This is a genomic window from Arthrobacter sp. ASL1 (assembly GCF_056680475.1).
Genome location: NZ_CM155284.1, coordinates 1,473,337 through 1,584,744 on the forward strand (window position 1 = coordinate 1,473,337; position 111,408 = coordinate 1,584,744).

The window sequence follows — 111,408 nt, forward strand, 5'->3', positions numbered from 1 at the left end:
CCGACCACGACGCCGGAACGGACGATCCTTGACCTCCTCCGGGGAGGCCATGACCAAAGCCATGTGGCCGCGGCCGTCCGCGACGGAATACGTGCCGGGATCCTCGACATGGGGAAGCTGGCCAAGTACCTTGACCGTGTCGCGTGCCGACTCGACGCTAGCGATGGGGACGCCCTCATGCTCCGGCTGCTTGACCTGGTGGATCTCAGCCCCGCCGCGATCCTGAAGCAGACCTCCAGCTCTTACCTGGGGGCGGAGATCGCCGCCCAGGCCCGCCGCTCCTTCGAGGACGACCTTCGGGCCCAGCTGGCCACGATTGCAGACGTAGGCGCAGGCGATCCGGCCCTAGACCATCGCGTACTCGGGGATGCCGGAAAACTCGACGAGAGCGCGATGGCGACCATCAGGGAAACCCTTATCAACCGGGAAGCGCTCTCCGCCCTGGGTGACCAGCTTGCGGATCGGTACATCTCGGGCTCCGAACCCATTCCTTTGAGATACCTTGCCGACGATCTTCAAAGGGGGCGAACCGGAACCACGTAGAGGCCGGCTCGTGAGCATCAAGGAACACTACGCAACATCCCAGGCGTTCTGGCGCGCTCTCGGAGACCGGGCGAAAGCGAGAGCCAAGGAGGAATCCACGACGAGCGGTGACGTCCTGCGCCAATTCATCCACGGACGGTTTCTCGCGCGAATCTTCTCGACGGACGACGACGCGTGGGTGCTAAAGGGCGGCAACGCCGTCCTTGCGCGCGTCGCCGACGCCAGGGCCACCCTTGACGTGGACCTGCTCACCAGGCTGGGGAATCTCGACGATGCCTACGAGCTCCTCGTGCGCGATGCAGCCAAGGACCTGGGGGACCACTTTCGCTTCATACCCGTTTCGCGGACTCTCGCGGGCAAGGCCCAGGCCCAGGAAGGCGTCGGCGGGGAGACGGTCAGGTTCGACGCCTACTGCGGAGCCAAGCGCATCGGATCGGTGAAGGTCGACCTCGTGGCAGGCTCGCTCATGACCACGGATCCGGAGTCGGAAGAAAACCCCGTCCTTCAGATCCCGGGCTTGGCCCCTACCACCCTTCGGCTATACCCGGTCGTCGACCATGTTGCGGACAAGGTGTGCGCTACGCAGGCGCCATATGGTGATGGCACGAGGCGCTCGTCCCGTGTTCGCGACCTAGTTGACCTGGTGGTGTTTGCCCTTACCCAGCAGATCGACGGGTCAGGTCTGGTCGGTGCACTGCATTCGGAATGGGCCTTCCGCAACCTTTCCGGGCAACCCGACTTCGATCCGCCAGCGGCGTGGTCGAGCCAATACGGCGCGATTGCACGATCTGTATCGGCTTGCGGCGATGTCACGAACTTCGATACTGCTGTCGAGCTCACCAGACGGCTCCTGCTGCCCGCCTGCGATCAATCTGCTGCTGGGTTGACGTGGGACCCAGCGACTTCCATCTGGGCGAATGCCCTAAGTGTTTGATGTGGAGGGCGGCCCCCGCCAGTGTGCCATTGGCGCATGTGGAGGCTCCACGGCTCACAGGAAAAGGCCCGTCACCTCGCAGTGACGGGCCTTCCTGCTTGCCGGGGCCGGGACTATTCGAAGTCGCTGACCGACGGATCGGCGCCGATCCGTCCCGCGTCGCCACGATCCAGACCGTTGATGGCCTCGATGTCCGCGTCGCCCAGGGTGACGCCAAGGGATTCCCAGTTCTCCACGATCCGCGACGGGGTCTCGGACTTGGGGATCACCACGTTGCCCAGGGCCAGGTGCCAGGCGATGACGACCTGGGCGACGGTGGCACCGTGCTTGGCTGCGATATCGGCCAGGACCGGGTTGGACAGCAGGTCCGAGCCCTGACCCAGCGGTGACCAGGACTGGTGCACGATGCCACGGGATGCCTCGTATGCACGCAGGTCGCCCTGGGGGAAGTACGGGTGGGTTTCGACCTGGTGGATGGCCGGCGCGACACCGGTGGCCTCCTCGATCTCACGCAGCGCCTCGATGGTGAAGTTGCAGACGCCGATGGAACGGATGCGGCCCGACTTCTGCAACTCGACCAGTGCCTTCCACGTCTCGACATGCTTGCCCTGCTTCGGCTGCAGCCAGTGGATGAGGAAGAGATCCAGGGTCTGAAGGCCCAGTCGCTCCATGGAAGCATCGAAGGCGTCCAGGGTCTGCTGGTAGCCCTGGTCGGAGTTCCAGACCTTGGTGGTGATGAACAGGTCCGCCGGGTCCAGCCCGGAAGAGGCGATGGCGCGGCCGACACCGGCCTCGTTGCCGTAGATCCGTGCGGTGTCGATGTGGCGGTAGCCGGCCTCGAACGCCAGCCTGACGACCTTTTCCGCGACGTCGTCTTTCACCTTCCACACCCCGTAGCCGAGCTGCGGGATGGTGTTGCCGTCGTTGAACGTGGTCAGTGGTGATTCATACGTGGTCATCGCTCCATCCTGCCACCGGAAGTGGCCACATCATGGCGAGATCGGACGCGCTCCGCGCTGGGCGAACGACGGCGTTCAGCCGATACGGGCGAGGGCTTCCTCCGCGGCCCGGACACCGTCGACGACCAGGTCTGCACGGAAGGCTACATTTTCCAGACCGGCCGAGTTGTAGCCCCACCGTTCCCCGTCCAGCCGGGCCATGGCGGCGGCTTGTGCCGCGGCGGCCAGGTCGTTGGCGGCCTTGGACAGTGCACGATGGACGTCGGCATGACTACCGGGGATGTCCGTGCCGGAGCTCGGCCGCTGTCCCTGGGCGGCGGCGCAGACGGCGCGGACCCGAGGCAGGAGTTCCGCGAGGTGGTCGGCGATCATCACCAGCGCATTGTAGAGCTCATCGGATTCGATGCCCTCCAGGATCTGGTGGAATCGGTCCAGTCCCCGGGTGAAGCGGTCATGGGCGCGGCGCCAGACACCGTCGCCGAGATCCTTGTCGTCGCGTCGGGCACCGCGGACTTGGGCGAGCCATCCCATGCTCAGAGGTACTGTCCCGGTCCGCCGTCGGCGTCGGCACTTGCCTGGGCGCCGCTCTCGGTCCCTCCCGGGACCACGCGTTCGGGTTCACCGTGTTCGTTGATGACGATCCCAGGGGCGATTTGGGTCCCGGGTGGCAGCTCGCGCAGCTGGATGCGCTGGGCGAGCTGCTGGCCGGCCATCTGTTGTGCGGCCAACGCGGTTTGGATCCCGTGGAAGACGCCCTCAAGCCAGCCGACCAGCTGCGCCTGGGCGATCCGCAGTTCCGCTTCCGACGGCGTACTGCCCTCGGTGAAGGGCAGCCGGATCCTCCGCAGCTCGCTGGCCAGTTCCGCGGAGAGCCCATCCTCGAGTTCGGCCACGGAGCGTTCGTGGATGTCGGCGAGGGTGGTCCGGGCTTCGGCGTCCAGCGGCGCGGCCTTGACCTCCTCGAGCAGTTGCTTGATCATCGAGCCGATGCGCATGACCTTGGCCGGTTCGTCGACGAGCCCCTGGATCCTGAAGGATTCCGCCGTCGCTGCGCTCGGGTGGCCCTCCACGGTCGGGACCGGCGGACGCGTCTGCTCGTGTTCGCTCATGGTCCCATCTTGCCATGATGCGACGAGGGCGGGACCGGCAGCCCGGCCCCGCCCTCGTCGTCGTGCATTAGCAGCAGCGCCCTTGGGGGTTGCGCTCCTCCCAGTCGTACTTGTCCCGCCAGAACTGGCGTTCGGACATCGGCTCGCAGCCGGGGTGCGTGGCGGCATGGTGGTCGACGTACCGCCGGTAGGCGTCGGCGCCCATCATGCCCTCGAGGTACCAGCGCACCTTGCCCAGGCTTCGTCGCACGGCGGGGAGCAACACGGCGGCCATGTCAGTGCCCGCCGCCGTGGGTTGCCCGTTCCCCGACCGGGACGTCCTTCCAGCGCGCCTCGAGCTCCTTCTCTGCCGGGCTCGAGATGATGCCCGACGGCGCATACATCCTCGACTCAACCCGGGGGTCCTCGGTGTCCACGGCGGAGCCCGGTGCCCGGTAGGCACGGATGGTGGCCAGCACCGCCGTCACGATGACGATGATGGACAGGACCACGAAGATGATCGACAGGGTGCCCTGGACGCCGGTGTTGCGGACCACGGCTTCCATGGCCTCGACGTTCTTGGCCGAGCCGAAGCTCTCCTTGCCCTGGGCCAGGGCTTCCTTGAAGGAATTATGCTGCGCCCAGTAGCCGACCTTGGCCACCGGGGAGAAGATCTTTTCCCACGAGGCCCAGATCGTGATGACCGCGGTGAACGCCAACGGGACGGCGACAATCCACAGGTAGCGGAAATTGCCGCGCTTGGCGACGATGGCCAAAACAACCGCCAGCGCTATGGCCGCCAGCAGCTGGTTGGCGATGCCGAAGAGCGGGAAGAACGTGTTGATCCCGCCCAGCGGGTCGGTCACCCCGAGGATGAGGATGTACCCCCAGCCGGCGACCATGATCGCGGTGCACAGCCAGGCGCCGGGGCGCCACGAGGTGTCCTTGAACTTAGGGATGAAGTTGCCGATGGTGTCCTGCAGCATGAAGCGGGCGACGCGGGTTCCGGCGTCGACGGCGGTGAGGATGAACAGCGCCTCGAACATGATGGCGAAGTGGTACCAGAAGCCCATCATGGCGGTGCCGCCGAACCACTGGTGCATGATGTGGGCGATGCCGACGGCCAGGGTGGGGGCTCCACCGGTCCGCGAGACGATGCTTTCCTCGCCGACGTTGGCCGCCAGGTCGGTGAGCATGTTGGGCGTGAGGTGCACGCCGGTCAGGCCCAGGCTGTTCACGAAGGCGACGGCTGACTCGACGGTGCCGCCGGTGGATGCTGCCGAGGAATTCATCGCGAAGTAGACACCGCGGTCGATCGAGATGGCCGCGACCAGCGCCATGATGGCCACGAAGGACTCCATGAGCATGCCGCCGTAGCCCAGGAACCGGGTCTGCTTCTCCTTTTCGACCATTTTCGGGGTCGTGCCCGAGGCGATCAGGGCGTGGAAGCCCGAGAGCGCACCACAGGCGATCGTGACGAAGAGGAACGGGAAGAGGGAACCGGACACCACCGGGCCGTCTGCGCGCCCGGCGTACTCGGAAAACGCGGGCACGGAGATGGTGGGACGGACGATGATGATGGCCACGGCCAGCAGGCCGATGACGCCGATCTTCATGAACGTCGACAGGTAGTCGCGCGGAGCCAGCAACAGCCAGACCGGCAGGATCGCCGCGATGAAACCGTAGACGATGATCGACCAGGCGATCACCGGGCGGTCCAGGTGGAACAGTGCCGAGCCGAGATCGGACTCGGCGACCCAGCGGCCGGAGATGATGGCGAACATCAGCAGGACGAAGCCGATGATCGAGATCTCCAGGACCTTGCCCGGGCGGATGAAGCGCAGGTAGCAGCCCATGAACAGGGCGATCGGGATGGTCAGCGCCACGGAGTAGACACCCCAGGCGGATTCGCCGAGGGCGTTGACCACGACGAGGGCCAGGATGGCCACGATGATGATCATGATCGCCAGGGTGGCGATGAGGGCTGCCGTGCCGCCGACCAGACCGAGCTCCTCACGGGCCATCTGGCCCAGCGAGCGTCCGCCGCGGCGCATGGAGAAGAACAGGACGAGGTAGTCCTGCACGGCACCGGCGAAGACGACGCCGACGATGATCCAGATGGTCCCGGGCAGGTAGCCCATCTGGGCGGCCAGGACCGGACCCACGAGAGGTCCTGCGCCGGCGATGGCGGCGAAGTGGTGGCCGAAGAGGACGCGGCGGTCCGTCGGCATGAAGTCGCGGCCGTTGGAGTTGTACTCGGCCGGGGTGGCCCGGGAGTCATCGGGGCGGGCAATCTTGCGCTCGATGTACTTCGCGTAGAAGCGGTAGAACACCAGGTAGGTGCAGACCGCTGCGAAGACGAACCAGATGGCATTGATGGTCTCGCCCCGGGAGATGGCCAGGACGGACCAGGCGACGGCGCCGAGGAGCGAGATCGCGGACCAGAGGACGATCTTGGCGGGCGTCCATTTGCGCTCCTCCGCCTCGGCGACGTCGGGGGCCACCGCGCTGGGCGGTAGTTCCAGGGGTGGGGTGGACGGTTGTTCACTCATGTGTGGATGCCTTTACTCTCAAAGTTGCGTTGCGGCACGCCGCCCCAACAGACCTGACGTGATCTGTGGCACGCGGGCAGCCGCGCCTACAGGTTATCCCCTTCGCCCGGCATCCGTGCCCAAGGACATCCCCCCGGCCTCCGCGCAGGAATGGTTGGACCTGGAGCCACGCGAAAACGTCGATGACTCATCACTCAGATGCGCGCGACGGCGCCGGGCACTTTCGAGCGCCCATGGCAATCGAGCGGAGTAGACCGCCTAACCTACGTGGGCCCCCCCGGGGTTTTCGGCACGGGGTCATCAGCTTCCAGACGTGGCGAGCTGACGTTCTATCGACCCCGCGGGTTTGACGAAAACTCCCCTTTCAGAACCGTTCGACTTCGGGAGAAATGCGGACACCGGCGCCTCTTTCCGGACATCCACCAGCGGATGGGCCAGGCGCGCAACGGTGAGGCCAGCAAGGGAATTCCAGGCCGTTCCCCTGCGGCTTCACGCGAATCCCCCTGGTTGAGGAGGGCCGGCCTTCACGGTTGCCCCTCTTCAAGGCGAAGCGCATACCTGAGAACGCTGGCGAAAGGCTCCTGGCATCGTGCGGTCAATGATGAACCCAGCAATTCCCATCATGGCACCTGCGATGGCGATCGGGACTGACATGATCACTATCAGTCCAGCTCCAGCTTCGTCCTTCCGTCTGCCGGCGCCTTGGCGTGCTGGCGCGGACCCCACATTCTGGAGATCTCCGCGACCTCATACAACGTCATGGACTTCCAGCTGGAGGTCCTGGCGCCTGCCACGTCGTGCAATTGCCCGGTTCCGGTGGGCTGGCAAATCTCCCGAAAATCCCCCTACGGCCACCTCTAGTAACAATTTGGTGCTCTCCGTACGCGGCTGCTGGTGCAAGTACGCTCCGATCGGCAGCCCACACGGCTCAGGTGGTGAGCAGGATCTTTCCGCGGTGTTCGCCCGAATCGAAGTACTCGTGGGCCTGCGCCGCCTGCTCCAGCGGGAACGTCCTCTCCACCACGGGACGTACGGCACCGGATTCGACCAGGGGCCAGACCCCGGACCGGACGCCGTCGACCACCCGGGCCTTGGCCTCGGTGCTGCGGGCGCGCAGCGTGGTGCCGATGACGCGCAGCCGCCGGGTCATCAGCTTCGCCAGGTTCAACTCCGCCTTGGCGCCGCCTTGGAGGGCGATGACGACGAGCCGGCCGTCCTTGGCCAGCACGTCCACGTTCTGCCCGAGGTATTTCGCGCCCATGATGTCCAGCACGACGTCGGCGCCGTGGCCGCCGGTGATCTGCCGCATCCGCTCGACGAAATCCTCCTCACGGTAGTTGATGCCCTCCAGGGCGCCGAACCCGCGGCAGTACTCGATCTTCTCGCTGCTCCCGGCGGTGACGGCCACCCGTACGCCGCGCGCTGTGGCCAGCTGGGTGGCCATGGTCCCGATGCCGCCGGCCCCGCCGTGGACCAGGAGCCACTCCCCCGCGGCCAGGTCGGCTTCCATGAACAGGTTGGACCAGACGGTGCAGGCCACCTCGGGCAGGCCGGCGGCCTCCACCAGGTCGACGCCGGCGGGGATGGGCAACAGCTGTGGCGCGGGTACGGCCACGTACTCGGCGTAGCCGCCTCCGGCAAGCAGCGCACAGACTTCAGTGCCGACGTCGTAGCCGGTGACTCCCGGACCGGTGGCCGCGATGGTTCCCGAGACCTCAAGGCCGGGGATGTCGGAGGCACCGGGGGGCGGTGGGTAGTTCCCGGCGCGCTGGCCGATGTCGGCGCGGTTGATGCCGGCGGCGGCGACGCGGACCAGCACCTCGCCGTCGGCCGGCGTGGGGACCGGGCGCTCGACGATGTTGATGACCTCGGGGCCTCCGGCACCGTAATATTCCACGGCGCGCATCGTCTCGGGCACGGCGGTCGGGGTGGATTGGCTCATGGGAGGGTCCCTTCGCGATGGTGGTCGGTGTCCTCCGCCGAGCCTACCCGGCGGTTTTCCGGCTCCGACGCCCCTCGCGTATAGTTCAGGTGTCTGGAAGGTTGTCCGAGCGGCCTATGGAGCTGGTCTTGAAAACCAGTGTGCGGCGACCCCGTACCAAGGGTTCAAATCCCTTACCTTCCGCGTAGTCACCGGGAAGCCGGCCCCCAGTGGGCCGGCTTCCCGCCTGCGTTAATCGCCGTCGTCGTGCCCTCCTGCGCCGAAGAGCCCGGGGCAAAGTTGGCGCAAGAGCGGCCCACGCAGCCCCGTGGTGTCCGTTTCCCAAAACGCTTCCGGGTAAACCAGTACCCCGCTGACCGCCCGGGGACCGACACCCGTGTCATGGACCATGAACGCCGCATCGGGGATCCGCACCGAGGGCTTGCCGAATCCGGCCGGTCCGGCCTCGACGAACCCCAGCCGCGGGTAGAACGAGGGGGCGCCCTCGAGGAAAACCAGCGGCCAGCCCGCCTCCCGGGCGTCGGCGAGCGCGGCACACGCCAGGGCCTGGCCCACACCGCGCCCCTGCCAGTCCGGGTCCACGGCCAGCGGCGAGAGGACCAGGACGTGATGCAGCTCGTCCAGCCCGTCCACGTAGGCACGCGTCATGCCGACGTGGCCGACCACCGCCCCGTCGGATGCGGCGATCAGCTCAAATCCCCGGCCGTCCGACCACCACCGGCGCAGCGTGGCCACCAGCGCGACGACCCGACGGCCTTCGGCTGCGTCGACCGCACCAAAAGCGGCACCGACAACGGCATCGATCCCGGGCCAATCCGCGGCGTCCGGCGGGCAGATCCGCCAACCGGGAGGTGGCGCCAATTCACCGCTTTCAGGTGGTCCTGCAGGTGCTGGGGTCATGGGCAGATCGTAGCTGCGGCAGCCACTTCCGTCACCTGGGGTCTATCCAACGTTCACCCCTTGCTGTTTCACTGGTGTCCATCACTCCATCGTTCATCACTGAACCCGCACCAGAGAAGGGCACCTTCGTGAGTACTTCACGCACCCGGGCCGGACTATGTCTGGCCGCCTGCACCACCCTGATCGCCGCCACGGCGGCGGCCGGCCCCGCGCTGGCAGCCCCCGACGCCGGAGGTGCCGGCGTCGTCATCAACGAGGCCTACCTGTCCGGCGGCAGCGCGAACGCGATCTATCAGGACAAATTCGTCGAGCTGTACAACGGCTCGGACACCCCGGTATCCCTGGATGGCTGGTCGCTGCAATACCGCTCCTCCACCGGCACCGGGGCGACGAACACCTCGGTAGCCCTGTCCGGCACCGTTCCCGCCCACGGCCATTTCCTGGTCGGCGGCGGGAGCAACGGCGCCACCGGTGCCGAACTCCCGACACCGGACCTCCAGTCGTCATTCAACCCGAGCGGCACGAAGGGCACGATCGTGCTCTCGAACCAGGCCGGGGCGTTGACCCTGCCGACCGGTTCGGTGACCGGGGACGCCCAGGTCGCGGACCTGCTCGGTTACGGCACCTCCAACACCTTCGAGACCGCGGCAGCCACCGCGCCGGAGGGCAACTCCGACCCGAAGTCGCTCGAACGCGCCAACCACGCCGACACGGACAACAACGCGGCCGACTTCTCCCTGAACGCCGCCCCGTCCCCGACCGCCTCCGGCGAAACGGGGCCCGGCCCGGATCCGGACCCCGTCGACCCGGTGGGTGCCACCATCGCGGAGATCCAGGGCACCGGCGACGCCACGCCCCTGGGTGGCCAGCTGGTCACCACCCGCGGCGTGGTTACGGCCGCCTACCCCACCGGCGGATACGACGGCTACTACATCCAGACGCCGGGAACCGGTGGCGATGCCGGATCGGCGGCCTCCGACGGCCTGTTCGTGTACTCGGCGGCCACCGTGGACGACGTCCGGGTCGGCGACCACGTGGAGGTCACCGGGACGGCCGGCGAGTTCTACGGTCTGACCCAGGTCAGCGTCCCGGCAGGGGGCGCCACGGTGCTCGCCGAAGCAGCCGAGGCCGTCAAGCCCCTGACCGTCGCCTGGCCGTCGTCCGACGGCGAGCGCGAGGCCTACGAGGGCATGCTCTGGGACCCGCAGGGCCAGTGGACGCTCGCGGACAACTACGCGCTCAACGGCTACGGCGAGCTGGGCTTGGCCTCCGGGACCTCGCAGCTGGTCCCCGGTGCCACCACCTTGCCGCAGCCCACCGACGTGGCCCCGGCCGGGTCCGCCCGGGCCGCCGCCGTCGAAACCGAGAACCTGGCACGCTCCATCACGTTGGATGACGGATCCACCGCCAACTACCTCGGCGCCGACACCAACAAGGATGTCCCGCTGCCCTACCTCTCCCGCGGCGCCCAGGTCCGGGTCGGGGCCCCGGTGGACTTCATCGGCAACGTCATCCTCGACTACCGGCACGACGCCTGGCGCTTCCAGCCGCTGACCCGGCTGACCGGAGACAACACCGCCGACCAGCCGGCGGCCTTCGGCAAGACCCGCACCGCCGCCCCCGAGCAGGTCGGCGGCGACGTCAGGATCGCCACCTTCAACGTGTTGAACTACTTCACCACCACCGGCGACCAGCTCACCGGCTGCAGCTTCTACACCGACCGTGACGGCAACCCCGTGACGGTCCGCAGCGGCTGCGACGCCCGCGGGGCGGCGAACGCCGAGAACCTTCAACGCCAGCAGGCGAAAATCGTCGCGGCCATCAACGGACTCGACGCCGACGTCGTGTCCCTGGAGGAGATCGAGAACTCCGCGGCCTTCGGCCAGGACCGGGACGCCGCCCTGGCCCAGCTGGTCGACGCCCTGAACAGCACGTCCCCGAAACCCGGAAACGGCAACGGGCAGGGCACGGGACCCCAGACGTGGGAGTACATCCCCACCCCCGCCGCCGTCCCCGCCGACGAGGACGTCATCCGCACCGCCTTCATCTACCGCAAGGCAGCAGTGAAGCCGGCCGGCCCCTCGGTCATCCTCGACGACGAGGCGTTCTCCAACGCCCGTCCGCCGCTGGCCCAGGCCTTCACCCGGGCGCGCGGGCCGAAACACGATTCCTTCGTGGCGATCGTGAACCACTTCAAGTCCAAGGGCTCCGACCCCTCCGACGGTTCCGGCGACGCCGACACCGGCGACGGACAAGGTGCCTGGAACGCTGCCCGCGTGCAGCAGGCCAGTGCCCTGGTCGAGTTCGCCGAGCAGATGAAGCGCACGGCGAAGACCTCGAAGGTCCTCCTTACGGGCGATTTCAACTCCTACACGCAGGAGGACCCGATGCAGGTGCTCTACGAGGCCGGCTACACCGACCTCGGGTCGAAGACCGGCAAGCAGTCCTACCTCTTCGCGGGACGGACCGGGTCCCTGGACCACGTGCTGGCCTCCGATGCCGCGGCAGCCGACGTGACGGGCCAGGACATCTGGGACATCAACGCCGACGAGCCGATCGCCCTGGAGTACAGCCGGTACAACTACAACGTGACCGCCTTCTACTCCCCCGATCCCTACCGGGCCTCGGACCATGACCCGCTGGTGGTCGGTCTGGAGCTGGACGGGCCGAAGGGCCACGACCGGAAGTAACGGGCACGGGACGGCCTACTCCCGAGCGGCCATCCTGACCAGCTCCGTCGCCACGGCGTCCGCATCCCCCAGGGTGCGGGCGCCGTCCTGGTACCCGGCACCTGCCTCCGCGGCAATCGCCGTGCCCCATTGCACGCTGGAGAGCTGCAGCCCCAGCACGAAGATCCCCCGGTGGGCGATGCCGGCACCGTCCACGAGCCGGTAGGGCTGGCCCACGACGTCGAATCCGGAGCCGTAGACTTCCTCGCCCTCGGAGGTGGGCATCAGCTTCGGGCGTGCCAATCCGTCGGCCTGCAGTTGTCCAAGCAGCGGGGAGGCGGACTGGGCGACCCGGTTCGCCGGCATCATGGCCTCGAACATGTAGCGGGCGGTGACCGGCTCGTCCTGCACCCACGGCGAAGAGGCGGCAAAGTGGCCGGCCTCCTCATCGAGGGAGAACACCGGATCCGGGCCGATGAACTGCACGACGCCGGCGCGCGCCAGCGCCGCGAGCTCCTCGATGCGCTGCAGGGGCGGGCCACTGGCCAGCCCCTCCACCAGCGGTTCGAACCAGCGGCCGAGCTCCTCCAACCGGCTGGCATCATCAAGCAGGCCCTCGGCGACGAACCGCTTGACGATACCCCGCCCGGCATTCAGCGCGCCGATCGCCATCTTCAGCGGGTCGTCCTCGCCGCGGGCCGACGAGGCGGCATCCCGCTCCAGGTAGTGAAGCACCGCGGACTGGTAGGCCCCGTGCCCCACGAAACCGCGGTCGGCGAACGGGTGGCCCAGCGCGGGGACGTCCAGCCAGTCGGCCCCGGGCGCGGCACGTTCAACGAGTTCACGGGCCACCGTGCGCCAGACCTCCTGCCCATGGACGTGGGGTGCGTCCAGCACGTCGTCCAGTTCGGCCAGGAAGGCCGCCGGATCCTCGAAGAGTCCGGGGCTGACCCGGACCAGCGTCGCGTAGTAGGTCCGCAGTACATCGCGGTGCAGCAGGGGCCAGATATGCGCGTTGAACCCGACCTTGCCCGCCGGCTCGCCCGGCGCCCCGGCCGCTGCCAGTTCATGGACGGCATCGAACCCCAGATGGCGCAGGGACACCGAGCGCGGCAGGTAGGTGTCAATGCACGGCTTCGCCCGGTAGGGCGCACCCCGGCGCGAGGCGGCATGCAGGCGTGGTTCCGCCCCGCTCGCCCGGTATTCCAGGGCGCGTCCCGGACCGGAGCCGGTGGCCGTGAATTCCCCTCCCCGGCCGACGGTCAGGGCGGTCAGCGCGTCGAAGAAGTTCAGCCCGAGCCCACGCACCAGGACCGGTTCGGCGGCCGGGTAGGCACCCCAGTCCACGTCGGCGGGCACGTTGGGTCCCTGGTAGTGCAGCCCGACGGCGGTGGCCCGCTGCCCGGCGACCCGTTGTTGCGGGTTCGGGTGCGCCGGGACATGGCCGACGGCCAGCACCACCGCCTCGGCCACCAGCTCGCGTGCCCCGCCGTCGTTCCCGGAACCACCCAGGGTGACCCGGTATCCGTTGGCCTCGCGGCGGATCGCGATCGCCTCACCGCGCACGACGGTGAAGGAGGCGACGGCCGGGTGCGCGCGGAGCCGGGCGGCGACCGTCGAGAAGACGTGGCGCAGGTACGTCCCGTAGAGGGCGCGGCCCGGGAAGCCGTCGGTGGCCAATGCCGCCAGTTCGGCCCGTTCGGTGTCGTAGAGGGCGGCGCCGTCCCCGCCGCTGGCCCGGAATTCCTCGAAGGTCAGGCCCGGGCCGCCACCGGTGCCGCGCGGTGGGGCCACGGTGGGGAAGAGCGCCGGGGTGTTCATCAGGTAGTAGCGCGGCTGCCCGGGGGCCCAGACGTGCCCGGGACCGGGTTCGCAGGGGTCCACGACCGTGATGTCCAGCGACCAGTTCCGTTCGCCGCCGCGCTGACCGGCGGCCGCGGTGGCCTCGTCGAGGCGGGCCAGCAGGCGTTCGACGGTCGAGGTGCCCCGGGGGCCGGCACCGACGATGACCACGTTGAACCTGCTTGCTGCCACGTGGTGCTCCTTCGTCGTCGACGGGCCGGGTCCCCGGCATCTGCCCGCCGGATCGCCGGTGGCAGGGGTTCCCAGCGTACCGCCCGGCCGCGGGCCGGATCATAGACTGGGGCGCATGGACAGCACCGTGGACACCACCGCACCGAACCAGGGCACCGACGCCGAACCGCAGGATCCCTGGGGGTGGCTGGAGGATATCCACTCCGCCCGGGCCCTGGACTGGGTCACCGCACGCAACGCCGCCACCGAGGACATGCTGCACGACGACGCCTACCGTGCCCTCGAGGCCTCGGTGCTCTCCGTGCTGGACGCGGACGACCGCATCCCAATGGCCACCAAGCACGGCGGCTTCTACTACAACTTCTGGCGCGACGCCGCGCATCCGAAGGGCCTCTGGCGCCGCACCGGCTGGGAGTCCTACCGCAGCGCGGAGCCCGACTGGCAGATCCTGCTCGACGTCGACGCGCTCGCCGCCGCCGAGGGAACCGACTGGGTCTTCGCCGGGACCCGGATGCTGCACCCGGCCGGCGACGGCGAATACGTCCGCGCGCTGGTCCGCCTCTCCCCCGATGGCGGGGACGCGGTCGAGGTCCGCGAGTTCGACCTGGCCGCGGCGGCCTTCGCGCCCGGCGGCTTCACCCTGCCGGCCGGAAAGACGCAGGTAGCGTGGGACGGCCCGGATGCCTGGTACGTGGCCACCGAATTCGGCCCGGGATCGCTGACCCGCTCCGGGTACGCCCGCACCGTGCGCCGCCTCGAACGCGGCATGGACCCCTCCGATGCGCCGGAGGCCTACTCGGTCGACCCCTCACATGTGATGGCCTCCGTCTCCGTGGACCAGACCCCGGGCTTCGGGCACGTCATCGCCACCGACGTCATCGACTTCTTCACCACGCGCACCTCGCTTCTGCGCGACGGGGCGTGGATGCCGGTGGAGGTCCCGACCCATGTGAGGGTCGGCGTCCACCGCGGCTGGCTGCTCTTCAGCCCCCAGCAGGACTGCGACATCGCCGGGACGCAGCTGCCGGCCGGCTCGCTCGCCGTCGCCGACCTCGACGCCTTCCTGGCTGGCGAGCACACGGTGACCACGGTGTTCACCCCGGATGCGGCCACCTCGCTGCAGTCCACCTCGTTCACCGCCGACTACCTGCTGCTCACCGTGCTGCACCACGTCTCCTCGCAGGTCCTCGTCGCGGATCCCGCCGCCGGATGGAGCCTGCGGTCCCTCGACGTCGGCGCCGGGGAACACCTGGACCTCTCGATCGGTGCAGTGGACGACGAGGATCCCGAGACGGGGAACGACTACTGGCTGGTCTCCTCGGGGTTCCTAACCCCGGCGACGCTTTCCCGGGGGACGGTCGGCGCCGGGGTACCGCAGCCGGTGAAATCCTCGCCAGCCCGCTTCGATGCCACGGGTCTGGACGTGCAGCAGCATTTCGCGACCAGTGACGACGGCACCCGGGTGCCCTATTTCCAGGTCGGCCCCGCCGATCTGGTCCACGACGGGGCAAACCCCGTACTCATGAATGGCTACGGTGGATTCGAAACCAGCCTGACGCCGTCGTACTCCGGGGTGGTGGGCCGGGCGTGGCTGCGCCGGGAGGGCAACACCGGCCGAGGCGGGGTCTACGTGCTGGCCAACATCCGCGGGGGCGGCGAGTACGGTCCGGGCTGGCATCGGGCCGCACTGCGCGAAAACCGGCACCGCGCCTACGAGGACTTCGCGGCGATCGCGCGGGACCTGGGGGCCCGCGGTGTCACCACCGCGCCACACCTGGCGGCCACCGGCCGCAGCAACGGCGGACTGCTGGTCGGGAACATGCTCACCCGCTACCCGGAACTGTTCGGGGCCATTTCGTGCGGCGTTCCGCTGCTGGACATGCGCCGCTACACGCGGCTGTCGGCGGGGCATTCGTGGATCGCCGAATACGGGGACCCCGACGTCCCCGCGGACTGGGAGTTCATCCGCGGGTTCTCCCCGTACCACCTGCTCGATGACGCGCTGGCCTCTGGCACCCGCTTCCCCTCGGCCCTGATCTGGAGCGCGACGAGCGATGACCGGGTCGGGCCGGTGCAGGCCCGGAAGATGGCGGCGAAGATGCTCGACGCCGGGGTTCCGGGGATCTGGTACCGCGAGTCGCTGGAGGGCGGGCATGCCGGGGCATCGGACAACCGGCAGAGCGCGCAGATGCTGGCGACCAGCTACGAGTTCCTGTGGCGGACGGTGGCCTGAGCGCTGCTTTTGAATTTCGGGGCCGGTTGTCGGTACTCTTGGGGGGTTGCCTTTGCAGCGCTGGAGACGTGCCAGAGCGGCCGAATGGACTTCACTGCTAATGAAGGGTCGGGGTTAAACTCGACCGGGGGTTCAAATCCCCCCGTCTCCGCTGAAAAACCCCTACTCAGGTAGGGGTTTTTTTGTGCCACGCCCTGGGAACCGGAGCGGGCGCCCTGCCGGCTGTTCAGGCCGGCGCCGACCGCCCATACTGGGTTCAGACACGGTCGGGCGAAGGGACGCTGCCATGGGAAACGGATTGCCGGCGGTCGCGGCCGTGGTCATGGACGTGAGCCTGCCGGCCGGGACCGCCGGCCCGGATCCGCTCGAATTCGACGTTCGCTGCTTCATCATCCCCCATGACGATGGAGTCGTCCTCGTCGATACCGGAATGCCCGGAAATGCGGGGCGGATCGGCCAGGCATTGGCGACGGTCGGAGCCGGTTGGCACGATGTCAGCGACGTCATCCTCACGCATTCCCATCCCGACCATGTGGGGAGCCTGGCGGATGTCGTGGCGAAGGCGGGTTCGCCGCAGGTCTGGGCCGGGGTCCAGGAACGCGACAGGATCCCCGTGGCGGGGGTCGTCCGATCGCTCTCCGAAGGCACCGAGGTCCGTGGGCTCCGCGCATTGGAGACGCCCGGCCACAGCCCCGGCCACAGGTGCCTGCTCGCCGCAGGTCTGTCGATGCTGTTCCTCGGCGACCTTGCAGGCAGCGACGGTTCCTCGATCCGCAGGGCCCCGGCCGGATTCACCGAGGACCAGGTCCAGGCCGACAGATCACTGGTCCGGGTGTCGTATCTGGAGGTGGACCGCATCCTCTTCTCCCACGGCGGTGAAATTCCGCGGCCTTTCGAGGCGCTCCGGTCCCTCCTGCCGGGACCAGCGTCCGACTGACCACGTGGCCGGGTCGGATCTACTTCTTGCCGAACGCGGTGAGAAGCTGTTCGACCATCTCCACGGGCAGGCCGGTGTGCTGGTGCACGATCGCCGCGGCGCGGCCCAGGTCACCGGCCCGCATGAAGCCCAGAAAGCGGCCCTTGTCCTCGCCCGGCAGGTCGCTGGCGCTGAACTTCACGTGTCCTTCGGGGCCGTCCCCCTCGAAGCTGAAGTCCGCGATGTTGTCGCCCATGGAGGCCGGGTTCCCGTCCACCGGTGCGGTGTCGAGCAGCTGCCGTATGGAGTCGCGGTCCAGTCCGGAGTACTTGGCCAGCAGGTCCGCCGCCCCGCCGAGGTCGTGGTCGCGCAGCAGGGACTGGAACTGGTCGAACTCCGCCGGCGGCAGTTCGTCGGTACCGAATTCGCGCACCACCCCGTCCTGTTCGGCGGAGATCCTGAACGTCGAGGTCTTGCGGCTGGCTCCGCTACCGAACTTTTCGGCCCAGTCATCGGGGATCGTGAAGTCCTCGGCCGCTGACGGTGCGTTGGCCGGCGTTTCGTCGACGGCATCGGCGTCAGCGGGTGCGTCGGCGGCCGCGGCTGATGCTGCCGTGGACTGCGGATCCTGGTGATCGGCAGTGGTGGGCCCGGCGGAATCCGTGGCCGCGGTGGGTCCGGCCGCTGGCGCAGGGCCGGCGTCGGAGAGGGTGCCCCGCTCCTGGTGGACCTGCGGGTGGGCCTCGAGGCTGCGCACGGCGATGATGCTGGCCTTGACGCCGGCACCGGTGGCGGCGCGGTATTCCTGGACCGCCCCCATGAAGTTGCCCTGGGCCAGATTCCGGTAGACGGCCCGGTGCGCCTCGGCCCCCAGCTGTCCCGCGGCCTGTTGCGCGGAGGCGGGCCCGACCGCCGATTTGACCTCGGCGGAGGTCTTTCGGCGCAGCCGGCTCAGCAGCCACCACCCGAGGGCGATCAGCACCAGGGGGACCAGGACCCACAACAACGTCTCCATGGTCCAAGTCTAGGGCCGCGGGACCACCCGGTCAGGCGGAGACGGCCAGGACGAAGGGCAGCACTGCAGGTGCCCCGGCCCCGCGCAGCAAGCGGGTGGCCTCGGTGATGGTCCACCGGCTGTCCACGTAGTCGTCGATGAGCAGCACCGGCCCACTCAAGGCCCCCAGTTGGCCGGCCAGTTCGCCACCGACGCCGAGCTGGCCCCAGACCGCGGCCAGCCGGAACGCGCTGTTCCCGCCCGATCCCCCGCGGGGGCCCCCGTGCGGGTATTCGAGGGTGCCCAGGTAGGGCAGCTGGCCGATCCGGGCGATGCCGGTGGCAAACGATTCGACCAGTTGCGGGCGGGTGCGCGAGGGCATGGCAACCACCGCGGCCGGCCGTTCGGCCCAATCCCACTCCGAGAGCACCTGGACGCAGGCGCGCAGCATGGCATCCTCGATGGGCGCGTCGACAACCTGTTCGGCGGACGTCGCCAGCAGGGTGCGCAGCCGGGCTCCCCACCCCAGGTCGGTCAGCCGGGCCAGGGCCCGGCCGGGGCGGGCCTGGCTCTCGGGTTTGATCTTCCCCTTGAGGTCCACGCCCAGCCGGTCCATGCCGCCGGGCCACATCGCCCGGGGATCAAGCTGCACGCCGACGCGCCCCAGTGCCGTCTGGGACCGGTCGCGCGCGTCGTCGCCGATGGTGTCCTGGTACCAGGGGCCGGCGCAGTTGTCGCAGCGGCCGCAAGGGGCGGCCTCCGGGTCATCGAGTACCCGGGAGAGGAATTCCATCCGGCAGCCGGTGGTGCGTTCGTACTCGAGCATGGAGTTCTGCTCGTCGACGCGGGCTGCGGCCACCCGGGAGTAGCGTCCGGCGTCGTAGGCCCACGGTTCGCGCGTGCGCACCCACCCGCCACCGACGCGTTCGACGGCCCCGTCGACCGCCAACACCTTCAGCAGCAGCTCCAGGGGCGAGCGGCGCAGATTGACCCGGGCCTCGAGCGCGGGGACCGAGACGGCGGTGCCGGCGGCCTCAAGCTCGGCCAGCACCGCGTGGGCGCGTTCCTCATCCGGCATGGACGCGGTGGCGAAGTACCGCCAGATCTCGCGGTCCTCGGGGCCGGGAAGCAGCAGCACGTCGGCGTTGTCGGTTCCACGCCCGGCACGGCCGACCTGCTGGTAGTAGGCCACCGGGGAGCTCGGGGCACCGACGTGGACGACGAACCCGAGGTCGGGCTTGTCGAAGCCCATGCCCAGGGCACTGGTGGCAATCAGCGCCTTGACCTGGTTTTCCTTCAGCGCCTGCTCGGAGACGGCGCGCTCCTCGGGGTCGGTGCGCCCGGTGTAGGAGCGAACGTCATGCCCGGCTTCGCGCAGCAGCCGGGCGATGTCCTCGGCGGCGGAGACGGTCAGCGTGTAGATGATCCCGCTGCCGGGCAGGTCCCCCAGGTGGGTGAGCAGCCAGGCCAGCTGCATCCGCGGGCTGGGCAGCCGCAACACACCCAGGCGCAACGATTTGCGGGCCAGCGGGCCGCGCAGCGTGAAGACCTCGGCCCCGCCGACCGCCAGCTGTTCCTGCACGTCGTGGACCACCCGCTCGTTGGCGGTGGCCGTGGTGGCCAGCACCGGGACATTGGACGGCAGCGCGCCGATCAAGTCGCGGATCCGGCGGTAGTCGGGGCGGAAGTCATGGCCCCAATCGGAGATGCAGTGGGCCTCGTCGATGACCAGCAGGCCCATCCGCGCGACCAGGTCCGGCAACTGCTGCTCGCGGAAGGCCGGGTTGTTCAGCCGTTCCGGCGAGACGAGCAGCACGTCCACCTCGTCGGCGTCGAGCTTGGCGGTGATCTCCCGCCACTGGACGGCGTTGGCGGAGTTGATCGCCTCGGCCCGCACCCCGGCCCGTGCCGCGGCGGCGACCTGGTCGCGCATGAGCGCCAGCAGCGGGGAGACGATCAGCGTCGGGCCGGCGCCGCGGGCACGCAACAGCAGGGAGGCCACGAAGTACACGGCGGATTTGCCCCAACCGGTGCGCTGGACCACCAGGGCGCGCCGGCCGCCGTCGACCAGCGCCTCGATCGCCTCGAACTGCCCCGCGTGGAACCGGGCGTCCCCGTGCCCCACGAGCCGGCGCAGCACCTCGGTGGCGTCGTCGTGCAATTGCCTGTTCCGCGTTTCAACCATGACCCCAGTATTCCAGCGTGCACCCACGGGTGGGCACCGGGGCCGGGGCTTGTGGATCATCGTCTGGATCCGCGGCCACCGGCTATGCTCGAACGCGTGAACGACGAAATTGATCTTTCCCAGTCCTTCAAGGCCTACGACGTGCGCGGCATCGTCGGCGAAACCATCAACGAGGAGATCGTCGAGGCCGTCGGCGCAGCCTTCGTGGACGTGCTGGGCCTGGCCGGGAAGCGCGTGCTGGTCGGCGGGGACATGCGCCCCTCCTCCCCCGCCTTCTCCGCGGCCTTCGCCCGCGGCGCCTCCTACCGCGGCGCCGACGTCTCCCTGCTCGGGCTGATCTCCACCGACGAGCTCTACTTCGCCTGCGGGCAGCACCAGGCGGCCGGCGTGGTGTTCACCGCCAGCCACAACCCCGCGGCCTACAACGGGATGAAGATGGCCCAGGCCGGAGCCGTCCCGGTCTCCTCCGACACCGGGCTCTACGAGATCCGCGACCTCGCCCAGACCTACCTCGCCGAGGGGCTGCCGGTCTCCGGCGATACCCCCGAGGGGGCCATCGACACCCTCGACGTGCTGGCCGACTATGCCGCCTACCTGCGCTCGCTGGTGGACCTCTCTAGCATCCGCCCGCTGAAGGTCGTCGTCGATGCCGCCAACGGCATGTCGGGCCTGACCACCCCCGCGGTCCTCGGCGATGCCCTGCTTCCGGGGCTGCCGTTGGAGATCGTGCCGCTGTACTTCGAGCTGGACGGCACCTTCCCCAACCACCCGGCCAACCCGCTGGAGCCGGAGAACCTCAGGGACCTGCAGGCCGCCGTCGTCGAACACGGGGCCGACATCGGCCTGGCCTTCGACGGGGATGCCGACCGCTGCTTCGTCATCGACGAGACCGGGGCACCGGTCTCCCCCTCGGCGATCACCGCCCTGGTCGCCCGCCGCGAGATCGCCCGCGCCCAGGCCGCCGGGGAGGACACCCCGGTCATCATCCACAACCTCATCACCTCCCGCGCCGTCCCCGAGCTGGTGGAGCACGACGGCGGCCGGCCGGTGGTCACGCGGGTGGGGCACTCGTTCATCAAGGCCGTCATGGCCGCCGAGGGTGCCGTCTTCGGCGGCGAGCACAGCGCCCACTACTACTTCCGGGACTTCTTCAACGCCGATACCGGTATGCTGGCCGCCATGCACGTGCTGGCCGCCCTGGGCTCCCAGGAGCGGCCGCTGGGCGAGCTGGCCGAGGAGTACGAGCCCTACTTCTCCTCCGGGGAGATCAACTCCGAGGTTTCCGACAAGGATGCCGCCGTCGCCCGCGTGCTGCGCGAATTTTCGACGCAGGACACCGTGGTCGGTACGCTGGATGGGACCACCGTGACCGCGACGGACGGGTCGTTCTGGTTCAACCTGCGTCCGTCCAACACCGAACCCTTCCTGCGCTACAACGGGGAAGCCGTCGACACCACGACCATGGAACGCGTCCGCGACGCCGTCCTCACCATCGTCAGGAGCACAGCATGAGCGAGAACACCACGGAGAACCGGCTGGCCGAACTCGGCGACGCCGCCCACCAGGACCTGAACAAGGTCCTCGGCACCGCCCTGGGTGTCGCCCGCGAGCAGCTGGAGACCAACGGCGTCTTCCTGCCGTTTGCCATCGGGCTGGAGCCCGACGCCGAGGAGGAGGGCGAACTGCGCCTGCTCGCCGTCCAGCCGCCCGAGGAGGAGCAGGACCCGGAAGCCGACATCGACGCCGAGGCGATGATGGAGGACCTGGTGACGCTGCTGACCGGGCAGCGCGACCAGTTCACCGCCGTCGCGCTGGTCTCCGACGTCACCTTGATGCAGGAGGACCGCGACGCCGTACACGCCATGGCCGAGCACAGCCTCGGCGGCGCCGTCGCCGTGATCCAGCCCTACACGCCGCCGGCCGAAGAGGGGGGCGAGTGGACGTTCGACGAGCCCACGCCGGAACCGGGCGAATTGCAGATCTGGGCCTGATGCCCACCCGCCGTCCCCGATGAGGATCAACGCCTTCTCGGACGTCTGCCTGCGCATCCTCATGATCCTGGCGGCCCGGCCCGGGCACCAGCTGACCACCCGGGAGATCGCGGTGTCGATCGACATCCCCTACAACCAGGTCAGCAAGGCGGTGCTGCGGCTCGGCCAGCTCGGACACGTCGATGTCCAACGTGGCCGGGCCGGCGGGGTACGGATCAGCACGACGGGGCTGGACGCGCGCCCGGGGTCCATCCTGCGCTCGCTGGATGAACAGCCCGACGTCGTCGACTGCACGCGGGCCGACGGATCGGCTTGTCCGCTCATCGCCGGCTGCCGGCTGCGCAGCGCCTTCGCCCGCGCCCGCGACGCCTTCTACGATGAGCTCGACCACACCACCGTGCGAGAGCTCTCGGCCTCCCCGGCGTTGACGCGGCTGCCCCTGCCGACTTTTCCGTAACCGATTTGCACCCGACTTCTACAGGGTGTAGAAATGTCTCATAATACTTGCCGTTCCGACGCAAGTAATCGACTTCAGGAGATCTAATGCTCTCAGAAACGTCACGCCCCGTCATCGAAGCCACCCTGCCCGTCATCGGGGAACGGATCGGCGAGATCACCAAGAAGTTCTACTCCGGCATGTTCGCCGCCCGTCCCGAACTCCTGGACGGGATGTTCAGCCGCGCCAACCAGCAGAACGGGGCCCAGCAAAAGGCCCTGGCCGGCAGCATCGCCGCCTTCGCCACCCACCTGGTCCAGCACCCCGAGACGCTGCCCGAGTCGATCCTGGCCCGCATCGCCCACAGGCACACCTCCCTGGGCATCCAGCCCGAGCAGTACCAGATCGTCTTCGAGCACCTCTTCGCGGCCATCGCCGAGGACCTGGGCGATGCCGCCACCGACGAGGTCGTCGCCGCCTGGACCGAGGTCTACTGGCTGATGGCCGACGCCCTGGTCAAGATCGAGACGGGACTCTACGCGGAGCAGGCCAACGACCGCGTCTATGCCCCCTGGCGCCTGGCCAGCCGCGAATCCGTGGGCACCGACTGCGTCACCTTCCGCTTCGTCCCGGGCGACGCCACCGCAGTCTCCGTGGCCAAGGCCGGCCAGTTCGTGAGCATCCGCCTGCCGCTGGCCGACGGGCTGCGCCAGGTCCGCCAGTATTCGCTCTCCGATGCCGTCTCCTCCACCACCGAACGCGTGCTGACCACCAAGCTCGACACCGGCGGGGAGGTCTCGCCGTTCATGCACGCCAACCTGCAGGTCGGCGACGTCGTGGAGTTGTCGAACCCCTACGGCGACATCACCCTGGACATGGAGGGCGCGCCGATCATCATCGCCACTGCGGGCATCGGCTGCACGCCCAGCGCCTCGGCCCTGCAGGCATTGGCCGAGCTCGAATCCGAGCGCCAGGTCCTGGTCCTGCACGCCGAACAACGGGAGGACAACTGGGCGCTGAAGGACCAGATGCGCTCCGCCGTGGACGCACTGCCCAACGCCGAGCTGAAGCTGTGGCTCGAGGACGCCAGCACCAAGTCGGAGGACACCCTGGCCGCCGAGGGCTTCATGGACCTCACCGGCGTCGAACTGCCCGCCGACGCCCGGATGTACCTGTGCGGTCCGCTGCCGTTCATGCGCGCCGTCCGCAGCCAGGCGATCGCCGCCGGCATCCCCGCAATGAACATCCACTACGAGGTCTTCGGACCCGACCTCTGGCTCGCCGCCTGAGCCCACAAACTGCGGAGTACGACGGCGGGGCCTCCTGGGGAGGGGCCGCGCCGGGGGGAACTCCGCAGCGACATGGCCCGCGACCTGGATTAGCCAGGTCGCGGGCCGTTCCGCTACGCTCGCAGGGTCCACACGGGTGCCCCAGGAGGGGCTGAGATCGAGCTGACCGCTCGGGACCGTCGAACCTGTCCGGGTCATGCCGGCGTAGGAAGTTGAGGGCTCGAATGAGCTATTCCCTGGAAACACCCACCACCTGTCCGTCCGACCCCGCGGGGACCAGCACACCAGGGGGCGGGGACGAAACACCCACGACTTGGGAGCAGCATCCGCAGCACCGGCTGCACTGGATCGAGGATCCCGACCACGGACTGCGCGTCCCGGTCACCGCGATCTCGCTGGCCGACTCCCCCGACGGCACCACCAACGACCCGCACCTGGCCTACCGGACCGCCGGGCCCGGATCAGAGCCGACCGCCGGACTGCCGCGGCCCCGCACCGCCTGGATCGCCGCCCGGTCCGACACCTTGGAGTATGACGGCCGGCGACGGAACCTGCACGACGACGGCCGTTCGGCGGTGCGCCGGGGCGCGGCCTCGGCCGAATGGAGTGGTGCCACGCCGGTCCCCCGCCGGTCCCTTGAGGGCCGCACGGTCACCCAGATGCATTACGCCCGCCACGGCACCATCACCCCCGAGATGCGCTACGTGGCACTGCGCGAGGGGTGCGACGCGGAGCTGGTGCGCAGCGAGCTGGCCGCCGGCCGGGCCATCATCCCGGTGAACATCAACCATCCGGAGTCCGAGCCGATGATCATCGGCAAGGCGTTCCTGGTGAAGATCAACGCCAACATCGGCAACTCGGCGGTGACCTCCTCCATCGCCGAGGAGGTCGAGAAGCTGACCTGGGCCACGAAATGGGGTGCCGACACGGTCATGGACCTCTCCACCGGCGACGACATCCACACCACCCGCGAATGGCTGATCCGCAACTCGCCCGTGCCGATCGGCACCGTGCCGATCTACCAGGCGCTCGAGAAGGTCGACGGCGACGCCGCGAAGCTGACGTGGGAGATCTTCCGCGACACCGTGATCGAGCAGTGCGAACAGGGGGTGGATTACATGACCATCCACGCCGGCGTCCTGTTGCGCCATGTGCCGCTGACGGCCGACCGGGTGACCGGCATCGTCTCGCGGGGAGGTTCGATCATGGCCGGCTGGTGCCTGGCCCACCACCAGGAGAACTTCCTCTACACGCACTACGACGAGCTGTGCGAGATCTTCGCCCGCTACGACGTGGCGTTCTCGCTCGGCGACGGCCTGCGGCCCGGCTCGCTCGCCGATGCCAACGACGCGGCGCAGTTCGCCGAGCTGGACACGCTGGCCGAGCTGACGAAGCGGGCCAGGGAATTCGACGTCCAGGTGATGGTGGAGGGTCCCGGCCACATCCCGCTGCACCTGGTCCGCGAGAACGTCGAACGCCAACAGGAGCTGTGCGACGGCGCCCCGTTCTATACGCTGGGCCCGCTGGTCACCGACACGGCCCCGGGCTACGACCACATCACCAGCGCGATTGGGGCCACCGAGATCGCCCGGTACGGCACGGCGATGCTCTGCTATGTCACCCCCAAGGAGCATTTGGGGCTGCCGGACAAGGACGACGTGAAGACCGGGGTGATCACCTACAAGATCGCCGCGCATGCAGCCGACGTCGCCAAGGGCCACCCCGGGGCGACGGCGCGGGACGACGCCCTGTCGAGGGCGCGGTTCGAGTTCCGCTGGAACGACCAGTTCGCCCTAGGGCTCGATCCGGCCACCGCCCAAGCGTTCCACGACGAGACGCTGCCGGCCGAACCGGCGAAAACGGCGCATTTCTGCTCGATGTGCGGGCCGAAGTTCTGCTCCATGCGCATCTCGCAGGACATCCGCGACGAGTTCGGCGGGGCGGCGCGGCAACGCGAACTGGCCGACGGCATCGCCGCGGGGATGGAGGCCAAGAGCCGTGAATTCGCTGCGGCCGGCTCCAGCGTCTACCTGCAGGCCACGATCCCCGTCGGTCCCACGGCCGGTTGATGAGCCGGGTTCCCGGGCACTTGCGGCGTGCCGCTAGAGCCCGGGGACCCGTTCCAGCCGGGGATGCGCCTCGCCGCGTTCGATCCAGGCGCGGACCATGGCGTTGAAGAACAGCGGGTCCTCGATGCTCCACTGGTGGTGCATGCCCGGAGCGATGCGGAATTCGGTGTCCGGGCGCACCGCGGCCACATCGGCGAATCCCTTGCGAACCACCGCTGGCTCCCGGGCTCCGGCCACCATCAGCAGGCGACCGGCGAAGTCCCCCAATCCCTCGGGCAGACCGCCGGCATAGACCTCCGCCATCATGGCCTTCATGTTCTCCGGGCGCAGGCTCAGGCCGTGGTCGGAGTAGATCCTGCGGGAGGTCGCGGGGATCCCGAACGCCCCGGCCTGGACCTTCCAGAACCACTCGGCGTCGCCGAAGCGCAGCTGGCTGGCCGCCGAGATCCGGGCGGCGGCGCCGACCGGGCGGATGCCCGCCCCGGAGAACAGCGCGCTGGCGAACAACTCGGGGTGCCGGGCCAGCGCCCGCAGCCCGATGACCGCGCCCAGCGAGAGGCCCACCAGGTGGACCCGGCTGTCCTCGACCTCCTCGGCGATGAACGCGGCAACGTCGTCGGCGGCGCTGTCCAGCCCGCTCCAGTCCTCCTCGGCCCGCGCGCCGAAGCCGGGCAGATGCGGGGTGAAGACCTGGTAGGCGGGGAACGCCTTGACCTGCGGATCCCACATCCAGTTGGCGACGTTGCCCCCGTGCAGGAAGACCAGCGTCTGGGCCGGCTTGCCGTCGGCGCGGGCGCGCAACGGACGGTGGATCTCCGGGTAGCCGGCCGGGTCCAGCCGTCCGGCGGGGCCGGCGGTGCCGGCCGCATCGGCGCGGGTGGCGGGGCGCTCGCTCATGGCAGGTTCCCTTCGACGGTGTCGAGCCAGGACAGTTCCGCGTCGACGTGCGCGATGCCGTGGTCCAGGGTGGCGGCCATCAGGTAGCCGCGGCGGTCGGTCAGCGCCGCGGCGTCGAGGTCGGCCCGCAGCGCCCGGTAGGAGTCGCGCAGCTCCCGGGTCTCCGCGCGGCGGGCGGCCAGCAGGCCCACCACCTCATCGCGGGCCAGCCCGCCGGAGAAGAAGATGCGCCCCAGGAACGGCTCGCGCGCCGGCTGGCGGTCCAGCCCGCCGACCAGCCACTCCTGCAGGACGGAGCGTCCGGCGGCCGTGATGTGGTGTTCCTGCCGGGCGGGGTAGTTCTCCTGCGGGACGGTCTGCACGGTCGCCAGCTCGTCGGAAACCAGCTGGGCCAGTGTGCGGTAGATCTGTGCCTTGTCGGCATTCCAGAAGTGGTTGATGCTCGAGTCGAAGTGCTTCTTCAGGTCGTAGCCGGTCATCGGCGAGAGGCTGAGCAGCCCGAGGATCAAGCGCGCGAGGATCATGCCACCATCATGCCAGTCTCCTAGGTGAAAAGTCGCCCATGGCCCCGGCGTGTGGACCGGCCGCCGCCGTCACCGGGCATGAGTTCCACCACGCACGACGGCGGGGAGCCCATCCGAATCCAAGGTTCCGGGCCGGCTCCCCGCCGTCGGGGTGGTCAGGCTGCTAGGCGCCGAGGCGCTGCTTCAGCCCGGCCAGTTCGTTCTGCAGCGACGTGGGCAGCGACTCGCCGAAGTTGGCGTACCACTCCTCGATGCCGGCCAGTTCCTGCTTCCACTCCTCCGGGTCGACCGTGACGGCGACCTCGACGTCCTCGGCGGTGAACCCGTCCAGGCCGGTCAGGTCCATCGACTCGCCGGTCGGCACGTAGCCGATCGGTGTCTCGCGGGCGTCTGCGGTCCCCTCGATGCGCTCGATGATCCACTTGAGCACGCGGGAGTTGTCGCCGAACCCGGGCCAGGCGAAGCCGCCCTCGGGCGTGCGGCGGAACCAGTTGACCAGGAAGATGCGCGGCAGGCGCTCCGGGTTGGCCTTGGCCTCGATGGAGTCCCAGTGATTGAGGTAGTCCCCGGCGTCGTACCCGATGAACGGCAGCATTGCCATCGGGTCGCGGCGCACCCGACCGACGGCACCGGCGGCAGCGGCGGTCGTCTCCGAGGAGAGCGTGGAACCCATGAAGATGCCGTTGGTCCACGAGCGGGCCTCGGTGACCAGCGGGATGGTGGTCTTGCGGCGGCCGCCGAAGAGGATCGCGTGGATCTCGACGCCGTCCGGGTTGTAGAACTCCTCGGAGAGCATGTCGATCTGGTTGATCGGCGTGCAGAAGCGGGAGTTCGGGTGGGCCGCGGGGGTGCCGGACTCCGGGGTCCAGTCGTTGCCGAGCCAGTCGGTCAGGTGGGCGGGGACCTCTTCGGTCATGCCCTCCCACCAGACACCGCCGTCATCGGTGAGGGCGACGTTGGTGAAGATCGAGTTGCCCTTGGTGATGGCGCGCATGGCGTTGGGGTTCGTTGCCCAGCCGGTGCCCGGGGCGACGCCGAACAAGCCGTACTCGGGGTTGACCCCGCGCAGCTCGCCCTCCTTGCCGATGCGCATCCAGTTGATGTCATCGCCCAGGGTCTCGGCCTTCCAGCCCTCGACCGTGGGGTCCAGCAGGGCCAGGTTGGTCTTGCCACAGGCCGACGGGAAGGCCGCGGCGACGTTGTAGCTCTTGCCCTGGGGGCTGGTGAGCTTGAGGATCAGCATGTGCTCGGCCAGCCAGCCCTCGTCACGTGCCATGACGGAGGCGATGCGCAGGGCGAAGCACTTCTTGCCCAGCAGCGCGTTGCCGCCGTAGCCGGAGCCGTAGGACCAGATCGAACGGTTCTCGGGGAAGTGCACGATCCACTTGTCCTCGTTGCAGGGCCACGGCACATCGGCCTGGCCCGCTTCGAGCGGGGCGCCCACGGAGTGCACGGCGGGGACGAAGAACGCGTTGGTGGCCTCCATCTTGCGCAGCACGTCGTTGCCGATGCGCGCCATGATCCGCATGGAGGCGACGACGTAGGCGGAGTCGGTGACCTCGACGCCGAACTGCGGCTGCTCCGCGTCCAGCGGGCCCATCACGAACGGGATGACGTACATGGTGCGCCCATGCATGGACCCCTTGAAGAGGTTCTGCAGGATCGGGGTCATCTCCTTCGGGTCCATCCAGTTGTTGGTGAACCCGGCGTCGCGCTTCTCGGACGAGCAGATGAACGTCCGCTCCTCCACCCGGGCGACGTCCTTCGGGTCGGAGAAGGCCGCGAAGGAGTTCGGGAACTTCTCATCGTCCAGGCGCACGAGCGTGCCTCCGTCGACCAGTTCGCCCGTGAGGCGGTTGACCTCCTCCTGGCTGCCATCGACCCAATGGACATTGGCCGGCTCCGTGAGCTCGATGATGTCGGAAACCCAAGCCAATAGCTCTGCGTGGGTCGTCGGTGCCGTCTGACGCTCCGCGTCGAGGACCGTCTGATCGGAGCGCTCGCTCATGTCCATTCCCTCCATTGGGCTGTTGCTGGTCTTATCGATGCTAGGTCGGCGGGACAGGGGCACGACGGCGGCCCCGGGTGCCGCACGGTCCCCACCACCGCCATCGGGCGTCTCTCCCCCGGATTCCCGGGCCTCCGATCATACCTCGTGTGATCAAGATCACGTAGACCGGTCTAGTTAAAATCGTCGTATTCGTGGGCGGCCACGGGGCCTCCCACCTCGATTTTGCACGCCCGTCAACTGTCTGTATAGTTATTCGAGGTCAGCGACGAGGTCGCGGACCGAGCGCCCATAGCTCAGCTGGATAGAGCGTCTGTCTACGGAACAGAAGGTCAGGGGTTCGAATCCCTTTGGGCGCACCAACAGAAAGGCCCCGCTTCGGCGGGGCCTTTTCTCGTTCCCCGGCGGATTAGTTGGCGGGTAAAACCGGAGTCCGCACACCCAGCCATTGCTCGGCGCCGAATTCCTGGAACCGATCGGCCATCTCGAAACCCAGCTTCTCCGCAAGGTTCATCGACCGCTGATTTGCAGCCTGGGTGCAAAGGAGAACCGGCTCGCCCGCAAAGGCTCCGTCACACCACGCGAGCGCGGCTGCACACGCTTCGGCTGCATAGCCCCGGCCCCACATACGAGGTAGGAGCATGTAGCTGATTTCGACTTCCTCCCCGCCCGCGCGCACATGACCAGGCCGCTCCACGTCGCGCCGATCGAACGCGACCATGCCGATCATCGATCCATCGAGATCAACCACGAAGTAGCCCGGCCGCCTCCCGGGAATTTCAGGAACCTCTTGCTCGAGTTCCCCTCGCGGGCGAGCGCCGCCGACGTAGGCTCCGACTTCGGCCGAGGCGAAGAGTTCAATGGTGGTTGCGCGGTCCTCCGCCGCCGACGCCCTCAGCACCAGCCTTTTGGTGCTCATCGACAAGGGTGGCCATGCCACCCGCCCCAGTTCTGCCATGTGCAGAGACTACGCGAACCCGCGATGCCGGTGCCCGCGATGGCAGAAGGACGGACACCACACCACCACTAATTGAACTGACCGGTCAGTTTGATTTAGTATTGAAGAGTGCTCATCGCAGACGAATTCTCCCTTACCGGCCGCCACGGCCCGCTGGTCGAACCCACCAGCCTGGCCGTCGCCGCCGGCGGACTGCTGCTGGTCCAGGCCGAGCCCCAGCCCACCCGGACCGCGCTGGCCCTGGGCCTGAGTGCCCGCATGCGCCCCGACACCGGAACCGTGGCGTGGGACGGCGATCCGTCCCTGTCCGGGGTGCGCCGGATCAGCATGATCGTGGACTCCCCGCAGATCAACGAACCCGAATCCCACATCAAGGTCAGGGACCTCGTCGCCGAGGACCTGGCCCTGCACCCCGGCCCGTTCTGGCGCCGCAGCGGCGTCAACGCCTGGCTCGAACGCCACCACTACACCGAACTGGCCGGGCAGTTCGTCGACGCCATCGACCCCCTGGACCGGCTGCGGATCCTCACCCACCTGGCCCTGGAGGAACACCAGACCACCCTGCTGGTGTTCGACACCCCCGACCGGCACGGCATCGCCGACGACGCGTGGGTGGCCCACTTGGCCAAGACGGCCGCCGGACGGCGGCATCCGGCGATCATCGCCGTCGTGCAATCCGTCCCCACCACCTGGACCGGAACGGTCGCCACCGCCGGCCAAAACAACCTCCCCCACCCCACGGAAGTCCCCGCATGACCACCCTTCGACTGGCCCTGTCCGAACTCAAGCGCATGACCAGCGGCGTGCTGCCCTGGATGGCCATCATCGCCATGACGCTCGTTCCGCTGCTCTACGGGGCGCTCTACCTCTACGCGAACTGGAATCCCTACTCCCACCTGGACAACGTCAAGGTGGCGCTCGTCAACGAGGACCAGGGCGCCCAACAGGACGGCAAGGACCTGCACGTCGGCGACGACGTCGTCGATTCGCTGCTGCAGGACGCGACCTTCGGCTGGAGCGTCGTGGGCTCGGAGGCCGACGCCGAGGAGGGCGTGCGCACGGGCGAATATGCGTTCGCCATGACCATCCCGAAGGACTTCTCGAAGAACCTGGCCTCCCCCGAGGACTTCGACGCCGCGCAGCAGGCCATCTTGCAGGTCACCACCAACGACGCGAACAACTACATGGTCGGCACGTTCGCCGACAAGCTCGCCGGAGAGGTCCACAACACCGTGGCCCGGGAGGTCGGGACGGAAACGGCGGACACCCTGCTGACCGGCTACGGGCGCATCCACTCGCAGATGGCGAAGGCGGCCGACGGCGCCAGCGAGCTGCATGACGGCACCGTCAGGCTCGACGACGGCATTGGCACCCTCGCGACCGGGGCGCAGGAGCTCGACTCCGGTGCCGGAAAACTGGACTCCGGTGCCCGACAGCTCCACGACGGCAGCTCCTCGCTCGTCGCGGGCGAGCGGAAGCTCGTGACCGGAACGGGGGCGTTGGCCTCGGGGGCCGGTGACCTGCAGGACGGCGCCGACCGCCTCTCCAACGGCCTGGGCGCGCTGGAATCGAAGACCGCCACGCTGCCGCAGACGACCCGGCAACTCGCCGACGGGGCCGCGTCGGCGAACGCCGCCGGGAAGCAACTGGCCGACGGCGCCGACCGGGTCGCCGACGGCAACGAGCAGCTCAGTGCCAAGGTGGGCCACGCCGCCGACACCATCAAGTCCCTGGAGAAGGACGCCGACCAGCGCGCCGAGGGCTCCGTGGACCAGCTGATCGACGACGGGGTCATCACCGCCGACCAGGCCGAGGCCGCCCGCGCCTCCGTCAAGAAGCTCGCCGCCGATTCCGGGGTCACCGCCCAGGCGGAGAAGACCCAGAAGGACCTGGCGACCGCGCAGTCGCAAATCGACCAGCTTGCCGCCGGCTCCCGACAGGTGGCCACCGGCGCCTCCCAGCTCAGCGGCGGCCTCGGCACGCTGGCGACCGGTGCCGACTCACTCGCCGATGCCACCCCGGCCCTCGTGTCGGGCATCTCCGACGCCGGTGACGGTGCCGGGCAGCTCTCCTCCGGGGCCGGGAAGCTTGCCGGAGGAGCCAACACCTTGCTCTCCGGCCAACAAGATGCCCTCTCCGGGGCGAAACAGCTCGACAGCGGAACCGCCTCGCTCGTCGACGGGACCGGTTCGCTCCAACAGGGCACCACGGACCTGCGCGGCGGCATCGACGAGCTGTCCTCCGGGGCCGACCAGCTCGTCGACGGCTCGGGGACGCTGGCCACCCGGCTCACCGACGGCACGAAGCAGGTCCCCAACCCCTCGGACCCCCAGAAGACCCAGGTCTCGAATGTCATCGGGGACCCCGTCTCGGTCGCGCAGACCGACCAGGCCAGCGCCGGGACCTACGGCGAGGGGCTGGCACCGTTCTTCATGACGTTGGCCGTCTGGATCGGTGCCTTCATCCTGGTGCAGATCATGCGTCCGGTCACCCACCGGGCCCTGGCGTCGAACGCCGCCTCCTGGAAGATCGCGATCGGCGGCTGGCTGCCGTTCCTGTTCCTTTCCATGCTGCAGGCCACGGTGCTCTACGGCGTCGTGCTCTTCGGCCTCGGACTGGAGACCGCGCACCCATGGCTGACGTGGGGGCTGTTCCTGATGGCCAGCGTGGCCTTCACGGCGCTGGTGCAGGGCATCTGCGCCCTGCTGGGCACCCCCGGAAAGCTCGTGGTCCTGGTGCTCCTGGTGCTCCAGCTGGTCTCCGCCGGCGGCACGTTCCCCTGGGAGACCACGCCCGATCCGCTGCATGTGGCCCACAACCTGCTCCCCATGGGGCACGTGATCACGGGGCTGCGGCATCTGATGTACGGGGCGACGCTCGATGGACTCGTCCCGCTGGTGCTGGCGTTGCTGGGCTATGCGGTGATCGGCCTGGTGATGAGCGTGCTGGCCGTGCACCGGGGCAAGACCTGGACGTTGAAGACCCTGCACCCGGAGCTGGCGGCGTGAGCGGGCGGGAACGGGTCCGGGCGACCGGCTCGAAGCACAAGTTGTTCGCCGCGTCCATGACGCTGATCGGCGAACGGGGCCACCACCAGGTCACGGTCGACGAGATCGCCGCCGCGGCCGGGGTCTCCAAGGGCACGGTGTACTACAATTTCGGCTCCAAGGCCCAGCTGATCGGCCAGCTGATCCGCTTCGGCGCCGACGTGCTCTTCGACCGGCTGGAGCAGGGGGCCGCGGACCCCGATCCGGTCGCCGGGTTCCGGGACATGGTCGCCGCTTCGCTGGAGTTCATGCACGAATACCCCGCCTTCGCGCAGCTGTGGATCAGCGAGCAGTGGCAATCCCCCAGCGAGTGGTCCCACACCCTGGAGGAGCTGCGCGGGGAGATCATCGACGTCATCGCCACCGCACTGGACCGCCTTCGCGCCACGGGTGCGCACCCGGGACTGGACCGTGCGGATCCGGCGGCCCTGGCCACCGCGGTCTTCGGCGCGGTGCTGATCATCGGGCGCGACCGGCACGTCTTCCACCCCGAGCGCAGCATCGCCACCTGCGTCGACGCGGTGGCCGTCTTCGCCGCCATCGGCTGACGCCGCGGCCGGGCGGCCCCGCAGCTCCGGCCCGGCCTCAGGGGCGTGGGACCACGAACCCGGTGACGCGTGCGTCCCGGCCGTCGAGCTCGGCCCACTGCTTCTGCGTTTCCAGCAGTGTCAGCCCCAGCGTCGGATAGCGGGTCGCCAGCTCCATCACCGGCTCCTCGTCGGACTCGATTGAGGCCAGCGACATCGCCACCTCCTGGACGGTCGGCAGGTGCCCGATGACCAGCAGCGTGGAGACGGTCTCGGGGGTCTCGTTGATGACGGAGACCAGCTGCGTCGCCGAGGCCCCGTACACGCGGGAGTCCAGGTACGGGGTCGGGCCCTTCTCCCCCAGCTCGCTGGACACCCACGCGCAGGTGGACCGGGCGCGCAGCGCATCGGAGCACACAATGTAGTCCGGAACCCAGCCATGGGCCACCATCCAGGCGCCGGCGGACGGCGCCTCGCGGTTGCCGCGGGTGGCCAGCGGCCGGTCGTGGTCCCCGACGCCGAAGGGGAACTCGGCCTTGGCATGGCGCAGGAGCATCAGGCGCTTCACATCGTGCTGGCTCATGGCTTCAGCTTAGGTGCCCGCACACCCCGCCACGCAGCACGACGGCGATGCCCCACCACGGGGGCATCGCCGTCGTGCGTGGTGCTGGATCAGATGCTGTACTCCGGGGCGGCCCAGACGATGACCTCGGGGTGCTCGTAGAAGCGGTAGCCCTGGCCGCGCACGGTGCGCACGGTGTTGGCCAGGCGGCCGAGCTTGGAGCGCAGGCGGCGGATGTGCACGTCGATGGTGCGCTCGTTCGGGACCTCCTCGGCGTTGCGCCACAGGTTGGTCAGCAGCTCGTCGCGGCCGACGGTGCGGGCGCCGTTCTCCACCAGGTAGTTCAGCAGCTCGAACTCCTTGAAGGTCAGGTTCAGCGTCTGCCCGTCCAGGTGGACCTCGCGGCGCGAGAGGTCGATCAGCACGCCGGAGGGGCGCGAGGTGGCCGGCTGCTGCCGGGCGGTCTCGGTGCGCGGGCGGCGGGCCACGGTGGGGTCCCCCAGCGCCTGGCGCACGACGTCGATGCTCTCACCCGGCGCGCTGGCCGGGGCCAGGGCGACGGCGGCGTGCGTCTGGGCCTCGGGCGAGAGGGTCTGCAGGTAGGCGCGCACCTGGGTGGCCAGTTTGCCCAGCGAGGTGCCCTGCTCCTGCGCGGTCGCCTCGTCGAGGCCAACGTAGAGCACGAAGCCGCGGGCCTCGGTGTCGCGTTCGACGGCCTGCGGGCCCGGCGTGCCGTTGCCGGCAATGACCGGGGTCGGCGCGGTGACCGCGTGGCGCTCCTGCGGGGAGGGCACGGCATGGAGCTGGCGGTAGCCCTGCGGTGCACCGTACTCGCCGTGACCGCCCCCCTGGCGCTGGGCGGCCGCGCGGTTCTGCGCGTTGCGGATGGAGATGTGGACGTATCCAGAAGTAACAGACATGGTGGAACCTCTAACTGTGCGAAAAGTCGGTGAACTGTCTTGGGGCAGCTGTCCGGCGTCGTGCAGGTGGCGGCGACCGGTCCAGCCGTGCTTCGGGTCTTCGGCGGGTGGGAAGAAGCTAGGCCGACATTCGACAACAGCTGCGCGCACGTCCGAGTCCATGGCCCCAACGGGGGCCTGAGGCCGCGAGTGCTGCTGGTTCGATGTTCACATGACCAGTCTTGCCGTAATAATTCGAACCCGCAAGTAATATTCATCGCATCTGTCCACATAGTGAGACGGAAAGACCACTTTGTGAGGTGATTCACATTGTGCAGTTTTCTGAAGTGAACCCTTTGGATGCAGCGGTCTGGTCAACAAAGACCGTCGACACTGTTCGTATTGACCACTCCGGCATCGTGATGCGATCCCTAAAACAAGCCGTGCATAGTTATGCGTGACGTGGACTTCCGGCGGTCATGGGCTTGACTATCCGGGCACCGCGGTGGGTGGTTCGGGCACGGCCCCGCCGGGGGGCGCCGGTACTGTAGGTGGCACGGGCTTCACAGCCCGGGCACAGCTTCATCCCAGCCCGGCCCTATAGGTGCAGAGGAGTATCGACTCATGACGAACTCGCAGTTCTCCCCGAACCAGCTCCCCCGTTTGGAACACCCGGATGGCACGCCCATCAGGGCCCTCGTGGTCGACGACGAGCCCTCGCTGGCCGAACTGGTCAGCATGGGCGCCCGCATGCTCGGGTGGCAGGTCAAGGTCGCCGGCGACGGACCCTCCGCCGTGCAGGAGGCCCGTTCCTTCACCCCCGACATCCTCGTGCTGGACTGGATGCTCCCGGGTTTCGACGGCACCGAGGTGCTGCGCAAGATCCGCACGTTCCAGCCGGAGGTCCCGGCCCTGTTCCTGACCGCCAAGGACGCGGTGGAGAACCGGATCGAGGGCCTCTCCCTCGGGGGCGACGACTACGTGACCAAGCCGTTCAGCCTCGAGGAGGTCCTGCTTCGCCTGCACCGCCTCGTCGAACGGTCCGGCGCGGCCAAGGCCGATGCTGCCGAGCTCGTCGTCGGGGACCTGGCCATGAACCTGGACATGCGCGAGGTCAGCCGTGGCGGGGACATCGTGAACCTCACCGCCACCGAGTTCGACCTGCTGCACTACCTGATGGAGAACGCCCGGCGCGTGATGTCCAAGAACCAGATCCTGGACAGCGTGTGGCAGTACGACTTCGGCGGCCAGGCCAACATCGTCGAGCTGTACATCTCCTACCTGCGCAAGAAGATCGATGCCGGGCGCGAGCCCATGATCCATACGGTCCGCGGCGCAGGGTATGTGCTGAAGCCCGCCCCGTGACCTCCAACGCACCCCCCAAACCCGCGGCCCCGCCCGCCGGTGCGGGTCGTTCGGCGGGCGCCCGGAACCCCACCAAGCACTGGTCGCTGCGCGCCCGCATGCTGGCAGCGCTCATCGCCCTGCTGGCCCTGATCTGCCTGGTGATCGGCGTCTTCACCCACACCGTGATGAGCAACAGCCTCTACGGCCAACTCGACGAGCAACTCGGGCAGGCCTCCAACCGCGCGGCGGCCTTCGACGGCAACGCCTCCGGCAAGGGCAGCAACGTGCCCGATCCGTTGAACGCACCCGGGCAGGGCTCCGGCACGCTCAACGCCCGCATCGAAGGCAACACCATCCTCATCGGCGGCGTCCTGGACCGCGAGACCGGGGAACGGCAGCAGCTGAACGAACAGGACGCCCGGATCCTGGCCGAGGTCTCGGCCGGTGCCGCGCCCACGACCGAGGACCTCTCGGTCGGCCGCTACCGGCTCATGGCCGTCACCTCCACCCAGGACGGCCACGCCGCGGCGGACGAATCCGGCACGTCGATCCTCATCACCGGCCTGCCCGTGGAGAACACCCGGCACACTCTCTTCTCGCTGGACATCACCATGCTGCTGGTGGCGTCCTCGGGGCTGGTGGCCACCGGGCTCATCGGCTCGGTGATCGTGCGCCGTTCGCTGGTGCAACTCGAACGCGTCTCCGCCGTCGCCGGATCCGTCGCGGAACTGCCCCTGGACGCCGGCGAGGTCCGTCTGGCCCAACGCGTCACCCCAGCCGATGCAGAGCCGGGCACCGAGGCCGGGAACATGGGCCACGCCCTGAACGCGTTGCTGGACAACGTTGAGTCGGCACTGGAGGTGCGCCAGAATTCCGAGGCGCGCATGCGGCGTTTCGTCGCCGACGCGTCCCACGAGCTGCGCACGCCGTTGGCCGCCGTGCGGGGCTACTCCGAACTGGTCGTCGCCACCGAACACCTCAGCCCCGATGGCCGGACGTCGCTGGACCGCGTCGTGGAGCAAAGCCACCGGATGGGTTCCCTGGTGGAGGACCTGCTGCTGCTGGCGCGCCTCGACGAAGGCCAGAGGCCGACCGCCGTCGACGTCGACCTGAGCCAGCTGGCCCTGGAGACCGCGCGGGACTTCCAGGTCGCCGCCCCGACCCACCAGTGGCGGCTCGCGCTGCCCGACGGGCCGGTCGTGGTCCGCGGCGACGGCACCCAGCTGGCCCGCGTGCTGAACAACCTGCTTTCCAACGCGCGCAAGCACACCGTGGAGGGGACGGCGGTGGACATCGGCGTCGCCCGCTCCGCCGACGGCCGGCATGCCATCCTCAGGGTCACCGACGACGGCGACGGCATCGACGAGGAATTCCTGCCGCAGGTCTTCGCCCGCTTCACCCGGGCCGACAACTCCCGTTCCGGCGCCGAGGGGACCGTGGGGTTGGGCCTGCCGATCGTGCGCGGCATCGTCGAATCCCACGGCGGCACGATCAACGTCAGCAGCCGTCCCGGGCACACCGAGTTCGAGGTCCGGCTGCCGCTGGCCTTCGATTTGCCCCCACGTCCTGACCAGCCGCCGCAGTCCGCCGTCTAGAAGGCCCTCGTGGATCCGCAACAGCACCATCCCGCCATCGACACAACAACGGTGGGGAAGCTGGGTGCATGTACCAACTACCGCCCCCACCCACGGTCCAGACCGCACCACGGACCCACGCTGCAGGACCCGTCCCACACATTTCGTCCCCACCTCTGCGTCGCCGATCCATCCCGTGGCGGGCACGCCCCGGTCAAGGTCATCGACGGGGTGACGATCTACGATCTGAGCGGAGCGGCGACGGCCCTCGGTGGCTGACCGACATCGCACGCGTGGCGAAGCCCCGCCCGGTATTCCGGGCGGGGAATCGTCGCTGGTGGGGCATGCGCGCCATCGTCGTGCCGCTCCCGAGGCCTCGCGCCCTGGGGATGTGGTCAGCCCAACATCTTCTCGATGATCGCTGCGGACTCTTCGGAGCCGATCTCTCCGGCGGCTACTCCGACCGCCAAATCGAAAAGCGCCGTTTCTGAGGTCTTCTCAACTCTTCCGTTCACCCGGAGGAATATGATCATCAACGTCATGCCTGTCCGTTTGTTACCGTCCAGCAGCGGATGGTTTCTGATGACGGACTCGAGGAGAACCGCAGCCTTCATCCCCAAGGATGGGTAGGCGTCTTTCCCCATGATACGAGTCGCCGATCGGGCCAAAGCCGAAGCCAGCATTCCGGCGTCACGCACGTGGAAACCAAATCGGTTGCCCACATGCAGGGCGTCATCGAGACTCAGATACCGCGTCACGCATCTTCCAGGCGGCGCAGGAGTTCCGCATGATCGGCGACAACGGAATCAAAGATCTCGTCTACTTCTCGGCGCCGGGAGTTCCTTTCGACAACCAGCTCGGCGCCTTGAAGCAGAAGCGCGCTCTTGGAGACGTGCTGGGCTTCAGCAAGCCGGTCGAGCTCCCGGTCAAGTTCTTCGGGAATACGTAGGTTCAGAGCCATACCATTATGGTACCGCGCCAAACGTCTCGCGGACCGGAAGATGGGCGTACTACGCCGCCGGCCGGGGGTACCGCCGTCGTGCAGTGTCTTCTAGTGCGCCAGCCCGTAGAGCCGGTCACCGGCGTCGCCGAGGCCGGGGACGATGTAGGCGTTCTCGTCGAGCTTCTCGTCCAGGGCGGCCAGCACCAGGTGCACGCGGGCGTCATCGCCGTAGGACTCCTCGAGCCGGTCCAGCCCCTCGGGGGCGGCGATGAGGCAGATGCAGGTGACGTCGGAGGCGCCGCGGTCGAAGAGAAACTTGATGGCCTCGATCAGGGTGCCGCCGGTGGCCAGCATCGGGTCCAGCACGAACACCTGGCGGCCGGTGAGGTCCTCGGGCAGCCGCTCGGCGTAGGTGACGATGTCCAGGGTCTTCTCGTTGCGGGCCATGCCCAGGAATCCGACCTCGGCGGTGGGGACCAGGCGGGTCATGCCCTCGAGCATGCCCAGGCCGGCGCGCAGGATCGGCACGACCAGCGGGGTCGGCTTCGCGAAGGAGGTGCCGATGGTGGTGGCGACCGGGGTCTCGACCTCCACCTGGACGGTGCGCACCTCGCGCGTGGCCTCGTAGGCCAGCAGGGTCACCAGTTCATCGGTGAGCTGCCGGAAGACCGGGGACGGGGTGCTTTTGTCGCGGAGAACCGAGACCTTGTGGGCCACCAGCGGGTGGTCGACTACCTGTACGCGCATATCCTCAAACTACCAGCCCCGCCCGGGCGCTCGGCTACTGTGGGAGCGTGATCCTCGATGACGCGCACCACGCACGGTGGATGGGGCTGGCCCTCGCCGAGGCCCGCGCGGCGCTGGCGACCGGCGACGTGCCCATCGGCGCCGTCGTCATCGGCCCCGACGGATCCGTGGTCGCGACCGGCCGCAACGAGCGCGAGGCCACCGGGGACCCCACCGCCCACGCGGAGGTCGTCGCCATCCGCGCCGCTGCGGCCGCGCTGCGCGGTTCCGGGCACGACGACGGCTGGCGGCTCTCCGAATGCACCCTCGTGGTGACCCTGGAACCCTGTGCGATGTGCGCCGGGGCGGCCGTGCTCTCCCGCATCCCGCGCGTCGTCTTCGGTGCCTGGGACGAGAAGGCCGGGGCCTCCGGATCGGTGTTCGACATCCTGCGTGAACCGCGCCTGAACCACTGGGTCGAGGTCTTCCCGCGGGTCCGGGAGGCCGAATGCGCGGCCCTGCTGACCGGTTTCTTCCGGGCGATGCGATAGTGCCACCCCGCCGCCATTGACCCCGGGGCCCGCACGGCGGAAAATGCGACGCAGGACCGGGCGACGGAGCCCGGCCACTGCCCGAGGTGGAGCCATGGCGCAACACGCGATTGACGTGTCCGACTACCGGCAGCTGGGGGAAACGATCGGCGGTGACATCGTCCTGCCCGATGATCCCGACTACGACGACGCCCGCTCGGTCTGGAACGCCATGATCGACAAGCGCCCGGCGGTCATCGTGCGCGCCGCGATCGTCGCCGACGTCGCCCCGACCCTCGCCTTCGCCCGCGCACACGGCCTGCTGATCGCCGTCCGCGGCGGCGGGCACAACGTCGCCGGACACGGGAGCGTCGACGGTGGACTGGTCCTGGACCTCTCGGCGTGCAACGACGTGCGGGTGGACTCCGAGACGCGGATCGTGACCGCCGGGCCCGGGGCGACACTGGCCGATCTCGACGCCGCCACCGCACCGCATCACCTGGCCGTCCCCGTCGGCGTCGTCTCGGCCACCGGGGTCGCCGGGCTGGCGCTGGGCGGAGGTTTCGGCTGGCTCACACGCACCCACGGGTTGACCGTGGACAACCTCGTGGAGGCCGAGATGGTCACGGTGGACGGCCGGATCGTGCGCGCCAGCGCGACCGAGAACCCGGAGCTGTTGTGGGCGTTGAAGGGCGGGGGCGGGAACTTCGGGGTCGTGACGTCGTTCGGGTTCCGGGCCCATCCGATGCCGGACACGGTCCTGTGTGGGAACCTCGTGTACTTCTCGGCGCAGTGGCCGAGGGCCCTGCGTGCCTACGCCCACTGGACGGAGGACCTGCCCGACGAGATGACCTCCATCGTCACGGCGCTGACGCCTCCGCCCGCCTGGGAACTGGGTAGCGAACCGGTGATCGTCGTCGGCTTCGCCTGGGCGGGAGCGGACCACCAGGCCGGGCAGGACTGCCTGGACCGGCTCACCGCCGCGGTCACACCGGACGTCGCCGACGTCGCTCCCCTGCCCTGGCCGCAATGGCAGTCAGCCATCGACGACGTCTTCCCCCACGGGGTCCGGGCCTACTGGAAGAACAGCGGGCTGAATCGGCTCGATGGGGACGCCATCGACGTCATCATCCGCTGTGCCGCCCGGCAGACGTGGCAGGGCACTGCCTTCGACATCCACCACATGGGTGGGGCCTTTGCCGGCGTCGACGAACACTCCTCGTCTTTCCCTTCGCGGGATGCCCGCTACTGGATCAACATCTACGGGTTCTGGAAGGATGCCGCCGACGATGCGCACCACATCGATTTCATCCGGTCGGTGGACACGGCAACGCGGCCCTTCTCCAGCGGGGCGCAGTACCTGAACTTCATGGGGGCCGAGGCCGACAACCCGTTGGTTCCCGGGGCCCCGGCAAACATGCCGTCCGTCTACGGGGAGACGCAGCTCGCGAGGCTGAGGGACGTCAAGCGCGCCTACGATCCCGGAAACCTGCTGCGGCTCAACCACAACATCCCGCCGACCTTAACGGGCGCGTAGGACCCCGGGCCGGTTGGCCGTTCTGCCTGCGGCGGGATGCTGCTGCCGTCGGCAGCGTGGCAGCGACAGGACGCCGGCCGCGCACCACGCTGGAGGCATGAGCGAACAACCAGAACCACGCAGCCTCTTCGACCGCCACATGCGCCAGCACCTGCTGATGCACCGCGTGCTGGTCCTCGACGGGCCCCTCGACGACGACAATGGCACGATGCTCGCCGGGCAGCTGATGGCGCTGGCCGACGACAACCAGTCGGATATCTCGCTGTGGATCAACTCCCCCGGCGGCTCCGTCCCGTCCATGCTGGCACTGCGGGACATCATGCGGATCATCCCGAATGACGTCTCCACCCTGGCCCTCGGGCTGGCGTGCTCCGCCGGGCAGTTCCTGCTCTCCTCCGGAACTCAGGGGAAGCGACGGGCCCTGCCACGGGCCCGGATCCTGATGCACCAGGGCTCGGCCGGAATCGGCGGGTCCTCCGCGGAGGTCGAGGTGCAGGCCAACGACCTGCGCCATACCCGCGACACGGTCCTGGGGCTGATCGCCGAGGACACCGGCCAGCCTGTGGAGCGGATCTTCGAGGATTCGCTGCACGACCGCTGGTACACCGCGGCCGAGGCACTCGAATACGGCTTCATCGACGAGGTGGCCGACAACTACGCGACGATCGCCCTGGCGCGGAACCGCCATGCGGGGTTGGGGGTGGAACGATGAGCGGCTACACGATCCCCAACGTCGTGGCCCGCAACGCCAACGGCGAGCGCATCATGGACGTCTACTCCCACCTGCTGACCGAGCGGATCGTCTACCTGGGCACCGCCATCGATCCCGGGGTGGCGAACGCGCTGATCGCCCAGCTGCTGCACCTGGACTCCGACTCCCCCGGGACGCCGATCGACCTGTACATCAACTCCGAGGGCGGGGACTTGCCATCGATGCTGGCCGTCTACGACACCATGCAGTACCTGAAGTCCGGGGTGTCCACCATCTGCGTCGGCCAGGCGATCGGCGCCAGCGCGGTGCTGCTCACCGGCGGTGCCGCCGGGCGGAGGATGATGCTCCCCCACGCCCGGGTGGTGCTACACCAGCCCGCCGGCCAGGGGCGCGGCACGATTCCGGATCTGATCCTGCAGGCCGACGAGCTCTTGCGGACCCGCGCCGCGGCCGAACAGGTGCTGGCCCGTCATACCGGCAAGGACGTCGCGGTGCTGCGCGCCGACACCGATCGGGAGCGGGTCTTCACCGCAGAGGATGCCCTTGCCTACGGTCTCGTGGACGAGGTGCTGGACCGGCAGCTATCGGATCCCCTACCGGTGGGAAGGTAAACGGTCCGGGCTGGTCAGGCTGCCAGTGCGAGGACCGGCTGGGAGCCGAGGTCCGCCGTCGTACCCGCGGAGGATCCAAAAGCGGGGGTAGTCACGCTGGAGTAGCCGCGTTGAGCGGTGGAGGTCAGGGTCTGGACCGGCGCTGACGCATGCAGTTCGGCGGCCACCTGCCAGGTGAGGTCCAGGAGGGTCGTGCCCAAGGCGCCGGCAACGGCAGCGATCATCTCGCTGGAGGGCTCCTTGATGCCGCGCTCGATCTCCGAAAGGTACTGCGGGGAGATGCCGGCGAGTCGGGCGACGTCCGCCAGGCGGTCTCCGCGGATGGTGCGCAGCAGCCGAAGGCGGCGGCCCAGGACCACGCGCCACAGCGGTTCAGGTCCCCACCGTTCATCGTCCGTGGGGCGTCTGGTCTGGAAGGTGGCATCGCGGTGCAGGTCCATGCTCCACCGTAGGCCCGACCTCCCCCGGCCTGTCACCCCATTCTGCTGCAGGCAGAGCGCTGCCGTTTTGGGATGACCCGACGTCGTCCGCTACAGTAGTCCAGTCTGGTGACGTGTCCGAGCGGCCGAAGGTGCAACACTCGAAATGTTGTTTGGTGCAAGCCAACGTGGGTTCAAATCCCACCGTCACCGCCAGTGAAAACCCCCGGTTCGCCGGGGGTTTTCTTCATTTCCCGGGGCGCTGTGGTGCATCCCGGGGTTATAGGCAGGAATGTGTGTATGGCCCGGGTGTGTCACGGTCTGCTTCTACCGCCCCAGCCGTGCTGGACGCCGTTGCCGTCTTCCCAACTGAATTCCTTGTCGTAGAGCGCCGGCCCGTCGGGTTCTTCCTTGATTTTTCGTTGCTTGCGTGGAGGGTCCCAGTGTTCCTGGCGCACGAGTGTCCATGGCTCCCTGGGGAATTCAGTCAGTGAATCCAATAGCCAGTTCACCGCGGTGCGGGCGTGCGCGTCAGGCATCCCGCGATGGGCGCGGAGCAATTCCTTGATGGCCTTGTTCGGACCGCCCTCCAAGGGCGAAGTAGTCCGGTGGATCTTCGCTCCACTGGCAGGCTGCAAATCGGTCTCCAGCCAGATGAACAGGTTCTCGTGTTTGATCAACGACCGGTAGAAGCCTCGAGCCCGGCGTAGCCGCTGATGGGTGTACCACCAGAGACGACTGGCAGGAACAGCGGAGGGCCGTTCAGCACCGGTACGGGCTTCGGTGCGGTGCTTGAGGAAAGCGTCCCATTTGGCCTCCCACTGCGAATAGGCGCTGATCCAGGCCGCAGCCTGCTCCTGGCTGGAGACCTTCATCAACGCCTTGGTCAGGGCCATGAGCTCCCGACCAGCGGGCAGCCTGGGGGCGAAAGTCAGGTGGCGGCGTACGGCCTGGAAGATGTGGAAATAGCACCGCTGCACGCGCGTATCCGGCCAGTAATGGCGCAATGCTGCATGCAGACCGGTCCCGCCATCGACAACGGCCACCGTCGGGGCCGGGACCCGTTCCATCAGGGCCTGCCATGAGGCTTTCTTCTCCTGGTCGCACCACTGCCAGTCCACGACATGGGAGCCGGTGAAGGCGATGAGCACGCACCAGCCGTTGAAGTACGTCCCGTCGAGCATGACCTGCTCGTGGACCTGACCCGTTGGCGCTGGCGGGGGAACCTCGACCCGCCAGCACCATCCAACCAACGCCCGGAAGGTCCTGCCGGTCCCACCACGGGAGGCCTGCGACGTGACACCGAGCAGCCAGTCCACGAAGCCAGCCAGCTGTGCTCGTCGGCTGACGTCCAGGCGCGACTGCGTGCTCGAAGCCCCGCACTGTTTGCATCGCCATCGGGTACGTCCGGCCGAGGTTTTCCCGTTCTTGACGAGCTTGGAATCGCATACACCACAACGCGGTTGGTTCGAGGCAAGAGGCACCCCACATGCTCCCAAAGCATGTGTATCCCGGCCTCACCCTACGCACGACAGGGAAGCAAGCCTCTCACGTACACACATTCCTGCCTATAACCCGCATCCCGGGGCGCTGTGGTGCATTTTTAGGTGCGGGTTCCGATCATTCCGCCCACGACCTCTGGTGCCATGCAGACCGCACCGGGATGGATCCATGGCGCACGGGAACCGTGCGGCAACTTGGATCCCGAGTGGATCAGCCATCATGCTTGTAGCACGGCGCTACAATGTGCCAATGAGCAGGACCAGCCAACCGACCCGTCTCCCCACGGACGTGTACGAGTCCGCAGTCGCGGCGGCGCTCGTCACTTCGCGCACCGTGCCGCAGCAGATCGCCCACTGGGCACGTATCGGCCGCGAACTGGAGATGTCACCGCGGGTGAACCATCGCGCAATTGCCCGGGTCCTCGCAGGCGCCGGAGCCTACGATTCACTCGGCGAGCAGGAGCAGGCGATCGTCCGCGAGGAATGGGCCGACCGGGTCACGGCACTGCGCGATGGGCTGGACTACGAAGCCGCATTCAACGCAGCAGGAGAGTCCTACTCGGAGGTAGACGAGGACGGCAACGTCGTGGTGCGCCAGGCCCGCGGCTGATGCCCCTGCTGCATCTGCTTGCCGGGCCCAACGGCGGCGGGAAGTCCAGCTACATCCGCGACACCCTGGCGCCCACCAAGAGCCTGCCGTTCATCAAGGCCGACGAAATCGCCGCCTCGCGGTGGCCCGATGCACAGGTAGGCCACGCGTACGAGGCCGCTCGGATCGCAGAGGCGCAACGCCGAGACCGGATCGCCGCGGGCGAATCCTTCATCTCGGAGACCGTGTTCTCGCACCCGGGCAAGGTACAGCTCGTATCGGACGCCGCGGATGCTGGCTATCTCGTGCATCTGCACGTGATCATGGTCCCCGTCGAACTCGCCGTCCAACGCGTACTCGAACGAGTTCGCCGCGGCGGCCATGCCGTGCCGGAGCAGAAGATTCGCGAACGCTACGAGCGGCTGTGGGAGCACATCGGCTCAGCGATCCGGATAGCCGACGTCGCCGAGGTGTTCGACAACAGCAGTGCGCGCTCTCCATTCCGGTTGTGCGCGACATACCAAAATGGTGCTCCGGTTGGCACCCCTAGCTGGCCGATTTGGGTGCCTGCCAAGCTGCGGTTGTCACCGCCTGGCCTCGCGCTGCCGCACCCTAAGGCACCACGCTCAACGGCCTGAGTGCAGCCATGTCTAGCCGTCCCACTGATCCTTCACTGGGGTAAGCTCGCACCGCCCTGGAACGGGCGCTCGTTCGAAGCCAGGAAGGTGGTTCTTACGTGGATTTACTCGGCGGTCTCAGCAGTGGCCAACTCCATCTGCTGCCCTGGGTTGCGGGCTTGGTTTTTGCGTTGGCGGCTGGAATATGGCGGCCGCGCAGAATCCATTGGATATTGCCCGGGGCGGTCCTGCTCTTTGCGGCTCTGAACGCCGTTGCGGCTGTCTACATCCTGAACCACTTCGCGGACCCGCGATGGTCCCCTGCTGCCGGACGGGCACTCAGCGCACCGCAACTGTCCGGCACCCCCATGGTGGGGCAGTTCCTCGGCCCCCTGGACACCGCCATGGACGGGGTGGTCGGCGGCGTCAACGATTTCCTGGCGTTCAAACGTGCACTGCCCGTCGCGTTGGATTTTTTGGCGACGTCCGGCTGGGCCCTCCTGCTGGCGTTCCCCTTGGCAATCGTCGCCGCGGGCATCAGTTTTTCGGCAGCCAGTCGCCGTACCGCGGAGGCCAAGAACTCCCGAGCCGCCGTGAACGAGCTCAGGACTGAACTCGACCAGGTCAATCGCCGGCTTGCCTCCCTGGAGCCCAGGGCGAGGCTGGCCCCGGCCGACAACTCCCGCCGCCAGCTTCCGCTCGACTCCAACTAATCCGGAATCAGAGCGCAATCTCCTGGCGGTCGTTGTTACCGGTCGAGTTTCGCGACCGTGAGCAACAGGACCGAGTCCTCGAGTGCCTGCACGGAATTCACGCCCGGCGGAACGACGATCAGGTCCTGATCCCGCCCCTCCCACTTCTGCTTTTCCGCGACCAGGCAGATGCGCCCCTTCAGCACCATGACCGTGGCTTCGCCGGGGTTCACGTGGTCGTCCAGCTCCTGGCCGGCGGCGAGCGCGATCACCGTTTGCCGCAGGACCTGTTCGTGGCCGCCGTAAACGGTGCTGGCGCTGCGCCCGCTGGCCACACGGTTCGCCGTCTCCAGATGCTCGCGCCCCAGCGCGGTGAGCGAAAGCTTCTTCATCGTCGACCTCCTGGCGCCATCCTACCTGCCCGACGAAGTCTGTTGTGATCCAGGGCACATTGGGAAGGGTCGTCGTTCAGAGGGAACCCGGATTCCGCTGGATCATCGCCTGCGCCCGGTGCCATCCCAGCTGGTCGTAGAAGGGGGCCACGTCGTCGTCGCACACCAGGTCGATCGAATACAGGCCTGCCAGCTCCTCCCGCATCCGCCGCACGAGCTCGCTGCCGATTCCCCGCCCCTGGGCCTCGGGAAGGACCTCGAGCCACGGGATGAACGCGGTGGCCACGCCGTCGGAAATCGCGGTGATGAAGCCGACCACCCGGCCCGCCTGGACCGCCACCAGCGCCCGGTAGCTGCTGCGCAGCACCTGCAGGTGCTTCTCCGGCGACGGCGGTGACGGCCACCCAACGAAGAACCCGTTGGCCAGATCCGTGGGGACCAGCTCGGACACGTCGGAGGTGTAGGTGGTCTCCGGTGGTGCCACGGGCGTCATGATCCGTCCTGTCTGTGGGTGCCGGCGTCGGGCGCGGAGGCTTCCAGGCGGTCCCGGCGGACGTGCCTGACCGTGTGGAAAACCCGGTGGGCCAGCACCACCAGGGCCGCCCACATCAAGCCGAGAACCCAGGCGACGGCCACGTCGGTGAGCCAATGGTGGCCGAGGTAGACACGGCTGAGCCCAATGAGCACGACGTAGGCGGCGCATCCGGCGATCATCCACGCCCGGGCCGCCCGTTTCTCCAGTTCCAGGAACCACAAGTAGGCGATGACCGCGACAATCGCGGTGGCGTTGAGCGTGTGGCCGCTGGGGAACGACGGTGACGTCTCGTAGGGCGGGATCGCATCGACCCGGTCGGGACGGGCGCGGCCGATGAGGTCCTTGCCCGCGACCGTCATGGCCAGGGACCCCAGCGCCGCCGAGACGATCAGCAGCGCCGGGCGCCAGGACCGGGAGGCGAACGTCAGGACGATGATCGCCGCCACCGCGATGATCGGCATGCCGATGGTGCCGCCGGTGTCCGTGAACCAGGTGATGACCGTGTTCAGTTCGGGGGTGCGCCAGGTCATGACCCAGGCCAGCAGGGGGTGGTCGAATCCTGCCAGGTCGTCGGCTTCGACCACCCCCTCGTAGATCTCCGCCGCCAAGGCGGTCATGACGACGACGAAGGCGGCACCGACGGCCAGCGTGATCCACATGGCGCCGTAGGGGCCGAGGCGAGACAGGAGGTGCTCCGCCGTCGTCCTCAGGGGACCTGCGGGGCGCCCATCCCGTGGGGACGCTGGATGTGGGGTCATGCTGAAAGACTAGTGGCATGTCACTGCGGATTCTGGCCATCGGGAAGAAACACGAGTCGTGGGTGGCGGACGGGATCGAGCGCTACGCGAAGCGGATGAAGAAGCCCTTCGACGTCTCCTGGCAGTTGCTCCCCCATTCGTCGCGCGAGGGCAATGCGGCGCGCACCGAGGAGTCGGCGCGCATCCTCGCCAAGGTCTCCGATCAGGACTACCTGGTGCTGCTGGACGAGCGGGGCACGAACATCGACTCGCCGTCGCTGGCGCGGACCCTGCAACGTCCGCTGGACACCTCGCGCACCGTGGTGCTGGTGATCGGTGGCGCGTACGGGGTGGACACCTCGGTGCACCAGCGCGCCGATTTCACCTGGAGCCTGTCGAAGCTGGTCTTCCCGCACCAGTTGGTCCGGCTCGTGCTGGCCGAACAGTTGTACCGCGCGCAGGAGATCGCCGGGGGGCGGCCGTACCACCACTCGTAGATGGTGGCCTCGGCACGATCGCCCTGCGGTCCAACGTGTGGGTGCTTCGGCGTAGGCTTTCAGCGATGGCAGATCAGCCCCAGGCAGCCCGCGTGCTCGAGAGGTTCACGCCCGCCACCCGCGAGTGGTTCACGGGCGCCTTTGCCGCGCCAACGACCGCGCAGCTTGGTGCGTGGGATGCCGTCTCCAGCGGCGGCAACGCGCTGGTGGTCGCGCCGACCGGTTCCGGAAAGACGCTGTCCGCCTTCCTGTGGGCGTTGGACGGGTTCATCCGCACCAGCACCGAACCGGCCGCGCTGCCGCTGGAACTGTCTCCCGCCGCGACGGGTGCGTCCAAGAAGCCCAAGGCCCCGAAGCGTCCAACGCGCGTGCTGTACATCTCACCGCTGAAGGCCCTGGGCGTGGACGTCGAACGCAACCTGCGCGCCCCGCTGATCGGCATCACGCAGATGGCCAAGCGGATCGGGCTGCCGGCCCCCGAGATCACCGTCGGCGTCCGATCCGGTGACACCCCGCAGAACGAACGCCGCAAGCTGCTCACCAACCCGCCGGACATCCTCATCACCACGCCGGAGTCGCTGTTTCTCATGCTCACCTCGCGGGCCCGGGAAACGCTGGCCGGCGTCGACACCGTGATCCTCGACGAGGTGCACGCCGTGGCCGGAACCAAACGTGGCGCACATTTGGCGGTCTCGTTGGAACGCCTCGACGCGCTGCTGGCCAAGCCGGCGCAGCGGATCGGACTCTCCGCCACGGTGGAGCCACGCAACGAGGTGGCCCGATTCCTGGGCGGGAACCGGCCGGTGGAGATCGTCGCCCCGCCGTCGGAGAAGACCTGGGACCTCACGGTCACCGTGCCGGTGGAGGACATGACCGACCTGCCCGCCGCGGCGGCGGCCCACGATCTGGGGCCAGCCACCGGGCTGCAGCCGCAGGCGAGCATCTGGCCCCATGTCGAGGAGAAGATCGTCGACCTCATCGAGGCGAACCACTCCACGATCGTCTTCGCGAATTCGCGGCGCCTGGCCGAACGCCTCACGGCGAACCTGAACGAGATCCACGAGAACCGACAGCAGCTGGAGGGCACCGGCCCGTGGGCGGTACCTGTCGAAGGCGACCCGAGCGGCTTCGGGGGCACCGCCGTCGTGCAGGGGGTCGTGCAGGGGAATGCCACCCCGGCGGCACAGCAGCCTGCACCCAAGCAGGCCCCGGCGCAGGTCATGGCGCAGGCCGGTGCCACCGCCGGTGCCGATCTGGTGCTGGCGCGGGCGCACCACGGGTCGGTTTCCAAGGACCAGCGGGCGATGATCGAGGACGACCTGAAGTCCGGGCGGCTGCGCTGCGTGGTCGCGACGTCGTCGCTGGAACTGGGCATCGACATGGGGCTGGTGGACCTGGTCATCCAGGTCGAGTCCCCGCAGTCCGTCGCGTCCGGGCTACAGCGCGTGGGCCGCGCCGGGCACCAGGTCGGGGAGGTCTCCACCGGGGTCTTCTTCCCCAAGCACCGCTCGGACCTGGTCAACACGGCGATCACGGTGGAGCGGATGCGCGCCGGGGAGATCGAGGCGCTGTCCATCCCGGCAAACCCGCTGGACATCCTGGCGCAGCAGACCGTCGCCGCGGCCGCGCTGGGCGAGGTGGACGTGGAGGAGTGGTTCGACGTGGTGCGCCGTTCCGCCCCGTTCGCGGCGCTGCCGCGCTCCGCATTCGACGCGACCCTGGACCTGCTGGCCGGCAAGTACCCCTCCGACGAGTTCGCCGAGCTGCGTCCGCGGATCATCTGGGACCGCGACGCCGGCACGCTGGCCGGCCGGCCCGGCGCCCAGCGCCTGGCGGTGACCTCCGGCGGGACCATCCCGGACCGCGGCCTGTTCGGCGTCTTCCTCATCGGCACCGAGGAGCAGGCGAACGGCGGGCGGCGCGTGGGCGAGCTCGACGAGGAGATGGTCTACGAATCGCGGGTCGGCGACGTCTTCGCGCTCGGGGCGACGAGCTGGAAGATCGAGGACATCACCCACGACCGGGTACTGGTCTCCCCCGCGTTCGGCCAGCCCGGCAAGCTGCCGTTCTGGAAGGGAGACTCGCTGGGCCGGCCCGTGGAACTCGGACGCGCGCTGGGACGGTTCCGCCGTGAGGTGGCCGGGGCCTCGGAGGAGGTGGCGACCGCCCGGCTGGGGGCGATTGGCCTGGACGCGTGGGCCGCGGCGAACCTGTCCGGCTACCTGCACGAACAGCAGGAGGCCACCGGGGTCATCCCCAGCGACACCACGCTGGTGGTCGAGCGTTTCCAGGACGAGCTCGGCGACTGGAGGGTGGTGCTGCACTCCCCGTTCGGGCTGCCCGTGCACGCCCCGTGGGCCCTGGCGGTCGGGGCCCGGCTGCACGAGCGGTACGGCATGGACGGTTCGGCGATGGCCGCCGACGACGGGATCGTGCTGCGCGTGCCCATGATGGACGACGAGCCGCCCGGCGCGGAGCTGTTCCTCTTCGACCCGGACGACCTGGACCGGATCGTCACCAACGAGGTCGGCGGCTCCGCCCTGTTCGCCTCGCGGTTCCGCGAATGCGCGGCCCGGGCGCTGCTGCTGCCGCGGCAGAACCCCGCCAAGCGCACGCCGCTGTGGCAGCAACGCCAGCGCTCTGCCCAGCTGCTGGACGTGGCCCGAAAGTACCCCTCGTTCCCGGTCATCCTGGAAACGGTCCGCGAATGCCTGCAGGACGTCTACGACCTGCCCGCCCTGCGCGGAATCGCCGCCGATCTGGAAGGGCGGGGCCTGCGGATCGTGGAGACGACCACGCGCCAGCCCTCGCCGTTCTCCCAGACGCTGCTCTTCGGCTACGTGGCCCAGTTCCTCTACGAGGGCGACTCCCCGCTGGCAGAGCGCCGGGCCGCGGCGCTGTCGATCGATCCCACGCTGCTCGGGGACCTGCTGGGGCGTACCGAACTGCGCGACCTGCTGGACCCGGACGTCATCGCGCAGACGGAAGCCGAGCTGCAGCGCCTGGCACCGTCGCGGCGGCTCAAGGGGCTCGAGGGGGCCGCGGACCTGTTGCGGCTGCTCGGTCCGCTGAGCGTGGAGGGGCTGGCCGCGCGGTTGCGGTCGGAGGATGGGCCGGGCAGTGCGTCCGGACCCGAGAGTGGTTCGGACGGCGCGGCGGAAAGCGGGCCGGAGGATGGGCCGGAAGGCGGATACGGCGAAGATGTCCCATCGAAGTCCGGGAAGTACAGGGGTGCGGACGCGGAAACCCGACACAACCCGGACGCAGTAGCCCTGCACTTCGCGGACACGTTGGTGCGCGCCAACCGCGCACTGCGGCTGAACCTCAACGGGCAGCCGGTGCTGGCGGCCATCGAGGACGCCGCCCGGCTGCGCGACGGGCTCGGGGTCCCGCTGCCGATGGGCGTCCCGCTGGCCTTCATCGAACCGGTCGCCGACCCGCTCGGGGACCTCATTGGGCGCTATGCGCGCACCCATGGGCCCTTCACCGTCGCCGAAGCAGCCACGCGGCTGGGACTGGGCCCCGCCGTCGTGCTCACCATCCTGAAGCGGCTGGCCACCGAATCGCGGGTTGTCGAGGGCGAGTTCCGTCCCGCGGACGGCGGGTCGGCGGCCGGGGTTCCGGCGGCGAGCGAGTGGTGCGATGCCGAGGTGCTGCGGCGGATCCGGCGGCGGTCGCTGGCGGCGCTACGGGCCGAGGTCGAGCCGGTGGACGATGCCACGTTCGGGCGGTTCCTGCCGGCGTGGCAGTTCGTCGGCGAGAACCTGCGCGGGATCGACGGGGTGGCCACGGTGATCGACCAGCTGGCCGGGGTTCCGGTGCCGGCGAGCGCGTGGGAGTCGTTCGTGCTGCCGGCACGGGTGCGGGACTACCAGCCGGCGATGCTCGATGAGCTCATGGCGACCGGTGAGGTGCTGTGGTCCGGGACCGGGTCGCTGGTTGGCAACGACGGCTGGATCAGCTTGCACCCGGCGGCCGATGCGGCGCTGACGCTCACCCCCGACGCGGATTTCGAACCGACCGGGCTTCAGGAGCGGATCCTCGAGGTGCTCGGCAGCGGCGGGGGCTACTTCTTCCGCCAGGTCACCGAGGGGCTCGGCGTGACCGGGCAGGACGAGGCCGTGCTGGCGGCGATGTGGGAGCTGGTGTGGGCCGGACGGATCGGCAACGACACCTTCGCTGCGGTGCGCGGGCTGCTCGGCGGCGGGAAGACCGCCCACAAGCCGCGCGGCACCACCCCGCGGGCCCGTTCGCCGCGGCTGGGCCGCATGCGGTCCCCGCGCGGACCCGGGATGCACGATGCCGGGTTGGGTGCCGGCGGACTGCGCCCGGTGGGGCCGGGGGCCCAGGCCGCCACGGGTCCGGCCCAGCCACGGGCCGCGGGACGCTGGTCGCTGCTGCCGGCCGCGGAATCCGATCCGACGCTGCGCGCCCATGCCAGCGCCGAGTTCCTGCTGGACCGCTACGGGGTGCTGACCCGCGGGTCGGTCATGGCGGAGAACGTCCCCGGTGGGTTCGGGATGCTCTACCGGGTGCTGGCCCGGCTGGAGGAGGCAGGACGGACGCGGCGCGGCTACTTCATCGAACACCTCGGGGCCGCCCAGTTCTCCGTCCCGGCCACGGTCGACCGGTTGCGCGGGCACACCCGGGACACCGACCTGGATGCCGCCGGTCTGGGTGCCGGCGGCGGGGTGAGGGTGCCGGCGGCCGTCGCGCTGGCCGCCACCGACCCCGCCAACCCCTACGGCGCGGCCCTGCCCTGGCCCGGGCTCACCCCGGAGGACGGCACCGAGGTCTCCCCCACCGGTCAGCGGCCCGGGCGCAAAGCCGGTGCCGTCGTCGTCCTGCTCGATGGCCGGCTCGGGATCTACCTGGAGCGCGGGGGCAAGACGGCGCTGGTGTTCACCGATGATCCGGCGGAGCTGGACGCCGCGGCCCGGGCCCTCGTGGCGGTGCTGCGGACCGCCCGCGTGGAGCGGATCGCGTTGGAGAAGGTGAACGGCCGGCCCGTTCCGGATACCCCGCTGGCCGCCGCGCTTCTGGCTGCGGGATTCCACTCCTCCCCCAATGGGCTGAGGTTCCGTCCGTGAGTCGTCCGGCGGCGACGGGTATAGTGTGAGCCACTCCACAAATCCGTGAGGCGACGAAGGATGTGACCGGGCGTGCCAGAGGGCGACAGTGTCTACCGTGCGGCGCGCCGCCTGGATGCGGCGTTGAGCAACCGGCCCCTGCAGACCAGTGATTTCCGCGTCCCGTCCTACGCGACCCTGAACCTGGCCTCGCACACCGTCACCTCGGTGGTCTCCCGCGGCAAGCACCTGCTCATCCGCGTCGCCGATGTCAGCATCCACTCCCACCTGTCCATGGACGGACACTGGGACGTCTACGCCCCCGGCGAGCGCTGGCGCGCCCCGGCGTTCAAGGCCCGCTGCGTGCTGAAGAACGCCGACTTCCAGGCCGTCGGCTTCGACCTCGGCTTCCTGCGCGTCATCCGCACCACCGACGAACCCGAGGCCGTCGGCCACCTGGGACCGGACCCGTTGGGCCCCTGCTGGGACCCCGAGGAGGTGCACCGTCGGCTCGGGACAATGCCGGACCGGCCGATCGCGCTGACCCTGCTGGACCAGCGGGTCATCGCCGGGCTGGGCAACATCTACCGCTCGGAGCTGATGTTCCTGCTCGGCCTGCATCCGCGCACCCCCACCGGGCAGGTCCCCGACGCGGACCACCTGATCGAACTGTCCTACCAGTTGCTGCACGCCAACAAGGACCGCTCCCGCCGGGTGACCACCACGCCGCCGATGCGCGATCAGTATTGGGTCTACGGGCGGGCCGGCCGCCCGTGCCTGCGCTGTGGGGGAACCGTCGAACACCGCAAGCTCGGCCAGCCCCGACCGACCGCCGGGCTGGGACGGGCGCCCGCGGTCCTGCCCGTCGGGCGGGCACCTGGCCTGGTGCACGACGGCGAACCGGGCAACCTCCAACTCAAGCCGCTCCCCCAGCAGACGGCCCCCGACCCCCGCGATCGCGGCATGGACCTCAACGAGCGCGACGTCTACTTCTGCCCCCGCTGCCAGCCGGACCCGCGGGCCTGACGCCCTCCGGACGCCGGCCCCGGCGCCGCCACCGGACTTCCCACGCCGGCAACCGTGGGAAAATGGTCGGATGGCCATGCAATCCCCGCTTCCCGTGCGCGACGGAGTCAACGCGACCCGCCTGCGCATCCCCCGGGAAGGCCCGTGGGCGACCGTCATGGACTACATGCTCGAACGCTTCGGCCACGTGGACCCCGAGGGCATCATCCGGCGCTTCCGGGCCGGGGAGGTCGTCGGCCTCGGCGCCGAACCCCTGACCCCCACCACGCCGCTGGGCGTGCACGACTTCCTCTGGTACTACCGCAACCTGCCCGACGAGCCGCACCTGCCGGTCAGCGAGACCATCCTGTTCCAGGACGAGAACCTGCTGGTGGTGGACAAGCCACATTTCCTGCCCACCACCCCGGGCGGGCGGTTCGTCCAGGAATCCGCCCTGGTGCGGCTGCGCAACCGGTTGGGCCTGCCGGACCTGATCCCCATGCACCGGCTCGACCGCGCCACCGCCGGGGTCATCCTCTTCTCCACCAACCCCGACACCCGCGGCGCCTACCAGACCCTGTTCGAACGCCGCCGGATCGAGAAGGAATACCGCTGCGTCTCGGCACTCCCCACCGGCTGGGATGCACCCGTGCACGACGGCGGTGCCCCCGCCGCGGGCGGGTCCCCGGCCGCGTCGGGCCCGGGCCGCCACGGGCAGAGCGTCCGCCAGTTCGGCGGGGAGCACCGTGCCACCGCCGCCGACTTCCCGCTGGAATACCGCAACCGGATGACCAAGGAGAAGGGGTACCTGCTGGCGTTGACCCAGCCCGGGGAGCCGAACGCCGAGACGCGGGTCGACCTGCTGGGCACCGGCGTGAGCGCCGGCGTCCACGCGGGCACCGCCGTCGGGCTCTTCCGGTTGCGCCCGCATTCGGGCAAGACCCACCAGCTGCGCGTGCACATGGCGGCCCTGGGCCTGGGCATGGTGAACGACCCGTTCTACCCGGACCTGCTGGACAAGGCGCCCGACGACTTCACCCGGCCATTGCAGCTGCTGGCGCACTCGATATCGTTCACCGACCCGCTCTCCGGGGCCCCGGTGACCTTCACGTCGGAGCGCACCCTGGACGAATCCCCGGGCCCCATCCGCTGAGTCCGCGATCGTGTCGCCGGTGTTACCTCCATTCGGCTGAGGTAAACGGCCATGTGGGGATCACAATCCGGCCACAGCCTCATGGAGCACGCGTCGACGTCCCTCGAGCCACGTACCTCATTGGGTACTCTTAACGTGGTGGTGTTGGGAGGAATCATTGCCAAGGCAATTAGCGGTTAAAGGGGATTCCACGTCATGACAGAAACACGCCAGGATACTTCGGCTGCCTCCGGGGCGCTGGAGCGACTGCGTGCCTCCCAGCCCAGTTCCCCGGCACCCACCGCCTCCGATGGTGCGCCGGCCGGCACTTCTTCCGTCCCCCGATCCCCACGCGCCGAGGAGGAGGCCGCCAAGCCGGCTGCCGGATCAGGTGCCGGTGCCGGTGCCGGTAGTGGCAGCGGTAGTGCGCCCCGGCCGGCCGGACTGCCGCCGAAGCCGCTGCGCTCCCCGGAGGGTGCCAGCGACGTCGACTCGGCCGCTTCCCGCCATCTCGCGGCACCGGGCACGCACGGCCGGGTGGACGACGAGAACGCGACCACCCGCCTGAACACCTGGCTCGATGGGCTGGAATCACCCGATTGGCGGGAACTGGGTTCCAAGGCGAAGGCGACGACCCGGGAAGCCATCGCCACGCAGCGTGCCAACGCACGCCGGCGGGCCAACGCCCGCGAGACGGCCCGGCAGGAGAAGGAAAAACTGCGTGCCGAGCGCCAAGCCGCCGAACGCGCCGAAGCGGATGCCGCGGCGGAACGCCAGCGCGCCGCCGAGGAGGCTGCCAGGAAGGCCGCCGAGGAGGAGGCCGCCCAGCAGGCTGCGGAAGAGGCCGCCGCCCGTGCCGCGTCATCCAGCGCAGACCTGGAGTCGCTGGTGGAGAGCGCGCGTGAAGCCATCGTCGACGCCGCGGCCCACCCGATTCCACGATCGGCCGAGGAACTGCGCAACACGAGCTCGTTCTGGGTCGACGACGAGGGCCCGATCTACGTTCCGCCCTACAACCTGCCCGCCCGCGACCCGGATCCGGAAGAGACCCGGGAGGACCTGGTGCGCCGGGTCGTCGTCTCGGTCGTCGCCGTCCTGTCGCTGGCGCTGGGTTTCCTCGGGCTGGGCTGGTTCGGCGGGCCCACCGCACATTCCGACGCGGATTCCCCGTTCCGCCCCCGGACCGCCCTGCTGGCCCCGGGCATCGACTCGTTCATGATCTGGGGCGTGCTGTTCATCTGGATCGTGCTCTACGCCATCTACCAATGGCATCCGAGCCAACGCTCGTCGTACCGGCAGCGCGAGATCGGCTATCTCACCGCCGGCGCCGGGTTGCTCGGCGCCTTGTGGTTGCTGTGCGCCCGTGCGTCACTGGTCTTCCTCTCGGTGGTGGTGGCGCTGGCGTTGACGACGGTGCTGGTCTATGCCGTCCGGCGCATGAACCAGCGCACGGCACGATCGACCATGGAGCGCGTCTTCGTCGACGGCCCGGGGGCGCTGTACATGGGGTGGGCCCTGGTCCTGCTGCCCGCCACCCTGAGCATCGCCCTGACCCGTTCCGGGTTCAGCCTGCTGCTGCCCGCCTCCTGGTGGGGCGTGCTGGTCATCGTGGGGGCCACGTGGGCCGCCGCGACGATGTCCATGTCAGAACGCGGCCGCATCGTGCTCGCCCTGGGCTTTGCCTGGGGGCTGTTCTGGATCATGCTCGACCGGTTGATCGGCCCGCTGTTCTCCACCCCGGTGGCCATCATCTGCGGCCTCTGCGCCTTCATCGTGCTCCTGGCGACGGAGAACCGCAGGTACCAGATCGGCCATGCCGAACGCCGTGCCGAGCGGGGCCAGCGCACCGAGTTCTAGACCGGGGACCAACGTCCGCGGACCCGGCGCAACACCACGAGGTGCTGCGTCCGCGCCACCCCTTCGACCTCGGCCCGCATCAAGGCCGCCGCCGAGCGCGCGGCCCGGGCATCGGCGTCGTATTCCTCCTCCTCGACGGTGAACCGCAAGGTGATGCGCGGGATACCGCCGACGATGTCGAGCTGGTTCGCCTCCACATGGTGACGGGTTGCCAGGGCGGCCTTGGCGGTGTCCATCACCGCTTCGGGCGGGTGGCCGCCGCGCAGGGCGAGGATGTTCAACTGGACGCGGAAGGAAGGCACTGACCCAGCTTAGGGCGGGTCGGTACCACCGGGGAAAGCCGGCGTCAGGCGATGGCGGAGATTCCCGTGACGGCCCGGCCGACGATGAGCTGGTTGACGTCCTGGGTGCCTTCGTAGGTGTAGACCGCCTCGGCGTCGGCGAAGATCCGCGCCATCCGGTGGTCGGCGACGATCCCGTTGCCGCCCAGCGCGGCCCGGCCCAGGGCGACGGATTCGCGCATGCGCTCGGTCGTGAAGGCCTTGGCGAGCGCCGCCTGGTCCATCCTCTCGGTGCCTTGGGTCTGGGCGTGGGCGATCTGGACCATCAACGCCATCGAAGCGGTGGCGTTTCCCAGCATGGTCGCCAGCTTCTGCTGGATCAGCTGGAAAGCGGCCAGCGGGCGGCCGAACTGCTCGCGTTCGAGCACGTAGGCGCGCGCGACGTCGAAGGCGGCCAGTTGTTGCCCGACGGCCAGCCAACCGACCATGATGCGGCTGGAGCGCAGCAGCTGGTTGGTGTCGGAGAACGACTCGATGCCCGGGAACCGGTCCGCCTCGGAGACCCGGACATCGCGCAGGACGACATCCGCGTTCTGGACGGTGCGCAGCGAGATCTTGTTCTCGATCCGCGAGGTGGATACCCCGGGCAGCGTGGTGTCCAGGACGAATCCACGCACGGCGCCGGTCTCCTCATCGAGGGCCCAGAGCAGCATGTGCTCGCAGAAGGTGCCGTTGCCGATCCAGCGTTTGGCCCCGTTGATGATCCAGGTGTCCCCCGCGCGGCGGGCGCGGGTGTCCATGCCCTTGGCGACGTCGGAGCCGTGGTCGGGCTCGGTGAGGGCGAAGGCGCCGGTGGTGCGCAGTGCCACGGCGTCGGCCAGGTAGCGTTCGCGCTGTCCCTCGGTGCCAAAGTCATACAGGGACTCGACGAAGAGGTCGTGGTGGATCATGAAGAACGTGGCCAGGGAAGCGTCCGCCCGGGCCAACTCGGCGATGAGCAGCCCGTGGAAGAGATGCGAATAGCCGTGCCGGGTCGGGGTGCTCACACCCAGCGCCCCGAGCTGCGGCAGTAGGTGGAACGGGAACTGCTCCGCCGTCCACCACGCCCCGGCGAAGGGGGTGACGTGCTCGGCCACGAAGGCGCGGACCTCGTCGAGCTTGGCGCGTTCGCGATGATCCAGTTGGGCTTCGATGTCCAGGAAGTCGGCGCCCGGTAGGCTTCGACCCCCCGGCGCGGACAGGGCGTCGGGTTGCTCGGGCATGCGGCCCCGGCCTACTTCGGTGCCATGCGGATGGCACCGTCGAGCCGGATGGTCTCGCCGTTGAGCATCTGGTTCGCCACAATGTGCTCCACCAGTGCCGCATACTCCGTGGGCTTGCCCAGGCGCGAGGGGTGCGGGACCTGGGCTCCGAGCGAGTCCTGGGCCTCCTGCGGCAGGCCGGCGAGCATCGGGGTCTCGAAGATGCCCGGCGCGATGGTCATGACGCGGATGTACTGGCGGGCGAATTCGCGGGCCAGTGGCAGCGTCATGGCGGCGACCCCGCCCTTGGAGGCGGCATAGGCAGGTTGGCCGATTTGCCCGTCGAAGGCGGCCACGGAGGCCGTGTTGACGATGACGCCACGCTCTTCGGTGCCGGTCTCCTCATCCAGGATCGGCTCCGTCGCGGCGATGGCCTCGGCGGCGAGCCGGACCACGTTGAAGGTGCCGATGAGGTTGATGGCCACGACCTTCTGGAAGGCTTCCAGCGGCAGGACACCATCGCGGCCGAGGACCTTGCCGGGGGTGCCGACGCCAGCGCAGTTGACCACGATGCGCAGCGGGGCCAGGTCGGAGGCAACCTCGACGGCCTGGCGCACCTGGTCCTCGTTGGTGACGTCGGCGGCCACGAAGCGTGCACGCTCGCCCAGACCGGCGGCGGTGTCTTCACCGGCCGAGGACGGCAGGTCCAACAGGACCACATGCGCTCCGGCGTCGTAGAGCTTCTTGGCGGTTGCGGCCCCCAGGCCGGACGCGCCACCGGTGATGAGGGCCGAGGCCCCGGCGATCTGCATTGATGCTCCCAACGTGCGGCACACACCGCTTAGTTAATGGTTGCTAACTCAAATCACACTCTAGTGCGTGAAGCCCGCGTACTCCACCCCTTCGCGTCGTAGGATGCGGTCATGAGCCCCGCAACCGGTAGCCGCCCCTTCCTGCTGATCTCCACCCGCGACGACCCCGTGGCCGCCGAGGACGAGGTCCGCGGTTTCCTTGCGGCCGCGGACCTCTCCCCCGATGACCTGGTGGTGCACGCCCTGGACGCCGCACCCCTCCCGGCGGATCTGGATCTGGACGACTACTCGGGCATCCTGCTCGGTGGTGGGCCGTTCAACTCCTCGGATGACCCCGCGCGCAAGTCCACGACCCAGGTGCGGGTCGAATCCGAGCTCTCCGCACTGCTGGACCGGCTCGTCGAGCGCGACTTCCCGTTCCTGGGTGCCTGCTACGGCGTCGGGACCCTGGGCGTCCACCAGGGAGGCACGGTGGACCGCACCCATGCCGAACCGGTCGGCACCGCCCATATCGAGCTGACCGACGCCGGGGCCAGGGACCCCCTCGCTGACGGGCTGCCGCGGGGCTTCGACGCGTTCGTCGGACATAAGGAGGCGATCTCGCAGTTGCCCGACCACGCCGTACTCCTGGCCACGTCGGCGACCTGTCCGGTGCAGATGTTCCGCGTCGGGGCGAACCTCTACGCCACCCAGTTCCACCCAGAACTCGACGGGGATGGGCTGGCGACCCGCATCGCCGTCTACCGCGACGCCGGGTACTTCCCCTCCGAGATGGCCGGCGAGCTCACCGAGTTGGCGCGCTCGGTGGACGTCTCCTGGCCCTCGCTGGTCCTGCAAAACTTCGTGCGGCGCTACCGGCGCTAGGACTCGGCCGCAAGCTTGCGCGAGCGCCGGGGTGCCTCCTCAAAACCCGGCTGGGCATGGGGTGCCTGCCCGGCCTCGAGCATCGCCACGTATTCTGCGGCCTTGCGGACCTTGGATTCGGCCCTCTTCAAGGTGTGGATCCGGTAGTAGAGGGCAAACCGGTTGGTGCTGTTGAGCCGGTCGTAGGCCTCCCGCGCGGCGGGGTGGCCCTCGAATGCCTCGATCAGTTCCGGCGGCAGCCGGGCACTCGCGGGTCCGGCGTAGGCGGCGTCCCAGCGCCCGTCGGCCCTCGCCGCCTCGACCTCGGCGGCCCCGGCGGCAGCCATCCTGCCTTCCCCGATCAGCCGGTCGACCAATCCGACGTTAGTGGCCGACCAGGCGCTGCCGGAGCGCCGTGGAGTGAAGCGCAGCAGGTAGCTCTCCTCGTCGCGGCTGCCGGCCCGGCCGTCGATCCACCCGAAGCACAGCGCCTCGTCCAGGGCCGCGGCCCGGGTCAAGGCGGTCGCCGACCCGCCCTTCTTGTGCACAACGAGGCGGACACCCGCACTGGAGGCGTGGTGCTCCTCGAGCCAGGAACGCCAGGTAGCGGCATCGGGAAGCAGGAGTTCGGGAAGCGGCGTGGCCATCCGACCATTCCAGCAGAACCCGGAGCCGGGGTCTAGACGCATCATTGCTAAATTGCTAGCATTCTAAACATGCTCATCGAATCGACTCCCGATCCGGACCGCAAGGTCCAGTTCAACGTCTACCTGCCCGCTGGCCTGGTCCGCGAGGTCAAGCACGCGGCCATCGATGCCGAGGCCTCGCTGTCCGCCTACGTCGCCGACGTGCTGGCCGCCCACCTGAAGGAGAAGCCCTGATGCTGCGCGTCACCCCCATCCAGTTCACCGAAAAGCCAGACGAGTGGGCGCTGCTGCTCGAGGCGCTCGGCCTCGTGCGGGCCGTCCACGCCAACGGATGGCAGGAGTTCGATTCCGCCTCCGGCCGGTTCCGCCTCCATGCCCCCGACGCCGCCCACGCTGCCGGCACCCTGCGGTTGGCCTTCGAGGTCGGGGACCTGGACGAGTTCAGCCGGCGCACCCGGGAAGCGGGCACCGCCGTCGTCCTCTCCGAGGAGGGCCACGGCCGCACGGCCACCATCACCGGGCCCGACGGCCTATCCTTCACCGCCACGGTCGAGGCGGCCCGCCCCGCATCGGAAGCCGCCGACCCGGCCCTGCGGGTCCTCGCCCTGTGGATGACCCCGGATCCCGAGGGCTCCGCCGCGACCCTGCGGGCCATCGGCGCACGTCCGGAGATCGCCAGTGACACCGGCGGCTGGCTCCAGTTCCGTGCCAAGAACGGCGGCCTCGTCGCCACGCATGCGGGCACCAGCGCGCACGCCGTGCCCAGCTTCCAGTACGACGGCGATGTCCGGCACCTGCAGGAGCGGCTGTTGGCCGCGGGACTGGCCGCGGAGCTGATCGACGAGTCGTACGGGCTCACCGTACGCCTGGCACATCCCGACGGAGGGGAGGACCTCTGGATCAACGAGGCCCAGCATGACCTCTACGGCTACCACCGCGTGGACTGACGCCATCCACCCGGAGCCCGCCCCGGGCCGACGGGAATAGGCACGGGTGGGGCGCCGTTGCCCATTCACGTGACTCGACTCTTCGAACCTGTGACCTTGTCCGCCCCCGCCGGTCCCGGCCTGGCCCTGCGCAACCGCGCCACGCTGGCACCGATGTGCCAGTACTCGGTGACCGCCAAGGACGGGGTGCCCCATGCCTGGCACATGACCCACTTGGGCTCCCGGGCGGTCGGCGGCTTCTCCCTGGTTTACACCGAGGCCACCTCCATCTCCCCCGAGGGCCGGATCTCCGACCAGGACACCGGTCTGTGGAACGATGCCCAGCGCGACGCTTGGGCCCCGATCGTTGACTTCATCCACTCCCAGGGTGCCGCCGCCGGCATCCAGCTGGCCCATGCCGGCGCGAAGGCCTCCACCTACCCGTGGCTGCCCGCGGCCGCCGCCTCCGGCGCCCGCGGCACCATGCCGCCGGAGGAGGGCGGCTGGCGGACGCTGGCACCTTCGGTCACCGACGTCCACGGCTTGGACGCCCCGGCCGAGATGACCATCGAACAGATCCAGGCCTCGATCCGCGACTGGGCCGAGGCAGCCCGGCGGGCGGATGAAGCCGGGTTCGACGTGATCCAGCTCCACGGAGCCCACGGCTACCTGATCCACCAGTTCCTCTCCCCGCTGGCCAACCACCGCACCGACGAATACGGCGGCAGCTTCGAGAACCGCACCCGGTACGCCCGTGAGGTCATCACCGCGGTGCGCGCCGCCTGGCCGGACCACAAGGTCCTCGGCATCCGCTTCTCCGGCGAGGACTGGGTCGAGGGCGGCTGGCGGATCGCCGATACCGCCCGCTTCGCCGCGGAGGCCCGCGAACTCGGGGTCAGCGCGTTCGACCTGTCCAGCGCGGGGATCGGCGCCTTCCACGGGCCCACCGGACCGGGCTACCAGGTGTCCCTGGCCACCGCGGTCAAGGAGGCCCTGGCCGGCACCGACGCCTTCGTCACCGCCGTCGGGATGATCACCGAGGCCACCCAGGCCGAGCACATCCTGGTCACCGGGCAGGCGGACGGGGTCAGCATCGGCCGGGCCGCCCTGGTCGAACCCTACTGGCCGGCCCTGGCCGCGCGGGAGCTGGGGATCGACCGGGATGAGAACCCCCGTGCCCCGCAGTACTGGCGGGCCGGCTGGTAGGAATCACCGCCGCCGCGGAAGCGGCTCCGAACGAAACGAAGTCCGGGTGGTGTCGGCTCGAAGCACCGCTTCGGCCTGCACAACCCGGACTTCGTTGCCTGCGGCCGGCCCCCGACGGGAGCCCCCGACAGGCGGCCCCGCGGTCAGGCGGCCCCGCGGTCAAGCGGCCGGTTCGCCAACCTTCTTCCGCCCCAGGAACAGGCTGAGCACGATCAGCGAGAGGCTCACGATCGCCGCGGTGAGGAACCCGTGCCGGAATCCCTGCACCTGGGCCTCGACGGCGGTGGACCCGGCCAGCGCGGCGGCCGCAGTGGAGGAGGCCATGATGCCCACCAGCAGGGCAGTGCCCGCCGCGCCGCCGAGCTGCTGCAGCGTGCTGAGCACCGCGGCGCCATGCGAATGCAACCGGTGTGGCAGGGGGTTCAGGCCCGTCGTGAACGCCGGGGTGAAGATGAACGCGAAGCTGACCGACATCGCCAGGTGCAGCACCAGCAGCCACCAGATCGGGGTGTCGGCGGCCAGCCGCGAATAGGAGAACATCACCGCGGCGAGCAGCACGGCGCCGGGGACCATCAGCGGGCGCGGTCCCACCTTGTCGTACATCCGCCCCACGAAGGGTGCCAGCAGGCCCATCAGCAAGCCGCCGGGCAGCAGCAGCAGGCCGGTGCCCAGGGTGTCGAGCCCGCGCACGTTCTGCAGATAGATCGGCAGCAGGATGATCACCCCGAACAGCGAGACCATCGCCAGGACCATCAGCACCAGCGAAATCGTGAAGTCGCGGTAGGTGAAGGGCCGCAGGTCCAGCAGCGCCTGGTCGTTCTTCTGCAGGCGCAGCTGCAGCAGCGTGAAGGCCGCGAGGGCGACGAAGGCCACCACCAGCGCCACCAGCGCACCGGCATCGGGCCCCTGCCCGCCGCCCTCGTGGCCGCCACCGATCTTGCTCAGCCCGTAGACCAGGCCGCCAAAGCCGGGAATCGCCAGCAGGATCGACGGGATCGAGAACGGCATGGTCCCGGCATCGGCGTCACGGGAGAGGCGGCGGGCGCCGGCAAAGAGCGCGATGAGGGCGATCGGCAGCACGATCAGGAACATGAACCGCCACGGCAGGAACTGCAGGATCAGCCCGGAAATTGTCGGGCCGACGGCCGGGGCCACGGAGATCACGATCGACACGTTGCCCATCACCGCACCGCGGCGGGACGGGGGCACCAGGTCCAGGATCGTCGTCATCAACAGCGGCAGCATGATCGCCGTACCGCTGGCCTGGATGACCCGGGCACCGAGCAGGACCTCGAAACCGGGTGCGGTCCCGGCCAGCAGCGTGCCCAACGAGAACAGGCCCATCGCGAGCATGAACACGGTGCGCATCGAAAAACGCTGCAACAGGTAGCCGGTGGCCGGGATGACCACGGCCATGGTCAACATGAACGCGGTGGCCAGCCACTGCACGGCGTCGGCGCTCACGTCGAAGGCGACCATCAGTCGGGGCAGCGCCACGTTCATGATCGTCTCGTTGAGGATCACGACGAAGGCGGAGACCAAGAGCACGCCGATGGTCATCTTGGCTTCCGGGGCGAGACGCCCATCGGGTACGACGGCGGTATCTGCCGTTGTGGGGTGCCCCGGGATCATGGGGCGGTCTTCGGATAGCACGAGGGGGTCCTCTGGTAAATCGGCCAACGGCGGGGCCGTGGGCGATGGTCATCGACGGGAGGAAGGAACCGAAAGAGTCATCGGGGCTTCCAAACCACTATAAACCGGCACCTGTCGCCGCGTATTCCCGACGTGGTGTATTCCACAGGTCATTTCGGTCAATCCGGCGTCCCTCGGGATGGGGCCGTGAAGTGTCGGTGCGGATGCGATAAACATGGGGGTATGAACGTGCGCACCCCGGACCCGAATCCCGGCTGGCTGTCCGACGAGGACCTCTACGAGGCCCGTCAACGCCTGCCCATCCTCTATGTGGAGGCCATCCCGGTCCGCCTGGACCCGCTGGGGTACGTCAACGAGGTCGGCCTGCTCTACACCGCGGATGCGGCGGGGCAGTTCACCCGGACGTTCGTCTCGGGCCGGGTGGTGTACCGCGAAACGATCCGGGCCGCCCTGGTCCGGCACATGGAGAAGGACCTGGGGCCGATGGCCATGCCGCAGCTGCCCCTGAGCCCGGTGCCGTTCACGGTTGCCGAGTACTTCCCCTCCCCGTCCGAGACCGGGCTGACCGATGAACGCCAGCATGCCGTCTCGCTGGCCTACGTCATCCCCGTGCGGGGCGAATGCAACCCCCGCCAGGACGCCCTCGAACTGACCTGGCTGACCCCGAGCGAGGCCCTGAGCCCGTCCATCCGTGACGAGTTCGCCGGCGGCCGCGCCAACATCCTTCGACAGGCGCTGGCCCACGCGGGCTGGTGCGAGTAGGAAGTGACATTGCAGCACGATTACATCCGTGCCGTTCGCGCCGAAAAGGTGGCACGCGGCGACCGGTTCATCACCCGAACGGGCACCCCCAGCCTTCCGGTGTCCGGCTTGAGGACTGTCCTGGACAGCTTTGGCACCCCGGCCTACATCGAGGCCACGCTGGATGACGGGCAGAAGGTCACGATCGCCCATGGTTCGACCATCCGTGTCCACACGAGCGCGCCCCCACCGGAGGCAACGCTGGATGAGTTGACCGTGATCCCCGTGGAGGACGGGTCGCCGGAGGCCGTGTTGATCGCGATCGCCCGGGAATACCCGTGGGACCAGCGGGTGCTCGGCCCCATCGCGAAGCTCAGCCGCGGTTTCAACCCCAAATCCGGAGCCCAGCTGGAAGATGTGCGCGACCTGGCCCACCTGCTCTTCGTCGAGCTCGACGACCAGCCCAATGTCTGGCGCGCCCTCGAAATCCTCACCGAGCTGCCGTTCGACGGCAACTTCGGCCGCTGGAAGTCCATCCAGTCGGCGTTGGCGATCGCCGCCTACCTCTCGGCCTCCAACGGCGACCTCGAGGCGGCCCGCCGGTTCTCCGAGTCGCTGCGGGTGACCGACCACATCGAGGAGGATCCGCTCAAGGCCAAGCTGACCGCCGAGCTGCGCCAGCGCCAGCTCGACGAGCCGAACCTGTTCGACCGGGAGATCCACCGCGCGACGGCCGCCGAGGATGCACCGGCGATCCGCTCCTGGCGGATCGAACGGCTCGATGCCCTGCTCTACCTGCTGGCCCACGGCGGATCACGCACCCTCGAGCGCGACGAACTGCAGCGGATGATCGACCACGAGCTCACCACGTTGCGCACCCTCGATGCACCGGACGCGCCGGACCGCGAGGCCGGCGGAGAGGCATCGGCTACGAACGCCTGAGTGTCCTCAGCCGGTGGCGGCGCCGGCCTGCATCCGGCGCCGCAACGCCGAACCGGCCAGCGCCACGGCGACGCCGATGACGGAGCCGATCACGGTCTCCAGCATCCGGTCGTAGAGCAGCTGGGTGCTCATCCCCGCCATCAGGGCGGTGCCGACCAGCGCCAGCGGGGTGACGCAGACCTGGGCCCAGAAGTAGTTGCGGGTGATCAGCATCTCGGCGCCGAACTGGGCGAACCCGAGGAAGAGGATGATCGCCCACGGGTTGGGATTCACGACGATGATCACCGCCATCACGCCCAATCCGGCGATCGTGCCCAGCACACGGTGCAGGCCACGGGCGATGCGGTGTCGGGTCGTGTGCCCCACGAGCGGAACGACGGCGGCGACCATCGCCCAGTAGGGATGCCCGGTGCTCAGCACCGGCGACATCAACAGGGCCACACTCCCGGCCAGACCGGCGGCGAGCAGGTAGCCGACCGATTCGATGCGGATGGCCGTGCGCACCCCGGGGGTCAACGGGCGTAGCCCCGCCCCGGTCCAGCCGGTGCGCCGCGAGGGGGCGATCTGCCCGAGCTGGCCGATGCAGATGCCCAGCACGATCGTGCTGATCGCCGCCGCCATCGAGATCCCGAAACCGGGCACCGTGGGAATCGAGGCGATGGCCGCGAAGCAGAAGATGTGGAACAGCGAACCGGCGGGGCGCAGCTGCAGGAACCCGGTTGCCAGCGAGCACATCCAGGCCACCAGCGTCGTCAGGACGACCACGGTCCACCCGCCGGCCACCGTGTCATGGTCGATGAGAAAGCGGTTGGAGGCCCAGGAGGCGGCCATGACCAGCAGGAAGAGGGCACCGGCCCGAGACTGGGCACGCAACCGGTCCCGATGGGCGGGTACCCGACCGAAGATGTTGGTAAAGGCACCGAAGATCGCGAAGATCGCCAGGTCCAGCCGGTTGGTGCCCAGCAGCACGACCAGCGGAAGGAACACTCCGAGCCCGCAGCGCACCCCGATCCACGGGTCCCTGTCGCCCGGGCCGAGCGTCAACAGGCGGCGCAAGGTCAACGGGTTGTCCACGGGAGCTCCTGGGTTGGCCTGGACGGCATCTGGCGGGAAAGCAGTACGACGACGACGCACCGACCTCCCCTTCCAGCCTATGACCCGCGGGGTACGCTGCGCGCGGTTTCGCGGGGCTCGTTCGTCACAGTCGTGCCTCCGCATGGGGCAAAATGGTGGGGTGTCTGCCTCCGATCCCACCGCCGCTGTGACCACCGACTCCCCCGTGCCATCCGGGCACCCGAGCCAAGAGGCGTTCTCCTTCGAGGTCGGGACGCGCATGGTGGAGCCCGATGGCTCCACCGGACTGGGGCGCACCGGCATCATCCACACCCCGCACGGTGACATCAGGACCCCGGCCTTCATCGCGGTGGGCACCAAGGCCACCGTCAAGGCGGTGCTCCCCGAATCGGTCGCCGGCCTCGGCGCGCAGGCGGTGCTGGCCAACGCCTACCACCTCTACCTGCAGCCCGGATCGGACATCCTCGACGCCGCCGGCGGACTGGGCGCGTTCATGAACTGGCCGGGCCCGACGTTCACCGACTCGGGCGGATTCCAGGTCATGTCGCTGGGCTCGGGGTTCAAGAAGGTCATCGACATGCAGGTCTCCACGGCCGACGGGGGCGACGACACCGTCGCCCCGGGCAAGGAACGCCTGGCCAACGTGGACGAGGACGGCGTCTGGTTCAAGTCCCACATCAACGGGGACCGGCACCGCTTTTCCCCGGAGATTTCCATGGGCGTCCAGCACCGCATCGGCGCGGACATCATGTTCGCCTTCGACGAGCTGACCACGTTGCATAATTCGCGCGGCTACCAGGTCGAGTCGCTCGAGCGCACCCGGCGGTGGGCCGAGCGCTGCATCGTCGAGCACTTCCGGCTCACCGATGAGCGCGCCGCCAAGCCCTACCAGGCACTATTCGGGGTCATCCAGGGCGCCCAGTACGAGGACCTGCGCCGCAAGGCGTGCACCGACCTGGGGGCCATGCCCTTCGACGGGTTCGGCATCGGCGGTGCCCTGGAGAAGAAGAACCTGGGCACGATCGTCGGCTGGTGCTCCGAGGAGCTGCCCGAGGACAAGCCCCGCCACCTGCTGGGCATCTCGGAACCGGACGACCTCTTCACCGCCATCGAGAACGGGGCCGACACCTTCGACTGCGTCTCCCCCACCCGGGTCGCCCGCAACTCGGCGTTCTACACCGCGCACGGCCGGTTCAACCTCTCCGGCACCCGCTACCGCTCGGACTTCACCCCGCTGCAGGACGGGTGCGACTGCTATACCTGCATGCACTACACCCGCGCCTACATCCACCACCTGTTCAAGGCCAAGGAGCTGCTCAGCCACACGCTGATCTCCATCCACAACGAGCGCTTCGTGGTCTCGTTGGTGGACCGGGCGCGCGAGGCCATCGAGGACGGCACCTTCGCCGAGCTGAAGGCATCCACGCTGGCGGCCTACTACGCCGGCCACCCGGACCCGCAGGGGCGCTAGATCGGCTGCGTCCGATAACCCCCGGCAAACCAGCCTGCCACCCCGACGCCGGCGGCGACCGCCACCAGCACCCCCGGCACGGGGGCCAGCAGCAGGGCGACCCCGAGAGGCGCCAGGGCAATGAGCATCAGCTCCATCCCGTGCACCGCGTGCCCAATCAGTGGCCGGGCGCCCTTGCCCAGGACCTGCCGCTGCAACACCGATTCCCAGTCCAGTTCGGGCCGGTAGGCCACCCGCAGCGATCCGCCGGCCAACCCGATCCCGCACAGGGCCCCCATGGCCACCAGCATCGCCCAGGCGCCGGGGGCACCCGGCCCGGCGAGCGCCCAACCCAGCAGGCCCCCGGCCAACGCGCCCCACGGCACGAGCACGGCCAACGGCAGCAGCCCATGCGCCCGCCGCGCGGCCCCGGCGTCGAGGGGTAACAGGGCGTCCAGCCCCGGAACGCGTGCCGCCTCTGCGGCGGCGGCTCCCGCCGCCTGGGCGGCCAGGATCCCCGCCAAGGCGGTCGACACACAGAGCACGACGGCGGAACCTCCCCCGTGGGCGGTGACCGTCCCGGCCAGCAGGGCCAGGCTGGCCAACATCCGGGCCCACACGGTGCCCGTGCGCAGTAGCACCAGGGCTTCGGCGCGCAGCAGCGCCGCCACCGGGGACCCACCGAAGCGGGCGGGCAGCAGCCGGGCCCAGACATCTCGGACGTGGGAGGTTCGCCGCGGCCCCCGCGCGAAGGAGCGGGCCAACGACCGGACGTCGAGCAGCGCGATCGAATTTCCCGCCTGTCCACTGATGCCGCCGGCGTCGAGCAGGTCCGAGGTGCGGATCCTCTCCAGCTGCTGGTGAACCAGCAGCCAGCCGGCCACCACGACGGGCACCAGGACCACCGGAGCCAGCCAGTTGCCGGCGGCGGGCCAGGCGGAGGGAAGCACCGGCCAGAGCCCGGCGAACGGCGAGCGTGCGGCGCCGGCCGCCCGGGAGACGGCGTCGATGGCATAGGCCAGCGCCAGCAGGACCCCGGTCGCCATGAGCGCCCGGGCGAAGCCGTGCCGGATCCGGGCGGTCTGGGCAGCGGCGGCCGCGAGGCCCAACACCACGAATTCCAGCCCCAACGTAGCGCACCCCGCGATGAGCCCGGCCATCGGTGGCCCCGTGTACCCGAACGGGCCGGCGGTGCCGGCGGAGAGCCCCAGCGGCAACCAGGCGACGACCCCACCGGCGAAGACCCACGTGAGGCGGATCCGCAGTTGCCGGGCCAACATCGGCCCCCGATCCACCGGCAGCGACAGCCACCAGAACCCCTGGGCGCGATCCACCGCGACGGGCCCCAGCCCGCTCAACAGCCCGCCAACTCCCAGCAGGGCGATCGCCAGGAGCGCGGATCCGGCATCGGCGGCCGGTACGACTGCGATGCCCGGCCTCACGAGTCCGGCCGTGCCGGAATCCCGTAGGCCCTGAGCCAGGAACTGGACCAGGCCGAGGACGTAGGCCAGCAGGATCCCAGCTCCGAGGATCCCGATGTAGATGTCATTCCAGCGCTCGAACCGCTCGGCGCGCCGACGGTCTCGGCGCAGCCTGCGCGTGGTGGCGGAGGGGTCGAAGCCGGTCGGCGGCCCCGCTGGCACCCAGGCGGGGAACACGGGCCTCCCGCTTGGCCCCCCGGGCGAAGCGTTCATGCGCCGCCGATCGCTGCGGCACCCTCGTTGGCGGTGGCGAAGCGCAGCCCGTCCCCGACAATCAGGCACCGGTCGACCACCGTGGTGAGGAGGATGGCATCGTGCGTCACGAGCAGGACGGCACCACCGTTCTCGATCCGGGCACGCAGGCGCACCGCGAGCTGGGCCCGCATCGGCGGGTCCAGCCGTTGTTCCGGTTCGTCGAGGACCAGCAATTCGGCCGGACGGATCAACCCGGCCGCCAGCAGCAGGCGCCGGCGTTGTCCGGAGGAGAGCGCGCCGGGCAGGGCGTCCCGGGCGGCGCCGAGCTCGAAGAACTCCAGTTCCCGTTCGACGGCTTCCTGGCCGTCGGGCACGCCGTGCCCGGAGACGATGAGCTGCAGGTGCTCCTCGACAGTCAGCGAATCGAAGAACGCGTCCTCGTCGAAGACCGCGGAGACCAGCCGCCGGTGGACGTGGGAGGTGTCGTCCGTGAAGACGCCCAGGACGGCGGCCCGGCCGGAGACCGGTGGCTGGCGGCCGACCAGTGTGCGCAACAGGGTGGATTTGCCGGCCGCGTTAAGCCCGACGATGCCCAGCGCGTCGCCCCGGTCGAAGACCAGGTCCAGCGGACCGCAGACCTCGAAATCCCCGTATCCGGAGACCAGGTCGCGTGCGGTCAACAACGGTGCATCCTGCGGTTCCATGCCTCCAGACTAGTTGCCCCGGCAAGGGCCTCGACCGCCGATCCGGTGCACCGGCAGCCCGGGAAGCGCGGCCTGCTGGCCCATCCGTGGTGGACTAGAGTGCAAGACAGATATCGGTGACGGACTTTACGGGAGGCGTGGATGAACGACACGCCCGCAAAGCGTCCCCCCACGGCACAGGCTTTCGCTCTGGCCGAACTGCGCCGCATGATCATCGCCGGTGACGTCGAGGCCGGCCAACCGCTCCGCCAGGACGCCCTCGCAGCCCGCCTCGGCGTGAGCCGGGTTCCATTGCGTGAGGCCTTCAAGGTCCTCGAGGGTGAAGGGCAAATCGCCTACGAACCGCACCGCGGCTATCGGGTCGCCGAACTCTCCCTCGCGGATCTGCTCGAGGTCTACCGCATCCGCCAGCTACTGGAAACGGAAGCCGCACACGCTGCCACCAGCCGGGCCGGCGAAGCCACCATCAAAGCCATGAAAGACGCCGCACAGGAGGTGGAGCGCTCCAGTGCCGGTGCCGAGCTCCTGCCGATGACCGCGGCGAACCGACAGTTCCACTTCGCGCTGTTCTCGGCCGCCGGGATGCCGCGCCTTGAACGTCTCATCGCGATGCTCTGGGATGCTACGGACACATACCGGTTCATCTACTACGGAGTCCCCACCAACCGGCAGCGCGTGGAAGCCGAGCATCAGCTCATCATCGATGCCTTGGCGGCGCGGGACGCACCGCTCCTGATCCGGCAGCTCGACGAGCACCGAAATCACGCAGTCGACGCACTGCGGGTCTTCCTCAACGGGCAGTAACCACCCTCCCGGCGTCCCCTTCCCGACGCCTGCAGATTCGGCAATGAATCCCTTCGTGCGCGCGCCGGGGAACACCAACATGTGACGGGGGTTACAAATTGTCTTATTTTTGGATACAGTCTCCAATGATGTCGCGGTCCGCAGTTCACGAGTCTGCTCCGGTCGCAGCGACTACAGCGTTCGGCCCGGTTCCACCAGGCCGTCCGGGCACCGAACGAGGGGAACTTGCTGTGGAGAACTGGCTCGGCCTGGCGAACCGGCGCGTGCTCATTGCCGGTGCTGGCGGAATCGGCACTGCATGTGTGGCTGCCTTCACCGCGGCCGGCGCCAGAGTTGCCGTCGCCGACCTGGACGAAGCCCGTCTGGCCGGCCTTGGCCACCCCCTGTTGGCGGACTTCTCGACTACCGCCGGCTGCGAGGAGGCGATCACCCGGGCCGTCGACGCACTCGGGGGGTTGGACATCCTGGTCCACGCCGTCGGGATCAACCACCGCGTGCCCATCGTGGACACCACCGACGACGACTGGGACCGCATTATCGAGGTGAACCTCTCCAGCGCCTTCCGACTGGGCCGGGCTGCCGGCCGGCATATGGTCGACGCCGGTTGGGGCCGCCAGATCTATTGCTCCTCCGTCTCCGGTCTGCTCGCCCACCCCAGCCACGGCGCCTACGCCGCGACCAAGGGAGGCATCAACCAGCTGCTGCGGGTCATGGCGCGCGAGTGGGCGCCGCACGGCGTCACCGTCAACGCCATCGCCCCGGGATACACGGAAACCGATCTCACCCGGGCCCACCTGGACCAGCCCGGCGTGCGCGAGAACCACGAATCCCTGGTGCCCGCCGGACGACTGGGGTCCGTCGAGGACCTCACCGGGCCCGTCCTCTTCCTAGCCTCCGAACGGTCCGCCTTCGTTACCGGACACGTCATGTATGTCGACGGAGGCCGCACCCTTGTCTAGCCGCTTCCCCTTAGTGCAGCCGGATGCGATGACCCCGGAACAAGTCACCCTGTACGAGGAGATCACCGCACCGCCACGGGCCGACGGTCCCTTCCGGATCCTGAACGACGACGACAGCCTGGCCGGGCCATTCAACGCACTCCTGCAGTCGCCCGCCATTGGCCATGCCGTCCAGGCGCTTGGCACGGCCATCCGCTTCGGCGGCAAGCTCCCGGGCCGGACCCGCGAATTGGTGATCTGCTTCGTCGCCGTTGCGCTCGATGCCGGGTACGAATGGTACGCACACAGCCGGGTGGCGCTCACAGCAGGCATCACGCCGGAGGAACTCGAACAGATCCGCGCCGGGGCCGTCCCGGACGACGCCTCCGATGTCGATACGACGGCGCTCCTGCTCGCACGGGGGCTGATCACCGAAACCCGCATCACAGACCAGTTGCATGCCCGCGCCCTGGAACACCTGGGCCACGAGGGAATCACCGAACTGACCATCCTGGTGGGGTACTACAGAACCCTTGCCGGGCTGCTGGCCGTCGCCGACGTCCCGCTTCCGAGCGACGCCACACCGATGGAAGGAAGGGAGCACCACTAAAAGTCGGGAAAGACCGCATCGCGTCCCATCATCACCGCCACCTTCCTAGGGAGAAACCCATGTCACACACCCCGCACCGCATCCGTCGCTCGCGTTTGATTGCCCTTGCCGTCCTGGGGCCGGCACTGTTCCTCAGCGCCTGCGGCAGCCCCGCCAACAACTCCGCCGGAGGTGACGGTGCAGACTCAGGCGACGGCGGAACACTGTCCATCGCCACCGGCGGCACCGGCGGCGTCTACTACCCGCTGGGCGGCGGTTTTGCCACCGTCATCCGCGACAACGTGGACGGATACGACGCCACCGTTCAGGAAACCAATGCCTCAGTCGACAACATGCTGCTCATCCAGAACGGCGCCGCGCAGCTCGCGTTTTCCGTGGGCGACGTCGTCTCCGACGCCGTCGAAGGCGCCGGTGAATTCGAAGGCAACGCACTGAACGTCTGTTCGCTCGGGAACACCTACAACAACTTCCTGCAGCCGGTGAGCGTTGAGGGTACCGGCGTCAAAAGCGTCGAGGACATGAAGGGCAAGGTGGTCTCCGTCGGTGCACCAGGCTCTGCGACCGAAGTTGCCGCTGTCCGCACCATCGAAGCCGCCGGCCTCGATCCGAAGAAGGACATCGACCGCCGCCAGCTCGGCGTCGCCGAGACCGTCGCGGCGCTCCGCGACGGCACCATCGACGCCGGTTTCTGGTCAGGTGGCCTGCCGACGGGTGCACTGATCGACCTCGCATCCGACGGCGACATGGTGATCATTCCCATCGGCAAGTACGCCGACGCACTGTCCACGGAGTACGGCAAGTACTACGCCGAGAAGGAAATTCCCGCAGGCACCTACGAAGGACAGGCCAAGGCCATCTCCGTCGTGGCCTCGCCGAACATCCTGGTTGCTTCCAAGGACATGGACGAACAACTCCAGCAGGACATCACCACGGCGATCTTCGAACACAAGAAGGAACTGGTCCAGGTCCACCCGGCCGCATCGGAACTTGACCCAACCACCGCCGGGGAGATGCCATTCGTTGAGACCTGCCCCGGGGCGCAGGCCTACTTCGACCAGGCGGGAAGCTAGCCGTCCATGCGCCGTCAGCTCGCCGTCGTCGTCACCGTCCTCATGTGTCTGGGCTTGCTCGCTGTCGTGTGGGGCGGCACGTCCGAGCCTGCCTCGGGGCATGGCGGGGCCGCCGAACACACGCTCGTGATCAGCAACGACGACGGCGAACTGGCCGACGTGCCCGTGACCGGGGGCACCTTTGCGGTCAGCTACCGCAATTCGATCTACCAGACGCTGGCTGAGGAGCGCTACGTGGTCCAGCCCGACGGAACCTTCCGACTGGTGGAAATCGCCGCGGACCAGCTGGCCGTCCTCGAGGAGTACTACGGCGTTCCCGGTGCCCCGACGAAGGCCGCGCCAACGGACCGCCGCAACTACGTCGTGCCGCCGGACCCCGCGCATCCCGTGGTGTTCGAGACGCTCTCCATCGCTGGCACCGACCTGGGCCAGCGCACCCTCCATGTCCCGGACGAGCCGCCACTGGAACTGTGGCCGCTGGTCGAGGACGACCACCCGTTCGTTGTGCTAGATATCAAGGAGACCCCATGACCGAGCGATCTGACGTCGCTGGTGCGGCAACCGCCCGTTCATCGCGACCCGATGAAGCGGGGGACGGGCCGAAGTCCTCAGCCCCCCAGCGGTTGGACGGCAGTCCCGACCCAGTGACCACTTCGGGCGGCCCCCTTACTGTGGAGACGGATTCCATCGATGAGGATGCACTCATTGCCGAGTTCGAAGCGGAGAAACCGGCACGGCAACTGAGCGGAATACCCGCCCAGATCGTCAAGATCTTGGGCGTCGCCCTGTCGGCATTCGGCTTGTACTGGGTATTCAACCCCATGGCCACGCAGTTCTACCTGCCGGCATTCCTCATGCTCGGTCTTTCGCTGACGTTTCTGGTCTACCGCGGTGGGGGACGATCGGGTAAGGCGAAGCAGGCCGGCAAGGTAGACAATCCGAACATCCTTGACTGGGTACTCGCCGTCGTCGCCGTCGTGCCCTTCGTCTACATCATCTCCGACTGGGACGCTTTTTTCCGGCGCGCCATCATCCCCACCTACCTCGACCTGATCATGGGAACGATCGCCATCCTGATCGTGCTCGAGGCGTGCCGCCGAACGGTCGGCATCCTGGTACCACTGGTCGTGCTCTTCTTCTTTGCCTACGCTTATTTCGGCCCGTACTTCCCGGACCCGTTCCAGACGTCCGCATTTGGCTGGATCCGCCTCGTCGGCCACAACGTCATGGGCACCCAAGGCATTTTCGGTGTCCCGACGGACGTCGCGGCGACCTACATCATCCTGTTTACGATCTACGGCGCCGTGCTCGGAGCGTCCGGTGCCACGAAATTCTTCATCGACCTTTCCTTCTCGGCCTTCGGCCAGTCACGGTCCGGCCCGGGACGGACCGTGACGCTGGCCGGTTTTCTGCTTGGCACCGTATCGGGTTCGGGCGTCGCCACAACGGTCACCCTGGGCGGAATTTCCTGGCCACTATTGCGCCGCGCGGGGTACCCGAAGGAGCATGGCGGCGCGGTGTTGGCCGCCGCGGGCATTGGCGCCATCATGTCGCCACCCACTCTGGGTGCCGCAGCGTTCATCATCGCCGCGCTGCTGCATGTCTCCTACCTTCAGGTGTTGATCTGGGCGACCATCCCCACCCTTCTGTACTATCTCGGCATCATCCTGGCCATCGAGATGGATGCCCGGAAGTTCAAGACCAAAATCGTCGACTTCGAGGTCCGGCCCGTCGGGAAGCTCCTCCTGCGCTTCGGCTACCATTTCAGTTCCCTGATTGCGATCGTCGTTTTCATGGCCCTGGGCATGACCCCGTTCCGCGCCGTCGTTTTCGCTACGGGGCTGGCTTTCGTGCTCAGCTTCCTGGAGCGTGATTCATGGATGACCCCCAGACGCCTCTGGAACGCACTGGCAACCGGCGCGACGGGCGCGCTCTCCGTCATCCCGGTGATGGCCGCGGCGGGTTTGATCGTCGGCGTCATGACCCTGACGGGACTGGGACTGAAACTGGCCAACATCATCGTGGACTTCGCCGGCGGTAGCCTGCTGCTGACCGCGATCTTCTCGGCCATCTCGGTCATCCTGCTCGGCCTCGCGGTACCTGTCACGGCGAGCTTCATCATCTCCTGGGTCATCATCGGGCCCGCTCTGCAGGATGTCGGCGTTGCACCCTTCGCCGCAGCCATGTTCATCTTCTACTACTCGGTACTCAGCGAAGTGTCGCCTCCCACGGCGCTCTCGCCGTTCGCAGCATCGGCCATCACCGGCGGTAAACCCATCAAGACGATGTGGCTGACGTGGCGGTACACGCTCTCCGCCTTCCTCGTACCGTTCATCTTCGTGCTCACCGGGCCGGGCGTCGGCCTGCTCATGCAGGGCGGGATCGGCACGGTGCTGCTGGCTCTGCTCGTTTCGACGATTGCCGTCGCCGCGCTTGCGGTGACCACCGGCGGCTGGATCCTGGGCCCGGCGAACTGGCTGGAGCGTACTTTGATCGGCATCGGCTCCCTGCCCATGCTGGCCATGGAACCGATGTGGTTGGCCATTGGCACCGCCCTGATCGTTGCTGGCCTGGCGCTCCATGTGGTGCGCAGGAGGCGCCATGCCCATGACTCACCGGCGTCGGAAGTCGAACCCGCCCGGTGACTACTGTGCAGTCCAGACGGCCCATTGCGACCCTGTTTCAGGCCGTCTACGTCACCACCACGGGGGTGCTCCCGGCGTTCCTCCTCGGCGCCCTGGCAGTACAGATCCGGGAGGACCTCCAGCTCGGTCCAGCAAAGATGGGCATGGCGGCAGCAACGCTGTTCGCCGTATCCGGAATCCTCGCGCGGCCACTGGGCGGCGTCGTCCAGCGTCTGGGTGCCGGCCGGGGCATGGCCATCTCGGCCGCCCTGGCTGCACTCGGGTTGGCAGGGGCCGGCGCGGCCCCGTCGTTCTCGATCCTGGTTGCGGCGCTCTTCATCGGTGGAATGGCGAACGCCATGGCCCAACCCGCTGCGAACCTCGGAATCTCGAGGAGTATCGGTAACAACCGGCTCGGCTTGGCCTTCGGCATCAAGCAGTCGTCAATTCCCGCGGCGTCGATGTTGGCCGGGTTGGCGGTTCCCGGAATCGCGTTGGTCCTGGGCTGGCGGTACGCGTTCTTCAGTGGCGCGGTCCTCGCCACCATCCTCGCGTTGTGGACCCTGTTCCGTGGGCAGCATCCCACGGGACCGACGACGCCGGCGAGCCATACCGAGGACCGCGGGACACCGCGTGCTGGGTTGGTCGTCCTCACCATCGGCGCTGGACTGGCAGCGGCAGCATCCACCTCGCTTGGAATATTCCTCGTGGACTCCGCCGTCCTGATGGGTATCCCGCAAGGCACTGCCGGAACGCTCTTTGCCGTGTCCGCGATGTTGGGGCTCGGCGTGCGGATCCTTCTCGGCGCCCTGATGGACCGCATGCCGGGGCGCAGCCCGTACGTGCTGATCGCGAACCTGCTCGTGGCCGGCGTCCCGGGGTACCTGCTACTCAGCGTCGGGACCGAGACACTGGTGGTGCTCGGTGCCCTGCTGGCCTACAGCGCCGGCTGGACGTGGCCCGGACTGCTGCACTTCGCCATCGTCCGGGACAACAGGCTCGCGGCCGCCTCCGCAACCGGCGTCGTACAGACCGGGCTCTCACTCGGCGCCGCCGGCGGCCCGTTGGGGTTTGGTTTCCTGGCTGGCGGCACCTCCTACTCCATCGCCTGGGTGGCGACCGGAGCCGTTGCCCTGGCGGCAGCCATCACCTTCCGGATCGGACGCCGGATGGTCCGCAAGTCGCGCGGGCAGCCGGTGTTCATGCTTCGGCGTCGGCCCACCAGTCCACCATCAGCACTCGACTTATTGCCACCAAAGGAGAACCAATGACACCTCAGCGTTACGCAGTAGTGGGTGGCGGCATCTTGGGCGCAGCCGTGGCGCGCCGGCTACTGGCGGTCCACCCCGAAGCCCAGGTCACCATCTTGGAGAAGGAGCCGACGCTCGCGGCGCACCAGACCGGTCGGAACAGCGGGGTCGTGCACGCCGGGCTCTACTACACACCCGGCTCCCTGAAGGCGCGGTTGTGCCGCCGGGGAGTGGAGTTGCTGAACGAGTACTGCTCGGAACGCGCCCTGCCGTACAACGAATGCGGAAAGGTCCTGGTGGCGCGCAACGCGGTGGAGGAATCACGTCTCGCAGACATCATGAGCCGTGCCCAGTCCAACGGCGTGCCCGGCGTCCGCCTCCTCGATCGCGAGGAGCTCCGCTCCATCGAACCCCACGTGGAGGGCACCTCCGGACTCCACTCGCCCCGGACGGCCATCGTCGATTACGGCGCCGTCACCTGCGCATTGGCCGACGACGTCGTGGCGGCCGGCGGCACCGTACACACCTCTTTCGAAGTCACGGCGTTCACCCGCCGTGGCACCGAGATGGTCGTGACCGGTAAGCACCACGGTGCCGAAACCGCCGAGGTTTTCGACTCCGTCATCACCTGCGCCGGGTTGCACGCCGACCGGGTGGCACAACTTGCCGGAGGCGAGGACGGCCCGAAAATCGTGCCCTTCCGCGGCGAGTACTACCTCCTGCGCCCCGAGCGGCGTCACCTCGTCCGGGGCCTGGTCTATCCAGTGCCCGATCCCCGGTATCCCTTCCTCGGCGTCCACCTCACTCCTCGGGTGGACGGTGAAGTCATGGTGGGGCCCAACGCCGTGCTCGCCCTTGCCCGGGAAGCGTATGGCTGGAGCACGGTCTCCCCTTCCGACCTGGGAGACGCCATCGCCTACCCGGGATTCCGGGCCTTCGCGAAGAAGCATTGGCGCACCGGCGCACGTGAAATGCTCAGTTCGCTGAGCAAGCGCAGGTTCGTGGCCGAGGCGCGGAAGTACGTGCCGGAGCTGACCGCCGACGACGTCGTTCCCGGCCCACGGGGAAATCGTGCGCAGGCCCTGGACCGGGATGGCTCGCTGGTGGATGACTTCCGGATCACCCGGAATGGGCCCGTGCTCAGTGTCCGCAACGCTCCCTCTCCCGCTGCCACGTCCTCACTGGCCATCGCCGAGCACATTGTTTCGTTGGTCATCGATCAAGATCCCGACCGGAAGGACGGCACCGCATCATGAACGCCACCCCGTTAGCCCGAGGTCTTTGGGGCGTGCTCGCAACTCCGTTCGCCGGATCCGAGTTCGCCGTTGACACCGATTCATTGCGCCGGGAGGTCCAGCTCTACTTGGACATTCCGGCAGCCGGCATGGTGGTGCTCGGCGTGTTTGGCGAAGGCGCAGCCCTGGACACTTCCGAGCAGGAACTCGCGGTCCGCACTGTCGTCGATGAGGCCGGGGGAACGCCGATCGTCGTCGGATTGTCGGCGCGCACCACCAGCGTCGCCATAGAGCAGGCGCACACCGCCGTCGCTGCTGCAGGCGGAAGCCTGGCCGCGCTCATGGTGCAGGCCAACACCGACAACCCCAAGGCAGTCAGCGCCCACCTGCACGCCATCCACCAGGCCAGCGGTGCGGGGATCGTCCTGCAGGACTACCCGGCGGCCTCCGGCGTGAAAATCGGCACCACCCAGGTTTTGGCCGTCACGAAGGATTGCCCGTTCGTCGTCGCCGTGAAGTCCGAGGCACCGCCCACCGCCGCCGCCATCGCGCAACTCACCCGGGCCCTGGGCATTCCGGTCTTCGGTGGGCTCGGAGGCGTCGGGCTAATCGATGAGCTCGCCGCCGGAGCCGCCGGAGCCATGACGGGTTTCTCCCATCCGGAAGCCCTGCAACTGGCCATCACCGCACACCAGGATGGGGGTTTCCCCGCAGCCCGCGAGGCGTTTGCCCCCTGGCTTCCGCTGGCCAACTTCGAAGGCCAGCCCGGCATCGGGCTGGCCTTGCGCAAGGAAATCCTCAAGCGCCGCGGCATCATCGCCGAATCGCTCGTCCGGCCGCCTGCGGCCACACTGCCGCAGGAGCTTGCCGACATGATCGACGCACACCTCGAAGCAGTGAAGGAGCTGGTCTGATGGATACCGGACTGAAGGGAAAGAACGTGCTGGTGCCTGGCTCCAGTTCCGGCATCGGCCTGGCCATCGCGCAGGCTATGGCCGAAGAGGGAGCCAACGTGGTCCTGGCAGCACGCCGCGAAGAGGTGGTGCAAGCCGAGGCCGCCAAGCTGCCCTCCGCCGTCGGCATCGGCTTGGACCTCACCGACGCGGGAACACCGGACGCGTTGGTCAAGGCCACGGAGCAGGCCTTCGGGCCCATCGACGTGATGGTCCTCAACGGCGGCGGCCCTCCCCCGGGCAGCGCGTCGGATGTCACAGACGAGCAGGCACTGGCCGCCATCCATCAGCTACTGCTTCAGCATATTCGGCTCACCACCTTGGTCCTGCCGGGAATGCGTGAGCGCCGCTGGGGGCGGATCATCGCCGTCGGCTCCAGTGGGGTTCAGCAGCCCCTGCCCAACTTGGCCCTGTCCAACATCGGCCGCGCCGGCTTGTCCGGATACCTCAAGACCCTCGCCACCGAGGTCGCAACCGACGGGGTCACCGTCAACATGGTGCTCCCCGGCCGCATCGACACCAACCGGGTGGCGTCCCTCGACGCCGCCGTCGCCCAGCGAACCGGAATGACGCCCGAAGATGCCCGGAAGTCCTCCGAGGCCGGCATCCCGGCGGGTCGGTACGGCAAGCCGGAGGAGTTCGCCGCCGTCGTCGCGTTTCTGGCGAGCGGCCCGGCGGCATATGTCACCGGTGAGCAGATCCGCGTCGACGGCGGAATGGTCCGCAGCTACTAGTCCCGACAAGCCACGAAAGGGAACCAATGAAACATACCCTGCATCTCTGCTCGATCCGTGAGGGATCGGATGAACCGGCCGCCGTCGTCCACCCACAGCGCGGCCTGGTACGAGTCCGTGACCTGCTTCCGGATTTCCACGGCGATATGCGCTCGATCCTCGCCGAGGGGCTGCTGGAGCAGCTGCAAGAGCTGGCGGAAGCCGCCGCGGACGACGTCTTCAGGGACCCGGGCAGCGTCGTCTTCGGTGCGCCCTACCGGCATCCGCGGATGTTGTGGGGAATCGGGCTGAACTACGTGGAGCACGCCGCGGATCTGTCCGAAGGTGTGCCGGAGGAACCGGCATCGTTCATCAAGGGCGACCATACGGTGATCGGCCCGAGCGAGGACATCCCCTTGCCGGCACAGAGCGAGCGCACGACGACGGAGGCGGAAGTCGCCGTGGTCATCGGCCGCTACTGCCGAAATGTGGAAGTCGGGGAGGCCCTGGACTACGTCGCCGGCGTCGTTCCGGTACTGGACCAGACCGCGGAGGACATCCTGGAGCGCAACCCGCGTTTCCTCACCCGGGCCAAGAACTTCCCGGGGTTCTTCTCGTTCGGCCCGCGGATTGTGCCGCTGGCCGAGGCGATCGGCGACGGAACGCTGGCGGACATGGAGGTCGCCACGGTGGTCAACGGGGAAGTGCGTCGTACCAACATCGTCGCCAACATGCGCTACAGCCCCGAGTACCTGATCAGCTTCCACAGCAAGGTGATGCCGCTCTACCCGGGCGACATCATTTCCACCGGCACTCCCGGAGCCATCCACGTGGTGCCCGGGGACAGGGCCGAATGCCGGGTTTCCGGCGTCGGCACACTCAGCAATCCCGTGACCTCCGCCCCTTGAGGACACCCACCACCACATCAGGAGGATGACGCGCCATGAACACCGTCAATAGTGCATCGCAGGACGGCACCGAACATCGGTCGGGGCCGCTGGAAGGCATCCGGGTTGCCGACTTTTCCCGCGTCCTCGCGGGGCCCTACGCCACGATGATGCTCGCCGACTTCGGAGCCGACGTCATCAAGGTCGAGAGCCCGGCCGGGGACGACACCCGGTCTTGGATTCCCCCGGTGGACGAACACGGCGTGGGAACCTACTTTTCCAGCGTGAACCGGAACAAGCGCTCCGTGGTGTGCGACCTGCGCACCGACGACGGCCTTGCCAGTGCCCGCGCCATTGCACTGGATGCGGATGTGGTGATCGAGAACTTCCGCCCCGGCGTCATGGAGAAGTTCGGCCTGGATTTCGAGACCCTGCACGCCGAACGGCCGGAATTGGTGTACTGCTCCATCACCGGGTTCGGTAGCACCGGCGGCGCCCAGCTGCCCGGCTACGACCTGCTGGTGCAGGCTGTCGGCGGACTGATGAGTGTCACCGGGTCGTTGGACGCGGAGCCGAGCAAGGTGGGGGTGGCGCTGGTGGACGTGATCACGGGGCAGAATTCCGCCGTCGGCGTTCTCGCGGCACTGCGGCACCGGGACGCCACCGGGCGGGGGCAGCGGATCGAGGTGAACCTCCTGTCGTCCCTTCTCGCCGGCCTGGTGAACCAGGCGTCAAGTACGCTGGCGACCGGGGAGGCGCCGCAGCGGATGGGCAACGCCCACCCGAGCATCGCACCCTATGAGACGCTGCAGACACAAAACGGGCCGCTGGCAGTCGCCGTCGGCACGGATCGACAGTTTGCGGGGCTTGCTCGGGTACTTGGTGTACCGGAACTGGCCGAGGACCCGCGGTTCCGCACCAACACCGTCCGGGTCGAGCACCGCGTCGAGCTCAAGGCCCTCCTCGAAGGGGAGCTGCTCCGCAGGCCCGCGGCACAGTGGGCCACGATGCTCAGTACCGAGGGGGTGCCGGCAGGGAAGGTGAATTCCATTGCCGAGGCCCTCCAACTAGCCGAGGATCTGGGTCTGGCCCCGTCCGTCCAGATCGCCGACGCCGCCGGCTCGCGGACCAGCCGTCAAGTGGCCAACCCCATCCGACTCTCCGAGACCCCGGCCACCTACCGGCGCCTGCCGCCGCTGCTGGGCGAACACCACGATGCGGCCTTCGCGGCGCTCTCCACCACGTCAATTGGAAAGTAGAACCATGACTGCAGATCTGTTGTCCATCGATTCCCTCCTCTCCCCCGCGGAGCTCGCCCTCCGCGACAGGGTCCGCTCATTCGTAGATGCCGAGATCAAGCCAAACATCGCCGGATGGTACGAGAATGCGGAGTTCCCGCTGGCTATCGTGCCGAAGATGGCGGAACTCGGACTTCTCGGGATGCACATCAAGGGGTATGGATGCCCCGGCCGAACCTCCGTGGAATACGGACTCGCCGCGTTGGAACTGGAAGCCGGCGATTCGGGCCTGCGCACCTTCGTCAGCGTGCAGGGCTCGTTGGCCATGAGCGCCATTGCCAAGCACGGCTCCGAGGAACAAAAGAACGAGTGGCTCCCGCGCATGGCGGCAGGAAAGGCGATTGGCTGTTTCGGATTGACAGAGCCGACCGCCGGGTCGGACCCGGGTTCCATGGCCACCGTCGCCCGGCGCGACGGTGACGACTGGATCATCAACGGGGCCAAACGCTGGATCGGACTGGCGTCGGTGGCGCAAGTGGCCATCATCTGGGCGGTGACCGACGACGGGGTCCGCGGGTTCGTGGTGCCCACCGATACGCCCGGATTCGTCGCCACGCCGATCCCCCAGAAGCTCTCGATGCGCGCCTCCATCCAGTGCGACATCGCGCTGGACGAGGTGCGGTTGCCTGCCTCGGCCATGCTGCCGAAGGCGAAGGGACTGCGCGGACCGTTCGAGTGCCTGAACGAAGCCCGCTACGGGATCATCTGGGGCGCAATGGGCGCCGCCCGGGACAGCTACCTGTCGGCCCTGGACTACTCGAAGGAGCGCCTGCAGTTCGGCAAGCCCCTCGCTGGGTACCAGCTGACGCAGGAGAAGCTGGTCAACATGGCGCTGGAGATCAACAAGGGCATGCTGCTGGCGCTGCAGATCGGGCGTCTGAAGGATGCCGGGACGCTGGAGCCCTACCAGATCTCCGTTGGCAAGCTGAACAACTGCCGCGAGGCCATCAAGATATGCCGTGACGCCCGCGCGGTCCTCGGCGGCAACGGCATCACACTGGATTACCCGCCGCTGCGCCACGCCAACAACCTCGAGTCCGTGCGCACCTATGAGGGAACGGACGAAGTCCACACGTTGATACTCGGCAATAAGATCACCGGTATTCCGGCGTTCCGCTGATAGGGCCCGAGCGGGACAGCACGATCCATACCGTATGACCGGTGGCGGGTGTCCCGCCACCGGTGACGTGGACCTCAGGCGCCGGCGTGCCCGTAGGTCGGTTCGCGGCGCTTGAACCAGCGGATGACCAGGGTGGTGATCGGCACGAAAAGGAATTCCACTGCCGTCTTGTAGACGAATCCGACCAGGACATAGTTCAGGAAATCCGGAACCGTCGAGATGCCGATCACGGAGGCGGCGATCGAGCAGAAGATCAGGGTGTCGGCGAATTCACCCACGCCGGTCGAACCCATGAGCCGTCCCACGAGACGCTTTTCCCCGAACCGGTCCTTCATCCGCACCAGGACATAGGAGTTCAGCGTCTGTCCCACCAGGAACCCGCACAACGACGCGGCGACAATCTGCCACACCGGCCCCAACGTCTGTTCCAGGGCCGCCTGGCCGGTGTACCAGTCGGCGGCGGGCAACGCGATGACGACCCAGAAGCAGAAGGAGGCGAAGGCGGCCAGCAGGAACGTGATGATGATCGACCGGCGTGCGGCCTTGAACCCATAGACCTCGCTGACCACGTCACCGAGGATGTAGGCCAGCGGGAACAGGAAGAACCCGCCGTCGGTGATGATGGGGCCGAAGGTCACGCCCTTGGTGGCACCGATGTTGGAGAGGATGACCACCACGGCCATCAGGGCCAGCACGGCGGAGAAGTAGGGGCTGCCGGCCGAGGCGTAGACCGCCTGGCGGACGCGCTGGTCCGCGGGCTTCGCGGGCAGGGTGTTGACGGGGTTGCCGGAGGAGGCGTGCATGAAGTTGTTCCCATTCTGGAAGTGGTTCGCCAGGCGTGGATCCCGGGATCTCCCCGGTTCCACCGCCCGCTGTATTAGCACTTGACTCGTCCATTCTCCCATGGAGCACGACGGCGGTGCCTCCAGGTGGTCCACGCCGGCTGGCACTGTCCCGGGAAGCGCAAACACCTGGCTTTTCGAACATGTTCAAAAATGGTTAGACTGGCCCAGATCCCCGCCGTTGCAAGGAAGCCATGGAAACGAAGACGACAAAGTCCGCCCAAACGCGAGCACGCATCCAAAACGTCGCGGTGGAGCTGTTCGCCCGGAACGGCTACCGCGGGACCACGATGCGCGCCATCGCGGTCGAGTCCGGGCTATCGCTGGGTAACGCCTACTACTACTTTCCCTCCAAGGAGGCGCTGGTCCGCGAAATGGCCCGTGGACTCGTGGACAACCAGGTGCGTGCGGCCAGGCCGCGTTTGCGTTCGGGGAACAACCTGCGCGACAACATCCGGGTCGTGCTGGATGCGGCGCTGGACGCACTGGCCCCGTTCCACGATTGCGGCACCGTGCTGCTGCGTGCCGCCATCGGCGAAGACGAGGCATCCGATGTCTCACGGGCCAAGGAATTCGCCCTCTGGCGCCAGGCGGTCGCGGCTTCGCTGCCCCAGCCACCGGCCGCCATCCGCGACGATTTGCCCGAACTGCTCTGGCTCGTCCAGCGCGGCCTGATCATCTTCTGGGCCTACGACGGCTCACCCGGTGCCGAACGCAGTCGCCGCCTGGCGGCCAACGCCGCCTCGCTGATGGCCCGCCTGGCTGTCCTCTCCCGACTCCCGGTGGTGCGGCACATCGTCGACGACGTCATCGGGGTCGTGCGCAATGTGGGGCGTGACCGGCCTAAAATGGGGTCATGACTTCCACGCAACAGCGCACAGCCCCGGCCATCACGCTGACCATCGCCGGATCCGAGGCCACCGGAGGAGCCGGTGCGCAGGCGGATCTGAAAACGTTCCAACAGCTGGGCGTCTTCGGCATTACCGCATTGACCTGCATTGTCGCCTTCGACCCGAAACAGAACTGGGACCACCGGTTCACGCCGGTGGACACGCAGGTCATCGCCGACCAGCTCGAAGCCATCCAGTCTTGCTACGCCGGCCAACTGGACACGGTGAAGCTGGGCATGATGGGAAGCCCCGCGACGATCGACACCGTCGCCACGGCCTTGCGTTCCCAGAAATGGAAGAACGTCGTCCTGGACCCCGTGCTCATCTGCAAGGGGCAGGAGCCCGGCCACGCACTGGACACCGACCAGGCCCTGAAGTCCACGCTGCTGCCACTGGCCACGTTCGTCACCCCGAACCACTTCGAAGCCGAGTCGCTCTCCGGGATCACCATTTCCACCGTCGAGGACCTCGAGCGTGCCGCACGCATCATCCACGAAGCCAGCGGCGCGGCGGTGCTTGCCAAGGGCGGCGTGCGGTTGGCCGGATCCGATGCCGTCGATGTCTTCCACGACGGAACGACGACCGAAATCCTGTCAGCCCCCAAGATCGGCGAAGTTGCCGTCTCCGGAGCCGGATGCTCCCTGGCCGCCGCCATCACCGCCGAACTGGCCAAGGGCGCCACCGCCTTGGAGGCCGCCCGAACGGCCAAGTCCTTCGTCACTACCGGCATCCAACACCGGGTCTCATCGCACGCCCCCTTCGACGCTCTCTGGCAGGGTGGCGCCTGAGCCTGAAGCCTCGCGCAACCCACTGGCGGGATCGACAGCAGCAGGGTGCCCCGCGCATTTTTCTGCCCCAAAGTGTCCAGATTCATCACTTCCGGTGGATTTTCCTTAAGCATCCACGGAATCAGTTGCTTATTGACAGCCCGATCCCGCGAGTTTGCAAACGGCCGGCCTAACCCGCCCGAAACCGCCCCTACCGCGGCCTCGTCTTCACAGACGTCCGCCGACTAACGCCAGCCCGTATCTAGATCCCCCCAGTATTCCCCTGCGAGCGCCGGAATTGACCCGCAATCCTTGTCAACAAACACCACCGGGGTCCCCAAAAAACTGTAAAGCAACTACTTGACTTGTGACCGCAGTCACTTAGGCTATGGCTTGGGGCGCGCGGGGGTAATCGCCCCAACGGTGCCCCAAAACCGCCCAATCGGTTACAAGGAGCATCATGAATCACTCGCACCGGCCCCGGCTTGCCCGGGCCGTCGTGGCAGCGGCCTCGGGAATCGTCCTAGCCGCCACCATGTCGGTTCCGGCCAATGCCGCGCCGAAAGACATTAACAGCACCCCCGGAAGCCAAGCACAGGCCTTCGGGGGTTCTGCGTTGAAGAAGCAGGATCTCACAACCCTGCACGACCTGAAGGTCTCCGGACCCATGGTCAGCAAGAAGGGCGAGGTCACCGCCTACGTCCAATTCAGCGGTGAAGGCGCCTTTGCGGCCACCCAGCCATCCAGCGTGGCCCGCGGCATGGCCAAGCCGGTCAAGAACCCGGCCAAGGTCAAGCAGATCCGCAAGAACATCAAGGCACAGGGCGCGGCCGCGGCGAAGGCCTCCAAGTCCGAGGTCGTCTACACCACGACCAACTCGCTGCCGGGTGTCGCCCTGCGTGGCGACGCGGATGCGCTTCGCGCGCTCGCACAGCGTCCCGACGTCGTGAAGATCACGGCCGTCGTGCCGAAAACGCCGACGAACAAGGGCTCGGTGGTCGACACCAAGGCACTCGATGCCTGGACGGCCCTGGACGAAACCGGCAAGGACGTCACCATTGCCGTGCTCGACACCGGCGTCGACTACACCCACGCCGACTTCGGCGGCCCGGGCACCGTCGAGGCCTACAAGAAGGCGCAGGCCTCCGACACCCTGCCGGCCGCCAACACCGGCCTACGCGACCCCGCCAAGTTCATCGGCGGCTGGGACCTGGTGGGCGACGACTACAACGCCGACCCGGCAGCCGACACATACCAGCCCGTCCCGAAACCCGATGCCAACCCGCTGGACTGCGCGTCCGCCGGCCACGGCACGCATGTCTCCGGCACCGCCGCCGGCTACGGCGTGGATGCCGAGGGCAAGACCTTCACCGGGGACTACTCCAAGCTCAGCGCCGACGAGGTCGCGGGCATGAAGATCGGTCCCGGTTCCGCCCCCGAAGCACAGCTCGTGGGCATCCGCGTCTTCGGCTGCGAAGGCTCGTCCTCCGTCGTGGGCCAGGCTCTCGACTACGTGCTGGACCCGAACAACGACGGAGACTTCAGCGACCGCGCCCAGATCGTGAACATGTCGCTCGGCTCGGACAACTCCCCCGTGGAGGATCCCGAGAACGACATCGTGGACGCACTGGCCAAACAGGGCATCCTCTCCGTCGTCGCCTCCGGCAACGCCGGTGACGTGACCGACGTCGGCGGATCACCGGGCAACTCCCGGTCCTCGCTGACCGTCGCCAACACGGTGGGCTCGAAGATCACCCTCGACGGCGCCCGGATCCTGGCCCCGGCCGACGTGGCCGGCACCGCAGCCGGACAGTATTCGGTGAACTTCGACTACGCCGCCGCCACAGAGGAAGAACTCACCGGCGACGTCGTTGTTGCGGATGCCTCGAACAAGTTCGGTTGCGACGCCTTCCCGGCCGGCACCGACTTCGACGGCAAATGGGTCTGGATCCAGTGGGAAGAGAACGGTGCATTCCCCTGCGGCTCGGCCCAGCGCTTCAACAACATCGCTGCCGCTGGCGGCGCCGGCGTCGTCCTGGATTCCCCGCGCAGCGTGTTCGACGCCGGCATCGCCGGCAACGCCACGATCCCGGGCATCCAGTTCAACAAGGACTACTCCGAGAAGCTGCGTCCGGCCGCCGAGGCAGGCACCCTGAAGGTGCAGCTCGACCAGGACCTCATCGGTACCGCCTCCGGCGAATCCGGTGCCCTGGACACGCTGAACTCCAGCTCCTCGCGTGGCGTCCACGGCTCCAACGGCATCGTCAAGCCAGATGTCGCCGCACCCGGCACCCTCATCGGTTCCGCCGGAGTGGGCACGGGCAACGGACCGGCCGTCATGACCGGCACCTCGATGGCCACCCCGCTGACCGCGGGCATCGCCGCCCTGGTCGCCGGATCCGGTGACTACACCGCGTACCAGGTCAAGTCCATCGTGATGAACACGGCCACGGCCGACGTCACGGCAGCCAACGGCGAGGTTTACGGGCCGAACCGTGTGGGTTCCGGACGCGTCATCGCCGATGCCGCGATCAAGACCCCCGTCTATGCCTACGCCACCGATGCACCGGACCTGACCTCGCTCTCGTTCGGCGTCATTGAACTGGGGCAGAAGCAGGTCAAGAAGACCAGCTCGATCACGGTGCAGAACAAGTCGAAGTTCACCCAGAACTACAGCCTCGACTACGTTCCGGCCACCACGATCCCCGGCGCCAGCTACTCGCTGAGCACCGACAGGGTCAGCATCCAGCCGGGCACGTCCAAGCAGGTCGAGGTCACCTTGACCATCGACCCGAAGAAGTTCGCCAAGACCATGGACCCGACGATGGACAAGCAGCAGTTGGGCTTGAACCGCCAGTACCTGGCCGACGCGACAGGACGCATCGAACTGACCGCCAAGGGCCAGCCGGCCCTGCGTGTGCCGGTCCAGGCTGCCCCCAAGGCGTCCAGTGACATGGCAGTGAGCAAAAAGAACATCAAGACCAAGAAGGGTGCGGTCACCGCCGACGTCACGCTCAAGGGCAAGGGCCTGCTGCTGGGCAACGGCGACGAGCGCGTCCTGTCGTTGGTTTCCGCCTTCGAGCTCGGTGACACCAGCGCCAAGCTCCCGAAGTCGGCCGACGAGATCCCCGGCGCACGCGCCATGGACCTGCAGTACGTCGGTGCCGCCTCCGACGCCCCGTCCAACGGGATCGCCAACGGCTTGTTGAACATTGGCGTCAGCACCTTCGGCAACTGGGCCCATCTGGCCGGTGGCACGGAGATCGACGTCGAGATCGACACCAACGGCGACAACCAGGCCGACTTCGTCACGTTCAACACGAACGTCGACTCGCTCGACTTGGACCTTGCGGCGACCTACAACCTGAAATCCGGTGAACAGGTCGATCTCTGGCCGACCAACGGCCTGACCGGGGAGACGGACTCCAACACGTTCGACACGAGCACGGTCAGCCTGCCGGTCTCGCTGGCGTCGCTGGGCCTGACGGAGAAGTCCTCCGGCCAGATCCAGTACCGGGTCTCCACGTGGAGCCAGTACAACGCGGACGAGTCCGGCGCCCAGGTGCCGGTGGACTCCACCGACTGGATCGCCTACAACGCGGTTGATCCGGACCTGTGGTTCGAGGGTGCCGGCACCGGGACGGCCTTTGCCGACCTTCCGGGGCAGACCCTGACGGCCCACGTCCAGGATTACTCCAACGCCTTCCCGAAGAAGATGGCGATGGCCAAGAAGAAGGACAACCAGGAGCAGGGCCTCTTCCTGCACCTGCACAACCAGACGGGCGACAAGGCCCAGGTCGTGACCTTCACGAAGCGGTAACCGCACCAACAGGGAAGGTGCCGGCGGTTTCACACCGCCGGCACCTTCTTTTTGTGTCCAGGTTCCCTGGGCTCAGGGGCGCCCGGCCTCCGGCCGCCACGGGAAGTCCGGGTCCCGGCGTTGGAGGAAAGCGGCGACCCCTTCGTCGATGTCGGGCCCTGCAGCCATGCCGGTCCAGGCGCCGTCCCACGCACCAGCCAGCTCGGACGGGTCGGTCGCCGGGTCACCCGCGGCATCGATGAGCCGCTTGGTGGTGTGCATCGAATAGCGCGAGCGGGCCCGCAGTTCCGCGAGCAACTCCTGCACACCGGCGTCGAACCGGTCCGCCGGCAGCACCTCGGCCACCAGGCCCATGGCCTGGGCGCGGTGCGCCGAAAACGTCCGGGCAGACATCAGCACGTATTTCGCCGTCGCCGGACCCAGCAGGCGGACCAGCCGATCGACACCGGCCCGGGGGTAGATGATGCCCAGCTTGGCCGGGGTGATGCCGAACGAGGCGTCATCGGAGGCGACGATGAAGTCGCAGGCGGAGGCCAGTTGCCAGCCGCCTCCCATGCAGTGGCCCTGCACGACGGCGATGGTCGGCTTCGCGACGCGTCCCAGGGCACGGTCTGCCGCGGTGAGGTGGTCGGTGGCCCCGTCGTCGTCCAGGATGACGTCGCGCAGCTCCCCAATGGACACCCCGGCGCTGAAGGTCCCGCCGCTCCCCCTCACGGTGACGACGTCGACGTCCCCTCGCGCGTCCAGGTCGGCGGCCGCGTGCGCGATGGATCGGCACATCGTCCGGGTCAACGCGTTGCGCTGGGCGGTATGGCGCAGCAGGATCGTGCCGACCCCGGCATCGACCGTGACGGTGATGCCGGGTCCGGTATCCGGTGCCGACGCGTCGGGGTCGCTCATGAGCCGTCGCGGGACGGGCGAAGCTTGACGTTGATCTGCTTGGTCTGGGTGAAGCCCTCGAGCATTCCCTCCAGGGAGACCTCTCGGCCCATGCCGGACTGCTTGTACCCGCCGTAGGCCTGGCCGACGACCTGGCCACCTCCCTGGTTGACTTGGACCCAGCCTGCCTGCAGGGCATGCGCGGTGTTCAGCGCCCGGTCCAGGTCGTGGCTGAAGACGTACGCGGCGAGCCCGAAGTGGGTGTCATTGGCCATCCGGACGACCTCTTCGGTGCTCGAGAACGGAATCGCCATCAGCACCGGGCCGAAGATCTCCTCGCGGGCCAACCGGAAGTCGTTGCGACCACCGCCGAAGACCGTGGGGACATGGTAGTAGCCGCGGGTCAGTTCACCCTCGGTGGGGGCGCTGCCACCCAGCAGGGTCTCGAGTCCGCCGAGGGTGCGCCCCTCATCCAGGTACCCGGTGATGCCCTCGAACTGCTTGGCGTTGATGACCGCCCCCATGTCGCTGGACTCCTCCAGGGGATCCCCGACCTTCATGGACCCCAGGCGTGGCACGAGCTGTGAGAGCACGTCGTCGTAGACGTCCTGGTGGATGAACAGGCGGGAGCCCGCGGTGCAGCTCTGGCCCTGGCGCGCGAAGCGCGAGGCCAGCAGCAGCTGGTCGACGAGGTCGTCGTCGACAGCGTCCGGGTACACGATCGACGGGTTCTTGCCGCCGAGTTCGAGTGACATGTGGGCCAGTCGTTCACCGGCCTGCGCCGCGACGCCGCGGCCGACCTCGGTGGAGCCGGTGAAGGAGACCTTGTCCACCCCCGGGTGTTCGGTGAGGGCCTGGCCGATCACGGAGCCGCGGCCGGTCAGCGCGTTCAGGACGCCCGCGGGCAGGTGGCGGTTGCAGACCTCGGCCAGCTTCAGGATGGTCAGGGGGGCGTCGTCGGCCGCCTTGAGGATGATGGTGTTGCCGGCGGCGAGGGCCGCCGGGATCTTGAAGCCGGCGATCATCAGCGGGGAGTTCCACGGCAGGATGGCGGCCACCACCCCGAGGGGCTCGCGCCGGGTGTACTGCAGCTGGTCCTCCCCCGCCGGCAGGGTGGTTCCCTTGACCTCCCCGGCCACACCGGAGAAGTAGCGGAACAACGCGACCAGGGTGGCGACCTCGGGGCGTGCCTGGGTGCGGATGGCATTGCCGGTATCCAGGGCGGTCAGCCGGGCGAATTCCTCTGCCTCCGCCTCGATGTCGTCGGCGATGAGGGCCAGGGGGCGTGCCCGCCGGGTGAAGTGCAGCGCGGCCCAGGCCGGGAAGGCCCGCCGTGCGGCGTCGACGGCCCGGTCGACATCCTGCGTGTCCGATGCCGGTACCCGGGCGATGACCGAAGCGCGCAGGGCAGGGTTGGCGACTTCGCGCCACTGCCCCGAGACGGCATCGACGCGTTCGCCCCCGACCCACTGCGGCCAGTCCAGGATCTCGGACCCGGACGAGCGGCCGGTGTCCACCGACGTTCCGGCGGCCTCGTTCACCGCGGTCCGGGCAGCCGTCTGGCGCTCGCCGTTGGCGGGATCTTTCGAAATATCGGTGTTCTGGCTCATGCTGCTCCTCCGGTGGTCGAAACGGGCGTCGAGGTGCCCGGCTGGTGGGAGCCGTCGACGAGCTGGACGATGGCCGAGCAGTCCAGCCCCTTCTTCCCATCCTGCACCAGTGTCTCGAACATTGACGAGACCTGCTCGGCCAGCGCCAGCGGTGTGCCGGTCTGCCGGGCGGCCGCCAGGGCCAGGTTGATGTCCTTGTGCGCCAACTCGGTGGTGAAGGTCGGGGCGAAATCGTTGTTGGATGCCGCCGTGGGCACGACACCAGGCAACGGGTACCAGGTGCGCAGCGCCCAGCTGTCTCCGGACGAGACGCTGGCGATGTTCCAGAAGACCTTGCGGTCCAATCCAAGCCGATCCGCCAGGACGGCGCCCTCGGACGTGGAGGCCAGGTTGATGAAGAGCATGAGGTTGTTGCAGATCTTTGCGGCCTGGCCGGTGGTGGCCGCCCCGGTGGGGATGATGTTCGCGGCCATCGGTTCGATGTAGGCGCTGGCGTCCCGGACGGCGTCGTCCTGTCCGCCGACCATGAAGGTCAGGGTGCCGGCTTCGGCGCCGGAGATCCCGCCGGAGACGGGCGCGTCGACGAAACGGTTGCCATGCGCGGCAGCCGCATCATGGAGTGTCCGGGCGGACTCGATGTCGATGGTGGAGGAGTCCACCAGCAGCACATCGGTGCCGACGGTTTCGAGGATCCCGCCCTCGCCGAGGTAGACGGCCTTGGCGTGGTCGCCTTTGGGTAGCATCGTGAAGACGACGTCGGCGCCGTCGATGGCCTCGGCGATGCTCCCGGCCGGCGTGACGCCGTGCGTGGTGGCCTCGGCCAGGGCGTCAGCACTGAGGTCGAAGCCGCGCACGGCATGTCCTGCCGTGACGAGGTTCGCCGTCATGGGCCCGCCCATGTGTCCAAGTCCGATCCATCCAACAGTCGCCATTTCCTGCCTGCCCTTCAACGTGGTGTCCGACGGGGATTCGCCGCCGCCTATGACCACCATCACATGCTGATATGGTGCATTCAAGCACTAAAAAGGTATAAGTGCTGTGCACGAATGCACAGCCAGAACGGTTGGCGATGAGCACGAACAGATTCCCGAGCCCAGATGACCTGCTCATCCTGCTCACCGTTGCCCGGCTCGGGCGATTTACGGCGGTCGCGGAGGCCTTGGAGACGACGCACACCACCGTCTCCCGCAGAATGGCCGCACTGGATCGACAGCTGGGGGGCCGCACCTTGGCCAGGACCTCGAGCGGATGGGAACTGACGGACCTGGGACGGCACGCACTGCGTGCCGCGGAATCGATCGAATCGAGCCTGACTGCCCTGAAGGCCGAGGTGAGCCAACGCGGGGAGACAGTTGCCGGCGTCGTCCGCGTCCATGTCAGCGATGCCTTCGGCGCCTACATTGCAGGACCGGCGGTGGTGGGCCTGCAGCGTGACCATCCGCGGCTGAAAGTCGAGCTGCTCAGTGCAACACGTCGCGCCAGCCGGAACCGGTCCGGCGTCGACCTGGAAGTCGTCGCCGGCCGGGTGGAGGACTCGCGTGCCGAGGTCATGGTCCTGACCGAATACGTCCTGCGCTTGTTCGCCAGCCCCGACTACCTCCGCGATGCGGGAACCCCGACGTCCCTGGCCGATCTGGGCCGGCACCGGTTTATCTCCTACGTTGATTCCGAACTGCAGGTTTCAGAACTCGACTACCGCGCGACCGGCCTCCCGGTGCCCTCGGCCGCCTTCCAGGCCACCAGCATTTTCGCTCAGGTCCAAGCGGTTCGCGCGGGCGGTGGGATCGGCATGCTCCCGTCCTACGTGGTGCATGGAGACCAGGCGTTCGCCCCGGTCCTGGCAGGATCCTTCGAACGTCGCGTGACCTATTCGGCGCTGGCCCGCCCGGAGTCTCTGCGCTCGCCGGGGGTTCAGGCGGTGATCGGCGCCTTCCTGGCCGAAACCCGTGCACAACGGGCGGGGCTGGCTTCCTGATGGCGCATTTCTCATCTTCGTCTCATCTGGAGCGCCCACAATGGTGCCATGGGTAGCACAAGATCACGCCGGCTCACCAGCACCCTCGTGGTGTTGATGGTCCTCGGGCTCGCCATTGCCGGACTCACCCGTGTCCTGGCGACCCCGCCGGCGCGGAACCTGGGCCCCGGCATCGTCGTGAACCAGAGCGGGTCCGCCCCGCCCGTGGGAGCTCCCAGCGGAACCGCGACGGCTCCGGCCCCCTCGAGCACCCCTGCCGGGGGCACCCCTGCGGCTTCCTCGAGTTCCCCGGCCACACCGCCCCGGTCAACCCGCTCCTCCTCCCCCAGCTCGTCGACACACCAGTCCACCCACTCGCGCGCGCCGGTCACGCCGCTCCCGCCGTCGGACCCGGACGACGATGATGATGGCAACGACGATGACTATGACGACTGAGCCACTGGGCCGCCGGTGGTCCATCAGGGCTCGTGTGCTCGGCGGGATGCTGCTGCTGGTTGGCCTTGCCCTGGTCCTGGCCGGCACGACCATCTACGCGGTGGAGCGCAGCGAGCTGAACGACCGCCTGGATGATTCGCTGTCCCGCTCGGTGCAGGAATTCCGGGTCCTGGCCAGCACGGGCCTGGATCCGCGCACGCGCCAGCCCTACGCACACGCGGAGGACTTGCTCTACACGGCCATGCAACGAACCCTGCCCTCGACCAATCAGGGCCTGATCGGCCTCACCGCCCATCGGCTGCAGTGGACCGCGCCAGATGTCGTGCGGTTGCGCCTGGAGGACGACGCCGACTTCCTGGCCTGGGCCACACGTTCGACACGGGGTGACGACGCGAGCATCGAGACGGTGACCACACCGGTGACGACCTACCGCGCCGTCGTCGTGCCGGTCCAGCTGTCCTCGGATCCGCAACCCGGCCGCTTCGTGCTCGCCTATGACTACTCGGCGGAGCTGCGCCGCATCAACCAGAACTTCGCGGTCTTCGGCGCCGTGGGCGTCCTGGTCATGCTGCTGGCCGCAGCTGCTGCCTGGCTGTTCGTGGAGCGCATGCTGCGGCCCATCCGGCTGTTGCGGAGCACCGCCCAACAGATCTCTGAATCGGACCTCTCACGCCGGATCGAGGTGTCCGGAAACGACGAATTCGCCGAACTGACCATCACCATCAACGCCATGCTCGACCGCCTCGAGGGCGCCGTGGAATCACAGCGCAAGCTGTTGGACGACGTCGGACACGAGCTGCGCACGCCCGTCACCATCGTGCGCGGCCACCTCGAGGTCATGGACGAGCGGGATCCCGAGGACGTGGTGCAGTCGCGCGAGATCTCCCTCGACGAGCTGGGGCGCATGTCGCTGATGATCAACGACCTGGTCACGCTGGCGACGTCGAATCGGACGGACTTCGTAGTCCCGCGGCCCACCGACGTGGGCGTCCTGCTTGACGACATTCTGGACAAAGCCACCGCCCTGGGCGAGCGCAGATGGCGCATCGGCCACCGTATCGAGGCACGTGTCTGGCTCGACCCGGCCCGGGTGACACAGGCCATGCTGCAGTTGTGCGCCAATGCCGTGAAGTTCTCCCCGGCGGACTCGGCGATCGTCCTGGGCTCGCAGCTGCTCATCGGCTCCCCGGCAGGCGGTGCCGATCGACACATCCTGCGACTCTGGGTGAAGGATGACGGCGTCGGCGTCGACGAGGAGGACCAAGTGCGCATCTTCGACCGTTTCGGCCGTGGCCGGAACAGCAGCCGCGCGGAGGGCTCCGGCCTGGGACTCAGCATTGTCTCGGCCATTGCCGCGGCCCATGGTGGAATGGTCTCGATGGACTCCGCACCGGGCGCCGGGTCCACCTTCAGGATCGACATCCCGGTGACGGGCAGAAGCGAGCACGCATGAGCCGGATCCTGATCATCGAGGACGAACAACGCATCAGTTCCTTTGTCGCCAAGGGACTCAAGGCCGCCGGTCTGGCACCGGTCGTGGCCGACACCGGCCACGAGGGCGGGAACCTCGCCCTGACCGGATCCTTCGAACTCATCATCCTGGACCTGGGCCTGCCCGACGAGGACGGCTTCTCCGTCCTGAAGCGCCTGCGCGAAGAAGACGTCACGACGCCGGTGATCATCCTGACCGCCCGTGGCGGCGTTGACGACACGGTGGCCGGACTCCGGGGCGGCGCCGACGACTACATGGCCAAGCCCTTCCATTTCGACGAATTGCTGGCCCGTGTCCGGCTGCGGCTGCGGACCGGCGACAACGGCTCCGACACGGCGGTCCTCCGCCACGGGAGCCTGGAGATGGACTTCATGCACCGGAGGGCCCGCGTGCACGGCCGGGAAGTGGACCTCTCGGTCCGCGAGTTCTCGCTCGCCGAGGCCTTCATCCGCAATCCCGGCCAGGTGCTCAGCCGCGAACAGCTCCTCTCGCGGGTCTGGGGCTACGACTTCGACCCCGGGTCCAATGTCGTGGACGTGTACGTGCGCTACCTGCGCAACAAGCTCGGAAGTGACAGGATCGAGACCGTGCGCGGCGTAGGCTACCGTCTCGTGCCCGACGCGTAGGCCCGGTCACGCCGCCCGGACCGGCTCCCAGTCGAAGTTGCGGCGCAGCAGCCGGCTCCACCGGTTGGCAGCCAGCTCGGGGTGCAACAGCGCCATCCCAACGCAGTACTTGCTCATGCTGACCGGACGGATGCCCATCCGCGCCAGGGCCCGGTCCGCGGCGCCGCGACCGTAGACGGTCTTGGTCTCGACCACGAACAGGTCTGGCCCGTGGAGCAGTTTCCGGTGGTTGGCGTAGGTGAGGTCCGCATCGCAGGTAAGCCGTTCGCCGTCGTATGGGTTGACGAAGGTGGCCCGCACGTAGTTGCTGTCGAGCACCGGCTCCAGATCGGGAACGTCCAGGCCGTAGTCGGATACCAGCACGTCCGCCAGGAAGGACCGCGAATCATCCGTGAGGATACCCGCTTCACGTACGTCCTGCGGCAGGCGGTGCTTCACCGTCGCCCCACGTCGGCCCTTGGTCTTGACCTCGAACATCGACAGGCCACTGTCCACATAGGTCCGGGTGCGCACCTTGTACCGCCGCCGGCGGCCCTGCCGATGGGCCCGGAATTGCTCGAAATCCTGGGTATCGAAGTACACCGACGCGTAGCGGAAGGTGCGCAGGCCATCGATTTCGAGAATGCGAAACCTCCGGTCCAGGCCACCGACCAGGGTGGTGAACTGCTCCCGGGTCAGCAGGAACTTGCGGTCGACCCGCGTCTGCAGGGCTGCGTCGCGCATGACCTCGTCCAGGCCGATCGGCTGCCGGTTCCGCACGGCCGCTTCCAAGGTGGCACGCGCGGTCCCGTGGGGTGCGGCGGAGCGGCTGGTGCTGGCCGGGCCCTCGGCTTGCCTGGCCTCCGCCTCCCCGCAGCTCCCTGCCGGACCGCATCCCTCCTGGATGGTCATGACCACGTCTCCTGGGGGATGCGGGGCTGCCCGGCCAGCCGGTACGCTTCGGCATCCCGGAGAGCCCCCGCGGTGGGTGCGGCCGGTGACCGGGTGTCTCCGGGATGTGTCCTGAAGCGGACGTCGACGACGGTCAGGTCACGTACGAGGTCCAGTTCCAGGACGACCGTGCGCAGCACTCGGGCTTGCAGGAGCTGCTCCAATGCGGCGATCAGGTCTTCCTTGAGGGGGTATGCGGCATCGAGGGTGACCGTCTGCCGTGCAGTATGCGGGGCGAAGCGCGGATGATCGGCAAGGAACATCACCAGCACCAGGCCCGACGTCACAGCCGGCGCGAACCAGGCCGGATCCGGATGCAGCCCGTTCACCAGGCCGACGGCCAGGGAGACGAAGTAGTACGCGACCTCCTCCTGCGTCAGCGTGTCCGAACGCAGCCTGATGATCGACAGGATCCCGAAGAGGCCCAACCCCAGCCCCATGCCGGCGCCACTGCCCGCGAGCAGGAGCGTGACCGCGAAAATCCCCATGCTCAGTGCCACGTAGGCGAGCACCAGGTCCCGGCGGAAATGCCGACGGAAGTACACCACGTACACCAGCACTGTCATGCCGACAACGTTTGCGGCCAGGGCCGCCCAGAAGGACAACATCATGATCTCCTTTTCCTCAATCCTTTTCCTCTTGCCTCAAGGCTAGGGGCCCGAAATGAGGGAAAGGAAAGGGGAAGATGAGGGTCTTCTCATCTTCCCCTTGATGGCCGTGGGATGTCCGCCGGCCGGTGGTCACGCTAGAGCGTGCCGGCCTCCTTCTTGGCGGCATTGGCCCGCAGGGCAGCAGTCCCATCCGCGTCGGCCTGGTCGACGTCCTGCAGCGAGATGCCGCGCGTTTCCTTCAGGAGAAGCACCGAGACGGCGGTGATGGCGCAGGCGATGAGCAGGTAGATCGCCACCGGTACGGACGAGCTGTACTTCTCCACCAGCGAAGTGGCGATGATCGGCGCCAGCGACCCGGCGACGATCGAGGTGACCTGGTAGCCCAGGGAGACACCGGAGTACCTCATCCGCGTGGGGAACATCTCGGCCATGATCGCCGGCTGGCCGGCATACATCAGCGCGTGGAAGCACAGGCCAATGGTCACGGAGGCAAGGATGATCCAGTCATTGCCGGTGTCCATCATCGGGAAGGCAAAGAAGCCCCATGAGGCGCCGGTGATGGCACCAAGCAGATACGTCGGCTTGCGGCCGATCGCATCGGACAGGCGGCCCACCTGCGGGACCACGAAGAAGTGGATGACGTGTGCCAGCAGCAGCATGGACAGGATGTGCGATGTCTCGATCCCGACAATGATCTTCAGATACGTGATGGAGAACGTGACCACCAGGTAGTAGAGGATGTTCTCCGCGAAGCGCAGTCCCATGGCTGTGAAGACGCCGCGGGGGTAGCGCTTGAAGACCTCGACGATGCCGTAGCCGACATCCTTGTTCTGCTCGATCTTCTTCTGCTCCTCCAGGAAGATCGGGGCATCGGAGATCTTGGTGCGGATGTAGTAGCCGATGAGCACGATGACGGCGGACAGCCAGAAGCCCACGCGCCAGCCCCATCCGAGGAAGGCCTCCTCGCTCAGCGCGAAGGAAAGGAACAGCAGGACGCCGGTGGCCAACAGGTTGCCCATGGGGACCGCCGCCTGGGGCCAGCTGGCCCAGAAGCCGCGCCGGTCATTCGGGCTGTGCTCGGCGACGAGCAGCACGGCGCCGCCCCATTCCCCGCCCACGGCAAAGCCCTGGATAAAGCGCAGGACCACCAGCAGGACCGGGGCCCCGTAGCCGATGGCGTCGAACCCGGGCAGGCAGCCCATGAGGAAGGTGGAGACGCCAACCAGGATGATGGAGAACTGCAGCAGCTTCTTGCGGCCGAACTTGTCGCCGAAGTGCCCGAAGACGATGCCGCCGATTGGCCGGGCGATGAATCCGACGGCGTAGGTCAGGAAGGCCTTCATGATGCCGTCGAGGTCGCTATCCGAGTTGGGGAAGAACAAGTGGCCGAAGACCAGCGTGGACGCTGCCGCATACAGGAAGAATTCGTACCATTCGACGACGGTGCCCGCCATCGAGGCCACGACCACCTTCTTCAAGCCGGCGCCGAGTCCCGGTTGACTCGTCGGCGTTTGTGCCGCCATGTTGATGCTCCTCAAATTGACGCGATGTGTGAGTGGCAGCCGACTTGTAGTGCCATGTGATGCACGGCACAGTCGGATCGCCTCCCGCAGTATTACAGCGAAGTGGCGTCCGATCAACGCACATTACCGTTCAGCGCATCTGCATTCCTGCACCCCGGGGCGATCACCCACACCGAGACGGTGATCGTCGCGCCGGGACGGCCCCACCATCTCGAGGGAAGGCGGCCACCGCCGGTTTGGCTCTAGCCGGCTACGCCGGTGATGGCGATCCCAGCCAACGCGGTGCCTGCAACAACAAGTGTCCCGGCCCCGGCGGTGATGAAGGGCAACGGCCCCACGCGGAGCAGCGAGCGGAAGCGGACACCGCATCCAAGACCGAACATCGCCGCGCACAGCAGGAACTGCTGGATTCCATCCGCGGCGAGGAGCACCGGATCGGGGAGCAGGCCGGTCGTGCGCGCCAGGACCATGGCGATGAACCCCACCACGAAAACGGGGACGATGGGCGGCAACTTCTGCGCTCCAGGGCGAACAGTCTGGCCCGCTCCGCCGCTCGTGTCCGCGGTGCCCGGAACCCTCGCCAATTCGGGGTCACGGGAGATCTCGAGCCGGCGGGCACGACGGCGCTCGGCCATGCCGAAGCCAACCATTACCGGTGCGAGGCACAGCACCCGTGCGAGCTTCACCACCACGGCGACAGCCAGGACGCCGGGGCCCATGGTCCCTGCTGCGGCGACGACCTGGGCCACCTCGTGAGTCGATCCGCCGATGAAGATCCCGGCGGCTTCCTCGGGCAGGCCCAGCATCGTGGCAGCCAACGGGGCCAGCGGGATCATGAGGGTCCCGAAGAGCACGACGAGCGCAATAGCGGTGGCGACTTCCTCCTGTTTGGCGCGGATCACGCCGTCGGCCCCGGCTACGGCGGCTGCACCGCAAATCGAGAATCCACAAGCGATGAGCGCTGATTGGCTCCAGGACAACCCCAGCCGCACACCGATGAACAGCGTGCTGAGAACGCCGAGCGTGACAACGGCGAGGACGATCACGATGACCTGCCACCCGAGGTCCAGCACGCTGGAGAGCGAGAGTTGCAGGCCCAGCAGCACGATGCCCGCACGCAACAGGCGCTTCGAGCTGAACGTGATTCCCGCTGAAAAGGTGGCCGGTATCGTGCTGGCGTTGGCCCACACCGCGCCCAGGATGATCGCCAGCAGCAGGGCGCTGAGGGCCGGAACGAGGGCGTGGATTCCGAGGACGACGACGGCAGCGACGATGGTCGCCACCAACCCGGGGGCGATGGCGCGAAGGGCCGAGACCGGGGACGGGGTTGCTGTGGGGCTCATGTGTTCAACCATTCCGCAACGGTGGGGCAATCGGTAGTCCCCATTACCGGGATAGGTTATATGGTTTTCATATGACTTCGATCCACCCGTCCCGCAGACTGTCGCCACATGGCTGAGGAATGGCCCGATCTTCGGTCGCTGGAACTGCTGGTCGCGGTAGCGGATACGGGAAGCTTGAATGCGGCATCGGGGATCATCGGTATCGCCCAGCCCAACGCAAGCCGCATGGTCGGCACGCTGGAACGCCAACTCGGCACAAGGCTGTTGCGGCGCAGCCCCAGCGGTTCGGTCGCCACCGAAGACGGGGCGCTGGTGATCGCGCATGCCCGTGAACTCCTCTTGTCCGCCTCCAGCCTGCTCGAGGTGGTCGGAACCCGACAACGGAAACGAGCCAACTCGCTGACCGTCGGGTCCAGCCTGACCATCACCGAGTACCTCCTCCCCCGTTGGGTGGCGGAGCTTCGGCGGCGCTTGCCGCAGGTACGCCCGGAACTGCACGCCATGAATTCGACGCAGGTGTTCGCCGCACTTGACGCCGGCGACTGCACAGTCGGCCTCGTTGAAACCCCCTACATCCCCCGCCGTTTCGCACGCCAGCTGGTCCACGTCGACGAGCTATACGTAGTGGTCGCCGGGTCCCATCCATGGGCACTGCGCAACGCCCAGGTCTCCGTCGACGAGTTGGCGGCGACTGCACTGGTGACCCGCGAGGCCGGCTCCGGGACCCGCAAGACGCTCGAGCGGGCACTCCGGAACCATCCGGTGGCGCCGCCATTGCAGGAATTGGGCAGCAATGCGGCGGTCCTGGCCAGCGCCTGCGCGGGGTTGGGGCCCGCCGCGCTCAGCAAGCTGGTCGTGGACGCCGCCATTCGTGCCGGATCACTGGTACGGATCGATATCGAAGGAACATCACTCCGGCGCCGCTTTCATGCCGTGTGGCCCGCCACCCAGCACCTGGCCGATGCAGCCATGTCCCTCATCGACGTGGCCAGGCAAGACACCGGCAACATGTAGCCGACGACGACGTTCCGTCGCCCTGCCAAATATCGTCCATTACCTGCCCCGTCCCGGAGGATCCACCGCCAAGACTGCGGCTCTCTACAGGGGTAGCTCCCCTGCTCCCTTGAGGCTCTTCATGACGATCGTCGACGTCAGCTTCTCCACGCCGGCCAGGCCGATCAGGACCTCGTCATAGAACCTCTGGTAGCTGGGAAGGTCGGTGGACAGGACTTTCAGGAGGAAGTCCGGCTCGCCAAAGAGACGCGATGCCTCAGTGATCTCGGGGATCGCGGACACCTCTTCCTCGAACGCCCTCATGTTCTGTCGGTCCTTCAGCGTCACGAAGACCAGGGCCTGGAAGCCCAGGCCGATCAGCGGGGCATCCACCAGCGCCCGGTAGCCGGTGATGACGCCAGCTGCCTCCAGATCCTTCAGCCGACGGTGGCAGGGCGCAACGGTCAGTCCCACAGCGGAAGCCAGGGCGGTGACCGTCATGCGCCCGTCCTTTTGGAGCAGAAGCAAGATGTTTCTGTCAATTGCGTCAATCACGCAAGAATCTTATCGTGAACGACGGTTTTCATGCCTGAATCGGTAAGCACTTTTGGGTTCTTATTTCCTAAACTTTTCACGACAGCAACGACACAACCACGGAGGCAGCCATGGACCCCCAACTCGTTCTCGGTTTCGCGGCCGTCTCCGTCGCGCTGGCCCTGACACCCGGAGCCGACTGGGCCTTCGCGATTTCCTCCGGCCTGGGCGGGCGCAGGATCGCACCTGCTGTCGGAGGACTCTTGGGCGGCTACCTGGTCCACACCATTCTCATCGTGGCCGGGCTCGCCGCCCTGGTCATCGCCATGCCGCAGTTGTTGGCGGGGCTGACAATCGCCGGTGCGGCCTATCTCCTCTGGCTTGGCGTCTCGACCACCCGGTCGTGGCGGTCGGCGGGCTACACGGCGTCGGGTGTCGCTGACCAACCGCAACCAGGCAACACCGGAAGCTTCCTGCGGGGCTTGGGAACCAGTGGGACGAACCCCAAGGCACTGCTGCTGTATCTGGCCTTGATCCCCCAGTTCATCGATCTGGACGCCGGCCTCCCGGCCCCCGTGCAGACAGGCATCCTGGGGATCTCCCATCTGCTCGTCTCCGCGGTGGTATACACCGGCGTCGCCTTCGGCGCGCGGCGGCTGCTCGCCAGCAGGCCATCTGCCGCCCGCATCGTGACCCTGTGCAGCGGGATCATCATGCTGGGACTCGGGGCCTTGCTGCTGGGCGAGCAGATCGCCGCCTTCGCCGCCGGTTAGGATCTCCCTGCCGGCTCCGCCCCGTCCCGCCCGGTCTCGAGTTTCGAATCCCGACCGCTTGTCCGCCCGTCTCGCAACGAGTACTCGGCGAGATCCTTCACGGGAACGGAAACCAACCGCTTCATCGCGATGGACTCGCGCTCCGTACGCAGGGGGCCACCCGCGTACAGCGGGGCAGGGCCGTACCCTTGGGTACCGCGTGCCGTCTCGTCCTCGACGAATTCCTCTTCCTGCCCCAGCAGGATCGAGGAGGATTCGTTGGTGATCTCCCCGGCAAAGGCCCGCTTCATCGCGTCCCGATCGAATTGCTTCTCCCAGGTGGCGACGACGAAAGTCGCCACGCAGTTCCCCAGCAGATTCACGGCGACGCGCATGGAGTCCATGAGACGGTCGGCGCCGAGCATCAGGGCGACACCGGCGACGGGGAAGATCCCCAGGGCCGCGGCGGTGGCCGAGAGGGCCAGGAAGGAGGACCCGGGCACGCCGGCCATACCCTTGGACGTCAGCAGCAGAACCCCGAGGGCGGCCAGCTGCTGACCCAGCGAGAGATCATGCCCGAACGCCTGTGCGAGGAAGAGCAACGAAATCGACAGGTACATGGCCGCACCGTCGAGGTTGAAGGAGTATCCAGTGGGAACGACCAGCCCCGTCGTGGCGCGCGAGCATCCGGCATTGGTCAGTTTCGTCATGATGCGCGGCATCACTGCCTCCGTGGATGCCGTGCCCAGTGCCAGCAGGAACTCTTCGCGCGTATATTTCAGGAACTGCCACAGCGGGACCCGCGCGAAGACCCACGCGACGACGAAAAGCAAGCCGATGAACAGCAATGCCGCCCCGTAACAGGCGGCGATGAGCTTGGCGTAGGTGCCCAGGGTTCCGATGCCGTACTGGCCGATGATGAACGCCATGGCGCCAAACGCCCCAATGGGGGCCACGCGCATGATCCACGACATGATCTTGAAGACGACCTCAAGCAGTGTTTCGAAGAGGCTCATCATTGGTTTGCAGCGTTCCTGCCCGACCACGATGACGGCCGCGCCGAAGAATACCGAGAAGAACAGGACCTGAAGCAGGGTATTGCTGGCAAACGCCCCGATCACGGAGTCGGGAATGATGCTCAGCAGGAAGTTGCCGCCGTCATGTCCTCCACCCGTCACTGCCGCGACGTCATCGGCGGAAAGTGTATTCGGATCGATGTTCAGCCCTTGGCCCGGCTGCACCAGGTTGGCCACGAGTAGGCCGAAGACCAGCGCGAAGCAGGTTGCACATGTGAAGTAGAGGAGGGCCTTCACCCCGACTCGCCCCACGGACTTCACATCGCCGACCGCGGCGATGCCTGTCACGATGACCAGGAAGATCAGGGGCGCGATGATCATCTTGATGAGTCGGATGAATCCGTCACCCAACGGGCGGAGATCCTCGCCGAGGGAGGGCCAGAAGTGCCCGATGAGGACGCCGGCAACGATGGCGATCAGGATCTGGAAGAACAACGACTTGTACAGCCGCTTCTTCTTGGCAGGCGTCGAACTCGCCTTCAACGCTGCCTCAGGATTGATTTTCATGGATTTTCCGATGCTCGAGAAGTGTGTTCCACCTCACGCGGTTAGGGACAAAAACCAAGCTACAGATCGATCGTGAATTCCACAATAGGAACTTGTTTTTCCGTTCTATGAAATCTTTGGTCGAGCCGCTCGAGAAGTTCTACCGATCTGCCATGCTCTATTCATGTGCGACCCCGCCTCGGAGCCAAGTCCTCACCCCAAGGGGCCCAAAGGACTCGATGGCGAGTCCGCAGGCTCCCGGGGACCGCGTCGGTGGTGGCACGCGGCGTTGGTCATCATCGTTGGATATGCCGTCGCGGCCATCCCTGCCTTCGTGCTGCTGATGATCGCGGCATTTGGCTTTTCGGGGTGCTTCATCACGTGCAGCGAGCCGGACCTGGCACAAGGCTGGCTGGGAGTTGCGGGGTTGGTCCTGGTGTTGTCTGCGCCCGTCGTTGCCGCCGTCGTCTTCATGAACGCAACCGCATGATCTGCGTCACTGTCGCGGTCCTGCTGGCGGGGGGCAATGTTCGCCTTGCTCTAGGTCGACTTCAGGTCGCGTTCGTACAGTCTCGATTGGCGATTGAAGACACCACAGGAAATGTAGTAGAGGTTCACCCCGATATTCAGCACGACCAGGGTCACCACATAAAGCGCGGTCGCCAGGGCGGGCACCGCGTCCGGGGGAAACGTGAAGGCCATGAACACCCGGCCCGCGGCATCCGCCAAGAGCCCGCAGGACCACATCACCGTCGAGATACGCCACATCCGGCGGAAGCGACTTGATTCATCGAAGAGGCCGTCCCAGCCTGCGGGCCAATTCCACCGCCCTTCAAGCAGGGGCCGGGTCAGGACGAACACCACGGGCCGACGGGAGCGCAAGCTGACGAGAAAGACTCCTGCCGTTGCGGTAGTCAGCACCGCGCCCTTGGCCAGCAGGAAACGTTCGTCGCCGGGAACCAGGGAGATGAGCAGGGCACCAATGGACATGAAGGAGAAGTACAGGGCTACCCGCCCCACGGTCTTGCCGCGGACCAGCTGGTATATCGAGGGCACTGCGGAGAGCAGGCCGGTCACCAGCAACGCGGCATAGACCCCGACGCCTGCCCCCCGCAGCACGTAGTACAAGAGCACCGGCAGCGCGAGCGAAATGAGGAACCCGGCCGCCGCCCGGATCCTGCGTCGGTGCGCCGAGCCGGCCGTCATGGCTTGCTGGGTTTGCCCTTGTCGGATTCCTCGGCCTTCTTGGACTCCTCAGCCTTTTTGGATTCTTCGGCCCTCTTCGACGCCTCGGCCTTCTTGGATGCCTCAGCCTCCTTCGACGCCTGAGCCTCCCTGGATGCCTCGGCCTCCTTCGACGCCTCGGCTTTCCTGTCGGCGGCGTCCGCCTTCGCCTTGGCGGCCTTGGCCTCGGCCTCGGCTTCTGCACGGGCCTCGGCAGCCGCCCGCTGTGCCGCTTCGCGCTCGGCGGCGGCTTTGGCAAGTTCCGCCTTGCGCTTGTCTTCGGCCTTCTTCTCGGCGACCAGCTTCTTCTGTTCGCCCTCGACGACCTTCAAGCGTTTTTGCGCCTCGTCTATGGTCCGGCTGATTTGCTTCTCCCAGCCGGCTCGTTCGGAGGCATACACCACTGCCTGCACGGAGCCCTCCTTGACCTGCAAGCCAGTCAGCGTGTCCCTCGCCGCATTACCGTCGTTGACTATCGACGTCAGGTCATCGACCATGCTGGCCGCGGATTCAACGGTCGTCGGCGGGGCCTTGGACACGTCCTTCATGCGCTTGATTGCGGGCTCCACGGTTGCCGCGACCGTGCAGCCGCGGGAGCCGTCGAAGAGGCCCTTGCCGTCGGCCTTCGCCTTGTTCTGTGCGGTGAGGACCCGGTCAAAGTAGGGGTTGTTCGGGCTGTCCTTCTCGGCAACCGCGAATCCCTCCTTGGCGATCTCCTCGTTGGCGAACGTGCCAGCGGAAAAGACCGCGGCCTTGTTGTTCTTGCGTTTGGGGGGCATCTGGTCGTCGTACTCGAGGCGCACCTTGGAGCCCTCGGTCAGCACGGCCCCCAACGCCTTGGTAGCCTCCGGGGCGAGGCACTCCGGATCGTCCCCGTCGACGGGAGCCATCACGTTAAGCAGGTCGACTGTCTTCTCTTTGCCGTCGATGTCGGCGATAAAGGTGTCGCCGTCGACGACGCGCACCACGGTCCCGGCCAATTCGGGGACGTAGTTGTCCTTGAAGTTCATCCGGCAACCGGCCAGCGAGGTCGTGACAACGACGGCCCCCAGCATCATTGCCGCGGCCTTCTTCAACGTCCGGATGTTCAGGGTCGATGGTTCGACCATGCGCTAGCCTCCAGTGGATTGCGAGGGTGGGCCCGCGGAATATTTGGCTACCCAAGGTAGCCCCGTCCCAGGATTCCGACAAGCCACACAAAATATACGACGGCGGTCCGGCGGGTCCGGGCAACCGCGTCCGCTGCCACGCCGTCGGCGTGGCAAACCACGCGATACCGGGGGTGGATCCGCCTCCAGGGCTCTCGGACGTTGGAACGGAACGCCGCCTGGATGTCTGACTGCACCGATTTTACCGCGAAACATTGTGCGAACACACATTGGCGGCTCGGCGAACACGGTAATACGTTATACGGCGCACGGGTCGGTCAGGAGCAAAAGTCACACACGTCACGCCGGCTCCGCCAACGTCCGCTACGGGAAGGCCCTTCGTGGGAACACCACCGCAACTGCAGAAAACGCTGAAACCACGCCACTTGTCCATGATCGCCATCGCCGGGGTCATCGGCGCGGGGCTCTTCGTCGGCTCCGGTGCCGCAATCCAGCAGTCAGGGCCAGGCATCCTCGTGGCCTACGCTGCCGCCGGTATCGTCGTCATCCTGGTCATGCGCATGCTCGGCGAGATGGCGGCGGCCAACCCGGAGACCGGTTCCTTCTCCGCTTACGCCGACAAGGCGCTGGGGCGATGGGCCGGCTTCAGCATCGGCTGGCTCTACGCCTGGTTCTGGATCATCGTCCTGGGCATCGAGGCGACCGCCGGCGCGGCGATCATGCACCGCTGGGTCCCCGGCGTCGAGCAATGGGTCTGGGCGCTCGCGCTCATGGTCCTGTTGACGTTGACCAACGTGTGGAGCGTGAAGTCCTATGGGGAGTTCGAGTTCTGGTTCGCGGCGATCAAGATCACCGCGATCATCCTGTTCCTGATCGCCGGCATCGCCGCCATCTGCGGGCTGATCCCCGGCGTGGAAGCACCGGGCATGTCCAACCTCACCGGGCACGGCGGCTTCTTCCCCAACGGCGGCACGGCCGTCTTCGCCGGCATCCTCGTCGTCGTCTTCTCCTTTTTCGGGGCAGAGATCGCCACGATCGCCGCCGGCGAGTCCGAGCACCCCGTCGACGCGGTGAAGAAGGCCGTGAACTCGGTGGTCTGGCGCATCCTCATCTTCTACATCGGCTCCGTCGCCATTGTCGTGACGCTGCTTCCCTGGGACTCCGCTTCCGTGGCGAAGAGCCCCTACGTCGCGGTCATCGAGAGCTTCGGCGTTCCCGCGGCCGGGACGATCATGGACTTCGTCGTGTTGACTTCCGTGCTCTCCTGCCTGAATTCGGGGCTCTACACGGCCAGCCGGATGATCTTCTCGCTGGCGACCCGTGGCGACGCTCCCCGCGCCTGGCAGAAGACCTCGAAGCGCGGTGTTCCGCTAACGGCCGTCCTGGCCTCCACGACCGTCGGGTTCATCACCGTGGGACTGAACTACATCTGGCCGGACACGGTGTTCCTGTTCCTGGTGAACACCTCCGGGGCCATCGCCCTGTTCGTCTGGCTGGCCATCGCCACTTCGCAACTGATCCTGCGCCGCCGGATGGGGCCCGAGGCACGGGACCTGCAGCTGCGCATGTGGCTATTCCCCTACCTGACCTGGCTGTCCATCGGTGCGATCGTGG

102 protein-coding genes, 4 tRNA genes and 1 riboswitch (2 of these 107 cut by a window edge) are annotated in these 111,408 nt (G+C 68.1%); of the genes, 62 read left to right on the forward strand and 44 right to left on the reverse strand.

Translation table 11 applies throughout. The features are described 5' to 3' along the window. Positions 1 to 543, forward strand: the 3' portion of a protein-coding gene (locus AC1MEQ_RS06960) for a type IV toxin-antitoxin system AbiEi family antitoxin domain-containing protein (protein ID WP_479795189.1). It extends 423 nt beyond the left edge of the window; 543 of the gene's 966 nt are visible here — the last part of the coding sequence; its start codon lies off the left edge, out of view; the stop codon is at positions 541 to 543. A gap of 10 nt (positions 544 to 553) precedes the next feature. Then, positions 554 to 1,477, forward strand: coding sequence for a nucleotidyl transferase AbiEii/AbiGii toxin family protein (locus AC1MEQ_RS06965; RefSeq protein WP_479795191.1), 924 nt, complete (start codon positions 554 to 556; stop codon positions 1,475 to 1,477). A 113-nt stretch (positions 1,478 to 1,590) separates the two neighbouring features. On the opposite strand, the gene AC1MEQ_RS06970 is transcribed toward AC1MEQ_RS06965, so the two are convergent. The 6 genes from AC1MEQ_RS06970 to AC1MEQ_RS06995 form a co-directional block, all read right to left on the reverse strand. Then, the gene (locus AC1MEQ_RS06970; protein ID WP_479795193.1) at positions 1,591 to 2,436 is read right to left on the reverse strand and encodes an aldo/keto reductase; all 846 of its coding nucleotides are present in this window, start codon (positions 2,434 to 2,436) and stop codon (positions 1,591 to 1,593) included. Positions 2,437 to 2,511: 75 nt separating this feature from the next. Beyond that, positions 2,512 to 2,967, reverse strand: a complete 456-nt coding sequence (locus AC1MEQ_RS06975; protein WP_479795195.1) for a hypothetical protein — start codon at positions 2,965 to 2,967, stop codon at positions 2,512 to 2,514. 2 nt (positions 2,968 to 2,969) lie between these two features. Next, on the reverse strand, positions 2,970 to 3,545 hold the full coding sequence (locus AC1MEQ_RS06980) for a bacterial proteasome activator family protein (protein ID WP_479795197.1): 576 nt from the start codon (positions 3,543 to 3,545) through the stop codon (positions 2,970 to 2,972). A 67-nt stretch (positions 3,546 to 3,612) separates the two neighbouring features. Next, entirely contained in the window at positions 3,613 to 3,819 is a 207-nt protein-coding gene (locus AC1MEQ_RS06985; RefSeq protein ID WP_479795199.1) for a YbdD/YjiX family protein, read from the reverse strand. A gap of 1 nt (position 3,820) precedes the next feature. Continuing rightward, complete coding sequence (locus AC1MEQ_RS06990; protein WP_479795201.1) at positions 3,821 to 6,076, reverse strand: carbon starvation CstA family protein; 2,256 nt, start codon at positions 6,074 to 6,076, stop codon at positions 3,821 to 3,823. A gap of 928 nt (positions 6,077 to 7,004) precedes the next feature. Next, the gene (locus AC1MEQ_RS06995; protein WP_479796079.1) at positions 7,005 to 7,982 is read right to left on the reverse strand and encodes an NAD(P)H-quinone oxidoreductase; all 978 of its coding nucleotides are present in this window, start codon (positions 7,980 to 7,982) and stop codon (positions 7,005 to 7,007) included. 131 nt (positions 7,983 to 8,113) lie between these two features. Here AC1MEQ_RS06995 and AC1MEQ_RS07000 point away from each other — a divergent pair. Then, positions 8,114 to 8,201 (forward strand) — tRNA-Ser (locus AC1MEQ_RS07000). Positions 8,202 to 8,249: 48 nt separating this feature from the next. Here the strand turns inward: AC1MEQ_RS07000 and AC1MEQ_RS07005 are convergent. Next, positions 8,250 to 8,918 carry a GNAT family N-acetyltransferase gene (locus AC1MEQ_RS07005; protein WP_479795203.1) on the reverse strand — a complete coding sequence of 223 codons (669 nt, stop codon included), beginning with the start codon at positions 8,916 to 8,918 and terminating at the stop codon, positions 8,250 to 8,252. Between the two features lie 128 nt (positions 8,919 to 9,046). Between AC1MEQ_RS07005 and AC1MEQ_RS07010 the strand changes: the two genes are divergently transcribed. Continuing rightward, entirely contained in the window at positions 9,047 to 11,608 is a 2,562-nt protein-coding gene (locus AC1MEQ_RS07010; RefSeq protein ID WP_479795205.1) for an ExeM/NucH family extracellular endonuclease, read from the forward strand. A 15-nt stretch (positions 11,609 to 11,623) separates the two neighbouring features. Here AC1MEQ_RS07010 and AC1MEQ_RS07015 read toward each other — a convergent pair whose 3' ends face one another. Then, positions 11,624 to 13,621: an FAD/NAD(P)-binding protein gene (locus AC1MEQ_RS07015; RefSeq protein WP_479795207.1), complete on the reverse strand. Its 1,998-nt coding sequence runs from the start codon at positions 13,619 to 13,621 to the stop codon at positions 11,624 to 11,626. 115 nt (positions 13,622 to 13,736) lie between these two features. Here AC1MEQ_RS07015 and AC1MEQ_RS07020 point away from each other — a divergent pair, with 115 nt between their 5' ends. The 3 genes from AC1MEQ_RS07020 to AC1MEQ_RS07030 all read left to right on the forward strand — a co-directional run bounded on the left by AC1MEQ_RS07020 (position 13,737) and on the right by AC1MEQ_RS07030 (position 16,791). Beyond that, complete coding sequence (locus tag AC1MEQ_RS07020; protein WP_479795209.1) at positions 13,737 to 15,854, forward strand: prolyl oligopeptidase family serine peptidase; 2,118 nt, start codon at positions 13,737 to 13,739, stop codon at positions 15,852 to 15,854. A gap of 62 nt (positions 15,855 to 15,916) precedes the next feature. After that, positions 15,917 to 16,005, forward strand: a tRNA-Ser gene (locus AC1MEQ_RS07025). A gap of 135 nt (positions 16,006 to 16,140) precedes the next feature. Further along, positions 16,141 to 16,791, forward strand: coding sequence for an MBL fold metallo-hydrolase (locus AC1MEQ_RS07030; protein ID WP_479795211.1), 651 nt, complete (start codon positions 16,141 to 16,143; stop codon positions 16,789 to 16,791). A 19-nt stretch (positions 16,792 to 16,810) separates the two neighbouring features. On the opposite strand, the gene AC1MEQ_RS07035 is transcribed toward AC1MEQ_RS07030, so the two are convergent. Further along, complete coding sequence (locus tag AC1MEQ_RS07035) at positions 16,811 to 17,785, reverse strand: hypothetical protein (protein WP_479795212.1); 975 nt, start codon at positions 17,783 to 17,785, stop codon at positions 16,811 to 16,813. A 31-nt stretch (positions 17,786 to 17,816) separates the two neighbouring features. After that, a complete protein-coding gene (locus AC1MEQ_RS07040; RefSeq protein WP_479795214.1) occupies positions 17,817 to 19,949 on the reverse strand; it encodes a RecQ family ATP-dependent DNA helicase in 2,133 nt (710 codons plus the stop codon). 84 nt (positions 19,950 to 20,033) lie between these two features. On the opposite strand from AC1MEQ_RS07040, the gene AC1MEQ_RS07045 reads away from it, so the two are divergent. The 5 genes from AC1MEQ_RS07045 (at position 20,034) to thiC (ending at position 25,734) form a co-directional block, all read left to right on the forward strand. After that, positions 20,034 to 21,461 carry a phosphomannomutase/phosphoglucomutase gene (locus AC1MEQ_RS07045; RefSeq protein WP_479795216.1) on the forward strand — a complete coding sequence of 476 codons (1,428 nt, stop codon included), beginning with the start codon at positions 20,034 to 20,036 and terminating at the stop codon, positions 21,459 to 21,461. After that, positions 21,458 to 21,940: a hypothetical protein gene (locus tag AC1MEQ_RS07050; protein WP_479795218.1), complete on the forward strand. Its 483-nt coding sequence runs from the start codon at positions 21,458 to 21,460 to the stop codon at positions 21,938 to 21,940. The genes AC1MEQ_RS07045 and AC1MEQ_RS07050 overlap by 4 nt, the downstream gene beginning before the upstream one ends. A 19-nt stretch (positions 21,941 to 21,959) precedes the next feature. Then, positions 21,960 to 22,397, forward strand: a complete 438-nt coding sequence (locus AC1MEQ_RS07055; protein WP_479795220.1) for an RrF2 family transcriptional regulator — start codon at positions 21,960 to 21,962, stop codon at positions 22,395 to 22,397. A gap of 86 nt (positions 22,398 to 22,483) precedes the next feature. Beyond that, positions 22,484 to 23,665: a globin domain-containing protein gene (locus AC1MEQ_RS07060; RefSeq protein ID WP_479795222.1), complete on the forward strand. Its 1,182-nt coding sequence runs from the start codon at positions 22,484 to 22,486 to the stop codon at positions 23,663 to 23,665. A gap of 122 nt (positions 23,666 to 23,787) precedes the next feature. Further along, positions 23,788 to 23,893: riboswitch (TPP riboswitch) on the forward strand. Next, positions 23,890 to 25,734 (forward strand): phosphomethylpyrimidine synthase ThiC, encoded by a 1,845-nt coding sequence (gene thiC, locus AC1MEQ_RS07065; protein ID WP_479795223.1) that lies wholly within the window; start codon positions 23,890 to 23,892, stop codon positions 25,732 to 25,734. It overlaps the preceding riboswitch by 4 nt. A 33-nt stretch (positions 25,735 to 25,767) precedes the next feature. Here the strand turns inward: thiC and AC1MEQ_RS07070 are convergent, their stop codons facing one another. From AC1MEQ_RS07070 to AC1MEQ_RS07080, 3 genes are all read right to left on the reverse strand, one after another. Further along, complete coding sequence (locus AC1MEQ_RS07070) at positions 25,768 to 26,631, reverse strand: alpha/beta fold hydrolase (protein WP_479795225.1); 864 nt, start codon at positions 26,629 to 26,631, stop codon at positions 25,768 to 25,770. After that, the gene (locus tag AC1MEQ_RS07075) at positions 26,628 to 27,155 is read right to left on the reverse strand and encodes a PadR family transcriptional regulator (protein ID WP_479795227.1); all 528 of its coding nucleotides are present in this window, start codon (positions 27,153 to 27,155) and stop codon (positions 26,628 to 26,630) included. Before AC1MEQ_RS07075 ends, AC1MEQ_RS07070 begins: the two co-directional genes overlap by 4 nt. 163 nt (positions 27,156 to 27,318) lie before the next feature. Then, a complete protein-coding gene (locus AC1MEQ_RS07080; protein ID WP_479795229.1) occupies positions 27,319 to 29,163 on the reverse strand; it encodes a phosphoenolpyruvate carboxykinase (GTP) in 1,845 nt (614 codons plus the stop codon). Between the two features lie 285 nt (positions 29,164 to 29,448). On the opposite strand from AC1MEQ_RS07080, the gene AC1MEQ_RS07085 reads away from it, so the two are divergent. Then, positions 29,449 to 29,525: transfer RNA gene (locus tag AC1MEQ_RS07085), tRNA-Arg, on the forward strand. Positions 29,526 to 29,572: 47 nt separating this feature from the next. Here the strand turns inward: AC1MEQ_RS07085 and AC1MEQ_RS07090 are convergent. Continuing rightward, positions 29,573 to 30,121: a GNAT family N-acetyltransferase gene (locus AC1MEQ_RS07090; protein ID WP_479795231.1), complete on the reverse strand. Its 549-nt coding sequence runs from the start codon at positions 30,119 to 30,121 to the stop codon at positions 29,573 to 29,575. 108 nt (positions 30,122 to 30,229) lie between these two features. On the opposite strand from AC1MEQ_RS07090, the gene AC1MEQ_RS07095 reads away from it, so the two are divergent. From AC1MEQ_RS07095 to AC1MEQ_RS07105, 3 genes are read left to right on the forward strand one after another with little or no spacing between them, the layout of a single operon-like run. Continuing rightward, positions 30,230 to 30,877 carry an ABC transporter ATP-binding protein gene (locus tag AC1MEQ_RS07095; protein ID WP_479795233.1) on the forward strand — a complete coding sequence of 216 codons (648 nt, stop codon included), beginning with the start codon at positions 30,230 to 30,232 and terminating at the stop codon, positions 30,875 to 30,877. Then, complete coding sequence (locus AC1MEQ_RS07100; RefSeq protein WP_479795235.1) at positions 30,874 to 33,129, forward strand: YhgE/Pip family protein; 2,256 nt, start codon at positions 30,874 to 30,876, stop codon at positions 33,127 to 33,129. The genes AC1MEQ_RS07095 and AC1MEQ_RS07100 overlap by 4 nt, the downstream gene beginning before the upstream one ends. Then, a complete protein-coding gene (locus AC1MEQ_RS07105) occupies positions 33,126 to 33,716 on the forward strand; it encodes a TetR/AcrR family transcriptional regulator (RefSeq protein ID WP_479795236.1) in 591 nt (196 codons plus the stop codon). Before AC1MEQ_RS07100 ends, AC1MEQ_RS07105 begins: the two co-directional genes overlap by 4 nt. A gap of 37 nt (positions 33,717 to 33,753) precedes the next feature. On the opposite strand, the gene AC1MEQ_RS07110 is transcribed toward AC1MEQ_RS07105, so the two are convergent. Beyond that, positions 33,754 to 34,278, reverse strand: coding sequence for a SixA phosphatase family protein (locus AC1MEQ_RS07110; protein WP_479795238.1), 525 nt, complete (start codon positions 34,276 to 34,278; stop codon positions 33,754 to 33,756). A gap of 89 nt (positions 34,279 to 34,367) precedes the next feature. Further along, a complete protein-coding gene (locus AC1MEQ_RS07115) occupies positions 34,368 to 35,177 on the reverse strand; it encodes a winged helix-turn-helix domain-containing protein (protein ID WP_479795240.1) in 810 nt (269 codons plus the stop codon). A gap of 603 nt (positions 35,178 to 35,780) precedes the next feature. Between AC1MEQ_RS07115 and AC1MEQ_RS07120 the strand changes: the two genes are divergently transcribed. Together AC1MEQ_RS07120 and AC1MEQ_RS07125 are read left to right on the forward strand one after the other, a co-directional pair. Further along, a complete protein-coding gene (locus tag AC1MEQ_RS07120) occupies positions 35,781 to 36,521 on the forward strand; it encodes a response regulator transcription factor (RefSeq protein WP_479795241.1) in 741 nt (246 codons plus the stop codon). Continuing rightward, positions 36,518 to 38,098, forward strand: a complete 1,581-nt coding sequence (locus AC1MEQ_RS07125) for a sensor histidine kinase (RefSeq protein WP_479795243.1) — start codon at positions 36,518 to 36,520, stop codon at positions 38,096 to 38,098. Before AC1MEQ_RS07120 ends, AC1MEQ_RS07125 begins: the two co-directional genes overlap by 4 nt. 374 nt (positions 38,099 to 38,472) lie before the next feature. Here the strand turns inward: AC1MEQ_RS07125 and AC1MEQ_RS07130 are convergent, their stop codons facing one another. The 3 genes from AC1MEQ_RS07130 to upp all read right to left on the reverse strand — a co-directional run bounded on the left by AC1MEQ_RS07130 (position 38,473) and on the right by upp (position 39,767). Continuing rightward, complete coding sequence (locus AC1MEQ_RS07130) at positions 38,473 to 38,760, reverse strand: type II toxin-antitoxin system death-on-curing family toxin (protein ID WP_479796080.1); 288 nt, start codon at positions 38,758 to 38,760, stop codon at positions 38,473 to 38,475. 71 nt (positions 38,761 to 38,831) lie between these two features. Continuing rightward, the gene (locus AC1MEQ_RS07135) at positions 38,832 to 39,038 is read right to left on the reverse strand and encodes a ribbon-helix-helix protein, CopG family (RefSeq protein WP_479795244.1); all 207 of its coding nucleotides are present in this window, start codon (positions 39,036 to 39,038) and stop codon (positions 38,832 to 38,834) included. A 90-nt stretch (positions 39,039 to 39,128) separates the two neighbouring features. Continuing rightward, the gene (gene upp / locus AC1MEQ_RS07140) at positions 39,129 to 39,767 is read right to left on the reverse strand and encodes a uracil phosphoribosyltransferase (protein WP_479795246.1); all 639 of its coding nucleotides are present in this window, start codon (positions 39,765 to 39,767) and stop codon (positions 39,129 to 39,131) included. 80 nt (positions 39,768 to 39,847) lie between these two features. On the opposite strand from upp, the gene AC1MEQ_RS07145 reads away from it, so the two are divergent. From AC1MEQ_RS07145 to AC1MEQ_RS07160, 4 genes are all read left to right on the forward strand, one after another. Then, the gene (locus AC1MEQ_RS07145) at positions 39,848 to 40,297 is read left to right on the forward strand and encodes a nucleoside deaminase (protein WP_479796081.1); all 450 of its coding nucleotides are present in this window, start codon (positions 39,848 to 39,850) and stop codon (positions 40,295 to 40,297) included. 94 nt (positions 40,298 to 40,391) lie between these two features. Next, complete coding sequence (locus AC1MEQ_RS07150; RefSeq protein ID WP_479795248.1) at positions 40,392 to 41,813, forward strand: FAD-binding oxidoreductase; 1,422 nt, start codon at positions 40,392 to 40,394, stop codon at positions 41,811 to 41,813. Positions 41,814 to 41,910: 97 nt separating this feature from the next. After that, positions 41,911 to 42,525, forward strand: a complete 615-nt coding sequence (locus tag AC1MEQ_RS07155; RefSeq protein ID WP_479795250.1) for a ClpP family protease — start codon at positions 41,911 to 41,913, stop codon at positions 42,523 to 42,525. Next, positions 42,522 to 43,136 carry a ClpP family protease gene (locus AC1MEQ_RS07160; RefSeq protein ID WP_479795252.1) on the forward strand — a complete coding sequence of 205 codons (615 nt, stop codon included), beginning with the start codon at positions 42,522 to 42,524 and terminating at the stop codon, positions 43,134 to 43,136. The genes AC1MEQ_RS07155 and AC1MEQ_RS07160 overlap by 4 nt, the downstream gene beginning before the upstream one ends. A 14-nt stretch (positions 43,137 to 43,150) precedes the next feature. On the opposite strand, the gene AC1MEQ_RS07165 is transcribed toward AC1MEQ_RS07160, so the two are convergent. Further along, positions 43,151 to 43,576, reverse strand: a complete 426-nt coding sequence (locus tag AC1MEQ_RS07165) for a helix-turn-helix domain-containing protein (protein ID WP_479795254.1) — start codon at positions 43,574 to 43,576, stop codon at positions 43,151 to 43,153. Between the two features lie 107 nt (positions 43,577 to 43,683). Here AC1MEQ_RS07165 and AC1MEQ_RS07170 point away from each other — a divergent pair. After that, positions 43,684 to 43,771, forward strand: a tRNA-Ser gene (locus tag AC1MEQ_RS07170). A 98-nt stretch (positions 43,772 to 43,869) separates the two neighbouring features. Here AC1MEQ_RS07170 and AC1MEQ_RS07175 read toward each other — a convergent pair. Continuing rightward, entirely contained in the window at positions 43,870 to 45,039 is a 1,170-nt protein-coding gene (locus AC1MEQ_RS07175) for an IS1249 family transposase (RefSeq protein ID WP_479792515.1), read from the reverse strand. Positions 45,040 to 45,307: 268 nt separating this feature from the next. Here AC1MEQ_RS07175 and AC1MEQ_RS07180 point away from each other — a divergent pair, with 268 nt between their 5' ends. The 3 genes from AC1MEQ_RS07180 to AC1MEQ_RS07190 all read left to right on the forward strand — a co-directional run bounded on the left by AC1MEQ_RS07180 (position 45,308) and on the right by AC1MEQ_RS07190 (position 46,976). Further along, complete coding sequence (locus AC1MEQ_RS07180) at positions 45,308 to 45,667, forward strand: TA system antitoxin ParD family protein (protein WP_479795256.1); 360 nt, start codon at positions 45,308 to 45,310, stop codon at positions 45,665 to 45,667. Continuing rightward, on the forward strand, positions 45,667 to 46,284 hold the full coding sequence (locus AC1MEQ_RS07185) for an ATPase (RefSeq protein ID WP_479795258.1): 618 nt from the start codon (positions 45,667 to 45,669) through the stop codon (positions 46,282 to 46,284). Before AC1MEQ_RS07180 ends, AC1MEQ_RS07185 begins: the two co-directional genes overlap by 1 nt. A gap of 212 nt (positions 46,285 to 46,496) precedes the next feature. Further along, on the forward strand, positions 46,497 to 46,976 hold the full coding sequence (locus AC1MEQ_RS07190; protein ID WP_479795260.1) for a hypothetical protein: 480 nt from the start codon (positions 46,497 to 46,499) through the stop codon (positions 46,974 to 46,976). A gap of 35 nt (positions 46,977 to 47,011) precedes the next feature. Here the strand turns inward: AC1MEQ_RS07190 and AC1MEQ_RS07195 are convergent, their stop codons facing one another. From AC1MEQ_RS07195 to AC1MEQ_RS07205, 3 genes are all read right to left on the reverse strand, one after another. Beyond that, positions 47,012 to 47,347 carry a cupin domain-containing protein gene (locus AC1MEQ_RS07195; RefSeq protein WP_479795262.1) on the reverse strand — a complete coding sequence of 112 codons (336 nt, stop codon included), beginning with the start codon at positions 47,345 to 47,347 and terminating at the stop codon, positions 47,012 to 47,014. 76 nt (positions 47,348 to 47,423) lie between these two features. Further along, complete coding sequence (locus AC1MEQ_RS07200; protein WP_479795264.1) at positions 47,424 to 47,840, reverse strand: GNAT family N-acetyltransferase; 417 nt, start codon at positions 47,838 to 47,840, stop codon at positions 47,424 to 47,426. After that, positions 47,837 to 48,640 carry a phosphatase PAP2 family protein gene (locus AC1MEQ_RS07205; protein WP_479795265.1) on the reverse strand — a complete coding sequence of 268 codons (804 nt, stop codon included), beginning with the start codon at positions 48,638 to 48,640 and terminating at the stop codon, positions 47,837 to 47,839. The genes AC1MEQ_RS07200 and AC1MEQ_RS07205 overlap by 4 nt, the downstream gene beginning before the upstream one ends. Positions 48,641 to 48,657: 17 nt before the next feature. On the opposite strand from AC1MEQ_RS07205, the gene rlmH reads away from it, so the two are divergent. The 5 genes from rlmH (at position 48,658) to AC1MEQ_RS07230 (ending at position 58,179) form a co-directional block, all read left to right on the forward strand. Then, complete coding sequence (gene rlmH, locus AC1MEQ_RS07210; RefSeq protein WP_479795267.1) at positions 48,658 to 49,116, forward strand: 23S rRNA (pseudouridine(1915)-N(3))-methyltransferase RlmH; 459 nt, start codon at positions 48,658 to 48,660, stop codon at positions 49,114 to 49,116. 65 nt (positions 49,117 to 49,181) lie between these two features. Further along, on the forward strand, positions 49,182 to 54,206 hold the full coding sequence (locus AC1MEQ_RS07215; protein WP_479795269.1) for an Lhr family ATP-dependent helicase: 5,025 nt from the start codon (positions 49,182 to 49,184) through the stop codon (positions 54,204 to 54,206). Between the two features lie 72 nt (positions 54,207 to 54,278). Next, on the forward strand, positions 54,279 to 55,211 hold the full coding sequence (locus AC1MEQ_RS07220; RefSeq protein ID WP_479795271.1) for a DNA-formamidopyrimidine glycosylase family protein: 933 nt from the start codon (positions 54,279 to 54,281) through the stop codon (positions 55,209 to 55,211). Between the two features lie 76 nt (positions 55,212 to 55,287). Further along, entirely contained in the window at positions 55,288 to 56,343 is a 1,056-nt protein-coding gene (locus AC1MEQ_RS07225; protein WP_479796082.1) for a pseudouridine synthase, read from the forward strand. Between the two features lie 195 nt (positions 56,344 to 56,538). Beyond that, entirely contained in the window at positions 56,539 to 58,179 is a 1,641-nt protein-coding gene (locus tag AC1MEQ_RS07230) for a hypothetical protein (RefSeq protein WP_479795273.1), read from the forward strand. Here AC1MEQ_RS07230 and AC1MEQ_RS07235 read toward each other — a convergent pair. From AC1MEQ_RS07235 to AC1MEQ_RS07245, 3 genes are read right to left on the reverse strand one after another with little or no spacing between them, the layout of a single operon-like run. Then, the gene (locus AC1MEQ_RS07235) at positions 58,176 to 58,481 is read right to left on the reverse strand and encodes a hypothetical protein (RefSeq protein ID WP_479795275.1); all 306 of its coding nucleotides are present in this window, start codon (positions 58,479 to 58,481) and stop codon (positions 58,176 to 58,178) included. The two genes, AC1MEQ_RS07230 and AC1MEQ_RS07235, sit on opposite strands and share 4 nt — an antisense overlap. Positions 58,482 to 58,525: 44 nt before the next feature. Then, positions 58,526 to 59,722 (reverse strand): acyl-CoA dehydrogenase family protein, encoded by a 1,197-nt coding sequence (locus AC1MEQ_RS07240; protein ID WP_479795276.1) that lies wholly within the window; start codon positions 59,720 to 59,722, stop codon positions 58,526 to 58,528. A gap of 11 nt (positions 59,723 to 59,733) precedes the next feature. Beyond that, positions 59,734 to 60,513, reverse strand: a complete 780-nt coding sequence (locus AC1MEQ_RS07245) for a 3-hydroxyacyl-CoA dehydrogenase (RefSeq protein ID WP_479795278.1) — start codon at positions 60,511 to 60,513, stop codon at positions 59,734 to 59,736. A 111-nt stretch (positions 60,514 to 60,624) separates the two neighbouring features. Between AC1MEQ_RS07245 and AC1MEQ_RS07250 the strand changes: the two genes are divergently transcribed. Further along, positions 60,625 to 61,377: a glutamine amidotransferase gene (locus AC1MEQ_RS07250; protein WP_479795280.1), complete on the forward strand. Its 753-nt coding sequence runs from the start codon at positions 60,625 to 60,627 to the stop codon at positions 61,375 to 61,377. Here AC1MEQ_RS07250 and AC1MEQ_RS07255 read toward each other — a convergent pair. After that, the gene (locus AC1MEQ_RS07255) at positions 61,374 to 62,003 is read right to left on the reverse strand and encodes a YdeI/OmpD-associated family protein (RefSeq protein ID WP_479795282.1); all 630 of its coding nucleotides are present in this window, start codon (positions 62,001 to 62,003) and stop codon (positions 61,374 to 61,376) included. The genes AC1MEQ_RS07250 and AC1MEQ_RS07255 overlap by 4 nt on opposite strands. A 69-nt stretch (positions 62,004 to 62,072) precedes the next feature. Between AC1MEQ_RS07255 and AC1MEQ_RS07260 the strand changes: the two genes are divergently transcribed. The 3 genes from AC1MEQ_RS07260 (at position 62,073) to AC1MEQ_RS07270 (ending at position 64,135) form a co-directional block, all read left to right on the forward strand. After that, entirely contained in the window at positions 62,073 to 62,237 is a 165-nt protein-coding gene (locus AC1MEQ_RS07260) for a CopG family transcriptional regulator (protein ID WP_479795284.1), read from the forward strand. Continuing rightward, positions 62,237 to 62,950: a VOC family protein gene (locus AC1MEQ_RS07265; protein ID WP_479795286.1), complete on the forward strand. Its 714-nt coding sequence runs from the start codon at positions 62,237 to 62,239 to the stop codon at positions 62,948 to 62,950. The genes AC1MEQ_RS07260 and AC1MEQ_RS07265 overlap by 1 nt, the downstream gene beginning before the upstream one ends. A 69-nt stretch (positions 62,951 to 63,019) precedes the next feature. Then, entirely contained in the window at positions 63,020 to 64,135 is a 1,116-nt protein-coding gene (locus AC1MEQ_RS07270) for an NADH:flavin oxidoreductase/NADH oxidase (RefSeq protein WP_479795288.1), read from the forward strand. Between the two features lie 159 nt (positions 64,136 to 64,294). On the opposite strand, the gene AC1MEQ_RS07275 is transcribed toward AC1MEQ_RS07270, so the two are convergent. Then, positions 64,295 to 65,767 carry a DHA2 family efflux MFS transporter permease subunit gene (locus AC1MEQ_RS07275; protein ID WP_479796083.1) on the reverse strand — a complete coding sequence of 491 codons (1,473 nt, stop codon included), beginning with the start codon at positions 65,765 to 65,767 and terminating at the stop codon, positions 64,295 to 64,297. Between the two features lie 243 nt (positions 65,768 to 66,010). Here AC1MEQ_RS07275 and AC1MEQ_RS07280 point away from each other — a divergent pair, with 243 nt between their 5' ends. Continuing rightward, positions 66,011 to 66,550 (forward strand): NUDIX hydrolase family protein, encoded by a 540-nt coding sequence (locus AC1MEQ_RS07280; protein ID WP_479795290.1) that lies wholly within the window; start codon positions 66,011 to 66,013, stop codon positions 66,548 to 66,550. A gap of 9 nt (positions 66,551 to 66,559) precedes the next feature. After that, positions 66,560 to 67,471, forward strand: coding sequence for a DUF6707 family protein (locus tag AC1MEQ_RS07285; RefSeq protein ID WP_479795291.1), 912 nt, complete (start codon positions 66,560 to 66,562; stop codon positions 67,469 to 67,471). 6 nt (positions 67,472 to 67,477) lie between these two features. Here AC1MEQ_RS07285 and AC1MEQ_RS07290 read toward each other — a convergent pair whose 3' ends face one another. After that, positions 67,478 to 68,545, reverse strand: coding sequence for an FUSC family protein (locus tag AC1MEQ_RS07290; protein WP_479795293.1), 1,068 nt, complete (start codon positions 68,543 to 68,545; stop codon positions 67,478 to 67,480). Between the two features lie 259 nt (positions 68,546 to 68,804). On the opposite strand from AC1MEQ_RS07290, the gene tgt reads away from it, so the two are divergent. After that, entirely contained in the window at positions 68,805 to 70,016 is a 1,212-nt protein-coding gene (gene tgt, locus AC1MEQ_RS07295; RefSeq protein ID WP_479796084.1) for a tRNA guanosine(34) transglycosylase Tgt, read from the forward strand. Here the strand turns inward: tgt and AC1MEQ_RS07300 are convergent. Both AC1MEQ_RS07300 and AC1MEQ_RS07305 read right to left on the reverse strand, forming a co-directional pair. Beyond that, positions 70,013 to 71,653 (reverse strand): DUF6297 family protein, encoded by a 1,641-nt coding sequence (locus AC1MEQ_RS07300; protein ID WP_479795295.1) that lies wholly within the window; start codon positions 71,651 to 71,653, stop codon positions 70,013 to 70,015. The genes tgt and AC1MEQ_RS07300 overlap by 4 nt on opposite strands. A gap of 32 nt (positions 71,654 to 71,685) precedes the next feature. Then, on the reverse strand, positions 71,686 to 72,375 hold the full coding sequence (locus AC1MEQ_RS07305; protein ID WP_479795297.1) for an ABC transporter ATP-binding protein: 690 nt from the start codon (positions 72,373 to 72,375) through the stop codon (positions 71,686 to 71,688). A gap of 141 nt (positions 72,376 to 72,516) precedes the next feature. Between AC1MEQ_RS07305 and AC1MEQ_RS07310 the strand changes: the two genes are divergently transcribed. The 13 genes from AC1MEQ_RS07310 (at position 72,517) to AC1MEQ_RS07370 (ending at position 85,877) form a co-directional block, all read left to right on the forward strand. Further along, complete coding sequence (locus AC1MEQ_RS07310) at positions 72,517 to 73,179, forward strand: GntR family transcriptional regulator (RefSeq protein WP_479795299.1); 663 nt, start codon at positions 72,517 to 72,519, stop codon at positions 73,177 to 73,179. Between the two features lie 230 nt (positions 73,180 to 73,409). Next, positions 73,410 to 74,138, forward strand: a complete 729-nt coding sequence (locus AC1MEQ_RS07315) for an SDR family NAD(P)-dependent oxidoreductase (RefSeq protein ID WP_479795301.1) — start codon at positions 73,410 to 73,412, stop codon at positions 74,136 to 74,138. A 28-nt stretch (positions 74,139 to 74,166) separates the two neighbouring features. Next, positions 74,167 to 74,727 carry a carboxymuconolactone decarboxylase family protein gene (locus AC1MEQ_RS07320; RefSeq protein ID WP_479795303.1) on the forward strand — a complete coding sequence of 187 codons (561 nt, stop codon included), beginning with the start codon at positions 74,167 to 74,169 and terminating at the stop codon, positions 74,725 to 74,727. Positions 74,728 to 74,786: 59 nt separating this feature from the next. Further along, entirely contained in the window at positions 74,787 to 75,797 is a 1,011-nt protein-coding gene (locus AC1MEQ_RS07325; RefSeq protein ID WP_479795304.1) for a TAXI family TRAP transporter solute-binding subunit, read from the forward strand. A gap of 6 nt (positions 75,798 to 75,803) precedes the next feature. Further along, positions 75,804 to 76,328 carry a hypothetical protein gene (locus AC1MEQ_RS07330; RefSeq protein ID WP_479795306.1) on the forward strand — a complete coding sequence of 175 codons (525 nt, stop codon included), beginning with the start codon at positions 75,804 to 75,806 and terminating at the stop codon, positions 76,326 to 76,328. Then, the gene (locus tag AC1MEQ_RS07335; RefSeq protein ID WP_479795308.1) at positions 76,325 to 78,442 is read left to right on the forward strand and encodes a TRAP transporter permease; all 2,118 of its coding nucleotides are present in this window, start codon (positions 76,325 to 76,327) and stop codon (positions 78,440 to 78,442) included. Before AC1MEQ_RS07330 ends, AC1MEQ_RS07335 begins: the two co-directional genes overlap by 4 nt. Continuing rightward, complete coding sequence (locus tag AC1MEQ_RS07340) at positions 78,439 to 79,692, forward strand: MFS transporter (RefSeq protein ID WP_479795310.1); 1,254 nt, start codon at positions 78,439 to 78,441, stop codon at positions 79,690 to 79,692. The genes AC1MEQ_RS07335 and AC1MEQ_RS07340 overlap by 4 nt, the downstream gene beginning before the upstream one ends. Further along, positions 79,689 to 80,927: an L-2-hydroxyglutarate oxidase gene (gene lhgO / locus AC1MEQ_RS07345; RefSeq protein ID WP_479795312.1), complete on the forward strand. Its 1,239-nt coding sequence runs from the start codon at positions 79,689 to 79,691 to the stop codon at positions 80,925 to 80,927. The genes AC1MEQ_RS07340 and lhgO overlap by 4 nt, the downstream gene beginning before the upstream one ends. Positions 80,928 to 80,959: 32 nt before the next feature. Continuing rightward, the gene (locus AC1MEQ_RS07350; RefSeq protein WP_479795314.1) at positions 80,960 to 81,820 is read left to right on the forward strand and encodes a dihydrodipicolinate synthase family protein; all 861 of its coding nucleotides are present in this window, start codon (positions 80,960 to 80,962) and stop codon (positions 81,818 to 81,820) included. Beyond that, entirely contained in the window at positions 81,820 to 82,593 is a 774-nt protein-coding gene (locus tag AC1MEQ_RS07355; protein WP_479795316.1) for an SDR family oxidoreductase, read from the forward strand. The genes AC1MEQ_RS07350 and AC1MEQ_RS07355 overlap by 1 nt, the downstream gene beginning before the upstream one ends. Before the next feature lie 26 nt (positions 82,594 to 82,619). Then, positions 82,620 to 83,480 carry a fumarylacetoacetate hydrolase family protein gene (locus AC1MEQ_RS07360; protein ID WP_479795317.1) on the forward strand — a complete coding sequence of 287 codons (861 nt, stop codon included), beginning with the start codon at positions 82,620 to 82,622 and terminating at the stop codon, positions 83,478 to 83,480. A 35-nt stretch (positions 83,481 to 83,515) separates the two neighbouring features. After that, a complete protein-coding gene (locus tag AC1MEQ_RS07365) occupies positions 83,516 to 84,718 on the forward strand; it encodes a CaiB/BaiF CoA transferase family protein (RefSeq protein ID WP_479795319.1) in 1,203 nt (400 codons plus the stop codon). Positions 84,719 to 84,722: 4 nt separating this feature from the next. Continuing rightward, positions 84,723 to 85,877 carry an acyl-CoA dehydrogenase family protein gene (locus tag AC1MEQ_RS07370; RefSeq protein ID WP_479795321.1) on the forward strand — a complete coding sequence of 385 codons (1,155 nt, stop codon included), beginning with the start codon at positions 84,723 to 84,725 and terminating at the stop codon, positions 85,875 to 85,877. A gap of 74 nt (positions 85,878 to 85,951) precedes the next feature. On the opposite strand, the gene AC1MEQ_RS07375 is transcribed toward AC1MEQ_RS07370, so the two are convergent. Further along, positions 85,952 to 86,680, reverse strand: coding sequence for a queuosine precursor transporter (locus tag AC1MEQ_RS07375; RefSeq protein ID WP_479795323.1), 729 nt, complete (start codon positions 86,678 to 86,680; stop codon positions 85,952 to 85,954). 233 nt (positions 86,681 to 86,913) lie between these two features. Here AC1MEQ_RS07375 and AC1MEQ_RS07380 point away from each other — a divergent pair, with 233 nt between their 5' ends. The 3 genes from AC1MEQ_RS07380 to AC1MEQ_RS07390 all read left to right on the forward strand — a co-directional run bounded on the left by AC1MEQ_RS07380 (position 86,914) and on the right by AC1MEQ_RS07390 (position 92,196). Beyond that, positions 86,914 to 87,579, forward strand: coding sequence for a TetR/AcrR family transcriptional regulator (locus tag AC1MEQ_RS07380; protein WP_479795325.1), 666 nt, complete (start codon positions 86,914 to 86,916; stop codon positions 87,577 to 87,579). Then, positions 87,576 to 88,397: a bifunctional hydroxymethylpyrimidine kinase/phosphomethylpyrimidine kinase gene (gene thiD, locus AC1MEQ_RS07385; protein WP_479795327.1), complete on the forward strand. Its 822-nt coding sequence runs from the start codon at positions 87,576 to 87,578 to the stop codon at positions 88,395 to 88,397. Before AC1MEQ_RS07380 ends, thiD begins: the two co-directional genes overlap by 4 nt. A gap of 439 nt (positions 88,398 to 88,836) precedes the next feature. Then, positions 88,837 to 92,196: a S8 family peptidase gene (locus tag AC1MEQ_RS07390; protein ID WP_479795329.1), complete on the forward strand. Its 3,360-nt coding sequence runs from the start codon at positions 88,837 to 88,839 to the stop codon at positions 92,194 to 92,196. Positions 92,197 to 92,268: 72 nt separating this feature from the next. On the opposite strand, the gene AC1MEQ_RS07395 is transcribed toward AC1MEQ_RS07390, so the two are convergent. The 3 genes from AC1MEQ_RS07395 to mmsB are packed head-to-tail and all read right to left on the reverse strand — an operon-like array spanning position 92,269 to position 95,617. Then, on the reverse strand, positions 92,269 to 93,096 hold the full coding sequence (locus tag AC1MEQ_RS07395; protein WP_479795331.1) for an enoyl-CoA hydratase/isomerase family protein: 828 nt from the start codon (positions 93,094 to 93,096) through the stop codon (positions 92,269 to 92,271). After that, positions 93,093 to 94,685 (reverse strand): aldehyde dehydrogenase family protein, encoded by a 1,593-nt coding sequence (locus AC1MEQ_RS07400; RefSeq protein ID WP_479795333.1) that lies wholly within the window; start codon positions 94,683 to 94,685, stop codon positions 93,093 to 93,095. Before AC1MEQ_RS07400 ends, AC1MEQ_RS07395 begins: the two co-directional genes overlap by 4 nt. After that, positions 94,682 to 95,617, reverse strand: a complete 936-nt coding sequence (gene mmsB, locus AC1MEQ_RS07405; protein WP_479796085.1) for a 3-hydroxyisobutyrate dehydrogenase — start codon at positions 95,615 to 95,617, stop codon at positions 94,682 to 94,684. Before mmsB ends, AC1MEQ_RS07400 begins: the two co-directional genes overlap by 4 nt. A gap of 137 nt (positions 95,618 to 95,754) precedes the next feature. Between mmsB and AC1MEQ_RS07410 the strand changes: the two genes are divergently transcribed. Genes AC1MEQ_RS07410 through AC1MEQ_RS07425 form a run of 4 tightly spaced genes read left to right on the forward strand, consistent with a single transcriptional unit; the run spans position 95,755 to position 99,213 of the window. Further along, positions 95,755 to 96,660 (forward strand): LysR family transcriptional regulator, encoded by a 906-nt coding sequence (locus tag AC1MEQ_RS07410; RefSeq protein ID WP_479795335.1) that lies wholly within the window; start codon positions 95,755 to 95,757, stop codon positions 96,658 to 96,660. A 48-nt stretch (positions 96,661 to 96,708) separates the two neighbouring features. Beyond that, complete coding sequence (locus tag AC1MEQ_RS07415; protein WP_479795337.1) at positions 96,709 to 97,095, forward strand: hypothetical protein; 387 nt, start codon at positions 96,709 to 96,711, stop codon at positions 97,093 to 97,095. Next, positions 97,085 to 98,548 carry a sensor histidine kinase gene (locus AC1MEQ_RS07420; RefSeq protein ID WP_479795339.1) on the forward strand — a complete coding sequence of 488 codons (1,464 nt, stop codon included), beginning with the start codon at positions 97,085 to 97,087 and terminating at the stop codon, positions 98,546 to 98,548. Before AC1MEQ_RS07415 ends, AC1MEQ_RS07420 begins: the two co-directional genes overlap by 11 nt. Beyond that, complete coding sequence (locus tag AC1MEQ_RS07425; RefSeq protein ID WP_479795341.1) at positions 98,545 to 99,213, forward strand: response regulator transcription factor; 669 nt, start codon at positions 98,545 to 98,547, stop codon at positions 99,211 to 99,213. Before AC1MEQ_RS07420 ends, AC1MEQ_RS07425 begins: the two co-directional genes overlap by 4 nt. 6 nt (positions 99,214 to 99,219) lie before the next feature. Here AC1MEQ_RS07425 and AC1MEQ_RS07430 read toward each other — a convergent pair whose 3' ends face one another. From AC1MEQ_RS07430 to AC1MEQ_RS07445, 4 genes are all read right to left on the reverse strand, one after another. Continuing rightward, positions 99,220 to 100,104 (reverse strand): polyphosphate polymerase domain-containing protein, encoded by an 885-nt coding sequence (locus AC1MEQ_RS07430; protein WP_479795343.1) that lies wholly within the window; start codon positions 100,102 to 100,104, stop codon positions 99,220 to 99,222. After that, complete coding sequence (locus AC1MEQ_RS07435) at positions 100,101 to 100,754, reverse strand: DUF4956 domain-containing protein (protein ID WP_479795345.1); 654 nt, start codon at positions 100,752 to 100,754, stop codon at positions 100,101 to 100,103. Before AC1MEQ_RS07435 ends, AC1MEQ_RS07430 begins: the two co-directional genes overlap by 4 nt. Before the next feature lie 134 nt (positions 100,755 to 100,888). After that, positions 100,889 to 102,277, reverse strand: a complete 1,389-nt coding sequence (locus AC1MEQ_RS07440) for an MFS transporter (protein ID WP_479795347.1) — start codon at positions 102,275 to 102,277, stop codon at positions 100,889 to 100,891. Between the two features lie 242 nt (positions 102,278 to 102,519). Continuing rightward, complete coding sequence (locus AC1MEQ_RS07445; protein ID WP_479795348.1) at positions 102,520 to 103,620, reverse strand: YeiH family protein; 1,101 nt, start codon at positions 103,618 to 103,620, stop codon at positions 102,520 to 102,522. Positions 103,621 to 103,728: 108 nt separating this feature from the next. Here AC1MEQ_RS07445 and AC1MEQ_RS07450 point away from each other — a divergent pair, with 108 nt between their 5' ends. Next, entirely contained in the window at positions 103,729 to 104,634 is a 906-nt protein-coding gene (locus AC1MEQ_RS07450) for a LysR family transcriptional regulator (protein ID WP_479795349.1), read from the forward strand. An 84-nt stretch (positions 104,635 to 104,718) separates the two neighbouring features. Here AC1MEQ_RS07450 and AC1MEQ_RS07455 read toward each other — a convergent pair whose 3' ends face one another. Continuing rightward, positions 104,719 to 105,168 (reverse strand): Lrp/AsnC family transcriptional regulator, encoded by a 450-nt coding sequence (locus AC1MEQ_RS07455; RefSeq protein ID WP_479795351.1) that lies wholly within the window; start codon positions 105,166 to 105,168, stop codon positions 104,719 to 104,721. A 110-nt stretch (positions 105,169 to 105,278) separates the two neighbouring features. Here AC1MEQ_RS07455 and AC1MEQ_RS07460 point away from each other — a divergent pair, with 110 nt between their 5' ends. After that, the gene (locus AC1MEQ_RS07460) at positions 105,279 to 105,920 is read left to right on the forward strand and encodes a LysE family translocator (protein WP_479795353.1); all 642 of its coding nucleotides are present in this window, start codon (positions 105,279 to 105,281) and stop codon (positions 105,918 to 105,920) included. Here AC1MEQ_RS07460 and dctA read toward each other — a convergent pair. Next, complete coding sequence (gene dctA / locus AC1MEQ_RS07465) at positions 105,917 to 107,482, reverse strand: C4-dicarboxylate transporter DctA (RefSeq protein ID WP_479795355.1); 1,566 nt, start codon at positions 107,480 to 107,482, stop codon at positions 105,917 to 105,919. The genes AC1MEQ_RS07460 and dctA overlap by 4 nt on opposite strands. A 268-nt stretch (positions 107,483 to 107,750) precedes the next feature. Between dctA and AC1MEQ_RS07470 the strand changes: the two genes are divergently transcribed. Further along, entirely contained in the window at positions 107,751 to 107,951 is a 201-nt protein-coding gene (locus AC1MEQ_RS07470; protein ID WP_479795357.1) for a hypothetical protein, read from the forward strand. A 50-nt stretch (positions 107,952 to 108,001) separates the two neighbouring features. Here the strand turns inward: AC1MEQ_RS07470 and AC1MEQ_RS07475 are convergent, their stop codons facing one another. Together AC1MEQ_RS07475 and AC1MEQ_RS07480 are read right to left on the reverse strand one after the other, a co-directional pair. Continuing rightward, entirely contained in the window at positions 108,002 to 108,667 is a 666-nt protein-coding gene (locus AC1MEQ_RS07475; RefSeq protein ID WP_479795358.1) for a VC0807 family protein, read from the reverse strand. Next, a complete protein-coding gene (locus AC1MEQ_RS07480; protein WP_479795360.1) occupies positions 108,664 to 109,794 on the reverse strand; it encodes a thermonuclease family protein in 1,131 nt (376 codons plus the stop codon). Before AC1MEQ_RS07480 ends, AC1MEQ_RS07475 begins: the two co-directional genes overlap by 4 nt. Positions 109,795 to 110,225: 431 nt before the next feature. On the opposite strand from AC1MEQ_RS07480, the gene AC1MEQ_RS07485 reads away from it, so the two are divergent. Beyond that, positions 110,226 to 111,408, forward strand: partial view of an amino acid permease gene (locus AC1MEQ_RS07485; protein ID WP_479796086.1) — the 5' portion only. The gene runs 212 nt beyond the window's last position; the window shows 1,183 of its 1,395 coding nt (coding positions 1-1,183); it begins with the start codon at positions 110,226 to 110,228; its stop codon lies off the right edge, out of view.

Excerpts from the sequence above, each read along its gene's own strand:
- AC1MEQ_RS06970 (WP_479795193.1), bottom strand. The coding sequence starts at position 2,436 with ATGACCACGTATGAATCACCACTGACCACGTTCAACGACGGCAACACC.
- AC1MEQ_RS06975 (WP_479795195.1), bottom strand. The coding sequence starts at position 2,967 with ATGGGATGGCTCGCCCAAGTCCGCGGTGCCCGACGCGACGACAAGGAT.
- AC1MEQ_RS06980 (WP_479795197.1), bottom strand. The coding sequence starts at position 3,545 with ATGAGCGAACACGAGCAGACGCGTCCGCCGGTCCCGACCGTGGAGGGC.
- AC1MEQ_RS06985 (WP_479795199.1), bottom strand. The coding sequence starts at position 3,819 with ATGGCCGCCGTGTTGCTCCCCGCCGTGCGACGAAGCCTGGGCAAGGTG.
- AC1MEQ_RS06990 (WP_479795201.1), bottom strand. The coding sequence starts at position 6,076 with ATGAGTGAACAACCGTCCACCCCACCCCTGGAACTACCGCCCAGCGCG.
- AC1MEQ_RS06995 (WP_479796079.1), bottom strand. The coding sequence starts at position 7,982 with ATGCGCGCCGTGGAATATTACGGTGCCGGAGGCCCCGAGGTCATCAAC.
- AC1MEQ_RS07005 (WP_479795203.1), bottom strand. The coding sequence starts at position 8,918 with ATGACCCCAGCACCTGCAGGACCACCTGAAAGCGGTGAATTGGCGCCA.
- AC1MEQ_RS07020 (WP_479795209.1), top strand. The coding sequence starts at position 13,737 with ATGGACAGCACCGTGGACACCACCGCACCGAACCAGGGCACCGACGCC.
- AC1MEQ_RS07030 (WP_479795211.1), top strand. The coding sequence starts at position 16,141 with ATGGGAAACGGATTGCCGGCGGTCGCGGCCGTGGTCATGGACGTGAGC.
- AC1MEQ_RS07035 (WP_479795212.1), bottom strand. The coding sequence starts at position 17,785 with ATGGAGACGTTGTTGTGGGTCCTGGTCCCCCTGGTGCTGATCGCCCTC.
- AC1MEQ_RS07040 (WP_479795214.1), bottom strand. The coding sequence starts at position 19,949 with ATGGTTGAAACGCGGAACAGGCAATTGCACGACGACGCCACCGAGGTG.
- AC1MEQ_RS07045 (WP_479795216.1), top strand. The coding sequence starts at position 20,034 with ATGCTCGAACGCGTGAACGACGAAATTGATCTTTCCCAGTCCTTCAAG.
- AC1MEQ_RS07050 (WP_479795218.1), top strand. The coding sequence starts at position 21,458 with ATGAGCGAGAACACCACGGAGAACCGGCTGGCCGAACTCGGCGACGCC.
- AC1MEQ_RS07055 (WP_479795220.1), top strand. The coding sequence starts at position 21,960 with ATGAGGATCAACGCCTTCTCGGACGTCTGCCTGCGCATCCTCATGATC.
- AC1MEQ_RS07060 (WP_479795222.1), top strand. The coding sequence starts at position 22,484 with ATGCTCTCAGAAACGTCACGCCCCGTCATCGAAGCCACCCTGCCCGTC.
- thiC (WP_479795223.1), top strand. The coding sequence starts at position 23,890 with ATGAGCTATTCCCTGGAAACACCCACCACCTGTCCGTCCGACCCCGCG.
- AC1MEQ_RS07070 (WP_479795225.1), bottom strand. The coding sequence starts at position 26,631 with ATGAGCGAGCGCCCCGCCACCCGCGCCGATGCGGCCGGCACCGCCGGC.
- AC1MEQ_RS07075 (WP_479795227.1), bottom strand. The coding sequence starts at position 27,155 with ATGATCCTCGCGCGCTTGATCCTCGGGCTGCTCAGCCTCTCGCCGATG.
- AC1MEQ_RS07080 (WP_479795229.1), bottom strand. The coding sequence starts at position 29,163 with ATGAGCGAGCGCTCCGATCAGACGGTCCTCGACGCGGAGCGTCAGACG.
- AC1MEQ_RS07090 (WP_479795231.1), bottom strand. The coding sequence starts at position 30,121 with ATGGCAGAACTGGGGCGGGTGGCATGGCCACCCTTGTCGATGAGCACC.
- AC1MEQ_RS07100 (WP_479795235.1), top strand. The coding sequence starts at position 30,874 with ATGACCACCCTTCGACTGGCCCTGTCCGAACTCAAGCGCATGACCAGC.
- AC1MEQ_RS07110 (WP_479795238.1), bottom strand. The coding sequence starts at position 34,278 with ATGAGCCAGCACGATGTGAAGCGCCTGATGCTCCTGCGCCATGCCAAG.
- AC1MEQ_RS07115 (WP_479795240.1), bottom strand. The coding sequence starts at position 35,177 with ATGTCTGTTACTTCTGGATACGTCCACATCTCCATCCGCAACGCGCAG.
- AC1MEQ_RS07120 (WP_479795241.1), top strand. The coding sequence starts at position 35,781 with ATGACGAACTCGCAGTTCTCCCCGAACCAGCTCCCCCGTTTGGAACAC.
- AC1MEQ_RS07130 (WP_479796080.1), bottom strand. The coding sequence starts at position 38,760 with ATGCTGGCTTCGGCTTTGGCCCGATCGGCGACTCGTATCATGGGGAAA.
- AC1MEQ_RS07135 (WP_479795244.1), bottom strand. The coding sequence starts at position 39,038 with ATGGCTCTGAACCTACGTATTCCCGAAGAACTTGACCGGGAGCTCGAC.
- upp (WP_479795246.1), bottom strand. The coding sequence starts at position 39,767 with ATGCGCGTACAGGTAGTCGACCACCCGCTGGTGGCCCACAAGGTCTCG.
- AC1MEQ_RS07145 (WP_479796081.1), top strand. The coding sequence starts at position 39,848 with ATGGGGCTGGCCCTCGCCGAGGCCCGCGCGGCGCTGGCGACCGGCGAC.
- AC1MEQ_RS07150 (WP_479795248.1), top strand. The coding sequence starts at position 40,392 with ATGGCGCAACACGCGATTGACGTGTCCGACTACCGGCAGCTGGGGGAA.
- AC1MEQ_RS07155 (WP_479795250.1), top strand. The coding sequence starts at position 41,911 with ATGAGCGAACAACCAGAACCACGCAGCCTCTTCGACCGCCACATGCGC.
- AC1MEQ_RS07160 (WP_479795252.1), top strand. The coding sequence starts at position 42,522 with ATGAGCGGCTACACGATCCCCAACGTCGTGGCCCGCAACGCCAACGGC.
- AC1MEQ_RS07165 (WP_479795254.1), bottom strand. The coding sequence starts at position 43,576 with ATGGACCTGCACCGCGATGCCACCTTCCAGACCAGACGCCCCACGGAC.
- AC1MEQ_RS07180 (WP_479795256.1), top strand. The coding sequence starts at position 45,308 with ATGAGCAGGACCAGCCAACCGACCCGTCTCCCCACGGACGTGTACGAG.
- AC1MEQ_RS07185 (WP_479795258.1), top strand. The coding sequence starts at position 45,667 with ATGCCCCTGCTGCATCTGCTTGCCGGGCCCAACGGCGGCGGGAAGTCC.
- AC1MEQ_RS07195 (WP_479795262.1), bottom strand. The coding sequence starts at position 47,347 with ATGAAGAAGCTTTCGCTCACCGCGCTGGGGCGCGAGCATCTGGAGACG.
- AC1MEQ_RS07200 (WP_479795264.1), bottom strand. The coding sequence starts at position 47,840 with ATGACGCCCGTGGCACCACCGGAGACCACCTACACCTCCGACGTGTCC.
- AC1MEQ_RS07205 (WP_479795265.1), bottom strand. The coding sequence starts at position 48,640 with ATGACCCCACATCCAGCGTCCCCACGGGATGGGCGCCCCGCAGGTCCC.
- rlmH (WP_479795267.1), top strand. The coding sequence starts at position 48,658 with ATGTCACTGCGGATTCTGGCCATCGGGAAGAAACACGAGTCGTGGGTG.
- AC1MEQ_RS07215 (WP_479795269.1), top strand. The coding sequence starts at position 49,182 with ATGGCAGATCAGCCCCAGGCAGCCCGCGTGCTCGAGAGGTTCACGCCC.
- AC1MEQ_RS07225 (WP_479796082.1), top strand. The coding sequence starts at position 55,288 with ATGCAATCCCCGCTTCCCGTGCGCGACGGAGTCAACGCGACCCGCCTG.
- AC1MEQ_RS07230 (WP_479795273.1), top strand. The coding sequence starts at position 56,539 with ATGACAGAAACACGCCAGGATACTTCGGCTGCCTCCGGGGCGCTGGAG.
- AC1MEQ_RS07240 (WP_479795276.1), bottom strand. The coding sequence starts at position 59,722 with ATGCCCGAGCAACCCGACGCCCTGTCCGCGCCGGGGGGTCGAAGCCTA.
- AC1MEQ_RS07245 (WP_479795278.1), bottom strand. The coding sequence starts at position 60,513 with ATGCAGATCGCCGGGGCCTCGGCCCTCATCACCGGTGGCGCGTCCGGC.
- AC1MEQ_RS07250 (WP_479795280.1), top strand. The coding sequence starts at position 60,625 with ATGAGCCCCGCAACCGGTAGCCGCCCCTTCCTGCTGATCTCCACCCGC.
- AC1MEQ_RS07255 (WP_479795282.1), bottom strand. The coding sequence starts at position 62,003 with ATGGCCACGCCGCTTCCCGAACTCCTGCTTCCCGATGCCGCTACCTGG.
- AC1MEQ_RS07260 (WP_479795284.1), top strand. The coding sequence starts at position 62,073 with ATGCTCATCGAATCGACTCCCGATCCGGACCGCAAGGTCCAGTTCAAC.
- AC1MEQ_RS07265 (WP_479795286.1), top strand. The coding sequence starts at position 62,237 with ATGCTGCGCGTCACCCCCATCCAGTTCACCGAAAAGCCAGACGAGTGG.
- AC1MEQ_RS07275 (WP_479796083.1), bottom strand. The coding sequence starts at position 65,767 with ATGATCCCGGGGCACCCCACAACGGCAGATACCGCCGTCGTACCCGAT.
- AC1MEQ_RS07280 (WP_479795290.1), top strand. The coding sequence starts at position 66,011 with ATGAACGTGCGCACCCCGGACCCGAATCCCGGCTGGCTGTCCGACGAG.
- tgt (WP_479796084.1), top strand. The coding sequence starts at position 68,805 with ATGGTGGAGCCCGATGGCTCCACCGGACTGGGGCGCACCGGCATCATC.
- AC1MEQ_RS07305 (WP_479795297.1), bottom strand. The coding sequence starts at position 72,375 with ATGGAACCGCAGGATGCACCGTTGTTGACCGCACGCGACCTGGTCTCC.
- AC1MEQ_RS07310 (WP_479795299.1), top strand. The coding sequence starts at position 72,517 with ATGAACGACACGCCCGCAAAGCGTCCCCCCACGGCACAGGCTTTCGCT.
- AC1MEQ_RS07320 (WP_479795303.1), top strand. The coding sequence starts at position 74,167 with ATGACCCCGGAACAAGTCACCCTGTACGAGGAGATCACCGCACCGCCA.
- AC1MEQ_RS07325 (WP_479795304.1), top strand. The coding sequence starts at position 74,787 with ATGTCACACACCCCGCACCGCATCCGTCGCTCGCGTTTGATTGCCCTT.
- AC1MEQ_RS07330 (WP_479795306.1), top strand. The coding sequence starts at position 75,804 with ATGCGCCGTCAGCTCGCCGTCGTCGTCACCGTCCTCATGTGTCTGGGC.
- AC1MEQ_RS07335 (WP_479795308.1), top strand. The coding sequence starts at position 76,325 with ATGACCGAGCGATCTGACGTCGCTGGTGCGGCAACCGCCCGTTCATCG.
- lhgO (WP_479795312.1), top strand. The coding sequence starts at position 79,689 with ATGACACCTCAGCGTTACGCAGTAGTGGGTGGCGGCATCTTGGGCGCA.
- AC1MEQ_RS07355 (WP_479795316.1), top strand. The coding sequence starts at position 81,820 with ATGGATACCGGACTGAAGGGAAAGAACGTGCTGGTGCCTGGCTCCAGT.
- AC1MEQ_RS07360 (WP_479795317.1), top strand. The coding sequence starts at position 82,620 with ATGAAACATACCCTGCATCTCTGCTCGATCCGTGAGGGATCGGATGAA.
- AC1MEQ_RS07365 (WP_479795319.1), top strand. The coding sequence starts at position 83,516 with ATGAACACCGTCAATAGTGCATCGCAGGACGGCACCGAACATCGGTCG.
- AC1MEQ_RS07370 (WP_479795321.1), top strand. The coding sequence starts at position 84,723 with ATGACTGCAGATCTGTTGTCCATCGATTCCCTCCTCTCCCCCGCGGAG.
- AC1MEQ_RS07375 (WP_479795323.1), bottom strand. The coding sequence starts at position 86,680 with ATGCACGCCTCCTCCGGCAACCCCGTCAACACCCTGCCCGCGAAGCCC.
- AC1MEQ_RS07380 (WP_479795325.1), top strand. The coding sequence starts at position 86,914 with ATGGAAACGAAGACGACAAAGTCCGCCCAAACGCGAGCACGCATCCAA.
- thiD (WP_479795327.1), top strand. The coding sequence starts at position 87,576 with ATGACTTCCACGCAACAGCGCACAGCCCCGGCCATCACGCTGACCATC.
- AC1MEQ_RS07390 (WP_479795329.1), top strand. The coding sequence starts at position 88,837 with ATGAATCACTCGCACCGGCCCCGGCTTGCCCGGGCCGTCGTGGCAGCG.
- AC1MEQ_RS07395 (WP_479795331.1), bottom strand. The coding sequence starts at position 93,096 with ATGAGCGACCCCGACGCGTCGGCACCGGATACCGGACCCGGCATCACC.
- AC1MEQ_RS07400 (WP_479795333.1), bottom strand. The coding sequence starts at position 94,685 with ATGAGCCAGAACACCGATATTTCGAAAGATCCCGCCAACGGCGAGCGC.
- mmsB (WP_479796085.1), bottom strand. The coding sequence starts at position 95,617 with ATGGCGACTGTTGGATGGATCGGACTTGGACACATGGGCGGGCCCATG.
- AC1MEQ_RS07410 (WP_479795335.1), top strand. The coding sequence starts at position 95,755 with ATGAGCACGAACAGATTCCCGAGCCCAGATGACCTGCTCATCCTGCTC.
- AC1MEQ_RS07415 (WP_479795337.1), top strand. The coding sequence starts at position 96,709 with ATGGGTAGCACAAGATCACGCCGGCTCACCAGCACCCTCGTGGTGTTG.
- AC1MEQ_RS07420 (WP_479795339.1), top strand. The coding sequence starts at position 97,085 with ATGACGACTGAGCCACTGGGCCGCCGGTGGTCCATCAGGGCTCGTGTG.
- AC1MEQ_RS07425 (WP_479795341.1), top strand. The coding sequence starts at position 98,545 with ATGAGCCGGATCCTGATCATCGAGGACGAACAACGCATCAGTTCCTTT.
- AC1MEQ_RS07430 (WP_479795343.1), bottom strand. The coding sequence starts at position 100,104 with ATGACCATCCAGGAGGGATGCGGTCCGGCAGGGAGCTGCGGGGAGGCG.
- AC1MEQ_RS07435 (WP_479795345.1), bottom strand. The coding sequence starts at position 100,754 with ATGATGTTGTCCTTCTGGGCGGCCCTGGCCGCAAACGTTGTCGGCATG.
- AC1MEQ_RS07440 (WP_479795347.1), bottom strand. The coding sequence starts at position 102,277 with ATGGCGGCACAAACGCCGACGAGTCAACCGGGACTCGGCGCCGGCTTG.
- AC1MEQ_RS07445 (WP_479795348.1), bottom strand. The coding sequence starts at position 103,620 with ATGAGCCCCACAGCAACCCCGTCCCCGGTCTCGGCCCTTCGCGCCATC.
- AC1MEQ_RS07450 (WP_479795349.1), top strand. The coding sequence starts at position 103,729 with ATGGCTGAGGAATGGCCCGATCTTCGGTCGCTGGAACTGCTGGTCGCG.
- AC1MEQ_RS07460 (WP_479795353.1), top strand. The coding sequence starts at position 105,279 with ATGGACCCCCAACTCGTTCTCGGTTTCGCGGCCGTCTCCGTCGCGCTG.
- dctA (WP_479795355.1), bottom strand. The coding sequence starts at position 107,482 with ATGAAAATCAATCCTGAGGCAGCGTTGAAGGCGAGTTCGACGCCTGCC.
- AC1MEQ_RS07475 (WP_479795358.1), bottom strand. The coding sequence starts at position 108,667 with ATGACGGCCGGCTCGGCGCACCGACGCAGGATCCGGGCGGCGGCCGGG.
- AC1MEQ_RS07480 (WP_479795360.1), bottom strand. The coding sequence starts at position 109,794 with ATGGTCGAACCATCGACCCTGAACATCCGGACGTTGAAGAAGGCCGCG.